The sequence below is a fragment of the Phyllobacterium lublinensis genome (genome assembly GCF_020164435.1).
Lineage (GTDB): Bacteria > Pseudomonadota > Alphaproteobacteria > Rhizobiales > Rhizobiaceae > Phyllobacterium > Phyllobacterium lublinensis.
In genome coordinates, this window is record NZ_JAIUDQ010000014.1 from 1 (window position 1) to 115343 (window position 115343).

108 protein-coding genes, 3 tRNA genes and 1 pseudogene (1 of these 112 running past the window's edge) are annotated in these 115343 nt (G+C 58.4%); 65 read left to right on the plus strand and 47 right to left on the minus strand.

What is annotated here, in order from left to right:
- The first annotated feature begins 437 nt into the window (after nt 1–437).
- The gene (locus tag K9U38_RS16335) at nt 438–2390 is read left to right on the plus strand and encodes a M23 family metallopeptidase (protein ID WP_224495417.1); all 1953 of its coding nucleotides are present in this window, start codon (nt 438–440) and stop codon (nt 2388–2390) included.
- 3 nt (nt 2391–2393) lie between these two features.
- On the opposite strand, the gene K9U38_RS16340 is transcribed toward K9U38_RS16335, so the two are convergent.
- The 7 genes from K9U38_RS16340 to K9U38_RS16370 form a co-directional block, all read right to left on the minus strand.
- Entirely contained in the window at nt 2394–3815 is a 1422-nt protein-coding gene (locus tag K9U38_RS16340; RefSeq protein WP_370631967.1) for a L,D-transpeptidase, read from the minus strand.
- Between the two features lie 176 nt (nt 3816–3991).
- Nucleotides 3992–6604 carry an ATP-dependent chaperone ClpB gene (clpB, locus tag K9U38_RS16345; protein ID WP_224495418.1) on the minus strand — a complete coding sequence of 871 codons (2613 nt, stop codon included), beginning with the start codon at nt 6602–6604 and terminating at the stop codon, nt 3992–3994.
- 814 nt (nt 6605–7418) lie between these two features.
- Nucleotides 7419–8198 (minus strand): DUF4167 domain-containing protein, encoded by a 780-nt coding sequence (locus K9U38_RS16350; RefSeq protein ID WP_224495419.1) that lies wholly within the window; start codon nt 8196–8198, stop codon nt 7419–7421.
- 285 nt (nt 8199–8483) lie between these two features.
- Entirely contained in the window at nt 8484–9365 is an 882-nt protein-coding gene (gene prmC, locus K9U38_RS16355) for a peptide chain release factor N(5)-glutamine methyltransferase (RefSeq protein WP_224495420.1), read from the minus strand.
- 5 nt (nt 9366–9370) lie between these two features.
- Complete coding sequence (prfA, locus tag K9U38_RS16360; RefSeq protein WP_224495536.1) at nt 9371–10450, minus strand: peptide chain release factor 1; 1080 nt, start codon at nt 10448–10450, stop codon at nt 9371–9373.
- 9 nt (nt 10451–10459) lie between these two features.
- Nucleotides 10460–12718, minus strand: coding sequence for a phosphoenolpyruvate--protein phosphotransferase (gene ptsP, locus K9U38_RS16365; protein WP_224495537.1), 2259 nt, complete (start codon nt 12716–12718; stop codon nt 10460–10462).
- A 125-nt stretch (nt 12719–12843) separates the two neighbouring features.
- Complete coding sequence (locus K9U38_RS16370) at nt 12844–14097, minus strand: aspartate kinase (protein WP_224495421.1); 1254 nt, start codon at nt 14095–14097, stop codon at nt 12844–12846.
- A gap of 193 nt (nt 14098–14290) precedes the next feature.
- On the opposite strand from K9U38_RS16370, the gene ubiG reads away from it, so the two are divergent.
- A complete protein-coding gene (ubiG, locus tag K9U38_RS16375) occupies nt 14291–15034 on the plus strand; it encodes a bifunctional 2-polyprenyl-6-hydroxyphenol methylase/3-demethylubiquinol 3-O-methyltransferase UbiG (RefSeq protein ID WP_224495422.1) in 744 nt (247 codons plus the stop codon).
- Here the strand turns inward: ubiG and K9U38_RS16380 are convergent.
- From K9U38_RS16380 to K9U38_RS16400, 5 genes are all read right to left on the minus strand, one after another.
- Entirely contained in the window at nt 15031–15927 is an 897-nt protein-coding gene (locus tag K9U38_RS16380; RefSeq protein ID WP_224495423.1) for a DMT family transporter, read from the minus strand. The genes ubiG and K9U38_RS16380 overlap by 4 nt on opposite strands.
- A gap of 50 nt (nt 15928–15977) precedes the next feature.
- On the minus strand, nt 15978–16391 hold the full coding sequence (locus K9U38_RS16385; RefSeq protein ID WP_224495424.1) for a DUF1178 family protein: 414 nt from the start codon (nt 16389–16391) through the stop codon (nt 15978–15980).
- Nucleotides 16388–17254 carry a carbon-nitrogen hydrolase family protein gene (locus K9U38_RS16390; protein ID WP_224495425.1) on the minus strand — a complete coding sequence of 289 codons (867 nt, stop codon included), beginning with the start codon at nt 17252–17254 and terminating at the stop codon, nt 16388–16390. Before K9U38_RS16390 ends, K9U38_RS16385 begins: the two co-directional genes overlap by 4 nt.
- Nucleotides 17255–17264: 10 nt before the next feature.
- A complete protein-coding gene (gene grxC / locus K9U38_RS16395; protein ID WP_224495426.1) occupies nt 17265–17534 on the minus strand; it encodes a glutaredoxin 3 in 270 nt (89 codons plus the stop codon).
- Between the two features lie 76 nt (nt 17535–17610).
- Nucleotides 17611–18357 (minus strand): ComF family protein, encoded by a 747-nt coding sequence (locus K9U38_RS16400; protein WP_224495427.1) that lies wholly within the window; start codon nt 18355–18357, stop codon nt 17611–17613.
- Between the two features lie 84 nt (nt 18358–18441).
- Between K9U38_RS16400 and K9U38_RS16405 the strand changes: the two genes are divergently transcribed.
- Nucleotides 18442–19332, plus strand: a complete 891-nt coding sequence (locus K9U38_RS16405; RefSeq protein WP_224495428.1) for a methyltransferase domain-containing protein — start codon at nt 18442–18444, stop codon at nt 19330–19332.
- 3 nt (nt 19333–19335) lie between these two features.
- Here the strand turns inward: K9U38_RS16405 and K9U38_RS16410 are convergent, their stop codons facing one another.
- From K9U38_RS16410 to K9U38_RS16430, 5 genes are all read right to left on the minus strand, one after another.
- Nucleotides 19336–19662 carry a hypothetical protein gene (locus tag K9U38_RS16410; protein ID WP_224495429.1) on the minus strand — a complete coding sequence of 109 codons (327 nt, stop codon included), beginning with the start codon at nt 19660–19662 and terminating at the stop codon, nt 19336–19338.
- A 155-nt stretch (nt 19663–19817) separates the two neighbouring features.
- Nucleotides 19818–20225, minus strand: coding sequence for a (deoxy)nucleoside triphosphate pyrophosphohydrolase (locus K9U38_RS16415; RefSeq protein WP_224495430.1), 408 nt, complete (start codon nt 20223–20225; stop codon nt 19818–19820).
- Nucleotides 20222–20974, minus strand: a complete 753-nt coding sequence (locus K9U38_RS16420; protein ID WP_224495431.1) for a GNAT family N-acetyltransferase — start codon at nt 20972–20974, stop codon at nt 20222–20224. The genes K9U38_RS16415 and K9U38_RS16420 overlap by 4 nt, the downstream gene beginning before the upstream one ends.
- Nucleotides 20975–20995: 21 nt before the next feature.
- Entirely contained in the window at nt 20996–22237 is a 1242-nt protein-coding gene (gene argJ / locus K9U38_RS16425; protein WP_224495432.1) for a bifunctional glutamate N-acetyltransferase/amino-acid acetyltransferase ArgJ, read from the minus strand.
- 82 nt (nt 22238–22319) lie between these two features.
- Nucleotides 22320–23237, minus strand: coding sequence for a peptidylprolyl isomerase (locus tag K9U38_RS16430; protein ID WP_370631968.1), 918 nt, complete (start codon nt 23235–23237; stop codon nt 22320–22322).
- A gap of 256 nt (nt 23238–23493) precedes the next feature.
- On the opposite strand from K9U38_RS16430, the gene secA reads away from it, so the two are divergent.
- The 5 genes from secA to K9U38_RS16455 all read left to right on the plus strand — a co-directional run bounded on the left by secA (nt 23494) and on the right by K9U38_RS16455 (nt 29608).
- Complete coding sequence (secA, locus tag K9U38_RS16435; RefSeq protein ID WP_224495433.1) at nt 23494–26220, plus strand: preprotein translocase subunit SecA; 2727 nt, start codon at nt 23494–23496, stop codon at nt 26218–26220.
- A gap of 206 nt (nt 26221–26426) precedes the next feature.
- Nucleotides 26427–27848 carry a lipopolysaccharide biosynthesis protein gene (locus K9U38_RS16440; RefSeq protein WP_224495434.1) on the plus strand — a complete coding sequence of 474 codons (1422 nt, stop codon included), beginning with the start codon at nt 26427–26429 and terminating at the stop codon, nt 27846–27848.
- On the plus strand, nt 27848–29134 hold the full coding sequence (gene bspF / locus K9U38_RS16445; RefSeq protein ID WP_224495435.1) for a type IV secretion system effector crotonyl transferase BspF: 1287 nt from the start codon (nt 27848–27850) through the stop codon (nt 29132–29134). The genes K9U38_RS16440 and bspF overlap by 1 nt, the downstream gene beginning before the upstream one ends.
- Nucleotides 29135–29258: 124 nt before the next feature.
- The gene (locus K9U38_RS16450; RefSeq protein WP_224495436.1) at nt 29259–29414 is read left to right on the plus strand and encodes a hypothetical protein; all 156 of its coding nucleotides are present in this window, start codon (nt 29259–29261) and stop codon (nt 29412–29414) included.
- 38 nt (nt 29415–29452) lie between these two features.
- On the plus strand, nt 29453–29608 hold the full coding sequence (locus K9U38_RS16455) for a hypothetical protein (RefSeq protein ID WP_224495437.1): 156 nt from the start codon (nt 29453–29455) through the stop codon (nt 29606–29608).
- An 82-nt stretch (nt 29609–29690) separates the two neighbouring features.
- Here the strand turns inward: K9U38_RS16455 and K9U38_RS16460 are convergent, their stop codons facing one another.
- Nucleotides 29691–31346 carry an arylsulfatase gene (locus K9U38_RS16460; RefSeq protein WP_224495438.1) on the minus strand — a complete coding sequence of 552 codons (1656 nt, stop codon included), beginning with the start codon at nt 31344–31346 and terminating at the stop codon, nt 29691–29693.
- A gap of 419 nt (nt 31347–31765) precedes the next feature.
- Here K9U38_RS16460 and K9U38_RS16465 point away from each other — a divergent pair, with 419 nt between their 5' ends.
- The 8 genes from K9U38_RS16465 (at nt 31766) to K9U38_RS16500 (ending at nt 41269) form a co-directional block, all read left to right on the plus strand.
- Nucleotides 31766–33415, plus strand: coding sequence for an arylsulfatase (locus K9U38_RS16465; RefSeq protein ID WP_224495439.1), 1650 nt, complete (start codon nt 31766–31768; stop codon nt 33413–33415).
- Between the two features lie 105 nt (nt 33416–33520).
- Entirely contained in the window at nt 33521–34495 is a 975-nt protein-coding gene (locus tag K9U38_RS16470) for an AAA family ATPase (RefSeq protein ID WP_224495440.1), read from the plus strand.
- Between the two features lie 23 nt (nt 34496–34518).
- A complete protein-coding gene (locus K9U38_RS16475; RefSeq protein ID WP_224495441.1) occupies nt 34519–35466 on the plus strand; it encodes a DUF58 domain-containing protein in 948 nt (315 codons plus the stop codon).
- Nucleotides 35466–35969 (plus strand): DUF4381 domain-containing protein, encoded by a 504-nt coding sequence (locus K9U38_RS16480; protein WP_224495442.1) that lies wholly within the window; start codon nt 35466–35468, stop codon nt 35967–35969. The genes K9U38_RS16475 and K9U38_RS16480 overlap by 1 nt, the downstream gene beginning before the upstream one ends.
- Nucleotides 35956–36969 carry a vWA domain-containing protein gene (locus K9U38_RS16485; RefSeq protein WP_224495443.1) on the plus strand — a complete coding sequence of 338 codons (1014 nt, stop codon included), beginning with the start codon at nt 35956–35958 and terminating at the stop codon, nt 36967–36969. The genes K9U38_RS16480 and K9U38_RS16485 overlap by 14 nt, the downstream gene beginning before the upstream one ends.
- On the plus strand, nt 36966–38528 hold the full coding sequence (locus tag K9U38_RS16490; protein WP_224495444.1) for a VWA domain-containing protein: 1563 nt from the start codon (nt 36966–36968) through the stop codon (nt 38526–38528). The genes K9U38_RS16485 and K9U38_RS16490 overlap by 4 nt, the downstream gene beginning before the upstream one ends.
- Nucleotides 38525–39841 (plus strand): BatD family protein, encoded by a 1317-nt coding sequence (locus K9U38_RS16495; protein ID WP_224495445.1) that lies wholly within the window; start codon nt 38525–38527, stop codon nt 39839–39841. Before K9U38_RS16490 ends, K9U38_RS16495 begins: the two co-directional genes overlap by 4 nt.
- 168 nt (nt 39842–40009) lie before the next feature.
- Nucleotides 40010–41269: a matrixin family metalloprotease gene (locus K9U38_RS16500; protein ID WP_224495446.1), complete on the plus strand. Its 1260-nt coding sequence runs from the start codon at nt 40010–40012 to the stop codon at nt 41267–41269.
- A gap of 85 nt (nt 41270–41354) precedes the next feature.
- Here K9U38_RS16500 and K9U38_RS16505 read toward each other — a convergent pair.
- Nucleotides 41355–41439 (minus strand) — tRNA-Leu (locus K9U38_RS16505).
- Between the two features lie 265 nt (nt 41440–41704).
- On the opposite strand from K9U38_RS16505, the gene K9U38_RS16510 reads away from it, so the two are divergent.
- A complete protein-coding gene (locus K9U38_RS16510) occupies nt 41705–42295 on the plus strand; it encodes a YqaA family protein (RefSeq protein WP_224495447.1) in 591 nt (196 codons plus the stop codon).
- Nucleotides 42296–42331: 36 nt separating this feature from the next.
- On the plus strand, nt 42332–42835 hold the full coding sequence (locus K9U38_RS16515; protein ID WP_224495448.1) for a disulfide bond formation protein B: 504 nt from the start codon (nt 42332–42334) through the stop codon (nt 42833–42835).
- A gap of 170 nt (nt 42836–43005) precedes the next feature.
- Here K9U38_RS16515 and K9U38_RS16520 read toward each other — a convergent pair whose 3' ends face one another.
- On the minus strand, nt 43006–43563 hold the full coding sequence (locus K9U38_RS16520; RefSeq protein WP_106711075.1) for an HNH endonuclease: 558 nt from the start codon (nt 43561–43563) through the stop codon (nt 43006–43008).
- 109 nt (nt 43564–43672) lie between these two features.
- On the minus strand, nt 43673–44317 hold the full coding sequence (locus tag K9U38_RS16525; protein WP_224495449.1) for a DNA-3-methyladenine glycosylase family protein: 645 nt from the start codon (nt 44315–44317) through the stop codon (nt 43673–43675).
- 84 nt (nt 44318–44401) lie between these two features.
- On the opposite strand from K9U38_RS16525, the gene gluQRS reads away from it, so the two are divergent.
- Together gluQRS and K9U38_RS16535 are read left to right on the plus strand one after the other, a co-directional pair.
- Nucleotides 44402–45265: a tRNA glutamyl-Q(34) synthetase GluQRS gene (gluQRS, locus tag K9U38_RS16530; protein WP_224495450.1), complete on the plus strand. Its 864-nt coding sequence runs from the start codon at nt 44402–44404 to the stop codon at nt 45263–45265.
- A 54-nt stretch (nt 45266–45319) separates the two neighbouring features.
- Nucleotides 45320–46204, plus strand: a complete 885-nt coding sequence (locus tag K9U38_RS16535; RefSeq protein ID WP_224495539.1) for a DMT family transporter — start codon at nt 45320–45322, stop codon at nt 46202–46204.
- Here K9U38_RS16535 and K9U38_RS16540 read toward each other — a convergent pair.
- Nucleotides 46171–47025, minus strand: coding sequence for a YihY/virulence factor BrkB family protein (locus K9U38_RS16540; protein WP_224495451.1), 855 nt, complete (start codon nt 47023–47025; stop codon nt 46171–46173). The genes K9U38_RS16535 and K9U38_RS16540 overlap by 34 nt on opposite strands.
- Before the next feature lie 95 nt (nt 47026–47120).
- Here K9U38_RS16540 and K9U38_RS16545 point away from each other — a divergent pair, with 95 nt between their 5' ends.
- From K9U38_RS16545 to K9U38_RS16595, 11 genes and pseudogenes are all read left to right on the plus strand, one after another.
- A complete protein-coding gene (locus K9U38_RS16545) occupies nt 47121–47954 on the plus strand; it encodes an SDR family oxidoreductase (RefSeq protein ID WP_224495452.1) in 834 nt (277 codons plus the stop codon).
- Nucleotides 47955–47998: 44 nt separating this feature from the next.
- Nucleotides 47999–48196 carry a twin transmembrane helix small protein gene (locus K9U38_RS16550; RefSeq protein ID WP_224495453.1) on the plus strand — a complete coding sequence of 66 codons (198 nt, stop codon included), beginning with the start codon at nt 47999–48001 and terminating at the stop codon, nt 48194–48196.
- Between the two features lies 1 nt (nt 48197).
- Entirely contained in the window at nt 48198–48779 is a 582-nt protein-coding gene (locus tag K9U38_RS16555; protein ID WP_224495454.1) for a cob(I)yrinic acid a,c-diamide adenosyltransferase, read from the plus strand.
- Nucleotides 48780–48885: 106 nt separating this feature from the next.
- Nucleotides 48886–49646: pseudogene (locus tag K9U38_RS16560) on the plus strand (rhomboid family intramembrane serine protease).
- Between the two features lie 191 nt (nt 49647–49837).
- Nucleotides 49838–50587: an electron transfer flavoprotein subunit beta/FixA family protein gene (locus tag K9U38_RS16565; RefSeq protein WP_224495455.1), complete on the plus strand. Its 750-nt coding sequence runs from the start codon at nt 49838–49840 to the stop codon at nt 50585–50587.
- A 22-nt stretch (nt 50588–50609) separates the two neighbouring features.
- On the plus strand, nt 50610–51539 hold the full coding sequence (locus tag K9U38_RS16570; RefSeq protein WP_224495456.1) for an electron transfer flavoprotein subunit alpha/FixB family protein: 930 nt from the start codon (nt 50610–50612) through the stop codon (nt 51537–51539).
- A gap of 102 nt (nt 51540–51641) precedes the next feature.
- A complete protein-coding gene (locus tag K9U38_RS16575) occupies nt 51642–52523 on the plus strand; it encodes a 3-hydroxybutyryl-CoA dehydrogenase (protein ID WP_224495457.1) in 882 nt (293 codons plus the stop codon).
- A 163-nt stretch (nt 52524–52686) separates the two neighbouring features.
- Nucleotides 52687–53718 carry a TerC family protein gene (locus K9U38_RS16580; protein ID WP_224495458.1) on the plus strand — a complete coding sequence of 344 codons (1032 nt, stop codon included), beginning with the start codon at nt 52687–52689 and terminating at the stop codon, nt 53716–53718.
- Between the two features lie 22 nt (nt 53719–53740).
- On the plus strand, nt 53741–54379 hold the full coding sequence (locus tag K9U38_RS16585; RefSeq protein WP_224495459.1) for an exopolysaccharide biosynthesis protein: 639 nt from the start codon (nt 53741–53743) through the stop codon (nt 54377–54379).
- A gap of 5 nt (nt 54380–54384) precedes the next feature.
- The gene (locus K9U38_RS16590; RefSeq protein WP_224495460.1) at nt 54385–54861 is read left to right on the plus strand and encodes a YaiI/YqxD family protein; all 477 of its coding nucleotides are present in this window, start codon (nt 54385–54387) and stop codon (nt 54859–54861) included.
- 185 nt (nt 54862–55046) lie between these two features.
- Nucleotides 55047–56981 (plus strand): DEAD/DEAH box helicase, encoded by a 1935-nt coding sequence (locus K9U38_RS16595; RefSeq protein WP_224495461.1) that lies wholly within the window; start codon nt 55047–55049, stop codon nt 56979–56981.
- 52 nt (nt 56982–57033) lie between these two features.
- Here K9U38_RS16595 and tlpA read toward each other — a convergent pair whose 3' ends face one another.
- The gene (tlpA, locus tag K9U38_RS16600) at nt 57034–57714 is read right to left on the minus strand and encodes a thiol:disulfide interchange protein TlpA (protein WP_224495462.1); all 681 of its coding nucleotides are present in this window, start codon (nt 57712–57714) and stop codon (nt 57034–57036) included.
- A 35-nt stretch (nt 57715–57749) separates the two neighbouring features.
- Between tlpA and argH the strand changes: the two genes are divergently transcribed.
- The 4 genes from argH to K9U38_RS16620 all read left to right on the plus strand — a co-directional run bounded on the left by argH (nt 57750) and on the right by K9U38_RS16620 (nt 63528).
- Nucleotides 57750–59150: an argininosuccinate lyase gene (gene argH / locus K9U38_RS16605; protein ID WP_224495463.1), complete on the plus strand. Its 1401-nt coding sequence runs from the start codon at nt 57750–57752 to the stop codon at nt 59148–59150.
- 126 nt (nt 59151–59276) lie between these two features.
- Nucleotides 59277–59462, plus strand: a complete 186-nt coding sequence (gene lptM / locus K9U38_RS16610) for an LPS translocon maturation chaperone LptM (protein ID WP_224495464.1) — start codon at nt 59277–59279, stop codon at nt 59460–59462.
- Nucleotides 59463–59473: 11 nt separating this feature from the next.
- The gene (gene lysA, locus K9U38_RS16615; protein WP_224495465.1) at nt 59474–60739 is read left to right on the plus strand and encodes a diaminopimelate decarboxylase; all 1266 of its coding nucleotides are present in this window, start codon (nt 59474–59476) and stop codon (nt 60737–60739) included.
- 215 nt (nt 60740–60954) lie between these two features.
- A complete protein-coding gene (locus K9U38_RS16620) occupies nt 60955–63528 on the plus strand; it encodes a TIGR02302 family protein (RefSeq protein WP_224495466.1) in 2574 nt (857 codons plus the stop codon).
- Between the two features lie 45 nt (nt 63529–63573).
- Here K9U38_RS16620 and hpt read toward each other — a convergent pair whose 3' ends face one another.
- Both hpt and K9U38_RS16630 read right to left on the minus strand, forming a co-directional pair.
- Nucleotides 63574–64110, minus strand: coding sequence for a hypoxanthine phosphoribosyltransferase (gene hpt, locus K9U38_RS16625; protein WP_224495467.1), 537 nt, complete (start codon nt 64108–64110; stop codon nt 63574–63576).
- Between the two features lie 94 nt (nt 64111–64204).
- Nucleotides 64205–64519 (minus strand): hypothetical protein, encoded by a 315-nt coding sequence (locus K9U38_RS16630; protein ID WP_224495468.1) that lies wholly within the window; start codon nt 64517–64519, stop codon nt 64205–64207.
- Between the two features lie 206 nt (nt 64520–64725).
- Between K9U38_RS16630 and ftsE the strand changes: the two genes are divergently transcribed.
- The 4 genes from ftsE to K9U38_RS16650 all read left to right on the plus strand — a co-directional run bounded on the left by ftsE (nt 64726) and on the right by K9U38_RS16650 (nt 68180).
- Nucleotides 64726–65349, plus strand: coding sequence for a cell division ATP-binding protein FtsE (gene ftsE, locus K9U38_RS16635; protein WP_370631974.1), 624 nt, complete (start codon nt 64726–64728; stop codon nt 65347–65349).
- Entirely contained in the window at nt 65342–66340 is a 999-nt protein-coding gene (locus tag K9U38_RS16640) for a cell division protein FtsX (protein ID WP_224495470.1), read from the plus strand. Before ftsE ends, K9U38_RS16640 begins: the two co-directional genes overlap by 8 nt.
- A 108-nt stretch (nt 66341–66448) precedes the next feature.
- A complete protein-coding gene (locus tag K9U38_RS16645) occupies nt 66449–67150 on the plus strand; it encodes a YdcF family protein (protein WP_224495471.1) in 702 nt (233 codons plus the stop codon).
- Nucleotides 67151–67394: 244 nt separating this feature from the next.
- A complete protein-coding gene (locus tag K9U38_RS16650) occupies nt 67395–68180 on the plus strand; it encodes a lysophospholipid acyltransferase family protein (protein WP_224495472.1) in 786 nt (261 codons plus the stop codon).
- A gap of 11 nt (nt 68181–68191) precedes the next feature.
- On the opposite strand, the gene K9U38_RS16655 is transcribed toward K9U38_RS16650, so the two are convergent.
- Nucleotides 68192–68722, minus strand: a complete 531-nt coding sequence (locus K9U38_RS16655; RefSeq protein WP_224495473.1) for a gamma-glutamylcyclotransferase — start codon at nt 68720–68722, stop codon at nt 68192–68194.
- A 65-nt stretch (nt 68723–68787) separates the two neighbouring features.
- Here K9U38_RS16655 and K9U38_RS16660 point away from each other — a divergent pair, with 65 nt between their 5' ends.
- Nucleotides 68788–69807, plus strand: a complete 1020-nt coding sequence (locus tag K9U38_RS16660; protein WP_224495474.1) for a DUF2125 domain-containing protein — start codon at nt 68788–68790, stop codon at nt 69805–69807.
- Nucleotides 69808–70107: 300 nt separating this feature from the next.
- Here K9U38_RS16660 and K9U38_RS16665 read toward each other — a convergent pair whose 3' ends face one another.
- A complete protein-coding gene (locus tag K9U38_RS16665) occupies nt 70108–71040 on the minus strand; it encodes a prephenate/arogenate dehydrogenase family protein (protein WP_224495475.1) in 933 nt (310 codons plus the stop codon).
- A 3-nt stretch (nt 71041–71043) separates the two neighbouring features.
- Nucleotides 71044–72150: a histidinol-phosphate transaminase gene (hisC, locus tag K9U38_RS16670; protein WP_224495476.1), complete on the minus strand. Its 1107-nt coding sequence runs from the start codon at nt 72148–72150 to the stop codon at nt 71044–71046.
- Nucleotides 72151–72479: 329 nt separating this feature from the next.
- Between hisC and metX the strand changes: the two genes are divergently transcribed.
- Both metX and metW read left to right on the plus strand, forming a co-directional pair.
- A complete protein-coding gene (metX, locus tag K9U38_RS16675; protein WP_224495477.1) occupies nt 72480–73667 on the plus strand; it encodes a homoserine O-acetyltransferase MetX in 1188 nt (395 codons plus the stop codon).
- Complete coding sequence (gene metW / locus K9U38_RS16680; protein WP_224495478.1) at nt 73664–74278, plus strand: methionine biosynthesis protein MetW; 615 nt, start codon at nt 73664–73666, stop codon at nt 74276–74278. Before metX ends, metW begins: the two co-directional genes overlap by 4 nt.
- Nucleotides 74279–74349: 71 nt before the next feature.
- On the opposite strand, the gene K9U38_RS16685 is transcribed toward metW, so the two are convergent.
- Nucleotides 74350–75090: a class I SAM-dependent methyltransferase gene (locus tag K9U38_RS16685; protein WP_224495540.1), complete on the minus strand. Its 741-nt coding sequence runs from the start codon at nt 75088–75090 to the stop codon at nt 74350–74352.
- Nucleotides 75091–75183: 93 nt separating this feature from the next.
- On the opposite strand from K9U38_RS16685, the gene gloB reads away from it, so the two are divergent.
- Together gloB and K9U38_RS16695 are read left to right on the plus strand one after the other, a co-directional pair.
- Nucleotides 75184–75969: a hydroxyacylglutathione hydrolase gene (gene gloB / locus K9U38_RS16690; protein WP_370631970.1), complete on the plus strand. Its 786-nt coding sequence runs from the start codon at nt 75184–75186 to the stop codon at nt 75967–75969.
- Complete coding sequence (locus tag K9U38_RS16695) at nt 75969–76403, plus strand: cupin domain-containing protein (protein WP_224495480.1); 435 nt, start codon at nt 75969–75971, stop codon at nt 76401–76403. Before gloB ends, K9U38_RS16695 begins: the two co-directional genes overlap by 1 nt.
- Here K9U38_RS16695 and yddG read toward each other — a convergent pair.
- Nucleotides 76400–77260 carry an aromatic amino acid exporter YddG gene (gene yddG / locus K9U38_RS16700; protein ID WP_224495481.1) on the minus strand — a complete coding sequence of 287 codons (861 nt, stop codon included), beginning with the start codon at nt 77258–77260 and terminating at the stop codon, nt 76400–76402. The two genes, K9U38_RS16695 and yddG, sit on opposite strands and share 4 nt — an antisense overlap.
- A gap of 38 nt (nt 77261–77298) precedes the next feature.
- Complete coding sequence (locus K9U38_RS16705) at nt 77299–78102, minus strand: DUF3108 domain-containing protein (RefSeq protein WP_224495482.1); 804 nt, start codon at nt 78100–78102, stop codon at nt 77299–77301.
- Between the two features lie 271 nt (nt 78103–78373).
- Between K9U38_RS16705 and rpmB the strand changes: the two genes are divergently transcribed.
- Both rpmB and K9U38_RS16715 read left to right on the plus strand, forming a co-directional pair.
- The gene (gene rpmB / locus K9U38_RS16710) at nt 78374–78673 is read left to right on the plus strand and encodes a 50S ribosomal protein L28 (RefSeq protein ID WP_099997886.1); all 300 of its coding nucleotides are present in this window, start codon (nt 78374–78376) and stop codon (nt 78671–78673) included.
- Nucleotides 78674–78768: 95 nt separating this feature from the next.
- Nucleotides 78769–79419, plus strand: a complete 651-nt coding sequence (locus K9U38_RS16715; RefSeq protein ID WP_224495483.1) for a VUT family protein — start codon at nt 78769–78771, stop codon at nt 79417–79419.
- Here K9U38_RS16715 and K9U38_RS16720 read toward each other — a convergent pair.
- The 4 genes from K9U38_RS16720 to K9U38_RS16735 all read right to left on the minus strand — a co-directional run bounded on the left by K9U38_RS16720 (nt 79392) and on the right by K9U38_RS16735 (nt 84034).
- Complete coding sequence (locus tag K9U38_RS16720; RefSeq protein ID WP_224495484.1) at nt 79392–80408, minus strand: esterase-like activity of phytase family protein; 1017 nt, start codon at nt 80406–80408, stop codon at nt 79392–79394. The genes K9U38_RS16715 and K9U38_RS16720 overlap by 28 nt on opposite strands.
- 1 nt (nt 80409) lies before the next feature.
- Nucleotides 80410–82299: a cobaltochelatase subunit CobT gene (gene cobT / locus K9U38_RS16725; protein WP_224495485.1), complete on the minus strand. Its 1890-nt coding sequence runs from the start codon at nt 82297–82299 to the stop codon at nt 80410–80412.
- 13 nt (nt 82300–82312) lie between these two features.
- Nucleotides 82313–83299: a cobaltochelatase subunit CobS gene (gene cobS, locus K9U38_RS16730; protein ID WP_224495486.1), complete on the minus strand. Its 987-nt coding sequence runs from the start codon at nt 83297–83299 to the stop codon at nt 82313–82315.
- An 87-nt stretch (nt 83300–83386) separates the two neighbouring features.
- Nucleotides 83387–84034: a J domain-containing protein gene (locus K9U38_RS16735; RefSeq protein WP_224495487.1), complete on the minus strand. Its 648-nt coding sequence runs from the start codon at nt 84032–84034 to the stop codon at nt 83387–83389.
- Nucleotides 84035–84167: 133 nt separating this feature from the next.
- On the opposite strand from K9U38_RS16735, the gene K9U38_RS16740 reads away from it, so the two are divergent.
- Complete coding sequence (locus tag K9U38_RS16740; RefSeq protein ID WP_224495488.1) at nt 84168–84470, plus strand: BolA family protein; 303 nt, start codon at nt 84168–84170, stop codon at nt 84468–84470.
- Nucleotides 84471–84483: 13 nt separating this feature from the next.
- Here K9U38_RS16740 and K9U38_RS16745 read toward each other — a convergent pair whose 3' ends face one another.
- Genes K9U38_RS16745 through K9U38_RS16755 form a run of 3 tightly spaced genes read right to left on the minus strand, consistent with a single transcriptional unit; the run spans nt 84484 to nt 87502 of the window.
- A complete protein-coding gene (locus K9U38_RS16745) occupies nt 84484–85773 on the minus strand; it encodes an HlyC/CorC family transporter (RefSeq protein WP_224495489.1) in 1290 nt (429 codons plus the stop codon).
- Entirely contained in the window at nt 85770–86903 is a 1134-nt protein-coding gene (gene aroB, locus K9U38_RS16750) for a 3-dehydroquinate synthase (protein WP_224495490.1), read from the minus strand. The genes K9U38_RS16745 and aroB overlap by 4 nt, the downstream gene beginning before the upstream one ends.
- Nucleotides 86900–87502: a shikimate kinase gene (locus tag K9U38_RS16755; RefSeq protein WP_224495541.1), complete on the minus strand. Its 603-nt coding sequence runs from the start codon at nt 87500–87502 to the stop codon at nt 86900–86902. Before K9U38_RS16755 ends, aroB begins: the two co-directional genes overlap by 4 nt.
- A gap of 121 nt (nt 87503–87623) precedes the next feature.
- Between K9U38_RS16755 and K9U38_RS16760 the strand changes: the two genes are divergently transcribed.
- The 5 genes from K9U38_RS16760 (at nt 87624) to K9U38_RS16780 (ending at nt 90697) form a co-directional block, all read left to right on the plus strand.
- Complete coding sequence (locus tag K9U38_RS16760; RefSeq protein WP_370631971.1) at nt 87624–87824, plus strand: histidine kinase; 201 nt, start codon at nt 87624–87626, stop codon at nt 87822–87824.
- A gap of 3 nt (nt 87825–87827) precedes the next feature.
- A complete protein-coding gene (xerD, locus tag K9U38_RS16765) occupies nt 87828–88754 on the plus strand; it encodes a site-specific tyrosine recombinase XerD (protein ID WP_224495491.1) in 927 nt (308 codons plus the stop codon).
- A gap of 47 nt (nt 88755–88801) precedes the next feature.
- Nucleotides 88802–89311, plus strand: a complete 510-nt coding sequence (locus tag K9U38_RS16770; protein ID WP_224495492.1) for a hypothetical protein — start codon at nt 88802–88804, stop codon at nt 89309–89311.
- A 137-nt stretch (nt 89312–89448) separates the two neighbouring features.
- Complete coding sequence (locus K9U38_RS16775) at nt 89449–90402, plus strand: acetyl-CoA carboxylase carboxyltransferase subunit alpha (RefSeq protein WP_224495493.1); 954 nt, start codon at nt 89449–89451, stop codon at nt 90400–90402.
- A gap of 218 nt (nt 90403–90620) precedes the next feature.
- Nucleotides 90621–90697: transfer RNA gene (locus K9U38_RS16780), tRNA-Arg, on the plus strand.
- 74 nt (nt 90698–90771) lie between these two features.
- Here K9U38_RS16780 and K9U38_RS16785 read toward each other — a convergent pair.
- The 3 genes from K9U38_RS16785 to K9U38_RS16795 form a co-directional block, all read right to left on the minus strand.
- A complete protein-coding gene (locus K9U38_RS16785) occupies nt 90772–92802 on the minus strand; it encodes a sensor histidine kinase (RefSeq protein WP_224495494.1) in 2031 nt (676 codons plus the stop codon).
- A 230-nt stretch (nt 92803–93032) separates the two neighbouring features.
- Nucleotides 93033–93341, minus strand: coding sequence for a hypothetical protein (locus K9U38_RS16790; protein ID WP_224495495.1), 309 nt, complete (start codon nt 93339–93341; stop codon nt 93033–93035).
- A gap of 67 nt (nt 93342–93408) precedes the next feature.
- Nucleotides 93409–93984 carry a TetR/AcrR family transcriptional regulator gene (locus K9U38_RS16795; protein WP_224495496.1) on the minus strand — a complete coding sequence of 192 codons (576 nt, stop codon included), beginning with the start codon at nt 93982–93984 and terminating at the stop codon, nt 93409–93411.
- 95 nt (nt 93985–94079) lie between these two features.
- On the opposite strand from K9U38_RS16795, the gene K9U38_RS16800 reads away from it, so the two are divergent.
- From K9U38_RS16800 to K9U38_RS16815, 4 genes are all read left to right on the plus strand, one after another.
- Nucleotides 94080–94988 (plus strand): SDR family oxidoreductase, encoded by a 909-nt coding sequence (locus K9U38_RS16800; protein ID WP_224495497.1) that lies wholly within the window; start codon nt 94080–94082, stop codon nt 94986–94988.
- 100 nt (nt 94989–95088) lie between these two features.
- Nucleotides 95089–95526, plus strand: coding sequence for a low affinity iron permease family protein (locus K9U38_RS16805; protein ID WP_224495498.1), 438 nt, complete (start codon nt 95089–95091; stop codon nt 95524–95526).
- 162 nt (nt 95527–95688) lie between these two features.
- The gene (locus K9U38_RS16810) at nt 95689–95838 is read left to right on the plus strand and encodes a DUF1127 domain-containing protein (RefSeq protein WP_099997839.1); all 150 of its coding nucleotides are present in this window, start codon (nt 95689–95691) and stop codon (nt 95836–95838) included.
- Between the two features lie 233 nt (nt 95839–96071).
- Nucleotides 96072–97619 carry a VOC family protein gene (locus K9U38_RS16815; RefSeq protein WP_224495499.1) on the plus strand — a complete coding sequence of 516 codons (1548 nt, stop codon included), beginning with the start codon at nt 96072–96074 and terminating at the stop codon, nt 97617–97619.
- A gap of 40 nt (nt 97620–97659) precedes the next feature.
- Here the strand turns inward: K9U38_RS16815 and K9U38_RS16820 are convergent, their stop codons facing one another.
- Nucleotides 97660–98613: a ring-cleaving dioxygenase gene (locus K9U38_RS16820; protein WP_224495500.1), complete on the minus strand. Its 954-nt coding sequence runs from the start codon at nt 98611–98613 to the stop codon at nt 97660–97662.
- A gap of 162 nt (nt 98614–98775) precedes the next feature.
- Here K9U38_RS16820 and K9U38_RS16825 point away from each other — a divergent pair, with 162 nt between their 5' ends.
- The 4 genes from K9U38_RS16825 to K9U38_RS16840 all read left to right on the plus strand — a co-directional run bounded on the left by K9U38_RS16825 (nt 98776) and on the right by K9U38_RS16840 (nt 102047).
- The gene (locus K9U38_RS16825; RefSeq protein WP_224495501.1) at nt 98776–99717 is read left to right on the plus strand and encodes a LysR family transcriptional regulator; all 942 of its coding nucleotides are present in this window, start codon (nt 98776–98778) and stop codon (nt 99715–99717) included.
- 136 nt (nt 99718–99853) lie between these two features.
- Nucleotides 99854–100198 carry an HU family DNA-binding protein gene (locus K9U38_RS16830; RefSeq protein ID WP_224495502.1) on the plus strand — a complete coding sequence of 115 codons (345 nt, stop codon included), beginning with the start codon at nt 99854–99856 and terminating at the stop codon, nt 100196–100198.
- 350 nt (nt 100199–100548) lie between these two features.
- Nucleotides 100549–101805: a L,D-transpeptidase family protein gene (locus tag K9U38_RS16835; RefSeq protein ID WP_224495503.1), complete on the plus strand. Its 1257-nt coding sequence runs from the start codon at nt 100549–100551 to the stop codon at nt 101803–101805.
- A 17-nt stretch (nt 101806–101822) separates the two neighbouring features.
- A complete protein-coding gene (locus K9U38_RS16840; RefSeq protein ID WP_224495504.1) occupies nt 101823–102047 on the plus strand; it encodes a sulfurtransferase TusA family protein in 225 nt (74 codons plus the stop codon).
- A 1-nt stretch (nt 102048) separates the two neighbouring features.
- Here the strand turns inward: K9U38_RS16840 and K9U38_RS16845 are convergent, their stop codons facing one another.
- Both K9U38_RS16845 and K9U38_RS16850 read right to left on the minus strand, forming a co-directional pair.
- Nucleotides 102049–103206, minus strand: coding sequence for a CobW family GTP-binding protein (locus K9U38_RS16845; RefSeq protein WP_224495505.1), 1158 nt, complete (start codon nt 103204–103206; stop codon nt 102049–102051).
- Complete coding sequence (locus K9U38_RS16850; protein ID WP_224495506.1) at nt 103206–104318, minus strand: D-alanyl-D-alanine carboxypeptidase family protein; 1113 nt, start codon at nt 104316–104318, stop codon at nt 103206–103208. The genes K9U38_RS16845 and K9U38_RS16850 overlap by 1 nt, the downstream gene beginning before the upstream one ends.
- 148 nt (nt 104319–104466) lie before the next feature.
- On the opposite strand from K9U38_RS16850, the gene K9U38_RS16855 reads away from it, so the two are divergent.
- Together K9U38_RS16855 and K9U38_RS16860 are read left to right on the plus strand one after the other, a co-directional pair.
- On the plus strand, nt 104467–105633 hold the full coding sequence (locus K9U38_RS16855; protein ID WP_224495507.1) for a M20 aminoacylase family protein: 1167 nt from the start codon (nt 104467–104469) through the stop codon (nt 105631–105633).
- A gap of 79 nt (nt 105634–105712) precedes the next feature.
- Nucleotides 105713–105789 (plus strand) — tRNA-Arg (locus tag K9U38_RS16860).
- 362 nt (nt 105790–106151) lie between these two features.
- Here the strand turns inward: K9U38_RS16860 and K9U38_RS16865 are convergent.
- Nucleotides 106152–107051, minus strand: coding sequence for a DMT family transporter (locus K9U38_RS16865; RefSeq protein WP_224495508.1), 900 nt, complete (start codon nt 107049–107051; stop codon nt 106152–106154).
- A 161-nt stretch (nt 107052–107212) separates the two neighbouring features.
- Here K9U38_RS16865 and K9U38_RS16870 point away from each other — a divergent pair, with 161 nt between their 5' ends.
- Nucleotides 107213–108100 carry a LysR family transcriptional regulator gene (locus K9U38_RS16870; protein ID WP_224495543.1) on the plus strand — a complete coding sequence of 296 codons (888 nt, stop codon included), beginning with the start codon at nt 107213–107215 and terminating at the stop codon, nt 108098–108100.
- Nucleotides 108101–108227: 127 nt separating this feature from the next.
- Here the strand turns inward: K9U38_RS16870 and eutB are convergent, their stop codons facing one another.
- The gene (eutB, locus tag K9U38_RS16875; RefSeq protein WP_370631975.1) at nt 108228–110516 is read right to left on the minus strand and encodes an ethanolamine ammonia-lyase subunit EutB; all 2289 of its coding nucleotides are present in this window, start codon (nt 110514–110516) and stop codon (nt 108228–108230) included.
- 143 nt (nt 110517–110659) lie between these two features.
- The gene (gene adhP / locus K9U38_RS16880) at nt 110660–111682 is read right to left on the minus strand and encodes an alcohol dehydrogenase AdhP (RefSeq protein WP_224495510.1); all 1023 of its coding nucleotides are present in this window, start codon (nt 111680–111682) and stop codon (nt 110660–110662) included.
- A gap of 601 nt (nt 111683–112283) precedes the next feature.
- Here adhP and K9U38_RS16885 point away from each other — a divergent pair.
- Both K9U38_RS16885 and K9U38_RS16890 read left to right on the plus strand, forming a co-directional pair.
- Nucleotides 112284–114533 (plus strand): DUF3141 domain-containing protein, encoded by a 2250-nt coding sequence (locus K9U38_RS16885; protein ID WP_224495511.1) that lies wholly within the window; start codon nt 112284–112286, stop codon nt 114531–114533.
- Nucleotides 114534–114592: 59 nt separating this feature from the next.
- Nucleotides 114593–115343: the 5' portion of a phosphate acetyltransferase gene (locus tag K9U38_RS16890; protein WP_255607330.1), read on the plus strand. 218 nt of this gene lie beyond the right edge of the window; 751 of the gene's 969 nt are visible here — the first part of the coding sequence; it begins with the start codon at nt 114593–114595; its stop codon lies off the right edge, out of view.

A 115343-nucleotide genomic window follows, 5' to 3' on the forward strand; every position in this document is an offset into this window, starting at 1 on the left:
AAGGGCGCATTCAGCAACCGCCAGCGGCGCCCCGCCCTCGTTATGTCGGTATATAGACCCCACCTAACAAACCTGTCAACAGCGTTTTTGAAGATATTATGAAAAATATGACAGGCTGCCGTTACGTGGCTTTCCAGCCGAAGGAAAAGGCGGCTCGATGCTTCCGGCCCGCATAGGAAATGTGATCGCGCCGGTCACAAACATGCCCTATTCCCGACATAGCGCTCGCTGCCATGCGACAGGATCGGTCCAGCTTTGGTATTACAGGCAGCCCGCCTATGCACACAGTTCTGGCACGCCGCGTTGACAGAGCGAAGCTGCAAGGGCAAAACTGCTGCCTCGTTGACTACATGCCAGAACAAGCTGGTCGGCAAGGGCGCCGAAACATCATTTAAAGTCTGCTTTCTATAACGGCGACAGGATCGACACTGAGCAGTATGAACGAGTACGAGGGGCACTCATCAATAGATCCGGGCAATGAGCCGCCGTTGATAACGGATGGCCGCCGCGGACCGCCCGACCGCCGTGAAATATCGGCGCGGTGGCTGACGGGTACGTTCCTCACCGGCATTACATCGAGCCTGCTCATGGGCGTGGCCCTGTTTGCCGCGCTCGACGGCCGCGAGCAATTGGCGACGCCTCCCGAATTGATGGTGCGCAACGCCATGCCGGCGGCGGCGAACAACAGCGACATTGCCAAGGGCGCACGCGTCGCCGCAACCACACCAATTCAAAAAAATCGCGACCGGCGCCGGCTCGACGTCTCCACCGTCTTCAAGGATGGCGAGCGTGACGTCATTCGCTCGATGCCCTTTGAATTTGTTCACATCGCTCTCGCCGATGTCCACAACACCAATCGGAGATACCCGTCCTTCAATCCCCTCGACGTCTTCGCGGAAGCCAATGAAGATACGGACCCTACCCCCAAGACCGGACTGATCTACGGCGCCAAGGTGGAAAGCGAAGTCAGCCTGCGTACCGGAGATTTTCCCCTCGCAACGGCACAATATGATCCATCGGACGATCTGAGCGTCGACGAGGTGGAAGAGGTTGTCCGCAATACCGGCTCCCTGTTGACTGACGGGGCGATCCAGGTCGCTTCCTTGCATTATGTCGATCCGGCGCGGTTCGGCACCGATGAGGATCCCTTCAATCTGCGCAACCCGCTGGCGGTCAAGATTATTCAGGAAAATGTCAGCGTCGCCCCGCGCCTGCCCGAGGATGCAGAGAGTGCCGGCTATTCGGAAGAACTCATTGCGTTCCGGAGCGACAAGAACATTCTGGCCGCCCTCAACGAGGCGGGGTATGAGACCGGCGACGCTACCGGCATGTCCGAGGCCATCGCCAAACTCCTGAATTCGCCCCGCCTCAAGGGTGGAAGCGTGCTGCGACTTGGTATTGAATCCCGGAACAATCTTGATCGCATCATGCGCGCCAGTGTCTATAACGGCAGCACCCATATATTGACCATCGCCCTGAATGACCGGGATCAATATGTCCCGGCCGACGAGCCCGAAATGACGCCGGGTCTGCAAGTCGCCTTTGACGACAATCCGCTGCCCGCACGCCGATCGGAAGATCTGCCGACCGTGTATGACGGCATCTACAGGGCCGGGCTTGCCTATGGCATGACCGACCCGATGATCAAGCAGCTCATCCGGATGCTGGCCTCCGACGTTGATTTTCAGTCCCAGCTCAGTTCAACCGACCAGCTTGAAGCGCTTTTCTCCCTGCCTGCTGATTCGGACAAGGCTGGCGACGAATCGGAGATCCTCTATGTCGCCGCGAATTTTGGCGGCGACCTCAAGAAGTTCTACCGGTTCCACGGTGCCGACGGCAACACCGACTATTACGACGAGAATGGCAAGAGCTCGAAGCAGTTCCTGCTGCGCAAGCCGGTACCCAATGGCGTATTCCGCTCACCCTTCGGCATGCGCCGTCATCCGATTCTGGGTTATTCCCGCATGCATACCGGCGTCGATTGGTCTGCACCGCGCGGCACGCCGATCGTCTCCGCAGGCAATGGCGTCGTTGAACGGGCCGGATGGACGAACGGCTATGGCAACCAGACCATCATCCGCCATTCCAACGGCTACGAAAGCAGCTATTCGCACCAGAACGCCATCGCGAGCGGGGTAACGCCGGGGGCGCGGGTCCGGCAGGGCCAGGTGATCGGCTATCTGGGTTCGACTGGCCTGTCGACCGGACCGCATCTGCACTACGAAGTCATCGTCAACGGCTCAAAGGTCGATCCCATGCGCATTCGCCTGCCAAGCGGCGGCGAGCTTGGCGGCGACGACCTTGTCGCATTCAAGCGCGAGCGCGAGCGTATTGACCAGCTCCTCAAGGACGACAACCAGAACGGCACCAAGGTCGCCGCGAGCGGCTGACCCTTATTCCTGAAACTCGACCGTCACACCCTTTTGCACGAGCTTCGACAATTCCGTTGCGTCCCAGTTGGTCAGGCGGACGCAACCATGGCTGTTGGTCTTGCCGATTTTTGATGGTTCGGGTGTCCCGTGGATACCGTAGGTAGGCTTTGACAGGGCGATCCAGACGGTGCCGACCGGTCCGTTCGGACCCGGCGGGATCGTCAGGACCGAATTGTTCTCACCCTGTTTGAAGTTGATTTTTGGATTGTAGGTATAGTTCGGATTGAGCGCGATGCGCTCGACCTGGACAGTACCGGACGGAGACGGCGTATCGGTCGAGCCGATGGTGGCCGGATAGGCGACGATCAGGCGGCCGTCGGCATTGTAGCCGCGCACCTGCTTGCGCCCCTTGTCCGCAATGATTCGCGTGACCGCACCTCCGGCGTTCTGCCCGGTACTGGCAACCTGTATTGCGACGCCTGGTGTGTTGAAGTCCACGCCCGGGTTGATTTCCTTCAGATAGTTTTCATCCATATGAAAGCGTTCAGCCAACATTTCCGTAACCGAAGTGAAGGCCATCCGCTCCAGTTGCGCCTTGTGACCGTAGTCTTCGGGGATCGACGCCACGAAGGGATAGGCGGCATCTTCGGATGTAATCGTGTAGGAAACAAAGGCGGGCCCGCCCGTCTGTTCCAGCGACGCGTTGATACCCGCTTCATTGAGTGGATCGAACTGTTGACCTGTCATTTCCTCGAAGGCAGCGACCGCCTTGTCGACATTGCCGCCCTTATGCCCATCGATGACGCCGGGCGACACGCCGATCCGGTCAAGCAGGACCTGGATTGCCGCTATCTTGGCTTTCGCACCCTGCCCTTTTGGCAATTCGACGGTCGGCGCCGGATTGGGGTGAACCGGGATCTGCTCCTGCTGCAGTCCGTCAGTCATGCCATCGCCAGGCATCCCCGGTTCGATGTAATTCGGATCGGATGGCATGAAATCCGGCTCGCCATTGGCCGGCGGCAGCGGCTGACGATCAACGCTTCCGTAATCACGTTCTGAAGGCAAGCCCGACTGCTGCTCATATGCACCGTTAGACGGTCCGTAGGGATCCTGCGGAATGGCGCCCGTATCATAGGGGTCCTGCGGAGCCTCCGGGAAATAGTCGTCGCCCTGGTTGGATTGATCGTAGCGCGGCTCTTCAACCGATACGATTCGGCCGCGGCGGTCGACGGTGATCTTGCGGCCATACTCGTCAAAATAGGAGCGGTATGCTTCACGGCGCGGACGGCGCTCGCTTGGTTCGAAGAGCTGGGCCACCTGGTAAGATGCCTGGTCGCTTGCGGCGGGAACGGCGATTTCGGCGGCCTGTGTGCCTGTTATGGCGACAGCGCTCGCGGAAGCGATCAGCAACATTCCAAACAATGAACAATGATAAGACATCATGCCTTCAGCTTCCGGTTTTCATCACTAACTCAGCATTATGCATAAATGACCCATTTTCCTGTCATTATGGTTAATGCCCTTACGCTTTTATCGTTGCATCTAGCGGATGAACGGGACGTGAAAATGGCCGCTCTGTGGCGGCCACTCTCTTTCTTTTTCAGCTTCGCGCAACCTGCTCAAGCGGCTTCACTGCTTTCCCTTTCGGGCGCGGACTTCACTGACTTGAAGTTCAGCCGGTCCGAGCCCGCCGTGATCTTCACGGTCGAGCCGTCCAGGATTTCGCCAAGCAGGATTTTCTCCGCCAGCGGATCCTGGACCTGCTTCTGGATGACACGCTTCAACGGCCGTGCGCCATAGGCAGGGTCATAGCCTTTCTCGGCCAGCCAGTTCGTCGCATCTTCGTCGATCTTGAGCACGATCTTGCGGTCGGTCAGCAGCGACTGCAGATGCTTCAGTTGGATCGCGACGATCTTGCCCATCTCCTTGCGCTGCAAGCGATGGAACAGGATGATCTCGTCCACACGGTTCAGGAATTCCGGCCGGAACGATGCCTTGACGACGTTCATCACTTCGTCCCGAACCGTCTCGACATCCTCGCCTTCGCTGAGACCGACAAGGTATTCGGCGCCAAGATTGGACGTCATGATGATCAGCGTATTGCGGAAGTCGACCGTGCGGCCCTGACCATCCGTCAACCGCCCATCATCGAGCACCTGCAGCAACACGTTGAAGACATCCGGATGGGCCTTCTCGATCTCATCGAATAGGACCACCTGATAGGGCCGACGTCGGACGGCCTCGGTCAACGCTCCACCTTCCTCGTAGCCGACATAGCCTGGAGGCGCACCGATCAGCCGGGCGACCGAGTGCTTCTCCATGTATTCGGACATGTCGAGGCGGACCATCGCCGTCTCGTCTGAGAACAGGAACGCAGCCAAAGCCTTTGTCAGCTCGGTCTTGCCGACGCCCGTGGGGCCAAGGAAGATGAATGAACCAATGGGCCTGTTCGGATCCTGCAGCCCGGCACGGGCGCGGCGCACTGCCTTGGAGACAGCCTGCACCGCCTCGCCCTGGCCGACGACGCGGTTGGCAAGCTCGTCTTCCATGCGCAGGAGCTTTTCACGCTCACCTTCCAGCATCCGGTCGACCGGAATACCGGTCCAGCGCGAAACGACGTGAGCGATATGATCCGGCGTGACCGTCTCTTCCACCATGGACGACGAACCGTCCTGCTGCTCGGCTTGCGCCAGCTCTTTCTCCAATTGCGGGATCGTCCCATAGGCGAGCTCGCCAGCCTTCTGGAATTCGCCGTTTCGCTGGGCCGCGGCAAGTGCGTTGCGCGCGTCATCGAGCTGGCCCTTCAGGTCGGCCGCATGGCCAAGCTTCTGCTTTTCGGACTGCCAGGTATTTGTCAGGGTCGTTGACTGCTCTTCGAGATCGACAAGCTCTTTTTCCAGCCGGTCGAGCCGGTCGCGGGAGGCATCGTCCTTCTCGACTTTCAGGGCTTCGCGTTCGATTTTCAGCTGCATGATGCGGCGGTCGATTTCGTCCAGCTCTTCCGGTTTGGAATCAACCTGCATGCGCAGGCGCGCAGCGCCTTCATCAACCAGATCGATCGCCTTGTCCGGCAGGAACCGGTCGGTGATGTAGCGATTCGACAAAGTGGCCGCGGCGACAAGCGCCGAATCGGAAATACGGACCTTGTGGTGCTGTTCGTATTTTTCCTTCAGGCCACGCAGGATCGAGATCGTGTCCTCGACTGTCGGTTCGTCCACGAAAACCGGCTGGAACCGACGCGCCAGCGCCGGGTCTTTTTCCACGTGCTTGCGATATTCATCCAGCGTGGTCGCGCCAACGCAGTGCAATTCGCCGCGAGCCAAGGCGGGTTTCAAGAGATTCGACGCATCCATCGCGCCTTCGCTCTTGCCGGCCCCGACCAGCGTATGCATCTCATCGATGAACAGGATGATGTCGCCATTTGCCGATGTGACTTCGGAAAGCACGCTCTTCAGCCGCTCCTCGAACTCACCGCGATATTTTGCGCCGGCAATCAGGGCGCCCATGTCGAGCGCCATCAATTGCTTGTCCTTCAGCGATTCAGGCACGTCGCCATTGACGATGCGCAAGGCGAGGCCCTCGGCGATCGCCGTCTTGCCAACGCCCGGCTCGCCGATAAGCACCGGATTGTTCTTGGTGCGCCGCGACAGAACCTGGATCGTGCGGCGAATCTCATCGTCACGGCCAATGACCGGGTCGAGCTTGCCTGCCCGCGCATCCGCGGTCAGGTCACGCGCGTACTTCTTCAGGGCGTCATAGGTATTCTCTGCCGAAGCAGAGTCGGCAGTGCGGCCCTTGCGGATGTCGTTGATGACGGCATTCAGGCCAGCAGGGGTAACCCCGGCCCGGCTAAGAATATCCGCCGTCTTTGCCGATTTTTCAATCGCAAGTGCCGTCAAGAGACGCTCGACCGTAACGAAGCTGTCGCCTGCCTTCTTGGCGACTTCCTCGGCAGTCGTAAAAACCTTCGCCAAGGGCTGCGCAAGGTAAAGCTGGCCATTGCCGCCGGTCACCTTCGGCAGAGCATTCAGTGCTGCCTGCAAACCGAGGCGCACTTCTTCAACATTACCGCCAGCTCGTTCGATCAGCGATGCGGCGAGCCCTTCCTCGTCATCGACCAACACTTTCAACAAATGCTCGGGAGCAAACTGCTGGTGGTTGGACGAGAGGGCAAAGGTCTGTGCTGATTGGATAAAGCCGCGGACGCGCTCGGTGTATTTTTCAATATTCATTCTCATGTCTCCTTTTCCCGTACGACCCTCAAGCGGCATCGTGCGGTGTGTTGGTGACGGGTCCCCTCAATGAGGCAAACCCATTCGCTCGCCTCCAAATATGGGAACATTCTCAATGGCGCGCAAGGTCGGGATTTGGGCTTTTGTTGTGCTCCCTTGGCGGAAGATCTTCACTATAACATACTGTATCGCACCACGCCCGCTTTCGCGCCTGGCCATTGAGTGGTTGGGAAGACGGGCGGTCGTCGAAGCGCGTCTTTTGGGTAGTGATGGTGCGATCCGAAGACCGCCCGTCCGGCGACTTTTGATCGCGTCCGTTCCGCTTGGGGGGCTTCGGCGGATCGCTTCCCCTTGCGGGAACCTCACTGCCTTCGCCCCTTAAAGTGCTCGTCCAGCACGCGCCGGTCGTAGTACCGGCAGGGGAACCCTTGGACGCAACTTCCCCGGACAGCGGGTGCGTCACCCGCCATCGGAGGCGCCGGTCCTTCTCCCACTTCGAACGGCTCCGGAAGCAGTTCCCACGGGAAGGACGGCAATGAGCATAAGCGAGGTTTCGGGGACGTGGATAAGTTTCAGGTGATTTTGTTGCAAAGGCGCCGTGCGGGATGACCAGCCGTTATCCTGACACCACCCTCTCCGTCATCCTCATGGTTAGCTTCATCATAGCGAGCCTGTCGAGCTAAGAACCACGCACAGCGCCCTTGTGAGCTAATTCATCATCAACGGCCGTTACCTCAGCGCGCGAGGGCCGGAATCATTGTGCCACCCGCAAGCTTCCCCGCGGGTGGCACAATATCATTCAGATCATGCCGTATCAGACGTCGGATTCGACCGCCGCGCGACGCTTCTTCACCTCGGCAACAATGCTTGCGGGCGAAAGATCGTTGGAAGCGTCAGGCGTGCTTGCTACTGCAGCGTTGTCTTCCGTTACACGTGGCTCGCGTGGACGGGCAGGACGACGGGTGCGCGGTGCGCGACGCGCCGGTTTTGCTTCGGCACCTTCCTCGGATCCTTCGGGCGCTGCTTCAACAGCTTGCACCGGCGGCTGAGGCTGGCGCTGGCTTACCGTATCGTCATCATAGGCGACCTCGGCAGGCGTACCCTCGATGATCGGCTGTGGGCCGCTACCATTGATGGCCTGGTGAACCACACGTTCCGGGCGGTCACGGCGCTCCTGACGGTCCGGGCGTTCCGAACGCTCTTGCCGCTCTTGCCGCTCTGGACGCTCCTGACGTTCCGGCTGCTCGTTGCCGTTGTTGCCCTCATCCTCGAAGCCGATATCGTCATCCTGGTCATCGCGATCATCGCGATCGTCGCGCTGAAACTGGACGGGCGCCTGCGCCTGTGCCGCAAGAATGATGCGATTGTAGTGTTCGGCGTGCTGGAGATAGTTTTCTGCCATCACCCGGTCGCCGCTGCTCTGTGCATCACGTGCAAGAGTGGTATATTTTTCGGCGATGTGCTGAGCATTTCCCCGGATTTTAACGTCGGGCCCGTTGCTCTCATAATTACGGGAAAGTGGGTTGGGACCTTTGCTGCGGTTATTGTTGTTACCGCGTCCGCGCATGCGCCTATTCTGCTGTACTGGCCTCATACTTATCTCTTTTCAGAAAATCAGGGGCGCTAATTTGCTCACCGTTTGAGTCAAAAAGCTTCGCTTCTCAATTGCCGACCTGAAGCGCGCCCCGCGCTTCAATCGCATCCAAAGTTCATAAAACTTTTGTGCTTCCGCAAAAACCGTTTCCCCAAAGCTATTTTCCGAGGGGATGAAACACCCGGAAATTTCCGTACCAATTTCTTGATAGGCAGAACCAGATTTGTTCGGTTTAGAGCGGTAAGGCGAAACTAGCCGTCTTCGCGGCAAATTCCAAGCCTTTTTTCAATCTTTTTGCACCGGCATGAACAAAAGTGCCCTTTCGTGACCGCCAATATCGTTCTGAACGCCGTGCAAAACAAAATTTTCCGCCGCGAAAATTGCCTCGATGTCTTCGCGTTGACCAAATCCGATCTCCACTGCGACCACGCCGCCGATTCGCAAATAGTCCCGGGCGTGCCCGGCGATGATTCGGTATGGTACCAGACCGTCCTGCCCCCCATCGAGCGCTCTGAACGGGTCATGCAGCACAACTTCGCGTTGCAAGCCGGCTATCTCGACCGACGGTATGTAAGGCGGATTGGAAACAATCAGATCATAGGCACCCGTTACGTCGGAAAACCAGTCCGACCGGAGGGCAGCGAACCGATCTGATACGGCATTTATGTGGGCATTGGCTCTCGCAGTAGCAAGGGCGTCGAGGGAAACATCGACGCCGACGGCCCGCAGCTCCCGTATCTGATCAAGCAAAGCCAGGGCAATGGCGCCCGTTCCTGTACCAAGATCGATAATGTCGGCAACCCCCTGTTCGGCGATGCGCTGGCGCAGGAACGGAAGTACCAGTTCGACAAGCGCCTCGGTGTCCGGACGTGGCTCGAGGGTTTCGGCGGACAGTGCGAGTTCGATGCCAAAGAACGCGCGCTTGCCGATGATCCGATGCACGGACTCCCCGTTCATTCGCCGAATAAGGATTTCTTCCAGCCGCACCACAACCGCTTGTTCGATGGGACGATCGGGATTGCGGATCGCCTCCAGGCGGTCACATCCGGTCACCCACTCAACCAGAAGGCGAGCATCTAGTTCGGCGGTTTCGATTTGGGCGGCCGTCAGTCGGGAACGCGCCTGCCTGTGCACGTCAGCAAGACGCAGGCTGTCGGCCGTCATCATGGCCGTCAGAACCCCTCATTCATCTGTGCAAGCTGCGCCGTCTGGAAGTCGGAGATCAGCGCGCCGATAAGCTCGTCCAGATCGCCCTCCATGATCCGGTCAAGTTTGTAGAGTGTCAGGTTGATGCGATGATCGGTCACGCGGCCCTGGGGAAAATTATACGTGCGGATTCGCTCGGAGCGATCCCCTGAGCCGACCTGGCTGCGCCTCGCCTCCGACCGCTCGCTGTCCGCCTTCTGCCGCTGCATGTCGAAAAGCCGCGAGCGCAGCACCTGCATGGCGCGTGCACGGTTCTGGTGCTGCGACTTCTCGGCCTGAACAACAACGATCCCGGAGGGAATATGTGTGATCCGGACGGCCGAGTCGGTCGTGTTGACGTGCTGGCCGCCGGAACCGGAAGCACGCATCGTGTCGATGCGGATATCCTCGGCGCGGATGTCGATGTCGATTTCCTCCGCTTCCGGAAGGACAGCCACCGTTGCAGCGGAGGTATGGATACGCCCGCTCGCCTCCGTATCGGGCACGCGCTGCACCCGGTGAACCCCCGATTCAAACTTCAGCTTGGCAAAGACGCCCTTGCCCGACACCATCGCGATCACTTCCTTGTAGCCGCCGGCTTCGCCATCGCTTGCAGAGATCAGCTCGACGCGCCAGCCATTGGATGCGGCGTAACGCTCATACATGCGGAACAGGTCGCCGCCGAACAATGCCGCCTCCGAACCACCGGTTCCGGCGCGGATTTCGAGAATGGCGTTGCGCTCGTCGGCCACATCCTTTGGCAGAAGCAGGACCTGGATATCCTTCTCGAGCTCGTCGATGCGGTCCCTGATCTGGGGCAATTCGGCCTCTGCCAGCTCGCGCATCTCCCTGTCGGTCGATGCGTCATCCAGCATGGATTTCAGGTCGTCCGCTTCGCTGTTGGCGCTCATGAGATCGCGGATCTTGGCGACGACAGGTTCGAGTTCGGAATATTCCGAAGCGAGTTTCACATAGGTGTCGGAATCGGGATTGCTCGCCATCTGCGTCTCCATCATGGAGAAACGCTTCAGCAGCTGATCCATACGATCCTGCGGAATTGTCATCAGTATTAGCCTCTAAACTGGGACGCCAGCTCGCTCTGCGAACTTGGTGAGTATCTGGCGCAACGAACCCGTTTCGCCGTGATTGTCGATCGCATCCTTCATCTGGGCGCTGAGCTCGCCAATGTCGAGCGTGCCAAGCATGGCCTTGACCGGCCCGATCGATGCTGCAGACATGGAAATGGATCGGAATCCGAGACCGAGCAGCGCCATGGCCGAAAGCGGCTTTCCTGCCATCTCCCCGCACAGCGTTACGTCGGTATTGTTCCGCTCACCCGCCTCGGCGATCTGGCGCAAAACCCGCAGGAACGGCACAGAGAGGTTGTCGAAGCGGTTCGTGATGATCGAATTGCCGCGGTCAACCGCCATGACGAACTGGAACAGGTCATTCGAGCCGACCGAGACGAAATCCACGACAGCCATCAACTCGTCTAGCTGCCAAAGCAATGACGGGACCTCGACCATGGCGCCAATCTTGACCCGGGTCGGCAGGTCATAGGCAAAGCGCGACAGGTGCTGGACCTCGCGGTTGATGAGGTCGCTCGCCTTGCGTACCTCCGCCACTTCCGTCACCATCGGCAGCATCAGCCGCAATTCGCGGCCACCCGCGGCCTTGAGCAGCGCCCGTACCTGAGTGCGCAGCAGTCCGGGCCGATCGAGTGTCAGGCGAAGCGCCCGCCATCCCATGGCCGGGTTTTCCTCATTCACATTACTGCGGAAATACGGAAGCACCTTGTCGCCACCAATATCGAGCGTGCGGAAGGTCACGGGGCGGTCGCCGGCGGCATCCAGCACCGAGCGATAGAGCCGCTCCTGCTGTTCGGCGCGGGGGAAGGTCGAAGCCACCATGAATTGCAGTTCGGTCCTGAACAGACCGATACCGGCGGCACCGGCCTCGGCGAGTTGTGGCAAGTCCACCAGCAGGCCCGCATTCATCAGCAGCGAAATGGCGATGCCATCCTTGCTCACCGACGGCTTGTCCCGCAACTCCCGGTAAAGGGCCTGCCGCTTGGCGCGGAACTTGACCTTTTCCGTATAGGCAGCCTCCACGTCCGATTGCGGACGCAGGTGGACACGGCCATCATCGCCATCGACGATCACCGCATCATTGTTTTCCGCCATGGACACGACGCCCTTGACCTGGCCGGCAACCGGAATGCCCATGGCACGGGCCACGATCACCACGTGACTGGTGGCTGCGCCATCCTCGAGCACCAGGCCACGCAGCCGTTCGCGCGGATAGTCGAGAAGTTCGGCAGCGCCCATGGAACGCGCTATGATGATCGCATCCTTGGCCAGGGAACCGGCCATCGTCTTGACATCACGGCCCATCAGCTGGCGGAGCAAGCGGTTTGCCAGATCGTCGAAATCGCTCAGGCGTTCCCGCATATAGGGATCGGTCAAGTGCATCATGCGGGCGCGGGTATCGCTTTGCACCTTCTCCACGGCTGCTTCGGCGGTCAAGCCATTGCGGATGGCCTCCTCGAGGCGACGTACCCAGCCGGTGTCATGCGCAAACATGCGGTAAGCCTCGAGCACCTCGCGGTGCTCGCCTTCGAACGCAACGTCACGACGCGACAGCATGTCGTCGATCGAAATGCGCAAGGAACCGAGTGAGCTTTCGAGTCGGTCTATTTCCGCGTTGATGTCCTCATTGAAGAGATTCGTGACGACGATGCGCGGCTCATGCAGCACGACGTGTCCAAGCCCGACGCCATCGTTGAAGGCATTGCCGCTGAAGCTCATCGGCTTGCCGAGGTCGAGCTCCACGCCCGGACGCGCCAGCCGTGGTATTTCGCCGGCCGCGACCATTTCGGCCAGGACCATCGCCGTGGTCTCAAGCGCTTCGACCTCGTCCTCGCGATAGACCCGCTTGGTCCGGTTCTGTACGACGAGAACGCCGAGTGTGCGTCCTGCCCGCAGGATCGGCACGCCGAGGAAGGAATTGTAAATCTCTTCACCGGTTTCCGGCAGATAGGCGAAGGCCGGATGGGTCTGGGCATCGGTAAGATTGAGTGGCCGCGCGCTGGCGGCAATCGTGCCGACGAGACCCTGGCCGAGACGCAGCTGGGCCAAATGGACGGCAGAGGGGTTCAGGCCTTCGGTGGCATAGAGTTCAAGAACGCTGTCGGAGCGCAGCACATAAAACGAGCACACTTCCGCAACCATGTTCTGCGCGATCTCGCGAACAATGCGGTCAAGCCTCTCCTGAGGCTCAAGAGCCTCCGCCATCAACTCGCGGAGACGCTTCAGCATGACACGGGGGCCGCTCATCTGCTCGCGCGTGGGCACTTGGAGCCTTTCTCCATAACAATGTTGGCAAGGCCGGAATGACCTCACCAAATCAGTCGATCCATCATGTCAGCCGGCGAACAGGCCGACAAACAGAATCTCGTTTGCTAATGCTTATCCAGACCGTAGACAGAATGCAAAGTGCGGACGGCAAGTTCCGCATAGGGACCATCAATCAGAATGGAAATCTTGATTTCCGAGGTCGTGATGGCACGAATATTGATGCCCTTGTCGGCAAGCGCACGGAAAGCCGTCGCTGCAACGCCCGCGTGGCTGCGCATGCCAATGCCGATGACGGAGACTTTGACCATGCCTGCCTCCGACTGGATGACGTCGAAACCGACATCTTCCTTGACCTTGTCGAGAACAACGAGCGCCTTGTCCAGGTCGCCCGAGGGCACCGTGAAGGTCATGTCGGTCTTCGAGCCATCCTCGGAGATGTTCTGGACGATCATGTCGACATTGATGTGCGCCTCGGCCAGCGGCCCGAAGATCCCTGCGGAAATGCCGGGGCGGTCCGCAACGCGCCGCAACGAAATCTGGGCTTCGTCCTTGGCATAGGCAATTCCGGTGACAACCTGCTGTTCCACGATCTCTTCCTCGTCGCAAATAAGTGTTCCGGGCGGATTGATCAGATCACCCATGCCCGGCGCATCGGGGTCTTCAAAGCTGGACCTGACAAATGTGCGCACTTTGTGCACCATGGCAAGCTCGACGGACCGTACTTGCAGCACTTTGGCGCCAAGCGAAGCCATTTCAAGCATTTCTTCAAACGAGATCCGTGACAGGCGCCGCGCCTTCGGTTCGACGCGCGGATCGGTCGTGTAAACGCCATCCACATCGGTGTAGATGTCGCAGCGATCCGCTTTCACCGCGGCCGCGATCGCAACCGCACTGGTGTCCGAACCGCCGCGACCGAGCGTGGAAATACGGTTGTCGGGGCCGATACCCTGGAATCCCGCAACGACGGCAACCTGGCCTTCCTGGAAACGCTCGACCAGGAAGGAACCATCAATGTCAAGAATCCGGGCCGCACCATGTGCATTATCCGTCTTGATCGGTATCTGCCAGCCCTGCCACGAGCGGGCATGAATGCCCATCGACTGCAAAGCAATTGCAAGCAACCCCGCCGTCACCTGCTCGCCAGAGGCGACGATGGCATCATATTCCCGTGCGTCATGCATTGGTGAGGTCTGGCGCGTCCAGGCAACGAGCTCATTGGTCTTGCCTGCCATTGCGGAAACGACGACCGCCACCTCATGACCTGCGTCGACTTCACGTTTCACATGCCGGGCCACATTACGGATGCGGTCGATATCGGCCACCGAAGTGCCACCGAATTTCATCACAATGCGCGCCATGGGAAAGTACCGTTCTGGAAAGGCCTGAAACTGAACCGGAAAAGGGCTGTTTTAAATGAAGCCACCCTTTGCCAAATGAATGCGGCCTCCCATAACGAAATTATGAGGTGACTGCAAGAACAGCAGACGATTTGCGCCTTGACATTTTTTGCCGGAAGGGGCCACTCGAAAGCGAGACAGTGAGGACATGGCCATGGCGACCGCAGAGCGTAGTACAATTGATGCCGCAGAAGTCGAGCGTTTTTCGCGCATGGCGGCCGAGTGGTGGAACCCGCTAGGCAAATTCCGCCCCCTGCACAAATTCAATCCCACGCGTCTTGCCTATATCAAGGAAAAGGTCTGCGCTCACTACGGCATCGATCCCAACAGCCCGGCCCCTTTTGCCGGGTTGCGCATCCTCGATATCGGTTGCGGCGGCGGCCTGCTCAGTGAACCCATGGCGCGCCTTGGTGCCAGTGTCGTCGGGGCCGATGCCGGTGAGACCAATATCGAGGTCGCAAAGATTCACGCCGCCCAGAGCGGCCTTTCCATTGATTACCGCGCCACGACTGCGGAAGCATTGGCGGAAGCCGGAGAAAAGTTCGATATCGTCCTCAACATGGAAGTCGTCGAGCACGTCGCCGACGTCGAGCTTTACATGTCGGCGTGTTCGCAGATGGTAAAGCCCGGCGGCATGACCTTTGTCGCCACCATAAACCGCACCTTGAAGGCGCTTGGCCTTGCCATCTTTGGCGCGGAATATGTGTTGCGCTGGCTGCCGCGCGGAACGCACCAGTATGACAAGCTGGTGCGCCCGGAGGAACTTGAGTCCGCACTGAACGGCGCCGGGCTCAATGTCGTGGAAAAAGTCGGCGTGACTTATAACCCCCTTGCCGACAGCTGGAACCGATCGCGCGATACCGACGTCAACTATATGGTGCTGGCGACAAGACCCTAGGCGGCCCTTGCCGTCATGCGCTGGGCCTTGGTGGTCATCAGGACACCGATTGTGATGATGATCGCGCCAGCCCATGTCGCCAGCTGGTAGATTTCACCGAGAAACAGTGTGCCGGCGAGCAAGGCAACAGCTGCACCGACATAGCCGATCTGGCTGAGGTAAACCGGTCCGCCAACGGCTTGAAGCCGGAAATACAGCGCAAACATGCAGGCTGACGCCAGAACCTGGAAAAGCACGAGCCATGGCACATCCCCGAGCGGCGCCACGGGGAATGTGCCGGTCATGAAGAAAATGACCGGAACCAGCAGCAAGGCTGTCACCAAGTGGCTGCCGGCAGCAAGCTCGGTGGGGTCGGCGCCGTCCGGCCAGTCGATGGTTCGATAGACGTTGCCCAAGGCAAGCAGTACGGGAATAAGCAGGCCGATGCCAACCCAGAGGGGATCGGCTGGCTTCCCGACTTGACCCCTTGTGAAGCCAACGACCGTTGCCCCGCCAAAGCCGACGAAAATGCCGAGCAGGCCGAGGAGATTTGGCCTGCGCATCTTGAACAGGATCGAAAGCAGCAGGGTAAACACCGGCGACAGCGTATACATGATCCCGGTATATCCGGAGCCAAGATGAGGGATTGCCGACAGCGTCAGCAGGTTTGGGATGGCGTAGGAGATCAATGCAGCAATAAGGTAATAGCGCAGCATATGCGCATCGAACCGCGGTCGCTTTCCCATCAGCAGAAAGGCTGCGAGGAGCACGGTACCAGCGCCAGTCGAGATGACGAATGCCCATAGGGACGGAGCTATCCCGGCCGCAAATGCCAGTTTACCGAATGGCAGCGTCAATCCGAGGAAGGTGCCCGTCAGGACAAGGAGCACCGCAGCTGAGTTCAGAAATGACATGGAGAATCATCCGCCAGTTCAGTTCAACTCAGCAGATTGGACCAGTAATATCAATTGTGGTCTTCGGGGAAGACCGGAAGCGGCATCACATCGACGCCGTCCTCCAGCAGGGACTTCACCTCATCGCCGGTGGCTTCGCCATAAATGCCGCGCTTCTCTACCTCACCGAAATGGATCTTTCGCGCCTCTTCGGCAAAGTCGTTGCCGACATAATCGGCGTTGTCGCGCACTTTCTGCGCCATTTCCCTCAGTTCGGTGACCATCTTGCTCATCGCGACAGCCATCTTCTCCTTCTGCCGCCCGGTCGTGACCGAAGGCACCATCAGGGCCTTCTCGATTTTGTGCGATCCGCAGGCCGGACAGGTGACAAGCTGCCTCTCGATTTGCTGGTCGAAGTCATCATTGCTTCGAAACCAGCCTTCAAAACCGTGGTCGTGGTCACAATGAAGCGAGAATCGGATCATGATGCGGCTTCAAGCCTTGTCCTCTCCCCGTCATTTTCCACGACCAGCCCGAATGGACGAGCGTTCTTGAGGTTTGGCACTTTGGCCCGGGCTGCAGCGCTCAAAGCGGGATCGACATCCGCGACAATGACCGCAGGCTCCGCATGGTCGGCCTCGGCCAATATCTCGCCCCACGGGGCGACAATCATCGAATGGCCATAGGTCTCGCGACCGTCCTCATGCAGGCCGCCCTGGGCGGCCGAGATCATGAATGCACCGTTTTCGATGGCGCGGGCGCGCTGGAGCACCTGCCAGTGAGCTTCACCGGTCTGGCGCGTGAAGGCCGCCGGCGCGGTGATGACCGTTGCGCCGGCAACGGCTTGCGCGCGGAACAACTGTGGAAAGCGGACATCGTAGCAAATGGCAAATCCGAGCCGTGCATATGGCAGGTCGATCACCACCGTATCGGCGCCTGGGGCGTAAACGGCGGATTCGCGCCAGCTTTCGCCATTGTCGAGATCGACATCGAACATGTGAATCTTGTCGTAGCGGGTCAGAACCGAACCATCGGGGCCAAACAGGAACGCGCGATTGGCGATCTTGCCATCATCGCGGGCGATGGCCGTCGAGCCGATATGCAGATGAATTCCGTGCTTTGCAGCCAGTTCGGAGGCCGTGCGCACGATAATATCATCGCTCTCGGCTTTCAGTACGTTTTGCAGCGATTTGCGGTCGCGTTGCAGCGCACCCGTCATTTCCGGTGTCTGGACGTATACGGCACCCTTGCCTGCCGCGTGGGCGACGTAGTCCGCAAGGTCGACAGCATTGCGCTGCGGGTCCACCCCTGAACGCATCTGGATCGCAGCTGCACGAAATGAACTCATGACATTATCCTCAAGCCAGTTCACCGGTCTTCAACAAAGTGTCGAGACGGCCCTGATTTTCCAGCGCGTAAAGATCGTCGCATCCCCCGACATGGGTACTTCCGATAAAGATCTGCGGAAATGTGGTCCGGCCATTGGCGCGCGCCAGCATCTCCTGGCGGGCCGACGGCTCCATCGACGCATTATATTCGACGAAGGCCACGCCCTTTTCAGACAAAAGCCCCTTGGCAGCCGTGCAATAGCCGCAACCATTACGCGTATAGATAGTGACATCGACCATTCGAATACTCCGGTTCGCCTCTATATAGTCATCAAAACTTCGGGCGAAAAGACCCGTTCTTTGCGCGCGAACCGCCTCATGCGGACAATTCTTGCCCCAGAACCCGGCCAAATGTGAGAACATCGACTTTCGATGCCCCGCCTCTCAGCAAGGCGCGTGATGCTGCCTTGACGGTCGCTCCGGTTGTGTAGACGTCGTCGATCAGCAGGACATTGCGCCCGCGCACCGTGATCTCCTGCGCCTCCGGAACCTTGAATGCACCGCGCACGTTCGCGGCCCGTTCCTTTGCGCCAAGACCAACCTGCTGCCGGGTTTGCCGGACGCGCACCAAAGCATCCGGGTCGAACGGCTTGCTGCTCAACCTCGCCAGGTGGCGGGCGAGTTCGGCCGATTGATTGAACCGGCGGAGCCAATATCGACGCGCATGGAGCGGCACCGGCACGATGACATCGCACTCACTCAAGAGTTCACTGCCGGCTCGCAGCATCCACCGCGCCATCCACGGCCCAAGGTCGGTCCGGTCATTGTACTTGAGACGATGGACCATATCGCGGATGACTCCCTCATGCATGGCGACGGAACGGGCGCGGTAGAACGGCGGTGGATCTGCGATGGCTTCCGCTGACAGGATCTCAGCGCCAAGGTCATGGCTGAAGGGAATGCCGAGCACCGGGCAATAGGGCCTTTCTATGAAACGCACCTTTTGCCAGCATGCGCCACACAGCGTTCCGGGCTCCGCGACATGCCTGTCGCAACCTGCACATACGGGTGGAAACAGCAGCCGGAACAGCTGGTCGGTAGCGGCGCGTGTTAAGAGACGCATAGTCGATCCAAGAGTTTTCATTGCAATTCGATCCAAGGCGACGCATCTACCGTGCAGACTATACAGAGATCAGAGAAATTCGGAATGGATCGGCACCAGGTCTTCGACCGCAATCTACTGCTGGCAAGACGCCTGCGGGCATTCAAGCAGCACGGCAATGCAGCCGATTTCCTGCTTGCCCGAGCCGCCGAGGATCTGGAAGAACGCCTGTCCGCGGTCGAGCGCACATTCGACATCGCCGTTGACCTTGCCAGCCATACGGGCCTTGCGGCGCAGGCGTTGCAGCGATCCGGAAAGGCGGGTTCAATTGTGCGCATCGAGCAGGCACAGCCGTTTCTGGATCGTGCGCTTCCCGCGATTGTCGCCGATGAAGAGGTCCTGCCGCTGAAAGCCGCGAGCGTCGACCTGATCGTGTCGTTGCTCTCCCTGCACATGACCAACGACACCCCGGGCACGCTGTTGCAAATTCGCAGGACACTGAAACCGGATGGTCTTTTCCTCGGCGCAATGGCCGGTGAGAACACGCTTGCCGAACTTCGCGAGTGTCTGCTCGTCGCGGAGAGCGAAGTCTTCGGCGGAGCTTCGCCGCGCGTCGCGCCCTTTGCCGACGTCCGTGATGCCGGCGGCCTGCTGCAGCGCGCCGGCTTTACCCTGCCCGTGACGGACATAGAAACCTATACGGTTCGCTATGATTCGGCCTTCGCCCTGATGCGTGACCTGCGCGCCATGGGCATGCAGAATGTGCTGATCGGGCGTTCGCGCCGCCCCATGACCCGGCATTTCTTCACGCGGGTTGCCGAAATCTACGCCGAACGCTTCAGCGATCCAGATGGCCGGATAAGAGCGACATTTTCATTCATCTGGATGTCCGGCTGGGCCGCGCACGAGTCACAGCAGAAGCCGTTGAAACCTGGCTCAGCCAAGGCCTCGCTGGCCGGCTTCCTGAAGGACGTGGAATCACTCCAGAAGAAATAGCCGTCAGCAGTCGCCGGTCTTTGTTCCATCGCTGTGAAGAATGCAGACAGCATTTGGCGCCCGCTGCAGCACGCTGCGGCGTTCCGTATAGATGGACGGCGCGGGATCGGCTTTGCGGATCGAGCCCGTTGCCATCTCGTCGAGGGAGCGTCCGGCCGAATAGTCGACCACGGCCTGTGTGCCGCGATCGGCAAGCGGCGCGATGATCAGTGCCAGCGCGATCGCGGCTGATCCAAACAGGAGCGTGATCCGCAAGAGGCCCATTCCTGCGCCCGCGAGAGTTCTCGACAGCGACAACCCATCGTCGCGATAATCATTGTTACGCCCCATGCCCCACCTGAAATACGTTTTCAGAATCGCATAAAAGTCGCTCAATCAGGTGAAGGAGTCATTAACAATTGGCAAAGAATGCAGTTTGCGGTTGAAACGCACGGCCCGATACGAAATTCGCGTCGTGATCTCCGCATCAGGCGCCGGGCGGGCAGCTAGAGGAGATCGATCAGGAAGGGTATGAGCGGAATGTCGGCCGGCGGCATGGGATAGTCGCGCATGTCCTTCGGCTTTACCCATTTCAGGGCCTGGCCCTCCATGGATCGTGGAATGCCTTCATATCGCCTGCAGATGAACAGCGGCATCAGGAGATGGAAGGTTTCGTAGGTATGGCTGGCGAATGTCAGAGGTGCGAGGCAGTCCGGCTTCACCGTGATTCCCAGCTCTTCGTGCAATTCACGGATGAGGCTTGCCTCGGGCGTTTCCCCCGGATCGACCTTGCCGCCCGGAAATTCCCATAGTCCGGCAAGCGACTTGCCCTCAGGGCGTTGAGTCAGCAGCACCCGACCATCGGCATCCACCAACGCACAGGCCGTGACCAGGAGGATAGAATGCGTGTTCATGTGTCAGGTGCCTGTCTGTAAGCGTAGCGATAGGCTTCCTTGAACCCCATCTGTTCATAGAGCGAGATGGCACCGCCATTGGCAAGTTCGACCTGCAGCCAGGCCTTCTTCGCACCATGTTGCAAGGCCCATTTCAACGCCGACTGGATGACGGTTCTTCCCAGCCCGCTTCGCCGCCGGTTTGCCGCGGTTCCGATGTTGAACAAGCCGGCAAGCGTGCCGTCATGCACGCAGATGGCGGTGGAAACCGGCACCGATCCATCTTCGATGACGAACAGGCCCTTGGACGGGCGGATCGCATTGATGACCTCGAACAGACCCGGTTTCAGCGCAGAATTCTCACCCTGGACCTTGAGCGCGGCATCGATGAAACGGCCGATATCCTTCAGCGGTATCTGGTCGAGCGCATTGGAGAGATCGACATGGGCGAGATCGGCAGTCATGACCATCGATTCATCGAAGCGCTTCCACCCCTGCTGCTCGAGATAGTCGTCGAGTGCTTTGGGCGCGAGCGGCGATTGCCGGAATATCGGGGGCCTGCCATAGGCGCGAAATCGCTGGGCGGCACGCTCCACCCGCTGTTCCATGTTATCGGTGTCGCCGGGGTCGAGCGGATTGACGGAGTTCAGTCGCTTCGAGGGATGACTGGCCGTCATGCGAATGGCCCAGCTCCCGTCATAATGCACAGACGAAGCAGGCCAGGCCCGGAATCCGACCGCCTCGATCTGCCTGATCTGCGCTAGCTGCATACGTGATCCTTCGAGAGCAGTTCAGCTGCGATAGTCGCCGTTGATTGCCACATATTCCTTGGTCAGGTCGCAGGTCCAAACGGTTGCCTTGCCTTTGCCGAGGCCAATATCCACACGAATCTCGATGTCATCATTCTTCATGTAGGCGGACGTCGCCTCTTCCGAATAGTCCGGATCGCGCTCGCCGTCGCGGGCAACGCGAATATCGCCAAACCAGATGGCGAGGCGATCCCGATCGGCCGGCTCACCAGCCTTGCCGACCGCCATGACCACACGGCCCCAATTGGCATCCTCACCAGCTGCGGCCGTCTTGACGAGCGGCGAATTGGCAATGGACAAGGCAATTCTCTTGGCCGACCGCGCGGACGCCGCGCCAGTTACCGTGATCTCCAGCATCTTGCGCGCGCCCTCGCCGTCGCGCACGACCTGCAGGGCAAGGCTCTTCAGCACACGATCAAGCGCCTTGCCGAAATCCCGCAACCGCCTGTCCTTGAATTCTGTCACGGGTTCGGCGCCGCGTTCCGCGGCCGACCCGGTCGCAAACAGCAGCAAGGTATCGGAAGTCGAAGTATCGCTGTCGACAGTGACGGAGTTGAAACTCTTGCCGACGGATTTGGACAGCAGCTGTTGCAGGACATCCGATTCGATCGGCGCGTCCGTCGCGACAAAGGAAAGCATGGTTGCCATGTCCGGCGCAATCATCCCGGCGCCCTTGGCGATGCCGTTGATCGTCACCGGGACGCCTCCAAGAAGTACGGTTTCTGTCGCGACCTTGGGAAATGTGTCGGTGGTCATGATGGCGCTGGCGGCCTCCTGCCAGCGCTCCGGAAGCGCCTCCCTGGTCATACCATCGAGGAGATGGCTGAACTTTCCGGCATCTAGCGGCTCACCGATGACGCCCGTCGAAGCAAGAAAGACCTCATCAGGCTTGCAACCGGCCGCCTTTGCCGCCGCGGCTGCTGTCATCCTGGTCGATTCCCGGCCCTTTTTGCCCGTAAAGGCATTGGCATTGCCGGAATTGACGACGACGGTACGCGCTTTGCCGCCTGTCAGGCTTTCGCGGCAGAAATCCACCGCAGCCGAGGGGCATTTGGACTTGGTGAAGACGCCGGCGACCGCTGCAGGCTTGTCAAAAACCATCATCAGCACGTCGGTCCGGCCCTTGTATTTGATACCGGCTTCGGCCGTTGCGATCCTTACCCCGCGAATTTCCGGCATCGCCGGATAGTGCTTCGGTGCCAGAGGGGAGACGGATGTCGACATCGGTAACCTCGAAAGAATGTGCTTCGCAACGGTGGGGCGTGAATATGGAAGAAAAGGCCCGGCAAGCCGGGCCTTCGCAGGATTACTGCTGCGCTTCGGTCGCGGCCTTGATCGCCTTTTCCGTTTCCGGATCGGCAAACTCGACCTTCAGATCACCGCGGTCCTTCTTGACCAGTTCGATGTAGCGCTCGCGAATCAGGATGGACTTTACCTGTTCCTTCACCTGGTCGAATGCCGGCGGCTGCTGCGCACGCTTGTCTTCGAGCTTGATGATGTGGAACCCGAACTGGGTCTGTACCGGCTCCTTGGTATATTTGCCGATCTCGAGAGCCGTGGCGGCCTTCTCGAATTCCGGTACCATCTGGCCAGGGCCGAAGTAGCCGAGGTCACCGCCCTGTGCGGCCGAACCGTCGGTTGACTTTTCCTTGGCGACGTCTTCGAAGGAAGCACCACCGTCGAGCTGCTTGATGATCGCTTCGGCCTCTTCCTTGGTCTTTACCAGGATATGACGTGCACGAACTTCATTCTGGGGCGGCATTGCCGCGATTTCCTTGTCGTAGCGGGCACGGATATCGGCGTCGGTGATCTTGTCCACGACCTGCTGCTTGAAATAGTCATTGTGCAGGGCGCGATCGCGCAGGAACTGCATGCGAGCCTTGAAGTCCGATGTCTGGTCCAGCTTCTCGGCTTCGGCCTTGGCTGCCAGCGACTTGATGTCGATGATTGCAGCCAAAGCGGCCAAACGCCGCTGGTCGTCGGGCAGACGTGCAAACTGCGGGTCGAGGTCTGCAGAAATCTGGTCGACTTCCTTGGCCGTAATCTTGGCGCCGTCGATCGTCACCAATACTTTGTCAGGATCCACCTTGGCAGCTGCAGGGGACGCCGGATCGGTCTTTGCGGCATCCGTTTTGCCGGCGTCCTGGGCCATTGCCACAGAGGAAATACCGGTAAAAAATACAGCAGCAGTCATAAATGAAAGGGTTTTACGCAATTGGTTCATGGGTCAATTTCTCCTTGGGAGACCGGTACGGGCTATGATTACGGCAGAATTTTGCCATGAAGGAGCAATCAACTGCTATGCGCTTCTACATTGACATCATTCGAGCCCCCTCTTATCTGTCCATCGGCTTTGCGTCCAGACAGATAAGCTTATAGATTTGGCTTGTGTCCGTACTGTATCAGGCATTTTCGATGCCTTGCGGCGGATGCCTCAAATGCCGGGCAATCCTGGCAAAACGAATTAGAGAGGACCAGGGATGGTCAGTTTCGGCGGCCTCGCCCGCAAGATTTTCGGCTCCTCCAATGAGCGCCGTGTCAAGAGCTTCAAGCCCCGCGTTGACGCGATCAATGCGCTTGAAGCAGAAATTTCATCGCTCACCGACGAGCAGCTGAAAGCGAAGACTGCCGAGTTTCGTGCACGTCTCGCCGAGGGAACGAAGCTTGACGACCTGCTCGTACCGGCGTTTGCCGTCGTGCGTGAAGCGGCCAAGCGGGTTCTCGGCATGCGTCCCTTCGATGTGCAGCTCATTGGCGGCATGGTCCTGCACAATGGCGGCATCTCGGAAATGCGCACCGGTGAAGGCAAGACGCTGGTTGCGACCTTGCCGGTCTATCTCAATGCCCTTGAAAGCAAAGGCGTCCATGTCGTCACTGTGAATGACTATCTGGCTACGCGCGATGCGCACTGGATGGGCCAGATCTACAACTTCCTCGGCCTGACCTACGGCATCATCGTCCATGGTCTTGATGACGAGGAGCGTGCCAAGGCCTACAACGCCGACATTACCTACGCGACCAATAACGAACTGGGCTTCGATTACCTGCGCGACAACATGAAGTATGAGCGCGCGCAGATGGTTCAGCGGCCGCATCACTATGCGATCGTCGACGAAGTCGATTCGATCCTTGTCGATGAAGCACGCACGCCGCTGATCATTTCCGGTCCGCTGGACGATCGTTCCGACTTCTACAATCTCATCGATACGTTCATCCTGCCGTTGACGCCGGAAGACTACGAAATCGATGAAAAGCAGAAGACTGCGATTTTCACCGAGGAAGGCACCGAAAAGCTCGAGAACCTGCTCAAGGCCGCCGGACATCTCAAGGGCGAAGGCCTCTACGACATCGAGAACGTTGCCGTCGTCCATCACGTCAACAATGCGCTGCGTGCCCACAGGCTTTTCCAGAAGGACAAGGACTACATTGTTCGCAACGATGAAATCGTCATCATCGACGAATTCACCGGCCGCATGATGCCGGGCCGCCGCTTCTCGGAGGGTCTGCACCAGGCTCTCGAGGCGAAGGAGCATGTGACGATCCAGCCGGAAAACCAGACGCTGGCTTCAATCACCTTCCAGAACTATTTCCGCATGTACAAGAAGCTCGCCGGCATGACCGGTACGGCCTCCACGGAAGCGGAAGAATTCGGCAACATCTATGGCCTCGAGGTTACGGAGATTCCGACCAACCTTCCCGTTCAGCGTCTGGACGAGGATGACGAGGTCTACCGGACGGCCGAGGAAAAGTACAAGGCCATCATTCGCGATATTCGCGAAGCCAGTGCCAAGGGTCAGCCCATCCTCGTCGGCACCACTTCTATCGAGAAGTCGGAACAATTGGCGGATCGCCTGCGCCAGGAAGGCTTCAAGGACTTCCAGGTCCTCAATGCGCGTTACCATGAACAGGAAGCCTATATCGTCGCGCAGGCGGGTGTCCCGGGTGCCATCACGATCGCGACGAATATGGCAGGCCGCGGTACCGACATCCAGCTCGGCGGCAACCTCGACATGCGCATCAAGCAAGAGCTTGACGACATGCCGGATGGTGCCGAGCGCAAGGCCAAGGAAGCAGCCATTCGCGAGGACATCGCCCGCCTGAAGGAAAAGGCGCTCGCTGCCGGCGGCCTCTACGTTCTTGCCACCGAACGGCATGAAAGCCGCCGCATCGACAACCAGCTGCGCGGCCGTTCCGGTCGTCAGGGCGATCCCGGCCGTTCGAAATTCTTCCTGTCGCTGCAGGACGACCTCATGCGCATCTTCGGGTCCGAGCGCATGGACGGAATGCTGCAGAAGCTTGGCCTCAAGGAGGACGAAGCCATCGTCCATCCCTGGATCAACAAGGCGCTTGAAAAGGCGCAGAAGAAGGTTGAAGCGCGCAACTTCGATATCCGCAAGAACCTGCTCAAATATGATGACGTGATGAACGATCAGCGCAAGGTGATCTTCGAGCAGCGCATCGAGCTGATGGACAGCAAGGATCTCAGCGAAACCACCAAGGAAATGCGCGAAGATGTGGTCGATGACATGATCTCGCGTCATACGCCGGAAGGCGCCTATGCCGAGCAGTGGAATATCAAGCAGCTCGACGAGGATGTGCGCAATATTCTCAATCTCGATCTGCCCGTGACCGAATGGGCGCTCGAGGATGGCATCACACCGGATGACATCCGGGAGCGCCTGACCGAAAACGTCGAGAAGGCGGCAGCCGACCGCGCGGAACGCTTCGGCCCCGAGATCATGGCCTATGTCGAGAAGTCTGTCATCCTCCAGACGCTCGACGCGCTTTGGCGCGAACACCTCGTCAACCTGGACCATTTGCGCTCCGTCGTCGGCTTCCGCGGCTATGCGCAACGCGATCCGCTGAACGAATACAAGACAGAAGGTTTCGAGCTCTTCCAGACCATGCTGGTCAACCTGCGCCAGAACGTGACGTCACAGTTGATGCGTGTCGAGATCGTCCGCGAGGCAGCAAGTGCTCCCGAGCCCGCCCTCCCTGTCATGGAAGGCCATCATATCGATGGCTTTACCGGAGAGGATGATTTCGGCGAAGGCAGCATGCTGGCCGTCCAGGAGGATCTGCGGGTGGTCGATCCTGCCGATCGCGATCCCAACAATCCGCAAACCTGGGGCAAGATTGGCCGCAACGAGGCCTGCCCTTGCGGCTCCGGCAAGAAATACAAGCATTGCCACGGCGCATTCGTCTGATTGTCCAAGGCCGCGTTCAGAACGCGGCCTTTTTCTTTGATCGCCCTTTCCCCGTCGCCTCTCCCCACTCGCAATTGGTGGGACGGCAGCCCTTCTGCCGGGTGAACATTCCCGGCAGAACGCTGGCATTGTCCGTTGACTTTTCGAACCGTTTCTAAAGGTTTACGGATTATAGGGTCGGGCATAGGAAACGAGTGGAGCTGCCCTTGGGAATTTCTGCGGCGAGAACTGCAGACCGGCTACTGCCGGAAAGACTGTCACAGCAGCTTCGTCCCTGGCTTCTTCGCCTGGATCAGGTGCTTGACGGGTCAACCGAACACGCCGTTGCACAGCGGGTCTCGCTGATCGCCTTCCTGGTGCGACTCGTCAGTGCCGCCATCGCTCTTGTCTCACAGGTAATCTTCGCACGCTGGATGGGCCAGTTCGAATACGGCATCTTCGTCCTGGTATGGGTAACGGTGGTGATCCTCGGCAATCTTTCATGCCTTGGCTTCCAGACCACGGTCATCCGGTTCGTGCCCGAATATCTCGAGCGCCAGCAACTCGATCATTTGCGCGGCATCCTGTTCACCAGCAAGGCATTCGCACTGAGCCTGACGACCTGCATCGCCGTGATCGGCGCGGCCGGGGTTTACTTGTTTCGGAACAGCATTGAATCCTACTACGTTGCCCCCTTCATCATCGGCTTCATCTGCCTGCCGATGATTGCGCTCGGTGATACGCTCGACGGCACGGCAAGGTCGAGGTCCTGGGCGCTTGTCGCCCTCACTCCCACCTATATCATCCGCCCGGTGCTGACCCTTGTGGTGATGAGCATCGCGCACGTCACGGGCTTTGCCCCGACGGCAGTGGTTGCCGTCGTATCGGCGATCATCGCGACGTATACGACGACGCTCCTGCAATTGTTGGTGGTGAACCACCGGTTCAAAGGCGTTGTGGCACCAGGAGCGAGGCAGATCCGCTTTGGCGAATGGTTCGCCGTATCACTGCCGATTTTCCTGGTCGAAGGCTTTTTCTTCCTGCTGACCAATGCCGACGTACTGATGGTTGGCCGCTATCTGGCACCTGAAAAGGTCGCGACCTATTTCGCAACTGTGAAACTGCTCGCTCTTGTGCATTTCGTCTATTTCTCCGTCAAGGCCGGCGCTGCCCAGCGTTATTCGGAACTCATGCATACCCATGACCACGACCAGTTGGCGCAGTTTGCCCGTGACACGGCACGTTGGACCTTTTGGCCGTCGCTGGCGATGGCGATCGTCCTGCTCCTGCTCGGCAAGCCGCTGCTTTACCTGTTCGGTGCCCAATTCACCGACGGCTATCCATTGCTGTTCGTGCTGGTGATCGGCGTCGTCGCCCGCGCTTCGGTCGGACCGGCCGAGAGCTTGCTCAATATGGCGGGCAAACAGAAAATCTGCGCCGCCGTTTACGCCGTCACACTGATTGTTAACATCTGCCTCAGCATTCTGCTGATCCCGGTCTATGGTCTCGCCGGTGCCGCATGCGCGACAGCCTTCTCCATGGTTTTTGAGGCGGTGACGCTGGCCTTGACCGTCTACAATCGCTTGAATATCAACATGTTCGTATTTGCCGGCAGGACGAGTGCAAGACCTGCCAAGGAAGAAATCTGATGGCAGCCATACCGCTCCTCGAAGAATTGGCCGGAGGACCCTCGGCACAAATCATCGCGCAGCTTTCGGGATTCGATGCGTCCCCCGATGCGGCCAAGCAGATCGAGGAAACACTGGGCAATCGCGGCGTTCCCCGCAAGCTGTCGGTCTATTCCGCCTCCGCTGGCTTCGAGCTTTTGCAGGAACTGGACTATCTCACCTATCGCACGGTCGAGCCCAACATCTTCTTCCACCCGCGCTTCCTGGCACCGGCCATGCCCCGTCTCGATGACAGGCAGGTCCGTTTCATGGTGATGCGCGATGAAAATGACGTAAAGAGCCGTCTGCGCTTTCTCATGCCCTATACCATCGAGCGGCCGGGCTTTACCGTATCTGCCTCGATCATCCGCTCCTGGGCGACACCGTTCGGGCCGCAGGGAACACCCCTCATCGACCGTGACGACCCGCTTGGGGTACTCAACGATCTCTTCGACATGCTGGCTCGCAAACATCTCAAGTTTCCGGAGATCCTGGTCTTGCCGGACATGCTGCTGAACCGTACGGCGGCACAGCTTATCCGAGCCGTCGCCATGGACCGCAACCTTCCGCTGACGACCGTCAACCAGGTCGAGCGGCCGTTCCTCGACAGCGACAAGGAAGGCGACGACTACTTGCGGGCCGCCATTGGTACCCGCCATGCCAAGGAATACCGCCGGCTATGGCGCCGCCTTTCCGACAAGGGCAAGCTGACCTACCGGGTGAGCCGTAGCGAAGACGACATCCGCGTCAAGCTCGAAGAGTTCCTCGCGCTCGAAGCGAGCGGCTGGAAAGGACAGCGAGGCTCCGCCATGGCGGTCGACCGTTTTCGGGCTGCCTTCGCCCGCGAGGCGGTCAACAACCTCGCCGCACGCGATCTGGCGCGCATCCATACGCTTGAACTTGACGGCAAGACCATTGCCGTCCTGGTCGTCTTCGTCGAAGCCGGAGAGGCATGGACCTGGAAGACCGCCTATGACGAGAGTCTCGCGGCCTATTCGCCGGGCGTTCTCCTGCTGATCGAAATGCTGAAGAATCATCTGGATGACCCCAACATCGACCGGACCGACTCCTGCGCCGTGCCCGACCATCCAGTCGCATCGCGTCTCTTCCAGGAACGTGAAGCAATCGGCACGCTGGTCATCGGACTGACGCCAACCGCCGATCGCGCGGTGCGGCAGGCCGCCTCACAGCTCCACCTCTACCGGCAAACCCAGAACTTCGCCCGCATCGTTCGCGAACGATTGAGGGACTTGACGCGGCGCAAGTAAACTTTTCGGGAACTTGTGCCCGGCCGGGCCGGACGTGGTAGGCTGTCTCGCAGGAAATCGACTTTCAACATCATTGATGCGGTTCCATCCGGATCCGGACATCCTTGCTGGAGGGTTGGACAAGATGCGTATTGCGCTGCTTGTGGCAACGGCATTGCTGATGTTGGCTGGCTGCGCTTCGTCGGGAAACGTCAGCCCGCTGGTATTCTGCGATGCTCCCGGCCAGTTCAAATCCGGCGTCACCACCCATTGCACACCAAGACTTGGCCACAAATACTGAAGTTCCCGCCGAAATTCCCGTTGGAAAGGGTTGAACACATGACACGTATTGCGATGCTTCTGGCAGCGGTCCTGGCATTCTTGCCCGGCTGCACATCCTCCGGCAATGTCAGCCCCCTGGTGTTCTGCGACCGGCCCAGCGATTACGGCGCCAAGGTCTTCACCAACTGCACGCACCGCGTGAACGAATATTGAGGTGCTGTCGGTCAAGGCGTCTTCTCCGGCCCGGATCACCGGTTGCCGGCAGGAGACGAAATGCTCCTGCCGGCATCATGGATTACTGAGGTCTCAGGGACTCCAGTTCATTCAGTCGTTTGAGCGCATCCTGCTGGCGCAGCAGGCCGTAGTTGATGCCGCTGGCATTCAGTGAACTGCCTTCCTGATACGGGAACTGGTTGAAGTCTGCGAAAAACTCCTTGATCTTCCCCTGAACAGGCACGATGAGCCACATGTTTCGCGCCAGGAATTCGATCGCCCCTCCGCCTTCCTCCATGCCCCGTTCATAGGGGTCCATGCGCAGGTTGGCGATCAGCGCCCAGCTCGGGACCTCTCGCGTCGCCGTTGCGATGTTGCCGTGGCTTGCGACGGCGAAGCTCAGCTTCCAGTCGTTCCAGCGTATGGCATTGAGGTTTCCGCCCTGGTCAAAATAGTACACCGAATCGCGAGGACCCGTTGGTACATCGCCCCTGAGGAAAGGCAGGAGATCATATCCGTCCAGGTGCACCTTGAAGTCCTTCGTGCCGGATTTGAATCCCGCTTTCATTTGCTCCTTGAGATCGGTTATACCTGCAGCACTGGCGAAGGTCGGCATCCAGTCCATCAGCGTCACGATGTCGTTGATCTCCGTTCCGGGTTTGACGACCCCGGGCCAGCGAACCATCATCGGAATGCGGAAGCCGCCTTCCCAGGTAGTGCCCTTTTCGCCATGGAACATTGTCTGGGCTCCATCCGGCCACAGGGCCAGTTCCGCACCATTGTCCGTCGTGTAGAGGACGATGGTATTATCGGCAATTCCAAGTGCATCAAGCTGCTCGAGGAGCTGTCCGACGTGGCCGTCATGTTCGGCCATGCCGTCGGCGTGGATGCCCTTGCCGGTTTTGCCCACCGAATCGGGTTTCAGGTGCGTGAACACATGCATGCGGGTTGCATTGAACCAGCAGAAGAACGGCTTTTCCGCCTTTGCCTGGCGATCGATGAAATTCTTGGCAGCTGCAAGGAACTCTTCATCGACCGTCTCCATGCGTTTGGTTGTGAGAGCCCCGGTGTCCTCTATCTTGCCGTCGGCCGTCGACTTGATCACGCCGCGCGGCCCGTATTGTCTCCGAAACGCGGGGTCCTTCGGGTAAAAATAGCCTTCTGGTTCTTCTTCGGCGTTGAGATGATACAAATTGCCGAAAAACTCATCGAAGCCGTGTTTGGTCGGCAGGTGCTGGTCCTGGTCGCCAAGGTGGTTCTTGCCGAATTGGCCCGTGGCATAGCCCTTCGTCTTCATGACATCGGCGATGGTCGGCATCCAGTCCTGGATTCCATGCGGATCTCCCGGCATGCCGATGGTCAAAAGCCCGGTGCGGAAGGGCTCCTGTCCCAGGATGAACGAGGCACGGCCCGCAGTGCAGCTCTGCTGGCCATATGAATCGGTAAAGATCGCGCCCTCTTTCGCGATCCGGTCGATATTGGGCGTACGATATCCCATCATTCCCATTGTATAGGCGCTGATCTGCGGAATACCGATATCGTCACCGAAAATGACCAGGATGTTTGGCGGTTTGCCCGCTCCGGACTGAGCTGACGGCTGCGTTTGCGCTCTGGCACGATCCGTAGTGGACGCGGTTGCCAGCGCAGCAAGCGCCAGAGAACTGCCGGCAAGTAATACACTACGGCGGTTCACGGACGTTTGCTCCATATCTGGCTTGGTTATTTCAGATTCTCTCATCGGATCGGCCTCCCAATATTGAAATATACTGAAGCCAAGCGCGCAAAGTCCGGCAGGGGAAGTTACGTTACAGTAACCCTGTAGGTAACACGCTTGCGTTCGTCAGATGATCTTCCAGCCTTTGGACGCCGAACCTGCGGTGTCCGGAGACCTGCGCGTGCCCGCCAAACATTTGCACTTTATCGTTACCGGCTTTGCCTCGAATCCAGACCCAATCGCACTTTCCGGCGTGCGACATCCAGCGGAACGCCCTGCAGCCACTGATTGTTACAGTTACGTACTAGCGTGTGTAATTTTTCAGTGAAAGCATTCAATGGCTTGAACCGTTCACCCGCTTCGCATCCTGGAACCACCCCGTGAAGAAACCCAATACGATTGCGCGGCGACTGATACCAGCCACACAATTCAGGAGGATTACGATGTCAGTTGCATGGAAAATTGACTTCGGCAGGCTCTGGCAAGCTTGTATTCCGAGCGCCGCGAAGACAAAGACTTCCCTGCTTGCCGGCGCTGCCGTCGCGACCAGCATTGCGTTCTCGCAGTGGGCGGGCGTTCAGCCGGCGATGGCGCAGGAAACTGCAAAACCCAACATTCTCGTCATCTTCGGGGACGATGTCGGCCAGAGCAATATCAGCGCCTACACGCATGGCCTCATGGGCTACAAGACGCCCAATATCGACCGCCTGGCCAAGGAAGGCATGATGTTCACGGATTATTACGCCGAGAACAGCTGCACCGCAGGTCGCTCGACATTCATCACGGGGCAGGTGTGCCTGCGGACGGGCCTGTGCAAGGTTGGCATTCCGGGCGCTACTGTCGGCCTGCAGGACCGCGACGTGACCATTGCCCAGGCGCTGAAGCCACTCGGCTACGCGACTGGCCAGTTCGGCAAGAACCATCTCGGCGACCGTGACGAATACCTGCCGACCAAGCATGGCTTCGACGAATTCTTCGGCAATCTTTACCATCTGAACGCCGAGGAAGAACCCGAACGACCCTACTACCCCAAGAATGACACCGAATTCGTGAAGTCCAACTCGCCGCGCGGCGTTCTGAAGGCGACTGCCGACGGCAAGATCGAAGACACTGGCCCGCTCAGCCGCAAGCGCATGGAAACCGTCGATGACGAGACGACAGCGGCTGCCATAGACTTCATGAAGCGGCAGCACGATGCGGGCAAGCCATTCTTCACCTGGATGAACACGACCCGCATGCACGCATTCACGCATGTGCGGGAGTCGATGCAGGGCCAGAGCGGCATGCCGGGCAACGAGTATGCCGACGGCATGGTCGAGCATGACGGCGACGTCGGCAAGCTGCTGAAGGCGATCGACGACATGGGCATCGCCAACGATACCCTGGTCGTCTACACGACCGACAACGGCCCCAACCAGTGGTCATGGCCTGACGCTGCTGCAACATCGTTCCGAAGCGAGAAAGACACGAACTGGGAAGGCGCGTTCCGCGTACCTGCCTTCGTGCGCTGGCCAGGAAAAGTCCAGCCAGGTTCGATATCCAACGACATGGTATCCGGGCTGGACTGGTTTCCGACACTGCTTGCGGCGGCCGGCGACACCGACGTCAAGGATCGCCTGCTCAAGGGCACCGAACTCGGTGGAAAGCAATCCAAGGTGCATCTGGACGGCTACAACCAGCTTCCCTACCTGACTGGGCAACAGCCGAAGTCGGCGCGGAGCGACTTCTACTACTTCAATGACGATGGCGAACTTGTCGCCTATCGTTACAACGACTGGAAGATCGTCTTCTGCGAACAGCGCGAGCCGGGCGGCTTTACCGTATGGTCCAACCCGTTTACCTGCCTGCGTGCACCGAAGGTGTTCAACCTGCGCATGGATCCCTATGAACGGGCCGACATCGTTTCCGACCAGTACTATGATTGGCTCGCCAAGAACGCCTATCTGATTCAGTACGGCGTCTACCGCGTGGCACCATTCCTGCAGACCTTCAAGGACTATCCGCCCAGCCAGCGGCCGGCAAGCTTCAGCGTCGACCAGATGGTGGCAGCTCTGATGGAGAGCCTCGAAAAATCACCGGCGGCGCCGAAGTAAGCGTCGTATGTGCGTCAAATCGGAAACCCGCCGACGCCAATGCCGGCGGGTTCGCCCGCCAGATGGCGGAGCCAGCCACTGTGAACAAAAATCCTTGAGGCGACCATGACTGCTCGCGACGATATACTCGACCTCGGCAAGCGCATCGGGCAATCGATTATCGGCCAGGATACGATGGTCGAGCGGTTGCTGCTTGGCCTCATTGCCAATGGCCATCTCCTTGTGGAGGGCTTGCCTGGCCTCGCCAAGACGCGGGCAATCAAGAGCCTGGCCAAGAACCTGGACGCCCAGCTGTCACGCGTGCAGTTCACACCCGACCTCCTGCCCGCCGATATCACCGGCTCCGAAATCTATTTCAGCGATGGCGGCAAGGGCGACTTCAAATTCCAGCAGGGACCGATCTTTGCCAATCTGATCCTCGCAGACGAAGTAAACCGCGCGCCGGCGAAAGTGCAGTCTGCCCTGCTTGAAGCAATGGAAGAGCGCCAGGTAACGGTTGGTGGCAAGAGCTATCCCCTGCCCGACCTATTCATGGTGATGGCGACACAAAATCCGATTGAGCAGGAGGGGACATACCCGCTTCCAGAAGCGCAGCTCGACCGGTTTCTGATGCATGTCGAGGTCGGCTATACCGATGAGCAGTCGGAAGCCGAGATCATGCGCCTTGTTCGCAGCGAGGAAAACGAGACGAAGGCAAAATCCGGCAAAACCCTCGAAAAGCTTGACCCCAAGGCGGTCTTCGATGCGCGCTCCGAGGTATCCGGCATTACCGTGTCGAAACCCGTCGAGGACTACATAGTGGCGCTTGTCTTCGCCACGCGCTATCCGGACAAACTCGATGCGGACCTCGCCAAATGGCTGCAGGTTGGCGTCAGTCCCCGTGGCGTCATCGGCCTCGACAAGGTTTCGCGTGCCTATGCCTGGCTCAAGGGCCGGGACTACGTTACGCCCGACGACGTAAAGGCGATCGTCCACGATGTGTTCAGGCACCGGCTGATCCTGTCCTACGAGGCCCATGCGGCCAATATCGGTCCCGACAAGGTCATCGACCGGATTGTCGAACGCGTGGCAGTGGCCTGAGTGCCATGGCGCAGGTGGGCTCCTTGCCGCAAGATTCAACCGGTGGCGTTTACGTCTCGGTCGAACAACTCGCAGCACTCGAATCGACCGCTCGCGACCTGGCATTCATCCAGAAGAACGCGGTGCAGCAGCCCCTGACCGGACGTCACAACTCGAAGATGCGGGGCCGTGGGCTTACCTTTGAGGAACTGCGCGAATATCTTCCAGGCGATGACATCCGTACCATAGACTGGCGCGTGACCGCCCGCACCAACAAGCCGTTCGTGCGCGTCTACAGCGAGGAAAAGGAGCGCCCGGCCCTCATTGTCGTCGACCAGCGCAGGAACATGTTCTTTGGCAGCCAGCGCGCCATGAAGTCCGTGACCGCAGCCGAGGCCGCCATATTGTGCGCCTGGCGTATACTCGGATCGGGCGACCGCGTCGGCGGGCTGGTTTTCAATGATCAGGACATGTCACAGCTGCGCCCGCATCGCAGCCGCGAATCGGTCATTGCGCTTGCGCATGACATCGCCACCATGAACCGCGCCCTGAATGCGCACATGCCCGGTGAGCGTGGCACCGGGCAGCTCGACGCGGTTCTGCGCACGGTCGCCAACATTGCCCATCACGACCATCTTGTTATCATCGTCAGCGATTTCGACGGACATACGGCCGAGACCCGCGACCTCATCTTGCGCTTGAGTGTTCGCAACGACGTGATCGCCATACTCGTCTATGACCCGTTCCTGCTCACATTGCCAACAAAGGGTGAAATGGTCGTCAGGGGTGGTTCAATGCAGGCAGAACTCGCATTCCAGCAGGAAGGGCCCCGCACGGCAATCGGCGATTTCGCGCGAAGCAGGGGACGGGAGCTGCTGGCCTGGCAGCAGGAACTCGGCTTGCCTATGCTGCCAGCCTCGGCGGCGCTCGAGACCGCGCCGCAATTGCGCCGGTTACTTGCGCAGGCGGCCTGGCAACAGCGGAGGCGATGATGCCCGACACTCCGCTCGACCCTGAAACCGAACTGGCTCTGAAGTCCCTTGCCGACATTGTTGCCCCCGAACCCGTGTCGCTGCTGCCGCAGACCTGGGGCTGGGTGCTGGTGGCAATCCTCCTGCTGGCATTGATCGTCGTGGCTTACTGGCATTGGCTGAGAAGGCGCCGCGCCAATCGCTACCGGCGCGAAGCACTGGAGTTGCTTGACCAGCTCGAAAGCGATGGTGATGAGGCGACGATTTCTGCCGAAGTGCCGAAAATCGTCAAACGCGTCGCGCTCGCCGCCTGGGATCGCAACGAAGTTGCATCGCGCAGCGGCTCTGAATGGGTCGCATTCCTGCAGAATTCATTGCCGGATCAAAGTCTCGGCGCCGAGCTCGCGCACGTGCTCGACGATCAGGAGTATCGTAGTGCCCTCCCGAACAATGCTTCGCCCAATACCGGACGGCTGATCGCCGCTGCGCGCCACTGGATCAAAACGCATCATGTACCAGCTTGATCTTCCGTGGATGCTCGCACTCTTGCCCCTGCCGGTCCTCGTCTGGTGGCTCATCCCACCCTATCGCTCGCAAACAGCATCGGTGCGCATCCCATTCTTCGAGGAAGTCACAAAGGCTGCCGGAGTATCTCCAACGACCGGCTCTTTGGTTACACGCAGAACATGGGCCGAACTGGCGGTCGGAACAATATGCTGGCTGTTGTTGCTTGTTGCGCTGGCACGTCCGCAATTTGTCGAACCGCCGATCGAGAAGATCGAACCGCAGCGCGACCTCATGCTGGCCATCGACCTCTCGCAATCGATGGAGACAAAGGACTTTCGCGACCCTGCCGGCGCAACGATCTCGCGTATCGATGCCGTGCGCCAGGTTGTCGGCGATTTCGTCAGCAAGCGGCCGGGCGATCGCATCGGCCTCATCGCCTTCGGTGACGCGCCTTACCCGCTCGTCCCCTTCACCATGGATCACCCGACAGTGCAGACCATGATAGCCGAAGCACTGCCCGGCATTGCGGGGCCGCGCACAGCGCTTGGCGACGCCATGGGGCTGGCAATCAAAATGTTCAAGGACACAACCGCTCCGGAAAAAGTGCTGATCGTCCTGACCGATGGCAATGATACGGCAAGCAAGATGCCACCAGCCAAGGCTGCAGACATCGCCCGCGATGCGAAGATCACGATCCATGCGATCGGCATTGGCAACCCGGACGCGACCGGAGAGGAAAAACTTGATGCCGCGTCGCTTGAAAAGATCGCAGCGACGACCGGCGGCCGATATTTTTTCGGCCAGGATCAGGTGGGGCTACAGGACATCTACGCGACTCTCGACCGCATCACGCCCGTCAACCAGAAAACACTGTCGTGGCGTCCGCGCATCGAATTGTTTCATTATCCTCTCGGTGCAGCATTATTGCTGGCGATTGCCTATCAGCTCATTGCGTTCATGTTGGCCAGGCTGCGAAACCGGAACCTTTCCACGACCGACACGGTGACTGACCCATGATCGCCGATTTCCACTTTCTGCGGCCTTGGTGGCTCCTCGCAATCCTCACGGCAATCGCCATTGCCTGGCTCGCCTCGCGCCAATCCGACATCCGACTGCGCTGGCGCGATATCATCGCTCCGCAACTGCTCGACCACCTCGTCTCCGACGACCCCTCCAGGGGGCGATTGCAACCCTACCACATCACCGCAATCCTTATCGCGTTGGGGGCATTTGCCATGGCCGGTCCAACGTGGGAGCGGGAACTGCCACCATTCGTGCAGGATGAAGCACCGCTGGTGATCGCAATCGACCTGTCGCAGACCATGGACGCAATCGACGTGACCCCATCGCGGCTCGAGCGGGCGAAGCTGAAAGTGCATGACGTCCTGGCAGCACGACCAGCGGCAAGGACCGCCATCATTGCCTATGCTGGCTCGTCGCATCTGGTTCTTCCGCTCACCGACGATGCGGGCCTCGTGCGTACCTATGTCGATTCGCTTGCAACTCGCATCATGCCGGTTCCCGGCAAGAACACGGCAGGTGCGCTGGCGGCGGCGGAGACAGTTCTTCAGAGCGCGCAGGCTCCCGGAACCATTCTTCTCATGACAGACGGCGTCGAAGCGGCATCGTTCGACCAGGTCGCAGGCTTCAGCGGCAACAATAATGTGGTACTCCTCGCGATCGGCACGGTGGAGGGCGGACCGGTCAAGACCGGCGACGGAGGCTTCGCGACTGATTCGGCCGGAAATCGTCTCTTCGCAAAGCTCGACGTCGACGGTCTGAAGCGGTTGCAAGGCAATGTCAGCGTTGCAACCTTTACTGACGATGGCAGCGACGTGCGCTGGATCGTCGAGCGGATCAGGACCCATTTCGCGCAGAAAGCTGCGGAAGCTGAAACGCGCTGGCGCGATTTCGGCTGGTGGCTGACCATTCCGATCGTGCTGCTTGCCGCCCTTTCATTCCGGCGCGGCTGGGTCGTGCGCTGGGCTGGCATGTTGCTCGCGTTGCATCTCATTGCCAGTCCCGATCCGTCGATGGCCGCCGATCTGAACTTCGCCAATATGTGGCTCACGCCGGACCAGCAAGGGCGGCTCGCCTATGAGCGCGACGATTATTCCGGGGCGGCCGGGGCGTTCAGGGACAATGAATGGCGCGGCGTCGCGCTCTACCGGGCCGGAAAGTTCAGCGAAGCAATCGACGCATTTGCAGCGCTCGATACGGCGGACGCCTGGTACAACCAGGGCAATGCCTTGCTCCATCTCAACCGGCTGGATCAGGCGGTTGCGGCCTACAAGCGCGCGCTCGAGCTGCGAAAGGACTGGCCGGAGGCCAAGGCCAATCTCGCCATCGCCGAAAGACTTGTTGTCCTGCAAAAGGAGGAGGAAGAGGAACAGCCGCAGGATCCCAATCTCAAGCCCGACGAGATACAGTTCGACGACAAGGGCAAGCAGGGCAAAAAGGGCAAGGTCGACATCTCCGAGCAGACGGCCGACACCTGGATGAAGAACATCGAGGTCAGCCCTGCCGATCTGCTCGCCCGCAAGTTCGCGATCGAAGCTCGAGGATCCGGGCAATGAAACGTTCCTGCTGGCTTGGTACATTTTTACTGCTGCTGGGATTGCCGGCTTACGCCGCAGATCCCTATGCGGAAACATCCGTTGCCACACAGGGCGAGATCGTGGTCGGCCAGCAAGTCATCGTGAATGTCGATGTCTACGTCCCGAACTTCTTCACCTCGCCGCCGCAATTCCCTTTGCTCGACATTCCGAACGCCATCGTGACGCTTCCTGACGAGCGCGCACAAAACCTCGTGAAATCCTTGAATGGCGAGGAATATTCCGGTATCCGCCGTACCTATCTTGTCATTCCGCAAATTGCAGGCACGTACACGCTGCCACAGGCGAACGTGCCGCTTGCCTATGCCGGCGTGCCCGGCCAGTCGACGCCGGCCAGCGTGAGCCTGCCGCCTGTCAGCTTTACCGTCGAAGGCCTGCCTCAGGAGGCGGAAAATTCGGCATTTTCGGCCACCGATTCCACATTGAGCCAGACGCTCGATGGCGATCCCGCCAATCTCAAGGTCGGCGATACGCTTGTGCGGACGGTGACGCTCTTTGCGACAGGGACGCGAGCCATGATGTTGCCGGAACTCGCGTTCGACGCCAGCGACGGCGTGAAACTCTATCGGCAGTCACCAGCCCTTGCCGATGACGTCGCCGGGCCAGGGCGCGAAACAGGCAGCCAGCGCCTGGAACGCGTGACATATGCGGTGGATCGCGAAGGAACATTCACCCTTCCTGCCCTGGCTGTCGACTGGTTCGATACTGCCAATCGGCAGACAAAGCGCGCCGAGTTGAAACCCATTGTCCTTACCGTCAGGAGCAAACCGGCAGCCGCGAATGTCATTCCGCCCGACGTTCCCGTGGCCAGCCATGAAACGCGCCACCCTTCCTTCCGCGCGGTCCTTGCCACCGGCCTTGGCCTTCTGGCTCTCCTGCTATTGATTTTGCTTATCCGTCGCTGGTGGCCGCACGTCAGGCAATGGGTTGATACCCGCAAGGCTGCCCGCGCCCAATCCGGGCATACGCGATATCGCGAACTCCTGGCAGCGCTGAATGCCGGTGACCGCGAGGCCGCCTATACCGCACTTGACCGTTGGACGCGCGCCATGGGCTTTCAGGGCATAGCGGATTGGGCCGATACCAGCGGCGACAGAACACTTCAGGATGCACTGGCTGCATTCGAAAGGGAACTTTTCGGAAAACCCCACCCGGCAACCCAAGGCAGTGCCCGCGTCCTTACCTCCGCCATTCTGGGTTGGCATACGAGATATCGCCAGCACAACAGATTGACCGCCAATCCGACGCCGGCCCTCCCTCCGCTCAATCCATGATCGACATGCGATCATCGCGCCCGATCAGGCACCGGGACACAGATTGCCACAACGAATTGTCGGCATTTGTCGCCGTCCGCATTCGTTGATTTTCATCACCCATTTAGGTCAATTGACAACTGCTGGTTGTAGCTGCCTCCTGCACAAGTAAAAGTGGGGAGAAGGCACATGAGTGATACGAACCTCGGACCGATGAAGGATGCGTACAATCGACTCTATTCATCTGGCAAAGTCTATTATGTGATCGAGAATGATCCCGCTTCGTCGAGTTTTAAGAAAACGACCGCGAGGGCCGAGATCCAAAACGCCTTCTTGTGCTGGCAAAGAGCATCAAGCTTCGTCTTCGAGGAGATACCCGAGGCGCAACGTTCGGCGACATATCCCAGTTTCTTTCCGCGGATCAATCTTCGTTTTGGTACGTGCACAAGCACTCTGCATAGCGCCGAAACAAGCTTCGACGGAAATCTCGAGGGGAACCCGCGCCTGATCGTGTTTAACAACAACACAACATGGGAGGCAATGCGCGAGAAGGAGTACTCCATCATTAGCGGGCTATTCGGTTTCCCACCAATAATGGCGGCGGCCACTGTCAATGATCTCTGGACCATGGCACTGCACGAGATCGGCCATGCTCTCGGACTTACACACAATGAAAGCAACCAATCGATCATGTACAAATGGGACATCTGGGATGATCCGACGGGTGTTGTGATGGTCGAAGGCGGCGTTCCGATGGTCGATGCCATCGCACTGGCAAAACTCTACAATATTCCAAGCGAGGCCGTGGTGGCGCTTCCACCCAATGCGGGAAATTACCTGATCGTTGGCGGCAAGTTTGTCATGTTTGAGTCGAAAGCCATGAACACGATGCCCTACACACAGCCTGAGACAGTCTGGGGAATTCAAAAAGGTCATCTCGTAAAGGCGGGCGAGGGATTCTGCATCAGCCCCACAGTAGGCGCAAATCATAAAGGCTATGGGATTCTATACTTCTACCTGCTGGAGAAAGACCAAGTCGAGCCGAAAGCGTTTGTCGCGACAGGGGGCTTCCAAATGGAAGCGGCGGACTCGTTTCAATGGCCCGCGCCTCGTTTCGACAGGTGCAGAGCCAGGATCGTGGCTGGTACCAAGGACAAATACAAATGGGGTGGCGATTGGGGCATTGCTAAAGGGGGAACAGATCAGGTGATCGCCCATTTCTACAGCCAGGCCTATCCGGTAGAAATGAATTATAGGGTTATGGCATTGACGCTTAAAAATGTGGGACCAGACGGTATCCTGGTCTCGGGCGGCATGCAGGATATACAGAATCAACCAAAAATTTGGGGAGTACATGGCAACGTGTTTTATCCCACGGAGATCGGTCGTGCCGACTTCCTGGATCGTGGTCCATCCTCCGTTTTGTCCCTGTTCACAAATCACCAATGATCCGAGCCGTTTCGGCGCACATCCGTTGTGAGAGCCGGGAGCGCAGTGGTTCAGCTTGCCTCGTGTGGGAATTTTTCATTTGGGATGGTGCCCCCTGCCGGAATCGAACCAGCACTCCTTTCGGAACCTGATTTTGAGTCAGGCGCGTCTACCAATTCCGCCAAGGGGGCCGCAAGAGCGTAAGGTCCGGGAAAAACCCGAGACCGTGCAAGCCAAATACATGCAGAGGCCGCCTTCGGTCAACACCCATCAATCGATTTCCTCACGATAACGCACTCGTGTGTTGTCGTGTGCGCACAACGTCAGTAGAGGCGCCATCCGGTGCCCAATGAAACTGCGGCCGCTTGCAAAATTTGAGCGAAACGATTCCATTTGGATGAAGTTTGCTCTAAGGAACACCGGCTTTCCCGAATAATCTCCCCAACAGGAACGTTCATGCTGCGCAGACTTTACGATTGGACGATGTCTCTTGCCGCGCGCAAATCGGCTGAAGTCTGGCTTGCCATTATCGCCTTCGTCGAAAGCTCCGTGTTTCTGGTGCCCGCCGATGTACTTTATGTGCCTATGGCGCTGGCACGCCCGGACCGCGCCTACCGCTATGCGCTCGTGGCAACGCTCGCATCCGTCCTCGGTGGCATCGCCGGCTGGCTCCTCGGCTATTACGCATACGAGACAATCGCCAAGCCTATCCTCGAAATATACGGCAAGCTCGACGCCTTCGAGCAGTTGCGCGGTTCGACCAGCGCCGATGCCATCCTGCTCCTGCTGGTCACGTCCGGACTTGCGCATCTTCCACCGATCAAGGTCGTCACCATTCTTTCCGGTGCTGCCGCGATCAATATCTGGCTGTTCATCGCCTCGGCGATCATTGCGCGCGGCGCCCGCTTCTTTTTCCTTGCCTGGCTGCTGCGCCGCTACGGCGAGCCCATTCGCCATTTCATAGAGAAGCGACTCGGCCTGATAGCGAGCGCGGCAGCGGCCGTCCTAATTTTGCTCTATGCCGTGTTCCATTATTTTCACCTGTGACCGAGAATTGCCAAGCCTGAGGATTTCAATCACACCATGACTTCGACCAGCAACTCCGCCCATTTCAAGACCGCCCTGTTTCTCCTGGCGGCGATGATCGTGACTGTCGGTTCAGCGCTTGGCTTCCAATATATCGGCGGCTACCTTCCCTGCAAATTGTGCCTGGAACAGCGCTATCCCTACTATGCCGGCATCCCGCTGATGGCTCTGGCTGCCGCTTCGGCTGGCCTGAAATGGCCCGCGGGCCTGACGCGGCTTTTGCTGGCCCTGGGTGGCGTGCTCATGCTCATCGGCCTCGGACTTGCAGTTTTCCACGCGGGCGTTGAGTGGAAGTTCTGGGCTGGCCCGACCGATTGCACCGCCGTCGCGATGTCGATCACCACCGATGCGGGAAGTCTTCTGAACGACCTCAATGCAATCCACCCGCCCGCATGCGATACCGCCGCCCTGCGCGTCCTTGGCCTTTCCTTCGCCGGCTGGAACGCCATCGCCAGCCTCGTTTTGATGGTCATTGCCTTTCGCGGCGCAGCGAAGGCTTAATCAGCACCACCACCTTACCTCCCCCTTGTGGGGAGGGGAAACTTTGATATCAACAATCGTAAGCAAGACCCTCCCTGCTGCTTTGCAGCCTCCCTCCCCATAAGGGGGAGGTAAGGAGCGTTGCCGCCTTCAAACACCAGATCGGATAGTCGCGAAGGATAGCAGAAGTCTCAGGGTTCCAGTTCGACATCCCAGTAGAGATAATCCATCCAGCTTTCATGCAGATGGTTCGGCGGGAAAAGCCGGCCGTTATTGTGCAGGTCGTGCACGGTCGGCTGATAGGGCCTCTGGCGCGGCCACATCTTGGCACGGTCAGGCATGAGGCCGCCCTTGCGCAGATTGCAGGGTGAGCACGCCGCTACCACATTTTCCCAGATCGTCTCACCGCCGGCGCAACGCGGAACGACATGATCGAAGGTAAGGTCCTCTTCGGAGCCGCAATACTGGCACTCGAAGCGGTCGCGCAGGAACACATTGAACCGTGTAAAGGCCGGGTTGCGCGAGGGTTTTATGTACGTCTTGAGCGATACTACGCTTGGCAGCCGCATGGCGAATGAGGGCGAGGAGACCTCGTGTTCATATTCTGCAACGATGTTCACACGGTCGAGAAAAACCGCCTTGATCGCGTCCTGCCAGGACCATAGCGACAAGGGATAATAGCTGAGCGGACGGTAGTCCGCGTTGAGCACCAGTGCCGGTAATCCGTCCGGCGAGACGGCTATTGTCAAGGAATCAACTCCCAATCCAACCATCAGGCCCCATTATTGTAAGCTGGACGTGACAGGAATGTGAAGCGAATTGCTGTCTTTGTTGAGGAAAAACCCCGTTATTTCAACTTCATGCGATCGGTGTGCCATCCCGGCCACGGGTTGCGGCGTAGTAAGCCCAGAAAAGCCGGGCCGCAACGCCGCGCCAGGGCGACCAGCGCTCGGCAAATTGCCGCAAAGCCTTTGAGTCGGGTCGCGCTGATTCGGCGAATGCATGGGCATAGGCGTGCTGCAATGCCACATCGCCCGACGGGAACACATCGGCATGGCCCGCAGAAAACAGGAGATAGACTTCCGCCGTCCACGGACCAATGCCCTTCACGCTTGTCATCGCGGCCATGGCCTCGTCTATCGGCTGGTGGCAAAGGCCATGCAAATCGAGTTCTCCTGCCATGATGGCCTCACTGATGCGGGCGAGCGTCGCCTGCTTGGCACGCGACAATCCGGCAAGGCGCCAGGCCTCTTCACCGGCGGCGCGATAGTTTTCCGGTGTCAGCGGATTAATGAGCGTCACCAGCCGGCCCCAGATGGATGCGGCACTCGCCTTGGAGACCTGCTGCGACACGATTACCGAGGCGAGACTTTCAAACCCCGGCTCGGAGCGCCGCAACGGCAGCGGTCCTGCGCGTTTGGCGATCACATCAAGCTCCGGATGAGCTTGCAGCAGGGCTTCGAGCCCCTCGGCAATATCGTCCAGCGTATCAATCTTGCGCATATGGTGTCGCCGTTCACTTTGCATCGTTTCACAAACACCGTATCAATTGCTTCAATACCCACGCAAGAACGCCAGCCCACTCTCATGACAGTTCCTGTCTTCCGTTTTGCCCCCAGTCCGAATGGCCGCCTGCATCTTGGCCATGCCTATTCGGCATTGCTCAATCAGAAGATGGCGCGCGCCATGGAAGGACGACTGCTGGTTCGGATGGAAGACATCGACCGCGAGCGTTGCACGCCGGCGCTGGAGCAAACAATGCTGGAGGACCTGGGCTGGATCGGCCTTCAATGGGAAAGCCCGGTCCGCCGCCAGTCGGAACACTTTGGTGTCTACAGTCAAGCCCTGGAAAAGCTGATCGGGCTGGATTTGGTCTATCCAGCTTTTCTCAGCCGGAAGGATATCCGGCGCGAAATCGAGAAGATCGCAGGAGAGACGGACAAATGGCCGCGCGATCCCGACGGCGCATTGCTCTATCCACCCTCCGACCGCCAGCTTTCACAACGCGAACGCGACAGGCGAATGAGTGAAGGCAAACCGTTTTCCTGGCGTCTGAACATGGAACGGGCCCTGCAAAGGATCGCGTTGCCGCTGAACTGGACCGAAACCGCACCTGAGACACACAACGTCGTCGCCCAGCCGCAGGATTGGGGCGACGTCATCGTCGCGCGCAAGGACATGCCGACGAGCTACCATCTGTCAGTCGTGATCGACGATGCCCTGCAGGGAATAACCCATGTTGTTCGTGGCAGGGATCTATATCACGCGACAAGTGTCCATCGCGTGCTGCAACACATCCTCGAGATCCCGCCGCCGGTCTATCTTCATCACACGCTCGTCCTCGATCACGACGGCCAAAAACTGTCGAAGAGCCGCAAGGACACATCGCTGCGGGACTTGCGCGAACAGGGTAGGACGCCGCGGGAGATAAGCGATCTGGTTGGATTGTGATTGCAGGAGCAAATGATATACACAACGTCACGCTTCCTTGACCCGGTCCCCATCATGCCCGTCCGTTATTTCCCCGCCCTGTTCGTCGTGCTGTGGGCCACCGGTTTCATCGGTGCCCGCTATGCCATGCCCTATATGGAGCCGTTCCTGTTCCTGACCGCGCGATTTCTGATCGCCGGGGCGATCCTTGGCATCTGGGTGGTTCTCGCCGGCAATCATTGGCCGAGCAAGCTTGGTGCAATGCACGCCATCATCGCCGGCTGCCTGATCCATGGCGTTTACCTCGGAGCGGTTTTCTGGGCTATCCACCAGGGCCTGCCGGCCGGCATGTCGGCGCTGGTCGTCGGGCTACAACCCCTGATCACCGCGCTGATTGCCGGAGTGGCACTTGGCGAGACGATCCAGCCACGCCATTGGGCCGGGCTCGCTGTGGGCTTTTGCGGCGTAGCCATGGTGCTCTGGCCCAAGCTGTCGATTTCCGCAGACGGCATCACCCCGGCGACAGTCTCCGCATCGATCCTGTCGGTGATCGCCATCAGCGCCGGCACGGTCTGGCAGAAGCGGTTTGTCGGCGCAATCGACCTGAAGGCAGGGACCACACTGCAATATCTCGGCGCTGCAATCCTTATGGGCATCTGCTCGCTGCTGCTGGAAACGCATGTCGTCATCTGGTCAGGGCCACTGCTGTTTGCCATGTTCTGGCTGGTGTTTGTCCTGTCGATCGGAGCGGTACTGCTGTTGATGATCCTCATCAACCAGGGCGCCGTGTCGAAAGTGGCATCGCTGTTCTATCTCGTCCCGGGCGTTACCGCGCTGATGGCCTATGCGCTCTTCGGCGAAACACTCACATTGTTTCAGCTGTGCGGCATGGTCGTCGCGACCTTCGGCGTGGCATTGTCGACGGGTCAGAGGCGTTCGGCCGCCTTGCCTTCGCGGTAGCGGATGATTGCCGCGTTGACCTCCGCCCCGATGATGAAGATCGCCGCAATCATATACAGAAAGACGATCGCGGCCATGATCGAAGCAAGGCCTGCATAGGTCGTCACATAGGAAGCGAAGGTCTCGAGATAGCTGGCGAAGATCGTCGCGCCGACCGTCCAGGCGATGAGCGTGATCAGGATGCCGGGCAGCGTGTCGATGAACCGCCTTTTCCCTGCAGGTAGCCACAAATGAACGACCAGGAGGCCGACAACGAGAACGGTCGTGGCAATGACGTAGCGCCAGAACACGATCGTTCCCGATACAAGTACAAGTTCCGGTACCCAACGCGTCGCGATGCGAAGAGCCAGCGGCGCAAGCACCAGCAGGAAACTGATTGCCATGATGCCGATCGTCGCCACCACGACGTAGCCGAGGCTCTGCAGCCTGCAGAAAATGATCGAGCGCGTATCTATGACACGGTACGCCCGGTTCAGCGCAACGCGCAGCGCCTCAATACCATTGGACGCGAAATAGGCGGCCGCAATCACACTGATGGTCAGGAGGCCGCCCCGCTGGACATTGAGAACATTGCGCACTTCCTGCGCAATGGGCGTTGCAATCACCGCCGGCCACGTATCGAAAATGATGTGAACAGCTGTATCGGTGAAGGCGCTGGCGCCGAGGAAGCTCGCTAGGGAAGTCGCAAAGATCAGGAATGGGAACAGCGCCAGGATACCGGAAAGTGCGACGTGGCTGGCAAGTGCCCAGCCGTCATCGGTCAGGAAATGCCCCAGCGCATCGACGACAATACGCCGGAGAAAACGATACAGTTTACCCATCAATGGTGATTTGCCCCCTTGATCGGTGAGATTGCAAGGCGTTGGCGAATATGTGAAGTCTTTTTTATTCGATCGACATGCAACGCCCGGAAAACATGGCCAGTTCCAGAACGATATTGATTACAGGATGTTCCAGCGGCATCGGCGCGCACTGCGCCCGCGCGCTCAAGAGCGATGGCTGGACCGTCTTTGCCACCGCAAGGCAAGCTTCGGATATCGCGGCTCTCAAGGCGGATGGCCTGTCCGCGCACTATCTCGACTATCGCGAGCCGGACTCGATTGCCGCCCTGGTCGAGGCGGTGCTTGCCGAAACCGGTGGTACGCTCGATGCCCTTTTCAACAACGGTGCCTATGCCCTGCCTGGCGCCGTGGAAGACCTGCCGCTCGCAGGTTTGCGTGAACAGTTCGATGCGAACTTCTTCGGTTGGCACGATCTGACCCGCAGGATCGTTCCCGTCATGCGCCGGCAGGCCCATGGACGGATTGTCCACTGTTCGTCCATTCTTGGCCTCGTGCCGATGAAATGGCGGGGCGCCTATGTCGCCTCCAAGTTCGCCGTGGAAGGGCTGATGCTGGTGCAGCGCATGGAACTCGAAGGGTCAAGCATTCATGTCTCGCTGATCGAACCCGGTCCGATCGCGTCACGTTTCACTTTCAACGCGCTCAAGCAGATCGAAAAACATATCGACGTCGAAAACTCCGTCCACCGGGACGCGTACCGCCGGCAGATAGCCCGCCTGGCAGGCGGCGGAAGCAAATCCAGGTTCAAGCTTGGCCCTGACGCGGTCTATGCCGTGCTCAGGGACGCGTTGGAAAACCCCCGTCCGCAACCGCATTATCTGGTGACACGCCCGGCAAAAATTACCGACTTCGCACGCAGATTTCTGTCCAGGCGTGCGCTATACCGCATGCTTGCGAGCCAATCATGATAAGATCAACCCGGAGGGACCGGCTGGTCTGAAAGGAAATACCCATGGATGTAATCTTCAAATTCCTGGCTGTCATCGCCATTGCTGCGGTGACCATCGTGTTGCTCATCGGCCTGCGCAACATGATGAAGGGCGGCGACGCAAACTTCTCCAACAAGATGATGCAGCTGCGTATCTTCCTGCAGCTGATCGCGATCATCCTCATCGTCGGCGCAATCTATTATCACCGTTCGGCAGGCTGACATGGTCAAGCTGAACAAGATCTACACCCGCACCGGCGATGACGGCACGACCGGCCTTGGCAGCGGAGAGCGGCGGCTCAAGCACGATCTGCGCGTGGAAGCCTACGGTACAGTGGATGAGGCAAATTCCTGCATCGGGCTGGCCCGCCTGCATACGGCAAAGGATTTTCCCGAGCTCGACACCATGCTCATGCGCATCCAGAACGATATGTTCGATCTCGGGGCCGACCTTTCGACCCCAGACACCGGCGAAACGCTTGCCTATGAGCCCCTGCGGATCATTGATACCCAGGTGCTGCGGGTGGAGGCCGATATCGACCGGTTGAATGCCGATCTTGCGCCCCTGCGCTCTTTCGTGCTGCCTGGCGGCTCTCCCGCATCCGCCGCGCTGCATCTTGCCCGCACCGTCGCGCGCCGCGCCGAACGCCATATGGTCGAGCTCGCCCAACGGCCAGGCGAGACGGTCACCCCTGCCGCCTTGAAATACATCAACCGTGTTTCGGATTTTCTCTTTGTCGCTGCCCGGGTGGTCAATGACAATGGCGCGAAGGACGTGTTATGGGTGCCGGGTCATAATCGCTGAAGCAGTTCCAGGAACGTGTGAAACGGTTTTCCGTACGGAATTGCGCCGATGCTATACTGGAGCTGCTCCAGTCGCAAATAATCACCGACACAGGGGGCCGGCGCCGATGTTCATTCCGTTGCATGACGCCAACAGCCTCAAACACATCAAGCTGCAATATGTGACGCTGGCGTTGATTGTGATCAACGTCATCGTCTTTCTGCTGATGAGCGTCTCGGGCGAATACGCAAAAGCAGCATCGATCGGGCTCGGCTACATTCCTGCCGTCATTCACGACCTGGTGGTTCTGCCGGCCAGCTACGATTTCGTCCCGCCCGATTTGACCTGCGTCACCTACGCTTTCCTGCATGCCGACATCTTCCATCTAGCCGGGAACATGCTGTTTCTCTGGGTATTCGGCGACAATGTCGAGGATGCACTGGGGCATATCAGGTTTCTTGTTTTCTATTTGGCCTGCGCCGCGGCCGGTGCGTTCCTGCACGGTGTCGTCTTTCCCGATTCGCAGATGCCCCTGATCGGTGCCTCCGGGGCGATCGCCGGCATTGTTTCCGCCTATCTTCTGCTGCATCCGCGCGTCAAGGTCTGGGTGCTTGCTTTCGGACGCATCCCCCTGCGTATACCGGCGCTTTATCCGCTGCTGCTGTGGGTGGCGTCGCAATTCGCCATGCTTGCATGGGGCGGTGACGAACACGTGTCATGGCCCGCCCATGTCGGCGGTATTATCGCGGCGCCGTGCTTATCGTCATTTTCAAGCGTCGGAACGTTCCGCTCTTCGATCGCGCCATCGTCTCGCCGCGCGCCGTAATTGTGGAGAAGGACCCCGGACCGGCGGCCCCGGAATCCGGGCCCGTCAAATGGGGGCGATAGGCTCCTGCCATTCAATCGGTTGAAGTGCCCGGAAGGCCCGACTCTCGCATTGACCTTTACGTCAGCCATAATTACGGTCCGCGCAACTTGGGAGCAAGTGTCGTTTTTTTCACCTCAATGTCGGCATCCGGCAAGCGGGTGCTATCATGAGGCAGTTAAATCTGCCTTTCGTTCATAGAGAGGGAGTCCCCATGAAAGTCCTCGTACCGGTAAAGCGGGTAGTCGATTACAACGTGAAGATCAGGGTCAAAGGCGACGGCTCGGGCGTTGAACTTGCCAACGTGAAGATGTCGATGAACCCGTTCGACGAAATCGCGGTCGAGGAAGCGCTCCGTCTGAAGGAAGCCGGCAAGGTCGAGGAAGTGGTTGTGGTATCGATCGGACCTGCACAGTCGCAGGAAACCATCCGCACCGCGCTGGCCATGGGCGCCGACCGCGGCATCCTCGTCAAGGTCGACGATATTGTCGAGCCGCTCGCCGTTGCCAAGATCCTGAAGGGTGTCGTCGACGCCGAACAGCCAAAGCTCGTCATCCTCGGCAAGCAGGCCATCGACGACGATGCCAACCAGACCGGCCAGATGCTCTCGGCCCTGCTCGGCTGGAGCCAGGGCACCTTCGCCTCCAAGGTGGAACTCGGCGAGGGCAGTGCCAAGGTCACCCGCGAGGTCGACGGCGGCCTGCAGACCATCGAGATCAAGCTGCCGGCGATTGTCACCACGGACCTGCGCCTGAACCAGCCGCGCTATGCCTCCCTGCCCAACATCATGAAGGCCAAGAAGAAGCCGCTGGATGAAAAATCCGCTGCCGATTACGGCGTCGACACCAAGCCGCGCCTCAAGGTTATCAAGACCGAGGAGCCGAGTGGCCGCAAGGCGGGCGTCAAGGTCAAGGATGTGGCGGAACTCGTAGCCAAGCTGAAGAACGAAGCCGGCGTTCTCTAAGGATCAAGGAAAGGAACATAACATGGCTATTCTTCTGTTTGCCGAACACGACAACGAGACCCTTTCCGACCAGACCGCCAAGGCGCTGACGGCAGCGCTTGCCATCGGCTCCGACGTGCATGTGCTCGTCGCAGGCAAGGGCGCCAAGGGCGTCGCCGATCAGGCCGCCAAGCTTGCCGGCGTCAAGAAGGTCCTCCTTGCCGACAGCCCGGATCTGGAAAACCGCCTTGCCGAGGCGAGTGCCGCGCTCATCGTTTCGCTCGCCGGTGGCTATGACACGATCATCGCCGCCGCCACCACCAACGGCAAGAACATCCTGCCTCGCGTTGCAGCGCTGCTCGATGTCATGCAGGTCTCGGACATCACCGAGGTGGTTGCGCCCGATACCTTCAAGCGGCCGATCTATGCCGGCAATGCCATCCAGACCGTCCAGGCGACCGACGCCAAGAAGGTCATCACCGTGCGCACCGCCACCTTTGCGGCCGCCGGCGAAGGCGGTTCGGCTTCGGTCGAGACTGTTGCAGCCGCCGCCAATCCCGGCCTGTCGACATTCATCGAGGCCAAGCTTTCCGGCGGAGACCGTCCGGAACTGACCTCGGCCCGCATCATCATCTCGGGCGGCCGGGCGCTCGGCTCGAACGAGAAGTTCAAGGAAGTCATCCTTCCGGTTGCCGACAAGCTCGGTGCTGCCGTCGGTGCCTCGCGCGCTGCCGTCGACGCCGGCTATGCCCCCAACGACTGGCAGGTCGGCCAGACCGGCAAGGTCGTCGCTCCCGATCTGTACATCGCCGTCGGCATTTCCGGCGCGATCCAGCATCTTGCCGGCATGAAGGATTCGAAGGTCATCGTTGCCATCAACAAGGACGAGGAGGCCCCGATCTTCCAGGTGGCCGACTACGGCCTCGTCGGCGATCTCTTCACCATCCTGCCAGAGCTTGAAAAGGCGCTCTGAATATAGTTCAAGACTTGAAATGAAATTATCTGGCCGGGGTAGACGAACGCTACCCCGGCCATTTAGTTTGTGTGATATACTCATAACAAGACGGATGGAAAAATGGTTGGCACGATCAAGACCGTAGGCATTGTTGGCGCGGGGCAGATGGGCTCGGGGATCGCTCACGTATGCGCTCTCGCCGGATACAATGTCTTGATGCATGACCAGTCCGCCGAACAGATCGAAAAGGGCATTGCCACCGTCAATGGCAACATGGCCCGCCAGGTTTCACACGGCAAGCTCGAGGACTCGGAACGCGCGAAGGCCATGGCGCATATTCGTCCGGCCCTCAGGATTGAGGACTTGGCCGGCGTCGACCTTGCGATCGAGGCCGCCACCGAAGACGAGGCGATCAAGCGCAAGATTTTCTCGCAGCTGTGCCCGAACCTCAATCCGGAAGCGATTCTCGCCACCAATACGTCGTCCATTTCGATTACGCGCCTTGCGGCAACGACGGATCGGCCGGAGCGTTTCATCGGGATTCATTTCATGAACCCTGTGCCTGTGATGAAGCTCGTGGAGCTCATTCGCGGCATCGCCACCGAGAATGTTACCTTCGAAACCGCGCGGGAATTTGTCTCCAGCCTCGACAAGACAATCACTGTCGCCGAAGATTTTCCGGCATTCATCGTCAACCGCATCCTTCTGCCCATGATCAATGAAGCGATCTATGTGCTCTATGAGGGTGTCGGTTCTGTCGAAGCGATCGACACGGCCATGAAGCTTGGCGCCAACCACCCGATGGGGCCGTTGCAGCTTGCAGATTTTATCGGTCTCGATACCTGCCTCTCGATCATGCAGGTCCTCTATGACGGCCTCGCCGATTCCAAGTACCGACCCTGCCCGCTTCTGGTCAAATATGTCGAAGCTGGCTGGCTTGGACGCAAGGCAGGGCGCGGATTCTATGATTATCGCGGCGAGCATCCTGTTCCGACCCGCTGACCGGCGGCTCGGATTTTTATTTCCAATCAAACCCTTGCATTGCTCTCTGCCTCTCCCCAACTGAGGCAGAATTGCAGCACCGGGCCCCTCTGGCGGGAGTTACCGGCTCTCTCGTGATGTCGGAGCTGTAATCTGGAACCGATGCCGGCGGATCTTTCTCAACATGGAGCTTCTATTTATTGACGCCATGGGCCAGCCCCTGTGGATGTGGCTTGGCTTTCTCACCCTTGTTCTCGTTCTTCTCGTGCTCGATCTGGGCATTCTCAACCGTAAAAATCATGACATAGGCATACGCCAGAGCCTTCTGCTCTCGGCGTTCTACATCAGCCTGGGCGTCGCCTTCGGCGGCTTCATCTGGTGGGAACTCGGCCAGGAGGCCGGGATGCAATACCTAACAGGGTTCGTTGTCGAAAAAAGTCTCGCGATGGACAATATTTTCGTCATAGCCATGATCTTCGGCTATTTCGCCATTCCCAAGGCATTCCAGCACCGCGTTCTTGTTTACGGCATTCTCGGCGTCGTCATTCTGCGGGGCATCATGATCGCGGCGGGTGCCGCTATCGTCGAAGAGTATGAATGGGTCCTCTATCTCTTTGCTGCTTTCCTCGTTTTCACCGGCATAAAAATGCTCATCGCCGGCGACGAGGAATATGACGTGTCTGCCAATCCTGTCTTCAAGTTCATGAGCAAGCGCTTCCGGGTCACGAAGGAACTCCACGGCGAGAAGTTCCTTGTCCGGCGCACCGATCCACTGACCATGAAACGTCAAACCTGGATTACGCCGCTGTTGCTTGCCCTCGTGATGGTGGAACTTGCCGATGTGATCTTCGCCGTGGATTCGATCCCTGCAATCTTTGCAATCACGACCGATCCCTATCTTGTCTTTACCTCCAACATCTTCGCCATCCTCGGTCTGCGCGCGCTTTATTTTGCACTCGCCAGCCTTATGCATCGCTTCGTCTACCTGAAATATGCCCTGTCGCTTGTTCTGGTGTTCATTGGCGGAAAGATTTTCGTTGCTGACGCTTTGGGACTGGCAAAGATACCTCCGGTGTGGTCACTGTCGATCACGCTTGGTATCCTGGCAGCGGGCATTTTCAGCTCGCTCTGGAAAACGCGGCGCGATCAGGCACATCCTGTACTGTTGATCGACGCTCAACCGGCCTCTGGCCACGAAACGACTGGAAAGGGATAGTTCCATCGACCGGGAGGACAAATTGAACGCTGATGGTACGCCGTCCGACTGGGATCCTTCCGGTTCCCCGGAGACGCGGAGACTGTCCAGCGTTCTTGTCCAGCTTGGTGAAACGTCTGCGGAGAGGGTATCGCTTGACGATATCCTCTCCGCCCTCTCCGAGCGTAGCTTCGGGGCATTGATGGTCCTCTTTGCTGCGCTCAATCTGGTGCCGCTCCTGCCGGGTACGTCGACCATCTTCGGTATACCGCTGGTGCTTGTATCCATCCAGATGATGATTGGCCGCGAGGAGCCATGGTTCCCGGCGTTCATGCGCCGTAAATCCATACCGGTGGAAAGCTACCGCACCTTCATCCGGAAATTCAGGCCACTCCTGATGCGGTTCGAGAAACTGGCACGACCGCGCTATTGGTTTGTCCCGCAAGTCCTCGTCGAGCGCGTTGTCAGCATCGTTGTGCTGCTGATGTCGCTGATTGTCATTCTGCCCATTCCCCTCATCAACCAGATGCCTGCACTCGCCATCGTCCTGATTGCCATCGGTCTTGGCGAGCGGGACGGCCTCTGGCTGGGCACCGGCCTTCTGGCGGCGGCCCTTGCTGCCGGCATCGCGATCGGACTTGGCGCATCGGTCGGTCTGGCCGCGCTCCACATTTTCGGTTGAGTGACATGACTGATCAGAAGAAAATCACGATCTATGTCGACGCCGACGCCTGCCCTGTGAAGGCGGAAATCTACCGCGTTGCCGAACGCTATGGCGTCAAGGTCTACGTTGTCTCCAATTCCTTCATGGCCATTCCCCGCGATCCGATGATCGAGCGTGTGATTGTCAGTGACGGTTTCGATGCGGCCGATGATTGGATTGCCGAGCGCGTCTCCCGCGGCGATGTTGTCGTCACGGCCGATATTCCGCTTGCGAGCCGCTGTGTCAAAGCCGGAGCCGACGCCATTTCGCCGACAGGGCGAGCCTTCACGGAAAGCTCGATCGGCAACACGCTTGCAACGCGCAACCTCATGGATGAACTGCGATCGGCCGGGCAGATTACCGGAGGTCCACGCCCCTTTTCTGCCCGGGACCGGTCGACCTTTCTTTCCGCGCTCGACCTGGCGATCGTGCGGCTAAAACGTGCAGGTTTTGCAACGTGAGGCAGTCCGATTGGACCATGCACAACGAATTTGCAAGGCTCCCCTGCACGGCCTTGACCCCGCTCGCCATTGACGAAACGCCCCATAACCTCTACGAGAGCGCAACAAAGCTATAGGCGTGCTGCCCGTGCTCATGGAAGCCGGGCCCCAAACACCAGCCCAAACCCGTACTTGAAAGTTCATTTATGACTATTTTCGATTCTATCGCTCCGGCGCTGTCCGGTGCATTGGCAGCCCGTGGGTATGAGACCTTGACGCCGGTGCAGACCGCCGTTCTGGCGCCCGAGGCGGAGAATGCAGACCTTCTGGTTTCGGCGCAGACCGGCTCCGGCAAGACAGTCGCATTCGGCATTGCCATTGCTCCGACATTGCTCGACGGTGAAGACCGCTTCACCTCCATCGGTGCACCTTACGCGCTGGTGATTGCTCCCACACGCGAGCTTGCACTGCAGGTGCGCCGCGAACTGGAATGGCTCTACGAGCAGACCGGTGCCCGCATCGCCTCCTGCGTTGGCGGCATGGACATGACCAAGGAGCGCCGTGCGCTCAGCCAGGGCGCGCATATCGTCGTCGGCACACCTGGCCGTTTGCGCGACCACATCACGCGCGGCTCGCTGGATATGAAGGAACTGCGCGCCGTCGTGCTCGATGAAGCCGATGAAATGCTCGATCTCGGTTTCCGCGAAGACCTGGAATTCATTCTCGGCGAAGCGCCAAAGGATCGCCGTACCCTGATGTTCTCGGCGACAGTGCCGAAACCCATCGCACAGCTCGCCAAGCAGTTCCAGAATGACGCGCTGCGCATTTCGGCGACGAACGACCGCGAACAGCACAGCGATATTGAATATCACATCATGCCGGTCGCTCCGCGCGAACGCGAGAACGCCATTATCAACGCGCTTCTCTACTACGACGCGCAGAATACCATTATCTTCGGCTCGACCCGCGAGGCGGTGAAGCATCTGACGAGCCGGCTCTCCAACCGGGGCTTCAATGTCGTATCGCTGTCGGGCGAACTGAGCCAGGCAGAGCGCACCAATGCGCTGCAGGCCATGCGTGACGGACGTGCCCGCGTCTGCGTTGCCACCGACGTTGCGGCCCGCGGCATCGACCTTCCCAACCTGGACCTCGTCATCCATGCCGACCTGCCCAACAATTCCGAGACGCTGCTGCATCGCAGCGGGCGTACGGGACGTGCCGGTCGCAAGGGCATCTGCGTCCTCATCGTGCCGCCATCACGGCGCCGCACGGCCGAGCGCCTGTTGCAGGGCGCCAAGTTGGCCACGACCATGGTGCCTCCGCCAGATGCCGCAGCCATCAACAAGCGCAACCATGATCGCATCCTCAACGATCCTTCGCTGACGGAAGCAATTGCCGAGGATGAAGCAACCCATGTCAGGGAGCTGCTGGCCCTCCATTCCCCGGAACAGGTTGCCGCCGCTTACCTGCGCCAGCAGATGGCAGCGCGTCCTGCTCCGGAAGAGCTGTCCTCGACGCCCTCCCACGTGCTCGAACCGATACGCGACTCCGGTCGCAAGGGCCGTTTCGAGGATCGTCCGGAACGCGGCGAACGAGCGCCACGCGGACGCAATGAAGATTTCGAGAGCGGCGCATGGTTCTCCGTGAGCGTCGGGCGCAAGCAGCGCGCCGAGCCGCGCTGGTTGCTGCCACTGATCTGCAAGGCCGGTGATCTCACCAAGACCGATGTCGGTTCGATCAAGATTCTCGAGACGGAAACCCGTTTTGAAATCACCGCCAGCAAGGCCGACGCGTTCCTGGCGAGGATCAAGCAGTTTGGCAGCGGCGAAAAGGGCGTGAACATCACCCGCAGCGAAGGCCCCGGCTTCTCATCGCCACGCCGCGAAGGCGGTGATTACAAGGCCAAGAAAAGCTTTGGCGAAAAACGCGACTGGGATTCCGCCAAGCCCCGCAGCCGCGATGACAAGCCGAAATCCGACTGGGCAGTCAAGCCGGCCAAGGCGAAGCCGGAAGGCTGGACCACAGAAAAGCCTGAAAAGCCGAAGAAAACACCAAAAGAACGCAAACCAGGTGAACTGCATGGCTTTGATAAATACAAAGCCAAGAAGGCACGGAAAGCCGCAGCGGGAGGAGCTGAGTAATTCAGCGCGTTCGCATGATCTGGAAAAGCCTCGTCCTGCGACGAGGCTTTTTTTATGGCTGGACCCTCGCGGCGTCTATGAGGCGGGCCGCATCCTCGCTGCTCCAGTCGGCGGGACCGTTCATCGCGGCGATCTGACAACCTTCCTTGTCGACAAGCACCGTCACCGGCAGGCCGAATGCGAGGTTCTTGCGCTTCAGGTCATTGAACACACCCATTGATGCGTCACGATAAAGTTCAAGCGATTTGACGCCAATCTCGTCGAGAAATGCCTTCGGCTTTGCATCGTCGCCCGTGTCGATGTTGATGGCCACGACCTTGAAGTCTTCGCCGCCCTTCTTCGTCTCCAACGCATCAAGCGCCGGCATTTCCTCGCGACATGGAACGCACCACGTTGCCCAGAGGTTGACGAGCACTGTCTTGCCCCTGAAGTCCTCAAGCCGGACCGGCTTGCCATCCGGTCCGTTAAAAGTCAGGGATGACATCGACTGTGGCGCGTCAGCGCCGCGCATGGCCGCGACGGCCCCCGTTGCTGCCGTATCGATGGCCTTGGCGCGGTCGGCCTTGAGCGCGCACTGGTCGGCCGGGTTTGTTCCCGCGACAATATTGCCAGAGGGCCGCTCCATCACGTATACCGCAATCGCACCGGCAACGATGCCCGCAAGACCTGCAAGGAGAACGATCGTCCTGCTTACGTTGCGTGGCGTTTTCTGCTTTTTGTTGCCGTCCGTCATATCTGCTCTCATCCTACGCACCCAAGGCGCTTTTCATGTCCGACAAGAAGAACAGCAATGAAATGTGGGGCGGCCGTTTTGCCTCCGGTCCCGCCGCGATCATGGAAGAAATCAATGCTTCCATCGGCTTTGACCAAAAACTTTACGCCCAGGACATTCAGGGTTCTCTTGCCCATGCTGCCATGCTTGCGAAAACGGGCATAATCGGGGCGGACGATCACGACAAGATCGCAAGTGGCCTGAACACGATATTGTCAGAAATCGAAAGCGGAAAGTTTACCTTCTCGCGCAAGCTTGAAGACATTCACATGAATGTCGAATCGCGACTGGCGGAATTGATCGGGCCTTCAGCCGGCCGCTTGCACACCGCCCGTTCACGCAACGACCAGGTTGCCGTGGATTTCCGTCTTTGGGTCAAGGCTGAATTCGAAAAGACGGCGATTGCGCTGAAGAGGCTTATCGAAGCCTTCCTGAAGCGCGCCGAAGAACATGCCGCAACACTGATGCCCGGTTTCACCCATCTCCAGACGGCGCAGCCGGTCACTTTCGGCCATCACTGCATGGCCTATGTGGAAATGTTCGGCCGCGATCTTTCCCGCGTCCGGGATGCTATCAGGCGAATGGATGAATCGCCGCTCGGCGCCGCAGCCCTTGCCGGAAGCGGTTTTCCCATCGACCGTCACATGACAGCCAAGGCGCTCGGCTTCCGGGAACCGACCCGCAATTCGCTCGACAGCGTCTCCGATCGCGACTTTGCGCTCGAATTCCTCTCGACGGCGGCCATCACCGCAACGCACCTGTCGCGGCTTGCCGAGGAAATCGTCATCTGGTCGACGCCGCAATTCGGCTTCGTGCGCCTGTCGGACTCCTTCTCCACCGGCTCTTCAATCATGCCGCAGAAAAAGAACCCCGATGCCGCAGAGCTCGTCCGTGCCAAGACCGGGCGCATCACCGGTTCTCTGGTCGGCCTCCTGACCGTGATGAAGGGACTGCCGCTCACCTATTCCAAGGACATGCAGGAAGACAAGGAAGCGGTCTTCGACGCGGCCGAAACACTCGAGCTTGCCGTTGCCGCCATGACCGGCATGGTTGGCGACATGACCATCAACACGGTGGCCATGAAAAAGGCGGCAGGCTCAGGCTATTCCACCGCGACCGATCTTGCCGACTGGCTCGTCCGTGAGCTTGGGCTGCCCTTCCGCGAAGCGCATCACGTGACCGGGCGAGCCGTTGCGCTCGCCGAACAGAACAGATGCGACCTCGGCAAGCTTTCGCTTGAGGACCTGCAGCAGATCCATCCCGGCATCACTGAAGCCGTTTTCGGCTATCTGACCGTCGATAAATCGGTTCGGAGCCGCAAATCCTATGGCGGTACCGCACCGGGCGAGGTTCGCCGGCAAATCCGGTTCTGGCAAAAGCGCATCGCCAGGCTTTAGTCCTCGCCTATCTCCCCCTAGGGGGAGATAATCGGCATGGCCGTCGAACCACATGACAACCCTTCCATAAAAACCCGTCATGCTCTAGACAAGGCAGAACCCATTCGGACGACAGGATCCAACTCGATGACAAGCCGTTCTTTTCTGACGACAATTCTCATGGCGGTTGCGATTGCTGGCGCTGTTTCCGCCTGCGGCCGGAAAGGCCCGCTTGAACCGCCTCCGGCCTCTGTGACGTCGATGCCTGGCGGACCGAATCAGGCAACCCCGCCGGCCGCGGACAGGCGCTTCATTCTCGACCCATTGATCTAGGCTGATTTTACGTGAACCATTTCGACTACAGGGACGGCGTCCTTCACGCCGAGGACGTCAGCATACCCGATATCGCCAAGGTGGTCGGAACGCCCTTCTATTGCTATTCGACGGCTACCATCGAGCGCCATTTCAAGGTCTTCTCGGCCGCATTCGCCGATATGGACACGCTGGTCTGCTATGCCCTCAAGGCCAATTCCAACCAGGCCGTGTTGAAAACATTGGCCCGCCTCGGTTCGGGCGCCGATGTCGTATCTGAGGGAGAACTGCGCCGGGCCCTCGCCGCAGGCATTCCCGCCAGCAAGATTGTATTCTCAGGCGTTGGCAAGAAGCCATCCGAGATGGACTTTGCGCTGGCTGCAGGCATTCACTGTTTCAACGTCGAATCCGAGCCGGAACTGGAACTTCTATCCGTCCGGGCCGTAGCGGCGGGCAAAACCGCACCGGTATCGCTGCGGATCAATCCCGATGTCGATGCAAAGACACACAAGAAAATCTCGACGGGCAAGTCCGAGAACAAATTCGGCATTCCACTGGCGAAGGCCAGCTCGGTCTATGCCCGCGCCGCCCGGCTTCCCGGCCTCAGGATCGTCGGTGTCGACATGCATATCGGCAGCCAGATCACCGATCTCGAGCCGTTTGACAATGCCTTCAGGCTGCTTGCTGAATTTGTCGCCCAACTCAAGGCCGATGGCCATGACATCAAGCATGTCGATCTTGGCGGCGGGCTCGGCATTCCCTACCATTTCGACAACAATCCGCCGCCACTGCCTGATGCCTACGCGCAGATCGTCGCCAGGCACATCAAACCGCTTGGCCTCAAGACCATCTTCGAGCCCGGCCGCCTTATCATCGGCAATGCCGGAATCCTCGTCACCGAGGTCATCTACCTCAAGGAAGGCGACGCCAGGAACTTCATCATCGTCGACGCGGCGATGAACGATCTCATCCGCCCGACGCTGTACGACGCCTTCCATACGATCCGCCCGGTCAAGGAGCCATCCCCCAGTCATCCGCGCATTCGCGGCGATGTGGTCGGCCCCGTCTGCGAAACCGGCGACTATCTCGGCCTTGACCGCGACCTGCCGCGGCCTGCTCCAGGCGATCTCATCGCCATTGGCACTGCAGGCGCCTATGGTGCCGTACAGGCGGGAACCTATAATACGCGCCTGCTGGTCCCCGAAGTGTTGGTAAACGGCGACCGGTTTCACGTCGTTCGGGCAAGGACGACCTATGACGAGCTGATCGGGCTCGATTCGATCCCTGACTGGCTCTAAAACTCAGGGAAGGCGGCCCATCCCGTCGCTTGGCTCCGCCCCTCCCCACAAGGGGGAGGGAAGCTGCGCAGCAGCAGGGAGGGGTTTTCTTCAAGTCTCACGTCACTTTACACAAACCAGTGATCGCATTTTTACCCCAAGGCCTCGCCTTTGCCACGATGAATGCTATTCTCCCATGAGACCAACACCGTCGATGTCGGCGAGATGGAGTGCGTATGACCAGTCAACACCCCGATCCACGGGACGCTGAAAGGGTCAGGTTCGATATTTTCAGGAGTATCGATCGCCTCCGTTTGTCTGCCTGGCTGACAATCGCGCTAGAACGCCTTTGGCCGCTGGTTTTGCCTCTGCTACTCGTGCTGGCGGCGTTTCTTTCATTGTCCTGGTTCGGCGCGTTCCGCATGATGCCGGACTGGCTTCGGCTTGCCGTGCTTGGATTGTTCGCGCTTTCGATTCCCGCCGGCCTTTATCTTCTGCTGAAATTCCGCCTTCCGACCCATGCCGAGATCAGCCAGCGGCTAGAAAACGTCAATACTCTTGACCATCAGCCAATCACCGTGCAGTCGGAAGACCTTGCAGCAAATACGGATGATCCGTTCGCTCGGGCCCTCTGGGACGAACATCGCAGGCGCATGGCCGAGCGAATCCGCGACCTGAAGAGCGGTCTGCCGCAGACTCGCGTTGCCGAACGCGACCCCTGGGCCTTGCGGGCACTGCTCGGCCTGCTGCTCTTCATTGCCTTTGCCTTTTCGGAAGGTCCGCTCGGAGGGCGTATCAGCGATGCGTTCCGCAGCCACGGGACATCCGACGCGATACCGCCGCGCATTGATGCCTGGGTAACGCCCCCGCGCTACACGGGACGCGCACCTGTCTTCCTGACCTCGGCAGCGAACACCGAGGAGCGACAATTCACGATTCCTCAGGACAGCACGCTTGTCATCCGCATCATAGGTGGAAGCGGCTCGGAAAAAGTCACCCAGACATTGGTTGGCGGTGACGCGGCGGAAATCCCGGCCAAGGATGAGGTCAACGGCGAGGACGCCGCCAGCATCAACACGAAGCCGCGAAATTTCGAAGTGCCGCTTGGCGCCGACAGCACGGTGACGCTCTCCGGATATGGCTCCCCGCTTTCGCAATGGAGCTTCGCGGTCATTCCTGACCAGCCGCCTTCGATCCGCTTTACCAAGGATCCCTCCAGCGCCGTCAACGGCACCATGGAGGTTTATTACGAGTTGAAGGATGACTACGGTGCTGCCGGAGCTCTTGCCAGCATCGAACCGGCCATACCGTCAGCCGACAAGGGCGCCAGGCCGCTCTATACAGCCCCGGATCTTCCCCTCGCCCTGCCGAGACGCGGCGATCAGCCCAAGGAAATGAAGACCACCAAGGATCTGACCGAACATCCTTGGGCTGGCTCGGAAATCCGCATGACGCTGGTCGCAACGGATGACGCCAAGCAGGAAGCACGAAGTGAAACCAAGACGCTGGTGATGCCCGAACGGCCGTTCGCCAACCCGCTGGCCCGCGCCGTCATCGAACAGCGGCGTATTCTGGCGCTCAATGGCAATGCCAAGCCGGATGTGCTGAACACGCTTGACGGCCTGACGATCTGGCCGGAGGAAACGATCAAGAACGCATCGCATTACCTTGCCTTGCGCAGCATCCGCTCGCGCCTCAATCTGGCCCGCAACGACGACCAGCTGCGCGACGTCGTATCCTACATGTGGCAGGTTGCTCGCGGGATCGAAGACGGTGCGTTGTCCGACGCAGAACGCCGGCTGCGTCAGGCGCAGGAAGCCCTCAAGCAGGCGCTTGAGCGCGGTGCCAGCCAGGAAGAAATCGAAAAACTCATGGCCGAGTTGCGCAAGGCGATGAACGAGTATTTGCGTGAGTTTGCCGAAAGGGCGCAGAAGAACCCGAATATGGCCCAGGCGCCGGATCCCAACGCGCAGGAGCTGCGCCAGGAGGACATTGACCGCATGCTCGACCAGATCGAGGATCTGGCCAAGCAGGGCGCGCGCGATCAGGCCCAGCAACTGCTGTCCGAACTCGAAAACATGATGAACAATCTTCAGATGGGCCAGCAGCAAGGACAGAACCAGCAAGGCCGCCAGATGCGGCAGCAAATGGACAAGCTGGGAGAACTGATGCGGCGCCAGCAGGACATGATGAACCAGACCCATCGGCTGGAACAGCAGCGCCAGAACGGCATGCAGCAGGATTACGGCCAGCAAGGTCAACAGGGTCAGCAGGGTCAGCAGGGGCAGCAAGGTCAACAGGGACAGATGTCCGAAGAGGATATCGCCAATGCGTTGCGCGGCCTGCAGGAAGGCCAGAACAAGCTTCAGTCAGACCTGGAGCAGATGATGAAGGACCTGAAAGGGCTTGGCATCAACCCCGGCAAGGATTTCGGTGAAGCCGGCAAGTCCATGGGCGAGGCTGGCAAATCGCTCGGTGAAGCCGATGGCGGTCAGGCTGTCGATCAGCAGAGCAACGCGCTTGATGCCCTGCGTCGTGGTGGACAGGACATGATGAAGCAGATGCAGCAGGCGATGGGCCAGGAAGGCCAGGCCGGGCGGCGCAACGGCCAGCAGAACAGCCGTCAGGACCCGCTTGGCCGACCGCAGCGAAGTGGTGAACAGGAGTTTTTCAGCAAGGACATGCTGCCCGGCGAGATTGATATCCAGCGGGCACGCCAGATCCTCGAGGAAATCCGGCGCCGTCTTGGAAATGCACTCAGCCCGCAGATGGAGAAAGACTATCTGGAACGGTTGCTGAAGTTTGATTGATAGCTTGGGCGCGCGTCGCGTTCACCCGGCCTCGGTCGAGGGCGCCTATTCCTTCACCACGCCGACATAGGGCAACTGCCGGAACGAGTGCCCGACATCCATGCCGTAGCCGACGACAAAATAATCCGGGCACTCAAAGCCCTTGAAATCCGCTTCTATGTCCGTCTTGCGCTTGACGCTCTTGTCGAGGAGAACCGCAATAGTAACGCTGCGGGCGCCACGCTGCAACATCAGTTCGCGGGTGAATTTCAGCGTCCTTCCCGATTCCAGGATATCGTCGATCAGGAGGACATCGCGGCCATGGACATCGCTGTCTATGTCACGCAGCAGACGCACTTCACCGCTCTCCGTCCCCTTGCCATAGCTTGAAACGGTGATGAACTCGACATCGGGCTCCGCTCCCGCGTCGTGCATGGCGCGGATGAGATCGGCAGCGAAAATGAAGGAGCCCTTCAGAATCGAGATCACGAGCAGATTCTCGAAATTGCGCGCGACTACCGCCTTGGCAAGTTCGAGGTTGCGATCGGCAATCGTCTGCGCGCTGAAGAGAACCTCGATATTTTTTCCGCCGACCTTGGGCATGCTGTCTTCCTGACTGAACGGTATGGATAGGCAAATCTGTTTGACGAGCCTGCCATAGCCCAATCTGCTTGGCAAAAGCAAAAGTTGGTCGGGATCAGCGCGAAAACAACACGTGACCGCCGCTGATCCAGAATGCCGATGCGGCTGCCATCGCGACCAGAAACCAGTATCCTGCACCGGGAAGCTTGCCTTGAGCTCGGCCCGGCTGCTGGAGGAATGCGATCCCTTCTTCCACCAACGAGTCCGCCGACAATCGAATTGGGCCGCGATCGGTCATCCCGCCCGCAACCGATTCTCCTGAAATCGTGACGGTTTCATAATAGACTTCCTCGGCAACGCCCCTTTTGAAGGTCGTCGCGCCAAGAAAATCCGCCTCGTTTTCGCCAATCACTGGCCTGAATTGCGTCATTGCATGGTTTTCCGGTCATCCCGCCATGTTGCAGTCATGTTCCTCCGAATCATGGAGCAAGGTTACTGCACAAAAATTAACGGTTCGGCGGACATCCAACCGTTATTGACGGTGGCCAAACCCGTCTGCGGTGAATAGAACACGCGTAGACAAAAATCTGGAAGTTACGCTTGATTCGTTTTGAGAATGTCGGTTTGCGCTATGGGATGGGCCCGGAGGTTCTGCGTGATGTCAGCCTCCACATTTCACCGCGATCATTCCAGTTCCTGACCGGCCCATCGGGCGCCGGCAAGACCTCCTTGCTGCGTCTGCTGTTCATGACGCTGAAGCCGACGCGTGGGCTGATTACCGTCTTCGGCAAGGACATTGCGACGATCTCGTCCAGGGAAATGCCACTGCTGCGCCGCCGTATCGGCGTCGTGTTCCAGGACTTCCGTCTGCTTGATCACATGACGACCTATCAGAATGTGGCGCTGCCGCTGCGCGTGCGCGGCAAGGAAGAGGCAACCTATCGCGCCGAGGTCGAGGAGCTCTTGCACTGGGTCGGGCTCGGCGAGCGCATGCATGTCCTGCCACCGGTCCTGTCCGGCGGGGAGAAGCAGCGCGCTGCCATCGCCCGCGCGCTGATCGATCAGCCGGAAATCCTTCTGGCGGACGAGCCGACCGGCAATGTCGATCCGCCGCTGGCAAGGCGTCTGTTGCGGCTTTTCGGCGAACTCAACCGCTCCGGAACGGCCGTGGTCATTGCAACGCACGACCTGACCCTCATGGATCAGATCAATGCGCGGCGCATGATCCTCGATCAGGGGAGGCTCGACATTTATGATTGATGCCGCCCGCCTCAGGGAACAGGCACTGGTCCTGCTCGGCAAGGCCACCGGGCTGGTGCGCCGCAATAGCGGCCAGGCGCCGATCGTTCCGGCGGGAAACGTCGTCGGTCATGCGCTCATGATCGTCATCGCCATCATGACATTTCTCGCCTGCCTTACCATCGGTGCAGTCAGCCTGGTCCAATCGACGGCTGCCACCTGGCAGAGCCAGATTTCGACCGAGGCAACCATCCAGATCAGGCCGGTCGAAGGCCAGGAGATGGAGGCATTGCTCAACCAGGCGAGTAGCATCGCGCAGGGCTTTTCCGGCGTCAAATCCACGCGGATCGTCGACCGCGAAGCCACGGCGCGGCTCCTCGAGCCATGGCTTGGCACCGGCCTCGACATTGATGAGCTGCCGGTCCCGCGGCTTGTGATCGTGACGCTGGATGAGGCCACGCCGCCGGACTTCGCCGCCATTCGCAGCGCCCTCGTCAAGGATGTGCCCGGCGCAAGCTTCGACGATCACCGCACCTGGGTCGACCGTCTGGTCTCGATGGCGCGATCGACCGTCCTTATCGGCATGGCCGTGCTCGGTCTCGTCATTGCCGCAACGGTCCTTACCGTGATCTTCGCCACGCGCGGCGCAATGGCTGGCAATGAGCACATCATTGAAGTGCTGCATTTCATCGGCGCCGAGCAGAAATTCGTCGCGCGTCAGTTCGAGAGGCATTTTTTCTGGACTGCGTTGAAGGGCGCGCTTTGCGGCGGTGCACTGGCGATGATCATATTCCTCGGTTTCGCCTGGTGGTCCTCGCGCAACCTCGCAACACCGGAGGCGGACCAGGCAACGGCGCTGTTCGGCAACTTTTCCATCGGATCCGGCGGCTATTCCGGCGTGGTCCTGATCATATTGGCGGTCAGTGTACTGACCATGATTACAACACGAATGACGGTCATAGCGCATCTCAGGCAGGTGGACGGGCGCGCGGGCGACAGTCACGAAAATTAAACTGGTCCTATCTATTTTGAATACATGGATTTTACCAAGCTCCGGCTGTTTGACCCCCTCAGGATCCACGAGCTACAAGCAAGGCGATTGCGACGCGGAATGAACGGGTTGAACGACAGCAACGGCAAGACAGGCACCGGTGGGCAAGGCCGGGCCGGACGGATGATGACGTTCATCCGCAAGCGGATCGTACTTCCCCTCTTCATTCTCAGTGTGATTTCGCTCGGTCTGTTTATCGGCGGCTTCATTGTTTTCAGTGACCACGTCAGTACCCTGCCGGTGCCGGACCTCACGGAACCAGCCGATGGCATCGTTGTCCTGACCGGCGGCTTCTCGCGCATTGAAGGGGCGCTTGAACTCCTCAAGAACAAGCGCGGCGAGCGGCTGTTCATCAGCGGGGTTCATTCCTCCACCAACCGCAGTGAATTGCAGCGCGTCACCGGCGGCGACGCCACGCTGTTCGAATGCTGTGTCGACATCGACCGGTCAGCGCTGGATACGATCGGCAATGCGGCCGAGAGCGTCAAATGGGCCAATGCGAACCAGTACAAGCGGGTTATCGTCGTCACCAACAATTACCATATCCCGAGGACGATGTTCGAACTCCAGCGCGCCTCGCGCGACATCGAGTTTATTCCCTACCCCATCACCAACACCAATCTTCGCGATGGCAACTGGATCACCCGTGGCCTGGTGGTGCGGGTCCTTCTCGTTGAATATGTCAAATATGTCGGTGCCATCATCCGGTGCCAGTTGCCAGCCCGCCTGTCGGAGGTCACCACCTCGCTGCTGCATGGGATCAAGGGCTAGGTCCAATCGACATTCAGGTTTCGGGCGTGGCGCGCGCGAATTTTGTGCCTGAACAGGAGAAGGGGCTCGGTGGAGTTGACCCTCCACGAGGGCTTTCGACGCATCCAGGGGCAAAATCCGCGCGCGCCACGCTCCAAACCCTGAATGTCGATTGGACCTAGGCGATGCTCTTAATCTGGTTCACGCCACGTCCCATTTAGTATAACCAAGGCCGCAAGCCATTCGAAGTCATTCCGGGACCCTCATGACGATCATCCGATCACTTGCTTTCAATACGGCATTCTACCTCAACCTGATCATCCAGATGATCATCTTCACGCCCTATTATTTCCTGAGCCCGCGCAAGCAGGCGTGGAGCGTCCCGAAGAACTGGGCCAAATCCAATCTCTGGTTGCAGAAGGTGATCGCCGGCACCGACCATCACATAGACGGTCTCGAGAATATTCCGGAAGGGCCCTATATCTGCGCGGCCAAGCACCAGTCGTTCTGGGATACCTATGCGTTTCTTCCCCACATCGCCGACCCCGTCTACATTCTCAAGCGCGAACTGACCTGGATCCCGCTGTTCGGCTGGTACATCCAGAAAATGAAAATGGTGCCGATCGATCGCGGCAAACGGTCTGCCGCCATGAAGACCGCCGTGAACGGTGCACGGCAGGCTGTCGCCGGGAACAGGCAATTGATGATCTATCCCGAAGGCACCCGCACCGCACCAGGTGCGCCGCCCCATTACAAATATGGAGTCGCCCATATCTACGGGGAACTCGGCATCCCCGTGGTTCCCATCGCGCATAATGCGGGGCTCTACTGGCCGCGGCGCAAGTTCATGCGCTATCCGGGAACGATCCGCTGTCGCATCCTGCCGCCGATCCAGCCGGGCCTGGACAATGATACATTCCTGAAGGAACTCGAAAGAGTGACCGAGGCCGCCTGCGACGAACTTCTGATTGAAGCGGCAAAATCGGACAATCCACCACCCATGCCACCAACGGCCGTCAACCGGCTGCGCGAGCTCGGAGTCAACGTTTAGAAAAACCCCCGCTAACCCTGAGCGCCCCCATCAACCGCTGCAACCACCGCTTCCATCCAATGGTCGCGGATGTTCATCTTGCGCATGTGTTCGAGCGTATTGTGGACGTAGTCTTCATTGCGGCCGGACTGGCCGACGGAGCCGCGGACGGCGGCGGCCGCGTCATGGACAGACAGCACGCCGGCATATTGGACATGGTTGCGGTCGACGATATAGGTCAATGCCTCGACCTTGCGACCATCCTCCAGCCGAATGCCGAGCCGCCGCTCCAGATATACATTCGTAACCAGTTCCCTTTCACGCAGATAGGCAATCACCTCGTCCTCAAGATCGCCGGGCACGCGAAATGCCATGCCAAGGCACGACCCTCCCCGGTCGAGCCCGAGGACCAGGCCGGGCTGTTCAGGCGTTCCGCGGTGCACATAGGAGCGCACGCAGAGTGCCCGCCGATAGCCGTGCAGGCGGGCGTGCAGGGTCTCCACATGCGCAAAGCCCGGCTTCCACATCAAAGAACCATAGCCAAAGACCCAAAAATCGCCCATATCCATCCTGATAGCTTTGCTGCACCACGAAGCGTCTTCCCCTGATCGATAGCGAGAGCCGGACCATGCCGTCAAGCACCACCGAGAGCAGCAAAAAGCGCGGACGACTCCTGAAATATCTTGTCGGGGGCGTTGTACTGCTCGGCGCGGTCTACACCACCGGCTGGTATTATCTGGCCAATGAACTCCAGGGCCGCGTGACGACCAATATCGAAGCCTTCAAGGCAAGGGGCATCGATGCCACCTGCGAGAACGTCCGTGCCAGCGGCTTTCCGTTGCGGGTAGGCGTCGACTGCAGCCGGGTTGGCTGGGCCGATCCTGCAAAAAACCTGTCCGTTACGGCGGGCACTTTCCGTTCGGCGGCGCAGATCTATAATCCCATGCAGATCGTCAGCAGCATCGCGGGCCCGGCCGCGATCGATGTGCCCGGTCTGATGCCTCTCGACGCAAAGTGGGAGAAACTTACCTCCAGCATCCAGTTGGACAAGCCGCTGCCAAGGCAAATATCGGTGCAAGGCAGCAACATCATCGTCAACCAGCGTGGCACGGCTGCCGATGCCGCACCCCTTGCATCCGTAAAGGACGGCGAACTGCACTTCAGCACAAGCGAACCGCAGATGGATGTCGCCCTTGCGTTCAACCAGCTCAAGATCGCTGACAACCTCATCGACAACCGGTCGCTACCTGAACTGACCGGCGCGGCGGATGTCCAGCTTGCCAATGGCTTTGCACTGCTTGGTAAGCCGGAACGGGACCTGACGGTCCTGCGCGGCCAATCCGGAACCTTGCGCAAGGTGGATCTTGCATTTGCCGATGGCAGCGGCATCGCCGTTTCAGGCCCATTCGCCATTGCCGATGATGGCCGCATCAGCGGCGACTTCACCGTGACGATGCGCAATCCGGAAGGCGTTGCACAGGCGCTTCAGGGCATCTTTCCGGAGGCCGGCAACACGATCTCTTCGGTACTTCAGGCAATGGCCTTTGTGCCAAGGGACGAAACCGGTGCGCCGACGCTGCCGATCACTGTAAAGAAGGGCAAAATGTCGGTGGGCTTTATCAGCCTGGGACGCTTGCCCTCCCTGTAAGCTTGCACCGAGCCATTGACGGGGTGCCGGTAAAGTCGCTGTGCGTGGTTCGACAAGCTCACCATGAGGGGATTTGTGAGGCTGCACAATAACAACCAACCCCGCAGACTTTAGCGCGTTGCGATCAATCCACCTCCCTCATGGTGAGCTCGTCGAACCACGCATCACGGCATTGCCCGCAAGTCCTCATTGTCGCTAAGCCGCGGCAAATATCGATGAATTCAGCATCCAGATATTGCACATCTGAACGCCCTTCAGGACTATGAAGCTACACTGTTTCCAGAAACACCAGCCTGAAAATCACGTTGGACTTTGACTGGCCTTCTGACGACCGAAATCCGGCGCATCGACTTCCTGGCCGGCATCGATGATGCCGCGACGGACCGCGCGTGTTCGCGTGAACAGATCGAACAGCGCATCGCCGTCGCCCCATCGAACCGAACGCTGCAGGGACGCGAGGTCTTCCGAAAAGCGCGCCAGCATTTCAAGAATGGCTTCCTTGTTGTGCAGACAGACGTCCCGCCACATGGTGGGGTCGGAAGCGGCCAGTCGGGTGAAGTCGCGGAAGCCCGACGCCGAGTATTTGATCACTTCGGAATTGGTCACTTCCTCAAGATCACTGGCCGTGCCAACGATGTTATAGGCAATAAGATGCGGCAGGTGCGAGACAATGGCGAGCACGCGGTCGTGATGGACCGGATCCATCGTGTCGAGCCGCGAACCGCATGCCTGCCAGAACTTCGTCAGCCGGTCCACTGCTGCAGGGTCGGTACCTTCAAGCGGCGTCAGAATGCACCAGCGATTGGCGAACAGATCCGCAAAACCGGCATCCGGGCCGGAATATTCGGTACCGGCCAACGGGTGGCCCGGGATGAAATGGACATTGGCGGGAAGTTCGGGCTGCATCTGCGCGATGACCGAACCCTTGGTCGAGCCCACATCGGTCACTATGGCGCCGGGTTTCAACGAGCCGGCAATCTGCCGGGCAACGGCGCCTGACGAACCCACGGGCACCGAGACGATGACGAGATCGGCGCCCTTTACTGCCTCGGCGCTGTCGAGTGAGTAGCTGTCGCCGAGCCCAAGTTCTTTCGCGCGCGCCAGCGTGGTCTCGCTGCGGGTGGAAATGACGATCTGACCGGCGAGGCCCTCGCGCTTGATGACGCGGGCAAGCGACGAGCCGATAAGGCCGATGCCGATCAGGGCGATTTTATCAAAATGAACGTTGGACATAGTTTATTTCATGAATTCGGAGAGTGCAGCGACTACGCCGCGATTGGCTTCTTCGGATCCGATGGTAAGGCGCAACGCGTTGGGAAATCCGTATCCCGCAACGCGGCGCAAAATATACCCTCTGCTCGTGAGATACATGTCTGCCTTTTCAGCCGACTTCGCACTATCGTCCGGAAAGTGGATAAGCAGGAAGTTGCCGACCGACGGTGTCACGCGCAGGCCAAGGGCGGTAATCTCTTCAGTCAACCACGGCAACCATTTCTCATTGAACGCGATTGCCTGGTCGACATGCGCCCGGTCGCGGATCGCAGCGGCACCGGCAGCGATTGCCGCGGAATTCATATTGAACGGTCCACGAATGCGGTTGACGGCATCGATGACATGATGAGGCGCGAACATCCAGCCGATACGGAGTGCCGCAAGCCCGTGAATCTTGGAAAAGGTCCGGGTCATGACGACATTCTCAAAGGATGACACGAGTTCGACACCGGCTTCGTAGTCGTTGCGGCGCACATATTCCGCATAGGCGGCATCGAGCACCAGCAACACGTTCTTCGGCAGTCCGGCATGCAGGCGGCGAACTTCCTCGAAGGGAAGATAGGTACCCGTTGGATTGTTCGGATTGGCAAGGAAAACGATCTTCGTGCGCGGCGTCACCGCGCTCAAGATGGAATCGACCTCGGCGCGATGGTTCTTCTCATCGGCGACGACCGGCGTTGCACCCGCAGCCATGATGTAGATCTTGTACACCATGAAGCCATGTTCCGTGTAGATCGCCTCATCGCCGGGCGACAGATAGGTCTGGCAGAGCAGACCAAGCAATTCATCGGAGCCATTGCCGCAGAGGATATTGCCCGCATTCAGTCCGTGCACGTCGGCGATGGCCTTCTTCAAGGCAGTCGCCTGACCATCCGGATATATTTCCAGCTTCAGCGCGGCCTCGCGATAAGCTTCTACAGCGTGCTTGCTGGCGCCGAGCGGCGTTTCGTTGGACGACAGCTTATGGACCTTCGCGACACCCGGAGCATGTTCCTTGCCGGGAACATAGGCTGCTATGTCGAGTATGCCGGCTTTGGGTGTTGGTCGCGTGTCTTTAACTGTCGTGGTCATGATTGATCCGTGGCATCGTTCGATCGATGGTCAGATGCTGGCAAACAAGCCAAAAGGTTTTCACCCCCCGCTGTCCTGCCGGACATCTGCCCCACAAGGGGAGATCAGCTTGTATGAGCGTTTCCGCCAATTTTCAACGTTGTAAATTGACTAAACCGTTGGTGTCGGTCGATCTCCCCCTTATTGGGGCGGGGTCCGGCAGGACGGAGCGCGTGAGAAAAGCATATGATTTTCTTTTCCGCGAACCGTAAAACCTTTGAAATGCAAAGAAACCATTGACTTTGCCATGGCTGCAACCATACCTAGCCCGCACTCTAGATTGCATAGCCATGACCAAAGCCAGCCAATCAACGCCACAAATCGATCAGAAGAGCCAGGAAGCGACAAATCCCCACAGCCCTGTGGTGGATTTTGGTGCCGACAGGCCGCTGCATCTCGATAGCGGTGTTTCCCTGTCTCCATTTCGCATTGCCTATCAGTCCTATGGCGAGCTCAACGCCGACAAATCCAATGCAATCCTCATCTGCCATGCGCTGACCGGCGACCAGCATGTCGCGAATGTGCATCCGGTGACCGGCAAGTCCGGGTGGTGGGAAACACTCGTAGGCCCCGGCAAGCCGATCGATACGGACCGGTATTTCGTCCTCTGCTCCAACGTGCTTGGCGGCTGCCTCGGCTCGACCGGGCCGGCCTCGATCAATCCCGAGACCGGCATGGCCTATGCACTTGACCTGCCCGTCATCACCATTGCCGACATGGTGCGAGCCCAGGCTATGCTTGTCGACCATTTCGGCATCGAACAGCTATTCGCAGTCATAGGCGGCTCCATGGGCGGCATGCAGGTGCTGGAATGGGCGTCGAGCCATTCGGACAAGGTCTTTGCGGCTGTTGCCATCGCCACCGGGGCGCGCCACTCCTCACAGAATATTGCTTTCCACGAAGTGGGCCGCCAAGCAGTCATGGCTGACCCGGAGTGGAAGGAAGGCCGCTACCTTGAGGCTGGCACCGTGCCGCGAAAGGGGCTGTCCGTCGCGCGCATGGCCGCGCATATCACCTATCTGTCCGAGACCGCGTTGCACCGCAAGTTCGGCCGCAATCTGCAGGACCGGCAGAATGTGACCTTCGGGTTTGACGCGGATTTCCAGATCGAAAGCTACTTGCGTTACCAGGGCATGAGCTTCGTCGAGCGCTTCGATCCCAACTCCTATCTCTACATGACCCGTGCCATGGATTATTTCGATCTGGCGGCCGAGCACGAAGGCAGGCTTGCCGATGCGTTCGCCGGATCCAAGACCCGCTTCTGCATCGTGTCCTTCACCAGCGACTGGCTCTTCCCTACCAGCGAAAGCCGCACTGTTGCCCATGCGCTCAATGCGGCAGGCGCTTCGGTCTCGTTCGTCGAGATCGAATCCGATCGTGGCCATGATGCGTTCTTGCTCGACGAACCGGAAATGTTCTCGGCCATCAACGGCTTCATCCGTTCGGCGGCGCGTGCCAGGGGCCTGCTGCCCACATGAGCGTCAACACCCATCCCCGCGTCGACTTCGATGTCATAGCCTCGCTGGTGAGACCCGGCTCGAAGGTTCTCGACGTCGGTTGTGGTGATGGCGAACTCCTCGAACTGCTGCAGACCACCAAGGGTATCGATGGTCGTGGCGTCGAGCTTTCGCAAAAGGGTGTAAACGAATCGGTTGCGCGCGGTCTTTCGGTCATTCAGGGCGATGCCGACAGCGATCTCAAATATTACCCCGATGGCGGTTTTGATTACGTCATCCTGTCACAAACCCTGCAAGCCACCCGCAATCCGAAGAACGTCCTGACGGAGCTGCTGCGCATCGGCGAGAAGGCAATCGTCTCGTTTCCCAATTTCGGACACTGGCGTGTCCGCGCGTCGCTCGCCATCAATGGCCGCATGCCCGTGACCAAGGACTTGCCCTACAGCTGGTACGACACACCGAACATCCATTTCTGCACCATCAGCGACTTTGTCGACATGACGAAAGAAGTCGGTGCCCACGTCGAATCGGCCGTCGCACTCAACGCGCTTGGGGCGCGGCTCGGCTTCAACATGCCGTGGGGATTCTGGAACCTGTTCGGTCAACAGGCCGTATTCCTGCTCAAGCGTTAATTCGGGAATCCTGACTCAGAATCTGCAGATTCGGGGCAAAAATATCAACCAAAGATGGAAATTGTGCTGTGCTAACGCGAGCTCGCGCTTGCTGTTCCCTGCGGCGAGAGCACCGGTACGAACACCCGCCGCGACGAGCGCTTGGCCACCGGCAGACCCTGGTAGATCCGTTTCTGCGCCTCAACGATCAGCACACCGGAGAACATCGGCCAGAAGCGGCGGCCCATACGCTCGAACAGACCCGAGGGCCGCATCATCCAGCGTCGCGATGACGGCGGGAAGAACAGCGCCTCGCCCCAGGGGCCTGGGGTGAAGTTGGCTTCCCGCAGCAGCCTGGTCAGCTGACCACGGCTATAGGGCCGGCCGCTGCCAAATGGCGTGTGTTCGAAGCGCGCCCAAAGTCCGCGCCGGTTGGGCACGACGATGACCAGACGGCCATTCGGCGCCAGTACCCGCCACATTTCCTTCAGCGTTTCGCGCGGATCTTCAGCATGCTCCAATGCATGAACCATCAAGACGCGGTCCACCGCCGAATCTGGCAAGGGCAAATCTTCTTCGAAAATCAATGCTGTAGCTGATGGCTCTGCTGGCGGCCAGCTGACAGCTCCCTGTCCGGCGGGCATGAATGCAAAGGTGCGTTCCGTATCGCCGCGAAACCGGTCGAGATAGGGAACGGCGTAGCCGAGCCCGACCAGACGCTCGCCCGGCAGCTTCGGCCAGATTGGTGCCAGTGCCATGGTAATCGAGCGCTCGGTCAGGTGCCCAAGTGTTGAAGCGTAGAAAGTACGAAGATCGATGATGTCGAGATGCATGGCCGCAACGTAACATGACAAGCAGGAACATCAAGAAATGGCTGATACCGGGTTGCACCTGCCACCGGTCGGACTATCCTGACACACGCAAGCATGAAGAGAATGACCATGTCCAATCTGCAAATTGAACAGTTCACCGCCCGTACCGACAATTTCGGCGTACTGATCCACGATCCCGAGGCCAATCTGACTGCGTCCATCGATGCACCGGAAGAACAGCCGATTCTTGCCGCACTCAAACGGCGCGGCTGGAACCTGACGCATGTCTTCACGACCCATCACCACGGCGATCATGTCGAGGCGAATCTCGCGCTGAAGAAGCGTTTCGGCGTGCACATCACCGGTCCCCGGGACGAACAATCGCAGATACCGGGGATCGACCACCCGGTCAGCCACGGGGACCGGTTTCAATTCGGCAATTTCAGCGTCGAGGTCATTTCAACGCCCGGCCATACGGCGGGTGAAATCTCGTACCATATCCCGGCTGCCAAAGTCGCCTTTACCGGCGACACCCTGTTTTCCCTCGGATGCGGCCGTCTTTTCGAGGGCACGCCGGTGACGATGTTCCGATCCCTGCAGCGGCTCGTCGCCTTGCCGGGGGACACTGAAATTTACTGCGGCCACGAATACAGCGAGAGCAATGCCCGCTTTGCCCTGACCATCGATCCGGAAAATTCGGCGCTCAAGGAACGAGCACGCGAAATCTCGGCGCTCCGGGAGGCAGGGCTGCCGACCCTGCCGACAACCCTCCTTCGCGAAATGGCCACGAATCCGTTCCTGCGCTGGCACGATCCTTCCATCCGCAGGAACCTGAACATGGAGAACGCCAGCGACGAGGCCGTGTTCGCAGAGATCCGGAAACGCAAGGATAATTTCTGATGACGCTGACAGCACATGAGATCCGCCAGCACCTTGGGCTGGAGCCACATCCCGAAGGGGGTTCTTACGTTCAGACGTTCCGCGATAACCAAAGCGAATGGCCTGAAGGCGGTCGCGGTCATTCGACAGCCATCTATTTCCTGCTCGAAAGAGGTGAAGTCTCGGCCTGGCATCGCGTCAAGGATGCGGCCGAGGTCTGGCACTGGTACGGCGGCGCGCCGCTGCGTCTGATTATTGCTCCCGAAGGGTTGCCGCGCGAGACGCATCAGCTCGGTCTCGACCTGGCAGCGGGAGAGCGTCCGCAAGCTATTGTGCCAGCCGGGCAGTGGCAAACGGCTACAACGCTCGGCGACTGGACGCTGGTGGGTTGTACCGTCGCACCCGGCTTCGACTTCGCCCAGTTCGAACTGGCCGAGCCGGGGTGGGAACCTTAACGCTGCTTCAGCAGCATCTCCTTGGCCGCGAGAGCTGCTCCGAGCGTAATAAGCAGGCAGGCAAGCATGATGCGTGCCGTTGGTTCGGTAACGCCTGCGATGACCAGGACCAGCGTCGACAACAGCGGCGCAGCGTAGCTCGATGCACCGAGAACCTGTATGTTCCCGTGCTTGACCCCGTAATCCCAGACATAGAACGCAGCGCCAACCGGAAAGAGCCCGAGGCCCAGCACTGCGAGCCACTGGATGATGCCTTCTGGCCAGATCGTCTGTTCCAGCAACATATGCGAAATCAGCGAAAGAATTGAAGTAGCGGCACAAAAGCCGGTCACCGCATCTGTCGGCACGCTGGCAAACCGCCGGGACAGGAGCGAATAGGCCGCCCAGGTTATGGCGCACAGACCAGCCATCGCATAGCCGAAACTGTACTGCGCATCGAAGCCGACGCCGCCGCCCTTGGTGATAATCAGCACCGTTCCCGAAAGACCAAGCAACGTCCCCACAATATGAAACCAGCGAAGGCGCTCACCGGGCATCAATGTTGACCCAACGACAATGAACAGTGGCCACAGATAGGCTATCAGGCTTGCATCAACCGCCGGTGCGTTACGCAAAGCCGTGAAATAGAGAAAATGGTAGCCAAACAGCCCCACAACACCGAGCAACCAGACCTTTGCCGGCTGGCGCAGATGCCGCGCCGCACCCGGTCGCCACAACCAGGATACAAACCCGAGGCTCGCACCAATCGCAAAGGTCATGGCCGTCAGCTGAAATGGAGGAACCTTCCCTGAAACATCGGTAAACAGGGCGAGCATCGCCCACATGATGATCGCAAGAAATCCGACAAATGTTGCCACCCCACTGCCCCCAATGCGAAAGCAGCCGCCCCAGCCGCCTATTGTACTTTTTCGAAACGGGTCGCGTGCACCGTCACCGTACCGATCTGTGTGCCGACCTTCGCCAGTACGGGCGAATAGATAGCGGAGTCGCCAAGCGATGCAAAGGTGAGACTGATATTGCTGGAGTTTTTCAGATACTCGATGGCTTTTCGTCCCGACTGATATCCCGCGATCGGCACAAACTTTGCGGAACAGGTGATCGCGTTACCCCTGAAGCCCTTGGTTACGAACGGCTCTGTCTTGCCGGCAGGTGACAGTTTCAGATCGACTCGGGTCTGGCCGTCATAAAGATGCAGCGTCTGGGTGCAGACCTGGCTGGGGCTGTCCGCCGATACCATCACGCCGGAAATTGGATCGGCGACTGACTGAAGATCGGCGGCCGAAAGTTCAACCCAGTTCTTTTTCTTCCTGATGGGAGGAACATTGATCGTATTGGTGACATTGCCGTTGGCAAACGAGATGGACGTGCTCTTGTCGCGATTGCCATGCCTGTATTTGACGACATAGGAATTGGGTACCGGACCGTTCTTCGCAAACTGACCGCTGACATCAAGCTTACCATCGGTGTCGTCGAACAGGCTGGCCAATCCGGAGCTCGCAAGGGTCCCGGTTACCTGGTAGGTGCCATCGGTCACTTTCGTTGAAAAACTGGCCTTGGCGATAGACAGGCCATATAGCGAGATTCGATAGTCAGTCCGATAGGATTGCGCCGCCGCGGCAGGCAAAGCGGCCGTCAGCAGGGATATTGCCAAGGACATTGCCACAAATGTTTGACCGCCAAGGCGTCGGCTAGTCTTCATTTTTATCATTCCAGTCCATTGCGGTCCCTGCTATCAATTTTCGACGGCACAAAGCAGGCAAAGTTGTGACTAACATAGGAAGGCTGGCGCGATTACGCAAAAGCCATGCCAAACTTCGCAGATGCACACTTGACGCGCGCAGCTCATATCACTATAGAAACGCGACTTCCCAATAGGCCGCCTGTCCGATAAGCGCGCCGCTGCACGGCGACGTGCGATGGTAACAAGAAACATTCGGGCTATAGGTAATGAAATTTGAAGGTGAGACCCAATGTCCCGCACATGTGAATTGACCGCTAAATCGGTACAGTACGGTAACAATGTGAGCCACGCGAACAACAGAACGCGCCGCCGCTTTTTGCCGAACCTCTGCCACGTAACGCTGATCTCCGAAGCTCTCGGTCAGAGCTTCCGTCTGCGCGTTTCGGCTCATGCCCTGCGCAGTGTCGAGCATCGCGGTGGTCTGGATGCGTTCCTGGTGAAGGCTGACGAGAAGGAGCTGTCCCAGCGCGCTCGTCTTCTCAAGCGCCAGATTGCCAAGAAGTTGCTCGAAGCACCGGTTGCTGCGTAAGCAGCATACGTCTATCTGTGATCAATGGGGCCAGCTTCTGCTGGCCTTGTTTTTGATTCAAGCCGGTTGCTGGTTCCATTACCCAGGATAAAAAAATGTCGCTCAGAAGCGCCTACTCTCCGTCCGACTATATTCTGCCTGTCCTCGCCATGTGCGGGGTTGTTGCTGCATCCAATATCCTGGTCCAGTATCCTTTCGACCATTTCGGATTGGGCGAGATACTCACATACGGCGCATTCACCTACCCGATCGCTTTTCTGGTCAATGATCTTGCCAACCGCACCTATGGCCCGGCGTTTGCCCGCAAGGTCGTCTATGTCGGGTTTACGATCGCCGTGATCCTGTCAATCTGGCTCGCAACGCCGCGCATTGCCATTGCATCGGGCACAGCCTTTCTGACCGCACAGCTTCTCGACATAACGGTATTCAACAAGCTGCGACAACTAACATGGTGGAAAGCGCCATTTGCCTCCGCAATTTTCGGTTCGCTTCTTGATACGTTGCTGTTCTTCTCTATCGCCTTTGCCGCCCAATTCGCGTGGATCGACGCCCTTACTGGCCAGGCCGACTCATCACTTTCCATGCTCGTACCGTTCTTCGGCAACGAAATCCCCTTATGGGTTTCGCTTGGCTTCGGCGATCTGATGGTCAAGATGGTCATGGCGGTCGTGATGCTTGTGCCCTACGGCGCGATCCTCGCCGTTTTTGCTCCAGCCATCTATTCGGCCAACCGGAACTCGAGATAGAGATTTCTCTGGACGATCGAATGATTGTCGTCCGATACCATTGAGACGCGAGTGCTTCCGTCGTCAGCCTGCCAGACGTCCAGCCCTTCCATATTGTCGATCTGATCGCGCATATCTGCGTCAAGGATGATCGGACCATCAACGGTTGCACCGGGCTTGATGGCTTGAGCCTCAATGCGTCGAATGCGCAAGGTCACGCCGCTGGCGATGCTGAATTTGCGCTCCAGCAGCAGGAGATCCCCGTAGGGAAGAAAATCACCGTCGCTGATATCGAAGTCGTCGCGGCGTTTAACGTAGAAAATGCCTTTCCGGGGCCCCTCAAGCACCGCCGCGAATGCATCCCCCACCTCGTTGATACTTTTCTCAGTGACCGCTACGCGCGCCCCCTGCAACGGGCCGGACGCTGGAGCATAGGCAATTGTTTCAATGCCGCGATTGTTGCGCAGTTCATTCCGAGGGAACGGCAAAGGCAGATAATTTGGCTTTGACGCAAACCCGTCGAGGTCCAGCGCGAATTCGGCAATGCGATGGACGCGTTCAAACGACATGGTCACGGTCTGGCCCGATATGCTCATGCCCTCCGCATCGGAGTTCCATTTGCCCTCCACCGGCATCCCCTCTTCGCTCTGTATTGGCGCAATCCTGAAATTACTGATCGAAGCTGGCCTGCCCCCCGCATCGCGTTGCATTTGGCCCGCATACCAGAAACCCGTATCGGTGACGCCGACAAAAGCTTGTCCTTGATCCAGATAATGAAACGCGGAAAGACCGCCGAATTCGCGATCGGTGGATGTCATTTCAAGACCGCCAACAAACTCCAGCGCGCCGAAGCGCGTTTGCGATGACCCGATGCGGAAGCTCGATATCATCCGCGAGGTAATGGTTATAGCAGAAACGCCCCCCTCTTCGGCAAAGGCAGGTGCAACGAGGAGACAGGGAAAGGTCAGGAATGGCAGAGCGCGCCGAAGGAGCAGCGCGATCCAACCCATGCTATCGCATCCGCGCAGTTTTGGCGGGAGAGCTGCGCTCCTGCTCTTCGAAGAGCGAGGCGAGCTGCTCGGTCATCGCACCTGCAAGCTCCTCGGCATCGACGATGGTAACAGCCCGCCGGTAATAGCGAGTCACGTCATGGCCGATTCCGATAGCGATGAGCTCGACCGGCGAGCGGGTTTCGATCTCTTCGATCACTGCGCGCAGATGTCTTTCGAGGTAATTGCCCGGATTGACCGACAGGGTTGAGTCGTCGACGGGCGCGCCATCGGATATCATCATCAGGATTCGACGCTGCTCGGGTCGGCCGAGCAGGCGCTGATGCGCCCAGATCAGGGCCTCGCCGTCGATATTCTCCTTGAGGAGGCCTTCGCGCATCATCAGGCCGAGATTGCGCCGCGAACGGCGCCACGGAGCGTCAGCGCGCTTGTAGACGATATGGCGCAGGTCGTTCAGGCGACCCGGATTGGCCGGCTTTCCGCGCTCCAGCCACGCTTCGCGCGCTTGACCGCCTTTCCACGCCTTCGTCGTGAAGCCCAGAATTTCAACTTTCACGCCGCAGCGTTCGAGCGTCCGGGCCAGAATGTCGGCGCAGGTGGCGGCAACGGTAATGGGACGCCCGCGCATCGAACCGGAATTATCGATGAGGAGCGTCACCACCGTATCGCGGAAATCCGTATCGCGTTCCTGCTTGTAGGAAAGCGGCTGCGTTGGGTCGATAACGATACGCACGAGCCGCGCGGAATCGAGGTAGCCCTCCTCCAGATCGAAATCCCAGGAGCGGTTCTGCTGCGCCATCAGCCGGCGCTGCAGCCTGTTCGCCAGGCGGCCGACCACACCGGAAAGATTTGCAAGCTGCTTGTCGAGGAAGGCGCGCAAACGTTCGAGCTCGGCTTCGTCGCAAAGCTCCTCCGCGTCGGTCGTTTCATCGAACTCCTGCGTGAAGACCTTGTATCCGCTCTCGCTGCCAAGATTGGAAAAAGGCGGATTGGGGCGGCGTGCCTCGCCCGGGATTTCGGCATCGGCGTCCGAATCATCGTCCATATCATCAGATGATGCGTCGGTAGCTTCCGTTTCACCGGCCTCGCTTTCATCACTTGATGCGTCGGATTCGTCGCTCTCCGACGAATCACTGCCCTGGTCTTCCTCCGAGCCGCCTTCATTGTTTTCTTCGGGTTCCGGCGCGTCCTCGTTATCCTGGCTGTCGTCCTGTTCGCTCTCCTGGGAGAGCTCTTCGGCCATCTCCATCGAGGCCAGCATTTCGCGCACAACGCGGGCGAACGCGTTCTGATCATTGATTTTGGCAGCGAGGTGGTCGAGATCGGCCGCCGCCTTTTCCTCGATCCAGTCGCGCCAGAGATCGACCACATTGCCAGCGGATTCCGGGGCCTTGCGCCCCGTCAACTTTTCGCGAACCAATAGTGCCACCGCCTCTTCCAGCGGGGCTTCGGCCTTGTCGGTGATTGCCGGAAAATTCGCGCGTGCATATTTGTCTGCCAGCATCGACGTCAAATTCTGCGCCACACCATCCATACGCAGCGCGCCTATGGCTTCCACGCGCGCCTGCTCGACAGCGTCGAATATCGCCCGTGCCTGCTTGCCGTCCGGTGCAAGAGTGGCGTGGATGCGGTCATTGTGACAGGCTTTGCGCAGCGCCATTGAATCGCCAAGGCCGCGGGTAATCGCGATATCGCTGGCGGATGGACGCTTGGGCAAATCGGGGAGACGGGCGCGATGACCAGTCAACGCCGGCTTGTCATTGCCAAAGCCGACTTCCATCTCATGGTCGCCAGCGATCGCACGCATACACGCCGTGACGGCGCGCTTGAAGGGCTCGGAATCAACCGGGCCTTTCGGGTTTGCACGTGAATTGTCTCCCGGACCTGCCATTTTTGGATGATGCTCAGCTTATGACGACATTGGCCGTTGATTCTGGCAGTTCCTTGCCAAATGCACGCTGGTAGAACTCCGCAACGATCGGTCGCTCCAGCTCATCGCATTTGTTCAGGAAGGTCAGGCGGAATGCAAAACCGACATCCTTGAAGATATCAGCATTTTCGGCCCAGGTGATAACGGTACGCGGGCTCATGACCGTCGACAGATCGCCATTGATGAATGCAGAACGGGTCATGTCGGCAACGCGGACCATCTTGGAGACGATCTCCTTGCCTTCCTTGTTCTGGTAGTGCTTGGCTTTCGCAGCAACGATGGCTGCCTCATTGTCATGCGGCAGATAATTGAGCGTCGTCACGATGGACCAACGGTCCATCTGCGCCTGATTGATCTGCTGCGTGCCGTGATAAAGCCCGGTCGTATCGCCGAGACCAACCGTGTTGGCTGTTGCGAACAGGCGGAATGCAGGATGTGGACGAATGACACGGCTCTGGTCGAGAAGTGTCAACCGGCCAGATGATTCGAGCACGCGCTGGATGACGAACATCACGTCCGGGCGGCCGGCGTCGTACTCGTCGAACACCAATGCGACATTGTGCTGGTAAGCCCATGGCAGAATGCCATCACGGAATTCCGTGATCTGCATGCCTTCCTTGACGACGATGGCATCCTTGCCGACGAGATCGATACGGCTGACATGGCTGTCCAGATTGACGCGCACGCATGGCCAGTTGAGGCGGGCCGCAACCTGTTCGATATGGGTTGATTTGCCTGTGCCGTGATAACCGGACACCATGACGCGGCGGTTGTAGGCAAAGCCGGCAAGAATGGCGAGTGTCGTCTGCTTGTCGAACAGGTAGTCGTTGTCGATTTCCGGAACGTAAGCATCACCTGCCTTGTAGGCAGGTACCATCATATCGGATTCAAATCCAAAGAGCTTTGCGACAGAAACCGTTGTATCGGGCAAATTCGCAATCTCGCGATCAACCTTATTCATCATGCCTCCAGCGCGACTGCACGCGCAGACGCATAAAGATAGTCACAGTCTTGAAACCCGATGGGTCCCGAACTCGGCTCAAAGTGGTTAGCAGAAACCTGCCTGTTTGAGCAATTGATAGGCCTGGATAACGTCACGGAAACGATCCTCGGAAGCCCGGTCACCGCCGTTTGCATCGGGATGGTGGCGCTTCACCAGCTCTTTATAGCGTGACTTGATATCTTCGCCACTGGCTTTTGCACCAAGTCCAAGCGTATCCAGCGCTTTCGCTTCCAAAGGCTTCGGTTTGCGAACATGCACCCTTGCCTCGTTGAACACGCTGTTGGGATCGCGAAATCTGTTTTGATAGGCCGCACGACCAGAGCGCAACTTCGAGAAATCGGGAGACGTCTTGGCTCCGCCGGCCGCGGCGGCCTGCGCGCTCGCACCCGCGCCGCTTCCTGGCAGACCGGCAATGGTCCAGGTCGGGCGGTCCCCTGTGAGCGCCTCCTTCTGATAGCGCGCCACTTCGGCGTCAGACAGGCCCGAGAAATAATTGTAGCCCTTGTTGTATTCACGCACATGGTCGATGCAGAAGTGGAAAAACTCGCCTTCCTTCATGCGGCCCACGGGCGCGCGGTGCGGGCCAGGCTTGTCACAGCCGTCCCATTGGCACACTGGAGTACGCGATTTCTCCTCTTCGGCCTTTTTTGGCCGGATGCGGATACTGTCAAAATATTTCGAGTTTGAGGTCATCGAGTCAAATTATCTTAGCTTAGCTTGAATTGACATTTACCCATGGATCGACCTAACGCCTGCAATGGCGGTAAATTTGTGATCATGTACGGATTTGCCAAGTGAAACTACCATATGGGCTCAGGAGAACGAAATGTCCACTCAGTCAGCGATCGAAAACAAACTGACGCAGGCTTTTCATCCGGTTTCTTTGGCAGTCATCAATGAAAGCCACCTCCACGCTGGTCACCATCATTCAGACGGTGGACATCATGGCACATTTGATGGGTCAGGCGAAACGCATTTTCGCGTGCGTATTGTCGCGGAAGCTTTTGCCGGCATGTCGCGTGTCGCCCGGCATCGCGCCATCAACGAAGTCCTGGAGGAAGAATTGAAGGGAACCGTTCACGCCCTGGCGCTGGAACCGGCTGCTCCCGGCGAGGCAACTCGGGGCTAGGCTACAGACACAATCAGGCCGGCCTTGCCTTGTCGTCATCCTCAAGGGGGCGGATTCGAAGGCGCGTGATGCGGTTCTTCTCACGCCTTAGGATCGTGAAGCGCTTGCCGTGAAAGGTGAAGGCCTGCTTCTCTTTCGGGATGCTTTGCGTTTCGTGGATGACCAGGCCGGCAATTGTCGTTGCTTCGGCGTCTGGCAGATGCCAGTCAAGGGCACGATTGAGGTCCCTTATCGGCACCGATCCATCGACCAGGACCGAGCCATCCGGCTGCGGGCGACAGCCCTGAACATCGATATCGTGCTCATCGGCGATCTCACCGACGATCTCTTCCAAAATGTCTTCCAGCGTGATCAGACCTTGCACATCACCATATTCGTCGACGACGATTGCAATATGCGCCTTGCGCCGCAGGAACGCATTCAGCTGGTCCTGAAGCGTTGTGGTATCCGGCACAAACCAAGGCTTGGTTGCCACCTTCATGATGTTGATCTTGGATATGTCCCGATCTGCATCGCGTATTGCCCGGACCAGATCCTTTGCGTGAACCACGCCAACAATATTATCGTTTGCGCCTCGCCATACCGGGATGCGGGTGTGATGGCTGGCCAATATTTCGCTGATGACAGTTTCAATAGGGTCATCTGCATTGACAGAATCCATGTCGGTCCGATGGATCATGACATCGTAGACCTCGAGCTCGCGCAGATCGAGCAGACCCCCGATCTGATCCCGGTCTCGCTTGATGACGGACCCCTCCTTGTGAAGAAGATCAACGGCTCCGCGCAACTCTTCCTGGGCCGACAACATCGATGCTCCGGCAGCCAGGTTGATGCCAAATATTCCCAGTATCTTTCGCACAATCCAGTTAACCAGATCGGACAGGCTTCCGAACATGAAAACGGCAATCTGCGCAAACCTGACAAGAGCGAGGGCATTGCGATCAGGACTGGAAATGGCCCACGATTTGGGCAGCACTTCTGCAAAAATGACGAGCAGCACCGTCATGATAGCCGTCGCGTAAGCAACACCTGCCTGACCGAAGAGCGCAAGCAGCATGCTCGTTGTCAATGAAGATGCCAGAATGTTGATAAGATTGTTGCCTATCAACATGACGCTGATGAGTCGGTCACGCTTTTCGATGAGGGTTTCCACCACAGCTGCGCGGGCGTCACCGCGTTTGGACAGGCGATGCATCCGGGCACGGGATACGGCGGTCAATGCAGTTTCGGACCCCGAAAAAAGCGCAGACATCAGGATCAGAACGAATATGATTCCGCAAAAGATCCAGATTTCAGCGCTCATTGTCGATGTTTCTCCTGCAGGAAGCTCAGTACTGCGGATGGCGGCACGTCCTTGGCGATGAAGGATTGGCCAATACCGCGTGTCAGGATAAAGGTCAGCGCTCCGCGCGCGACCTTCTTGTCCTGTGCAATATAATCCATGAGGGTGGAGGCTGGTGGCAAATCGCCCGGAATATCCGCGATGGAAACAGGAAGCCCAACGTTGCGCAGATGGGCTTCAACGCGCTTTGCATCGTCCGGGCTGGCCAGATTCATCTGTGCGGAAAACTGGTGTGCCAGGACCATGCCAATGGCAACACCCTCGCCATGGACAAGCCGTGCAGAATCGTAATTGGTGGCGGTCTCCAGGGCATGGCCAAACGTATGGCCGAGATTGAGGAGCGCGCGATCTCCCGTCTCACGTTCATCTCTGGCAACGACGTCCGCCTTGGCCTGGCACGATATCGCGATAGCTTCGGTGCGCTCGGGACCGCCATTGAAGATGCCCTGCCAGTTCTTCTCCAGCCAGGAGAAGAAATCGGGCCGGTCAATCAGACCGTACTTTGCGACCTCAGCATAGCCGGCTCGAAATTCGCGCCGCGAAAGCGTGTCCAGTACCTGCGTATCGGCAAGAACCAGCTGCGGTTGATAGAACACGCCGACAAGATTCTTGCCGTGCGATGTATTTATTCCCGTCTTGCCGCCAACAGATGAATCGACCTGCGCCAGCAACGATGTCGGCATCTGGATGAAACCCATGCCACGGCGCGCTATGCCCGCAGCAAAGCCAGCGAGATCTCCGATGACCCCGCCACCCAATGCGACGACGACGTCGCCACGCTCGAGACGGGCCGCCAGAATCGCATTGGTGACTGTTTCCAGGGTCGCGAACCCCTTGGACCTTTCGCCAGGCGGCACAATGATTGGCGTGGCGTCGATTCCGGCATCGCGCAGGCTTTCATTGAGCCGGTCGAGATGCAAGCGAGCGACCGTCTCGTCTGTGACGATTGCGACCCGGACGGACTTGCCGCGGCTGGCAATCTCGCGCCCGGCGCTGTCAATCAAACCTGCTCCAATTAGGATATCGTAGGAACGGTCTCCTAGTCTGACGGGAACGGTCGTTATCCCGTTCGAGATCGCTGTTTCCCTCATGAACCGGTTTCCTCATTGGTCATGGTAATTCCACCCAGGTGATGTGCAATCGCCTGCATTGCTTCAATGGCAATGACTTCTTTCTTCTCTTCGCGGGAATTGATCGTTAGATCGGCAAGTGCATAGACTGGATAGCGCTCCGTCATCAGCCGCTCCATTACCCCCCGGGGATTATCGTTCTTCAGAAGGGGCCGGTTCTGCTTTCGCACGACGCGTCCCATCAGAACATCGAGCTCTGCTTTCAGCCAAAGTGAGACACCTTCCGAAGAAATCGTCCGGCGGGTCTGGTCGTTCATGTACGCGCCGCCACCGGTCGCCAGCACGATGGGCCCGTCTTCCAGCATCCGTGCAATGACACGACGCTCGAGATCACGAAACTCGGCTTCGCCATAGGCTTCAAAAAGTTCCGGAATTGTCATTGTCGAGACCTTTTCGATCTCGTGATCCGCATCGAAGAAGGGCAATTCGACCAGTGTGGCCAGCTTTTTGCCGACCGTGGACTTGCCCGCACCCATCAGTCCAACGAGCACGATAGACTTATGTCCAAGGCGCTCACGAATGGACCTTGCCATGTCTGGTAGCTGGGATGACCCAGGAATGTCTTCAGCAGTGTTCATAATTGCGTTTCGACAGGAAAACCGTGCAGTCGTCAAGCAAACTATAGCTTTAGACGGTCTCGTGCCAGTTTCATCAAATCATAAGGGTTTTGGTTGCAGGATTATGGAACCACTAGAAGCCGACAAAGACGATTCAAACGAAATGCCGACGCTTACGCGATTGATCTTCATTCTCGCAGTCCTCGCAGGGCTTGTATACGCCGGCATGATTGCTCTGGTGACATTCGTGCATCCCACGCAGACGGAAATGACCATTCGTATACCCGCAGAGAAACTTAACCCCAAGCCCGGAACACCGAACTGAACGATGCGAACCGCAGCAGCAATTGAAACGTTTCTCGAAATGATGAGCGCCGAGCGCGGCGCAGCGCATAATACGCTGGAATCCTATCGTCGTGATCTTGAAGATGCCGCTGCCTTCAGCGCCGCAGCGGGGCTGCAGCTAACGATTGCCGAACCGGCAACGATCCGCGCCTATCTGGATGACATCGCCGGACGCGGTTTTGCGGCAACGTCGCAAGCACGGCGCCTGTCGGCATTGCGTCAGTTCTTTCGTTTTCTCTATACGGAGAATATCCGCGCGGACGATCCAACCAGTACACTCGACACGCCAAGGAAAGACCGTTCGCTGCCAAAGATCCTGAGCGAGGCGAACGTGGAAAAGCTGCTCGCCCGTACCGAGATTGAGGCTGGCGATCCGAAAGCGACCACAATGGCCCATTTCAACGCCGTGCGGCTGCATGCACTTCTTGAAATCCTATATGCCACCGGCTTGCGTGTCTCGGAACTCGTCAGCCTCCCTGTAACAGTTGCACGGTCAGACAGCCGGTTCCTGATGGTTCGCGGCAAAGGCTCCAAAGACCGCATGGTTCCGCTCTCAGGAAAAGCCCGCGAGGCGATGGCAAAGTATCTTGGTATCCGTGACGCCCTGCCACAGCTCATGGAAAGCCCCTGGCTGTTTCCCGCCATATCCGAAAGCGGATTTCTGGCACGGCAAGTGTTTGCCCGGGAGCTGAAGGGGATTGCCGCACGGGCCGGACTCAGGACGACGACAATTTCGCCTCATGTGCTGCGCCACGCCTTCGCCAGCCATCTGTTGCAGAACGGCGCCGACCTGCGCGCCGTACAACAACTGCTCGGGCACTCCGACATCTCGACGACCCAGATATACACTCATGTGATGGAGGAACGCCTGCATCGGCTTGTCACGGAGCATCATCCTCTGGCAGACTAGGCTCTCCTATTCACCAATGGTGCAAACCTTTGACTGGTGGAACGTCCATGTGGCAGCTGTTGAGAAAAATGTTTGCCGGACCTGAACCGCCGCCCGTCGAGCCTGACGGCGAGGCAATCCACTTCGACAGTGATGGTTTCACACGCTCCAGTCATCTGATACGGACGATGGGCTGGCGTCAAAGCTGGCACTGGGACGAAATCACCGCATTCGGGTTTACCTATTCGCCAGCCATGTTCCCGGATCCATGGTTCGGCGATTACATGGAGAGCCAATGGTTTCTGACGGTGAATGGAGAGACCGGACCGGAGAATATCTATTTTGACGTCGAGTGGTTGGACATCAATTTTCTGCCGCCTGATCTGATCCAGCATATGCCAGGGCTGGACGTCGCAGAACTACAGCGAGGACTTGCCGCTGCCGCGGTCGGATTTCATAACTATGAGGGTGCGGGCCGTTGGATTGGCTGGCAGCGTGCCAAGCCACGAAGGCGAACTAGAACAACAAAGGTCGCCAAGCGCCCGAAGGCCGCCAGACGAGAGAGCACTGCCAAGTAGCACCATACCTTTGCCGGAATTCCACCTATAACTGTCGTCGCCAAACACCATCCAAAGCTTGCTTCCTTGACATGCGCGCCGGCAACAGCCAGTTAGACCATGAAAAATCCACCGTTTTGCAGGCAGACACGTCGCCCATGTACAACTACCTTGATTTTGAAAAGCCAGTTGCCGACCTTGATGGCAAGATCCTCGAGCTGAAGAAACTCGCGGAAGAGGGCGACGCTCTCGATACCAATGACGAGATCGTCCGACTGGAGAAGCGGTCTGCCGAAGCATTGCGTGACCTTTATCGCAAGCTCACTCCCTGGCAGAAGGCCCAGATAGCCCGCCATCCGGATCGCCCGCATTGCGTGGATTATATCTCCAAGCTCTTCACGGATTTCACTCCGCTTGCCGGTGATCGCAACTATGCCGACGACGATGCAGTCCAGGCGGGCCTTGCCCGGTTCAACGGCCAGGCCGTTGCCGTTATCGGACAGGAGAAGGGCAGCGACACGAAAACACGTCTCAAGCACAATTTCGGCATGGCCATGCCCGAAGGGTACCGCAAGGCCGTGCGCATCATGGAGCTCGCCGACCGCTTCAAACTTCCGGTTCTGACGCTTGTTGATACGGCTGGTGCATTTCCGGGGATCGCAGCCGAGGAACGTGGCCAGGCCGAAGCCATTGCCCGCTCGACGGCCGCGTGCCTCAACCTGAAGGTTCCTGTCGTCTCGGTCATCATCGGCGAAGGCGGGTCCGGCGGGGCCATAGCCATTGCCACGGCCAATCGCGTCTACATGCTCGAGCACTCGATCTATTCAGTCATCTCTCCCGAAGGTGCTGCCTCCATTCTCTGGCATGATTCAACCCGCGCCAAGGATGCGGCGACATCGATGCGCATCACAGCGCAGGATCTTTACGAATTGAAGATCATCGATGGCATCATCCCCGAGCCCGTGGGCGGCGCGCATCGTGGCAAGGACGCTGCGATCGAAGCGACAGGCAACATCATCAATGTCGCGCTCAAATCCATGGGCAACATGGATGGCGACACCTTGCGGCAGGACCGGCGCGAGAAATATCTCGCGATAGGACGCAATCTGTAGCATTGGATACAGTACGGCCCGGCTCAGTCCGGGCCGTACCATTTGAAAGGCCATATCTCCGGCTCGGGATGTCGAATGCCATCCGCTAAGCCGCCGAATAATTTGCTGAACAGTGAACCCGAAGAAAATAGTTGCGGTTTTTTTGCCCAAGCAGCTTGCAATTCAGTTCCCAACCCATTACGAACCGCGCTGCGCCAAACAACGCGCAACCGTGGCACGCGCCCGTAGCTCAGCTGGATAGAGCACCAGACTACGAATCTGGGGGTCAGAGGTTCGAATCCTTTCGGGCGCGCCATTCACACTGCAAGCCTTCCGCAAATGTGGACAACGTTGAAGCGCCGACGCACCTTGTGCGCGCGGCGTCAGCCGTCATTGCGCAGCGTTCGTCGCAACAGGCAAAGTGCAGATGAAGGTCGCCCCAACCGGTTCATTGTTCTGCGCCCATAGCCGCCCGCCATGGGATTCGATGATCGAGCGGCAGATGGCGAGCCCCATGCCCATCCCATGCTCTTTCGTCGTAAAGAACGGTTCGAATATTCGGTCCGGAAACTCAACGCCACGGCCGCGATCGCTAATTTCGGTCTGGACCTGATCGCCCACGCGAAAAACGCGTACTCTCAATACGCCGTCGTGACCTGTCACCGAATCCATAGCCTCCATTCCATTACGGATGAGATTGACAAGAACCTGCTGGATTTGGACCCGGTCGACTGAAACGGCAGGCAGGTTGCTTTCCACATTGATATCGATTCGGATCCGCCGTCGTGCCGCCTCGTCCGCCAGAAGGTTGTGGGCCTCCGCTATGGCACTGGACAGGACGATGCTGTTCCTCTGCTCGACGGATTGCCGGAATAAAGCGCGGATGCGGCTGACGACATCCGCGGCTGAATTGGCATCCCGGACGATGCGCTCCGTCGTCATCTTTGCGCGCCCGACATTGACGGGGTCCGCTGACAGCCAGCGATAGCATGCGCTTGAATTGGCCACGATCGCCGCCAGCGGCTGATTCACCTCATGTGCGATGGACGCGGAAAGCTCGGCAAGGCTGGCTGCCTGGCTGGCACGCGCAAGACTCTCGTGCGCGAGCCTCAGCTTTTCCTGGGACCGCACCTCGTCATCAATATCCACGCAGATGATGTTCCACTGTACGATCGTGCCTTGGGCATTGCGCATGGGCTCAGCGCGGCTCGACATCCAGCGGTAATCCCCGTTGGCGCTACGCAGGCGATATCGCATCGCAAAGCTTTCGCCGGTCGCAAGACAGCCACGTAGCGCCGCGCCAAAGCCTGCAGCGTCGTCAGGATGAATGGTCTGCAAGACGGCCTCCAGCCGTCCCATACCCGGTCGTTCCGTATCCGCTACGTCCAGGCCAAGGAAATCGACCATGCGCTTGTTGAAGAAAGTGGGCACGCCCTCGGGCGTAAGCCTCCAGACGTGGCTGGGAACCATATTCACCAACTGCGAGAGTTCCAGTTCCCGGTCGCGCAGTGCCTCCACGCTTTGCCGCAGCGTAAGGACCGCAAGCTGGTGTTGCCGGGAAATGGCGGCCACAATGAGCGCCGAAAATGCCGAGATAACCAGAAAAAGCTGCAGCATGACCTGCTGTTGCCTCTGCGATTCGGGATCGCCGACAAACTGGCTGTCACCGGACATAGTAAGTGCCATCGCTATCAGAGCGAGGAGTGTCAAGGCGACCGCGGCGCCTTTGAACTCGAAGCGCACCGCGACCCAAAGAAGCGGCGGCATGATAATGTAGGGGGAGGAGAGATAACCGCCCAACGCAAGCGCCGCGACTCCCAGAAAGATCAACCCCAGGACGCTGGCTTCAAACCACTGCGGCGCAAAGAGGGGGGCTCTGCTGCGGATCACAACGAGTGCCAGCGGCGCCACGAGCAGGATTCCGGTAGCGTCGCCAATCCAGAATAGCGGCCATACCGCTGCGAAGGTTTGTGATTTTACGCCAAACCACGCAAGCGTCGCGCTTCCCACAGTCGCACTCACGAGGGGCGCAACGCCGGCGCCCAACACCACGAATGCGAGAACCTCCTGCAACGTTTCCAGCCGCACGGCGCGTCCACACGCACGTCTAACCAGCATGGCGCCGACAATTGCGCAAAGGGCGTTGCCGACATAGATCAGAAATCCGGCAACCGGTGGACTATGGAACCACACATACTGGGCGAACATCTCGGCCATGCAGCCGACCAGTATCCACCATGGCCAACTGTAAGGAGAGGTGAGAATGAGCGTTGCCATGAAGACGCCGCCGGGCGGCCAGATCGAAACAGTGATTCCGGGAACGATCGCAAGCGCCTGAGCGAACCCGCAACCCAGGACATAGGCCATAAAGAAAAGAGCCATGTGCAGGTATCGGGGACGGGACGACCAGATGGACAACATCCGCTGCTCCAACAGAACAAGAAAAGCCTTGAGCCGTCAGTGTATCGTATAGGAATCGTTGTTGGTATCGGAGCTGGCGAACTTAATTGCGCGCTCAAATCTCGTCACCGCACCGCCGCAAACGTCCGTGCCGAATCCTGAACAATTACAGGCGCGGCGAAAGAAGAGACACCGGCTGCAGGAGATCTTGCACTTCCCCGTCGCTACCCCGGCGAAGCTGCCAGACCGCATCACCTGGACCGTTCGAATCCCAATGGGCGTTCCGTACCGGTTACTTTATAGAGGCCGTTCCCTTCCTGATCACTGCTTATCTGGACTCGAAGGGATTTTCCGTCGTCAATACTGTCAATCACGTCATCAATCGCCATTTTTACGGCTCGAAGCGTCTTCTTGACGTTGCGCCGAAAGTCAGCCTGGTTCCTGTCGCGTGCGTAGAGATCGATGATGACGTGCTGGTCCGCCACGCCAATATCACGGATAAGTATGACCGTTTCCAATGACGTGTCGTTTGCGAAAGCCGCCCAGGGATTGTTTTCCATCGCTGTTCCTCCTACCGGAAAGCTACTCCGCGAAAAGAGCCGCTGCAACTGGTGCCGTGCCGCCTTTTCAGTCAGATTTGGGACCGGACTTACCGATGGCGGCAACGAATCGATTGAGGTCTTCCTCGACGAAACATTCCACCTTGCCCTTTGGATCGAAACTCCACCACAGAAGCGAGCCCTGCCATTGCGACGCCATGAGCAAACCGATGCCCGTTGGCACCGACGCACTCGCAAAACAAGCCTCAAGTACGGCGCACAATTTGTCTTTCCAGAGCAAGCCGCGCGCCCGAAGTGTGGGGTCCCTTAGGTCTTCCCGCAGAACCAGTAAGCCGTCCGCATAGGATTCGATGCCGCCATAATCGCGCGAAAGCGCCACAAGCAGTTCGATCGCGCCTTCGACGGATTTGGGAATGGTGTTTGCGAGTTGCGCTGTCTTGGCGTCCAACCGGTCCCAAGCATAGAGCAGGGTGCTCTGCTTTAATCTGGTCTTGCTCTCGAAGCGCTGCACCAGTGTAGCGGGGGAGAGGCCACAGGCCTTGGCTAGCAGCGCAAAGGTAAGGGCTTCCGGACCATGCTCGTGGATCAGTTGGTTTGCAATGTTGAGGACATGTTGGTCAGACAGCGTCTTGGGCCGGGTCATCTTGACATCCATTTATAACCGAACGATTATTTATATATCACCGCATCACTGATGTCAGTCTGTTTAAGGCAAGATTCCAGTTTTGGAGGCTCCCCATGACGCTACAAGGAAAAGTTGCTTTGGTCGCCGGTGGAACGCGAGGCGCTGGTCGTGGCATTGCCGTTGAACTTGGCGCCGCTGGAGCGACGGTCTATGTGACCGGACGCACGACGCGCAGGCATCAATCCGAATATGCGCGCCCTGAAACCATAGAAGAAACTGCAGAACTGGTCACGGCATCGGGCGGCAAGGGTATCGCCATGCAGGTTGACCATCTTGTTGCCGAGGATGTCAGGGAATTGGTTGAGCATATCCGTCGGGATCAAGGGCGTCTGGATATCCTTGTCAATGATATTTGGGGTGGTGAGAAGCTCTTCGAATGGAACAAACCCGTCTGGGAGCACAATCTGGAGAATGGCTTACGTATGTTGAGCCTTGGCATCAACACCCATTTGATCACGGCGCACCATGCACTCCCGTTGCTGATCGAGTCCCCGGGTGGCCTCCATGTCGAAGTTACCGATGGCACTGCCGCGTACAATGACGATCACTACCGCCTCTCCCCCTTCTATGATCTCGTAAAGGTGGCGGCGACGCGCATGGCCTGGGCCCATGCCAAAGACCTTGCACCCTATGGCGCGACCTCGATTTCGCTTACACCCGGATGGCTACGCTCGGAAATGATGCTGGAAGCTTTCGGCGTGACGGAGGAGAATTGGCATGATGCAACGAAACGTATCCCGCATTTCGTGATCTCCGAGACCCCACGTTTCATCGGACGCGCCGTCGTCGCATTGGCATCTGATCCCGATCGCTCGCGATGGAACGGCCAATCGATTTCCAGCGGTGGACTGGCCCAGATCTACGGCTTCACTGATCTGGATGGCTCCCGTCCCGATGCCTGGCGCTACGTGCCAGAAGTACAGGACGCTGGGAAACCAGCCGACGCCACCGGCTATCGATAGGCGAAACAGCCAATGCCTTGACTGCTTATGGAACTATTCGATCCATCGCACTGTTATCGATAGCCAGCGTTCAACGCCGGTACACGATCGGAGCCAGATGATGTTCGGTAAATTGTTCACACGCATCGCCAATACGGTCGCGCTGGCTGCCGGCAAACCCCTTACCTTCGTTCTGTGCTGTTTGGTTGTAGTTGTATGGGGCATCAGTGGACCAATCTTCGGCTTCTCCGATACCTGGCAGCTCATCATCAACACCGGTACAACCATCGTCACCTTTCTGATGGTGTTCCTGATACAGAACACGCAGAATCGTGACGGGGTTGCGATACAGGCCAAACTCGATGAATTGATCCGTGTTACCGAAGCCAAGAATGCGTTCATCGGGATCGAACACCTCACCGAGGAAGAAGTCGAAAAATTCCGCACCCAATGTGAGGCCGCCGCCAAGAAAGCCGACAAGGAACTGGCCGAACGAGCCGCAGAAAAGGCGCAGCGGCGCGCTCCTTCCAGAGCATCGCGGCAAAAAGCCCGGGCTTAATTATGGCTTAAGTTAGAAAGCCCGGATTTCGCCCGATTGACCTCTCATGTCGTTGCAATGCAGCTATGCAAAAGTGTCACTGCAAGTTTCGCAAGCCGTTCACTATATCCAGCTCACCGATCGAAAAAGATCCAACAAACAAGAAGTTACAAGGTGAGTGAAATGAACTTGATCCGCTCTTACAATAACTGGCGCCGCTACCGTGACACCGTCACGGAATTGAGCCGCCTGTCTGCTCGTGAACTGAACGACCTCGGCATCTCGCGCGGCGATATCTCCTTCGTTGCCAAGAAAGCAGCTTCGGCTCAGTAATACGAATAAAGTTTCCGTCCGGGGCACTCCTCCTCCCAAGCCGCGGGCGTTTAAAGACTGGCACTCCTCCTCCCAGCCAGTCTTTACAAATAGCACCCACCGCACCTCCTCCCGCGGTGGGTGTTGTTTTTTGTGCGTGATATTCTTGCTCGCTCCTTGGGCTCTCTTTGGCAGACCGTTGCGCCCTGGCGCCTTTCACCATAACAGTCGAGCATCGGCACTGGAGGATATCTATGACGAACGGCATCCATCATATCACCCTGATCACGCGTAAGGTGCAGGCCAACGTCGACTTTTATGTCGGCTTTCTTGGCATGCGCCTCATCAAGCGAACTGGTGGCTATGAGGACGCAACGCAGTTGCACCTTCTCTACGGCGATGCAACGGGTACGCCAGGGTCGCTGATCACCTTCTTGGTATGGGAGGATGGGTCTCCAGGTCGCGTAGGCTACGGGCAGCCGAGCGAGATATCGCTGGCCGTTGCCCCGGAAAGTATCGGCTTCTGGTTGACGCGCGCCCTGCAATACAACATTTCCGCCTCGGGACCATCTCAGGAATTTGGCGAGCCCGTGCTACGCCTCTTCGACCCTGATGGTGTCATCGTGAAGCTAGTAGGTTCTGAACGCGTAACGGCCGAAGCGCTCTGGACTGCCGAAGGTATCCCAGAATCCGATGCGATAAGACGCATCCGTGGCGCAACCATACTGACTGAAAAGCCCCTCGAAACCCAGGCTTTCCTCCAGGATCATTTTTCGTATACCCCAGGCGATACGACCGAGACAATTACAAGGATGTTTTCGGCATCAGGCGACTGTATCGACGTCCGTGATGCAACGGGCTTTTGGAGTTCGGCTCCCGGCACGGGTACGGTCGACCATATTGCCTTCCGAACCCCTGGCCTCCCCGACCTAAGTGCAACCTACGACCGCTTGATTACGCATGGCATGGACGCAACCGCTGTGCACGACCGCAAATATTTCCATTCGATCTATGTCCGGGAGCCGGGCGGCACTCTAATCGAAATGGCTACCGATGGTCCAGGCATGCTAGTTGACGAGACACCGGGTACACTGGGCACGACGTTGTTCATCCCACCGCACTTTGCCGCGGAAGCGGAAAATCTGAAAGTCATGCTGCCGCAATTCGGTCTGCCGAAAGCAGAGCGTTTCATCTACCGCGAGCTTCCTTTCGTTCATCGTGTCTACACCCCCGAAAATCCAGATGGTCAAACCTTGGTATTGCTACACGGTACCGAGGGAAATGAGGCCAGCCTCATGCCCCTCGCCGCAAAGGCAGCGCCCAATGCGACGTTGATGGGACTACGCGGTCGCAGCAATGAGGAAGGATCCTCGCGCTGGTTCCGGCGTTTTGGCCCACTGAGCTTCGACCAGAAGGATATTCGAGGCGAGGCTGAAGCGCTGGCTGGACTCATCGAAGGTGCGATTGAAAACTATGGCCTCGATCTGAGGAAAACTACCTTCCTCGGCTACTCCAATGGTGCGAACCTGCTTGCAGCCATGATGCAGCTGCATCCGGGTCTTGTCCGCAATGCGATTTTGTTGCGCGCAACAAAGGTTCTCGAGGAGGCACCCGAAACGGACCTCTCCGGCACGAAAATTCTTGCAGTTAAGGGTGACCACGACCTGTTCGGTGCGCACTCCCCAGCCCTTCAGGAAGAATTGCGCCTCGCGGGTGCTGAACTCACTGTCGTCAGCGTAGTCGCCGGCCATGAAACCGGAGATCATGACATCGACGCCATCCGGGAATGGCTTCATCCGTAAAAATCAGGCCGGAATTGTTCCGGCCTGATTCACTCGGCGACTACACCAACGGCTTGAGCCCCGCCTCTATCGAGGCCCGCTTGGGTTCGAGGAACGGCGGCAACGACAAACCCTCGCCCAGCGTTTCCAGCGGCTCATCAACTGTAAAACCCGGACCATCGGTGGCAATTTCGAACAGAATACCGTTTGGCTCGCGGAAATAAAGCGAGCGGAAGTAATAGCGTTCCACTTCGCCGCTCGATGGCATCCGGAAGCCTTTCAAACGTTCAGTCCATTCATGCAGTTGCTGAACATCCGGTGCGCGAAACGCCACGTGATGGACTGCACCTGCACCCTGTCTGGCGACGGGCAGGTCGGGCTGAACCGCAACGTGCAGTTCCGCGGCTGGGCCGCCATCGCCCATGGCGAAAACATGCACATGACCAATGCCGTCGGGCGATGGATAGGTGTTGACCTGACGCATGTTCATCACATGCAGGAGGATGGCCTCGGTATTGGTAATGTCAGGCACGCTCATCGTGATCGGCCCAAGACCCCGAATCTGATGTTCGGCAGGCACCGGGCTTTTGTCCCACGGATGGGAAGGCCCTGCCCCGCCATCATTGATGAGACGAAAGCGTTGCCCTTCGCCGTCCTCAAAATCAAGTGACTCGTATCCGCCGACGTCCATTACCTCGCCGGACTTGACGCCAAGCTCGCCAAAGCGCGCCTTCCACCAATCCAAGCTGGCCTTGCTGCCGACACGCAGTCCGGTTCGCGAGACACTATGGGTACCGCGCCGTTCCGGACCAACGGGCCAATCAAAAAATGTCAGATCGGTGCCCGGCGTTGCTTTGCCATCGGCATAGAACAGGTGGTAGGCACTCGTATCATCCTGGTTGACGGTTTTCTTGACAAGTCGCAATCCCAACGTCTGAGTGTAGAAACGCAAATTTTCCGGCGCATTGGCCGTGATGGCAGTCAGGTGGTGAATGCCAGTCAATTGTAAGGTCATTGAAGCCTCCTTGTTTATCGCGGCACATTCGCCGTTGGGCTCAATATCGATTCTGTGGCGCGGCCAATAAAGAGTGTTTAACTGAAACTCATGTTCGTTCAGAACGAACGAAGTGTTACCCCAGGCCTTCCATCCCGCCTTGATGTTCACTAGAGTAAAACCATGAAATGGCGATTTGACGATCTTCTCACGTTTATCGATGTGATGGAAACCCACAGCATCACGGCTACGGCGGCCCGCTTGAATCTGTCGAAATCCGTAGTGAGCAAACGGATAACGGATCTGGAAGGAGCGCTTGGCATAGAATTATTTCAACGGTCACCGCGAAAATTGCTTGCCACCGAGAACGCCCTCGACTTTGTGGAACGCGTCAGACCACTTGTTCGCGAGATGTTGGAGGTCGCCGATACGGTTGGGCAGCGCAACCGGGCCATTCGAGGCAGCTTGCGCATAGCCGCTCCCATGACATTTGGAACACTCTATCTGGGCCGGATGATTGCCGACTTCGCCCGGCAGTATCCTGACCTTGAGGTGGCCGTCGAATTTGAGGACCGCATGGTCGACCTGGTGCGCGGCGGGTACGATGTCGGTATTCGCATCGGTATCCTCAAGGATTCAAGTTTGATTGCGCGGAAACTCTGCACGGACGCTCGCGTCATTTGCTGCAGTCCAGATTTTGCCTCCGCCAACGGCCTGCCGGGGACCGTGGAGGAGTTGAGTTCCTTTGCCTGCATAGACTATTCAAACGTCAACACCAGTCAGTTATGGCAGTTTGAGAACCCGGCTTCGCCATCAGAGCCCATTTCGGTCGCGATGCATGGGCGTATCGTTGCCAACAATGGCGAGGCAATGCGAGACATGGCAATTGCGGGATTGGGGCTGGTGCTGCTTCCGATGTTTATTGCGGCCGACGCATTGCGCGCAGGCACCCTCGTTCCAGTGCTTCCCGACGCCAAGCCCCTGCCCTACAGGATTTACGCGGTCTACCCGCCGACGCGGCACGTTTCGGCGAAAGTGCGTGCCTTTGTGGACCATCTCACACGCCACATCGGCGACCCGCCAATCTGGCAGTTACCGGATACGCTTCGCCTCAAAAGCGTTTGATTGCCATTCATGCTCGGCCGAATCACCATCCTGCGTTTCCCTGCCACACCCGAAGATATTGCCCTCTTTCATAGCCGGTTTCGCAAAAAACCCTGTAAACACTGGGTATAAACCAGCATTTTGGCCGCCAACCCTGATGACAGCGCGGGAATCGCATGCCATACAGACGCCTCCGATCAACGAAAATACTGAGGAAACCGCCAACATGAATACGTCCGATCTTATCGAGAAGCTCGTTGCTGATCAGGGTCTTACAAAAGTTCAGTCAAAGGCGATTGTTGACAGCGTTCTTAAAGGTATCACCGATTCCGTCGTAGCTGGCGATGAAGTATCGCTGCCAGGTTTCGGCAAGTTCAAGGTCCAGTCGCGCGCCGCTCGCGAAGGCCGTAACCCTGCAACCGGAGCAACGATCAAAATCGCAGCTTCGAAGAAGGTTGCCTTCCAGCCTGCGAAGGCACTGAAGGACGCTCTGAACGGTTGATCTCCGTTCTTTGTCCAATTCAAAAAGGCGGTGCAGTGCGCCGCCTTTTTAATTGGGTCACAACACATGCCGGCAGCCGGATCTTAGTTCGCGCAAGTGGCAACGTTTCCCGATGGAGAACGGCCCGCGCCACAGCGGCGAATACAGCTCATGTATTCCTTTCGCAAACCACAAGGCTTTGCCATAAATCCGCCGTCTCTTCGTTGCAGGAGACTAATGTGCAATTGAGCAATTTGCGCATGTGGGGTAAGGGTTTATCAACTATAACGGATGCATTTATGATCTAGCGGGTACCAAATCCGCGCGATTTGGATCTTGGCGAATGAGACTGGCAAACCGGTAGTAGCTGCATGAAAATACCAACACACATTCTTGCACCGTTGATGCTCACCCTGTTTCTGGCAGGATGCCAGGGCTCGTCGATTGATGACCTTTCCCCGAACGGGGCCTCGACCCAGCTGCCGGAGAAGCTCGTCAGGAGCATGAAGTCCAAGGGCATCAGCACCACTTCGCCAGTCATGTTCCGTATTTTCAAGGAAGAGAACGTCCTAGAAGTATGGAAGCGCAAGGACAATGGCCGCTACGACATGGTCACCAGCTACCAGATTTGCAAATGGTCGGGCAAGCTGGGGCCCAAGTACATTGAGGGTGACCGCCAGGCCCCTGAGGGCTTTTACGCGGTACGCCCCGCACAGATGAATCCCAAGTCGAGCTACTATCTGTCGTTCAATACCGGTTTCCCCAATGGCCTCGATCGTGCACTTGGCCGCACGGGGGCAAACCTGATGGTACACGGTGCATGCTCGTCTTCCGGCTGCTATTCAATGACCGATGCACAGGTGGCGCAAATCTACGCCTTTGCGCGCGACGCCTTCAAGGGCGGCCAGGAATCCATTCAGCTTGAGGCTTTCCCCTTCCGCATGACGGCTGCCAACATGGCACGCTACCGCGACGATCCCAATTACGCCTTCTGGAAGAACCTCAAGGAAGGCTATGATCATTTCGAGATCACCAAGGTGCCTCCCAAAGTCGATGTGTGCGAGAAGAAATATGTCTTCAACCATACCTCCGATCCCAATGCGCCGATTGCCGCAACGAGCGCCTGCCCACCGGCCAATCAGCCTGAGTCGCTGAAGATGGCCTACCAATCCTATCAGTCCAGCTACGAAACGGCATTTTCGTCGATGGTCGGCAAGGGCAGGATCCAGCCGCCGAGCCGCTCAATCCAGGGCATTGCCGAAGCCAAAATCATTGCGGACTGGAGCGCACGCAGAGCTCGCGGTGAACGCGTCACGCAGGAGCCACCCTCCATGTCGCCGCAGGACAAGGATGCGGCGTCAAAGCCCCAGGTCATGGTTCGACTTGCATCGGCGGTTGCCGCAGACAAGGCGAGAGAGGAACGCGAAGCCTCCAAGCGGACGCGCATGAGCAGAGCGGCGTCCGTACCGATGACAACCAACCCCGCGACACAGGTTCCGGCCGCTTCAGCTGCCGCTCAGCCAACCGCAGCGGCGCCTCAGACCACCGCTGCTCTGACACCGGTCGCTCCTGCAGCCGCACAGCCGGCGCCAGCGAAAAAGGCCTGGTGGAAGATAATCGGCAATTGACAGGCGACGGGGCGATCATGGCCGACGAGGTGTACGACCTTCGCGGGTTGAATTGTCCATTGCCGGTTCTCAAGACGCGCAAAAAATTGCAGGCCGTGGCCGCAGGGAGCCGCATATGGGTCGAAACAAGCGATCCACTCGCCGTAATCGACATGCCAAACTTCTGCCTGACCGACGGACACCGGCTGATTGAAACAATCAGCATCGCCGGCGGCCACCGCTTTCACATCGAGCGCGGGTGAATCAACCCAGTTTCACCCCAGAGATCGCCAATGGATTTTCGACGAGCGCCATACGATCCGGCGTGTCGATTTGCGGCTGACCCAGGAAAGCATCGAAAAGCCGCTGGACGTAACTTTCTGGCAAGTCCTTCACGATCATGACCAGGCGCGTTTCGCGAACGCCCTCCGGCCAACGGGCAAGCCGTGTCGGTGGATGGAATATCTGCTGGACGCCATGGATGACCAACGGGCGTTCGGGATCGTCCGACAGCAGGACCACGCCTTTGACGCGCAACAATTTCTCGCCATGTGCCGAGCGTAGCAGATCGATGAACATGTCGAATGTGGAGAACGGTATGGGCAAAGGGTGTTTCAGTGAGAACGAACGTATGGACGTATCGTGCCGGTTGACGTCGTGGTGGTGGTGATCATGATCGTGGTGGCCGTGATCGTGATCATGGTCATGATGCCCCTCCAGCACACTCCGTTCTCCTTCGCGGTCGCGATAGGCTTCCGCATTCAGCCACCGCTGCACGTCGGTTGTTTTTGTCTGCGGATTATAAACGCCGCATTCGAACAGGGCAGCATAACCAGTGCGCGGATCGCTTACATCGATGAGGTCGGCACCGGGATTGAGTGCTGCAAGACGGGCCTTGAGTGACTGAATATTAGTCGCTGCATCGGCAAGGTCCGTCTTGGTAATGACGATTCGATCAGCGACAGCGGCCTGTTTCACCGCCTCTTCATGGGCGTCCAGCGTGGCCATGCCGTTGATGGCGTCAACGGTTGTGATCACACCATCAACCCGAAATGCCTGTAGCAACACTGGATGGCCCATAACCGCATGGAGGACCGGCGCGGGATCAGCGAGTCCGGTCGTCTCTATGATCACGCGTTTGAGTCGCGGTATTTTGCCTGTCTGCAACCGATCGATCAAATCGGCCAGCGTATCGACCAGTTCGCCACGAACAGTACAGCAGAGACAGCCGTCGGCAAGCTCGATGATGCCCTCGCTGGCCTTCTCAACGAGCAGATGATCAATACCGACATCACCGAACTCGTTGATGATGACAGCCGTGTCGGCGAGCGCGGGATCTTTCAACAGGCGATTGAGCAGCGTCGTCTTTCCCGAACCGAGGAAACCCGTAAGGACAGAAACGGGAATGGGATCACCGACCATCAGTTCACAGCCTTCAAGGCATTGCTGGCGTCGGTCAGGGATGCACGATCAGGCCGAGGCTTCGGAACAGGAATGCGGCTCATTTCGATGCCGACCGAATTCAGCTTGGCGGGCAGCAGCGCAATATCTTCGGCCTTGGGCGGATGGTTCATGCGCGTCAGATAGGCCGAGCCCTGGACAAGGTGTCCCTCGGCATCTTTTCCATCCCAGTTATCGGATCCAGCCGCCTGTTTCGAACAGACCTCGGAGCGCATGTTAACCGCCACGTCGCGAGACGCGGGGCCGTACGGCTCAAGCGCATCGAGCGTTTGGCCTGTGCCTTTCTGCTCGAATGCTTTCCCCAGGAGATCCGCTGCTTTTGTCACGCGCGAATTGATGGTCCGCTCACCGAGTACCACGGCGATGACCGTGCGACCGTTGCGAGTTGCAGAACCGATGAGATTATAACCCGAGGGACAGACGAACCCAGTCTTCATCCCGTCGGCTCCCTGGAACCTTCCGATGAGAGCATTGTAGTTGGTTTGCGATTTTTTGGTACCGTAGTTGATGGCCTCAATATCGAAGTAGCTTGCATATTGCGGAAACTCGCGCCGCAGGTGCAACGTCAGCACTGCGAGGTCCCGGGCCGTCGTATAATGATCATCGGCATGAAGCCCGTTGGGGTTGACGAAATGAGTACCTGTCATCCCGATCCGGCGCGCTTCCGCATTCATCAATCCGGCAAACTTGTCCTCGGAACCGCCAAGGGTCTCGCCAATGGCCATCGCAACGTCATTTGCCGAGCGCACCAGCATGATCTTGAGCGCATTATCGAGAGTAAGCTCTGACCCGGCCTTGTAGCCAGACCTGCTCGGCGGTTCTTTGACCGAGTTTGCCGTCATTGTGATTGGCGTGTCGAGCGTGACCTGTCCCGATTGGATCATCCGGAAAGCGACGTATGTCGTCATCAGTTTGGTCAGCGATGCCGGATACCAACGCTGGAATGCGTCCTGTTGCGATACGATTTCGCCGGTACCTGCGTCGACCGTGATGTTCGCGCCGGCGAGCGCCGATGTACCCGCGATCGCCGATACGACGCAACTCGAAAGGAAGAGTGCTAGAGTTTTCTGCATTCCTGAAATCTGACCTGTTTGCAAAAAGGCATTAAGCCGCGCTTCACGCCGGGCGGCAATGGCCTTATCTATCTTATGTGGCAGTCAAAAGGCAAAACTCCTTTATTCTGTTCACTGAAATGTCAGAGTTGAATTGGAGTCGTTCTGAATGCCCTTGCTCAATCGCGCCGTCGAAATGCAGGTCGAGGTTTCCCAATGGCGGCGTCATCTGCATGCGAATCCCGAGCTGATGTTCGATGTTCACGAGACGGCGCGGTTCGTCACTGACAAACTGCAGCAGTTTGGTTGCGACGTCGTGGAGACGGGTATCGGCCGTACAGGGGTCGTCGGCATCATACGAGGACGCCGGGGCGAAGGCCCGACGATCGGCCTGCGCTCTGATATGGATGCGCTGCCACTGACGGAGATCACGGGCCAGCCCTGGGCATCGCAAACCGCAGGCAAAATGCATGCTTGCGGTCATGACGGGCACACCGCAATGCTTCTCGGTGCGGCACAATACCTGGCAGAGACGCGAAATTTCATGGGCTCCATAGCCGTCATCTTTCAGCCTGCAGAAGAAGGTGGCGGGGGCGGCCGCGAAATGGTCAAGGACGGCATGATGGAGCGGTTTTCCATCTCCGAAGTCTATGGCATGCACAATGTCCCAGGCCTCCCTATCGGCGAATTCGCCATCCGAAAGGGCCCGATCATGGCGGCAACCGATGAATTCACGATTACAGTCAAGGGTCGTGGCGGCCACGCGGCACAGCCGCACCGTACCATCGATCCCGTCGTCGTCGGCGCACAATTGATCAATGCCCTGCAAACCATTGTCTCGCGCGGTACTGATCCATTGGACTCCGTCGTCCTGTCTGTAACCCAGTTTCACGCGGGTGATGCCCACAACATCATTCCCCAGAGCGCGGAACTGGCGGGGACAGTGCGCACGCTACGTCCTGAGATGCGGGATTTTGCAGAAAGACGGCTGACGGAAGTATGCGAGGGACTTGCAGGTGCGCTGGGCGCCAGCGCGAGCGTGCATTACGCGCGAAATTATCCGGTTACGTTCAATCACGATCGCGAAACCGAATTTGCCGCGCAGACAGCCCGCAGCGTCGCCGGTGAGGGTGCGATCAACACGGATGTAGCTCCAATGATGGCCGGCGAGGATTTTTCCTACATGCTCGAAGCTCGGCCCGGCGCGTTCATCTTTATCGGTAATGGCAACAGTGCATCGCTGCACAACCCTGCCTATGACTTCAATGACGACGCGATCGCCTATGGCATCAGTTATTGGGTTCAACTCGCCGAGACCGCCCTGCGACCGCGATGATGATTATGATGACAATCTCGGATTCGCATGCATCTTCTGACTTGGCGTGCGCATAGAAAACCAGTATGTCAAAACCCATGGTCCCGTAGCTCAGTAGGATAGAGCGACAGATTCCTAATCTGTAGGCCACTGGTTCGAATCCAGTCGGGATCACCAACATTTTCAATAGCTAACGAGTGCCTTTCTTCAATCAACATGTCGCATCATGTTGCACCTGCCTACCATTGATTTCCAACGATTTTCTTTGAGGCACGGCGAATCCATGCGACATGGATGCAACATGCATTGACGTAATAAGCCAAGCTCTTCATGCGAAGCGCAGATGGAAAATACGTTACGGTAAATATCGGCGTGTATTTGCAGTACAGACGGGCCGCGTTGGGGCCGATGACCGACTGTCCGCTGTTAGGACACACAACACGAGAAGCGGACATCAGAGTTCGTGCCGCCAAGCTCTGGAATTGGCCCAAAGCGGACTTCTTCCAATTCTATATGGTAAAAGCCGAGTGCCGTATCGCTCAAGCCCCTGAGGTCATCCATACGCCAATCAACGTCACCGCCAGCCCAGCAAACATCGCGACCGTCAGAGGCTCTGAAAACAGCATCCATGCCCAAAGCATCGTTACGGGCGGGCTGAGGTAGATCGCTGCGCCCACCTTGGCAACCGGGAACAGCCGCAGACTGGTATAGTAGACAGCGTAGGCCAGGAACGTCGCGATCAGGACCAACCAGATCATCCCGACCGCGAAATTGCGGGTCATTGGTGGAGCAAGGCTGCCCTGCGTCAACGCGCACAGACCGAACAGAACCGCACCCGTCAGTGTATGGATGCAAAGACTTTGATGTACAGGCATAAGCTGCGTCTTGCGTTTCCGGTGCAAGACTGAAGCGACAGCGAATATCAGCATCGAACCCACCGTCAATCCGTATGCCCAGACCGGAGCCGTACCGAAACTGAGGCTATCGAAGGACACGATCAAAACACCGGTGACGGCAATCATAGTGCCCAGCCACTGCCGTGCGGTCAGCCGCTCACCGAGGACGGGTTGTGAAAGGGCGACGATCGCCAGCGGAAGAAGGTCGGCGATGAGCGCGACCAACCCCGTGGGCACTTTTTGCTGGATAGCAAGCGCGAAGCCTCCCAGATACAGGAACACGGCCATGATGCCGAACACGGCCTGATCTCTGAGCGCACGCATGGATATTTTTGGCCCGATCGCTAACGCGAAGGGCAAAAGAATCAATCCTGAAAGCAATGTCCGCCAGAAGAGCAGAAGCATAACGCTTGCCTCCTGGTTGGCATAGCGGATGCCGACGAATCCTGAACTCCATCCGATGATGAGGAGAGTGGCGAGTAAAGGCCACAGCAGAGGGTGGTGGCGGCTTGCGATGGTGGAAGTAAGAGAGGCATCGGTCATTGAGGGCTCTGTCACGAGGAAATGCGATCTACACATAGGCGGATCGCACCATGGAAGCACATGACAAATTTTAATGACTGCATGACATTATACAAACAAGTGTCATGGCAGGTGCAGTTCGTGATAGGTTTCTCGCCGCAGAGAAGGAAATGACCATGGCCATGAATGACCTGAACAGTCGCCGCCTCGAGATCGACGCTTTGAAAGCGCTTTCCGCAATCCGCCAACATGGCGGCATTACCAGAGCAGCGGGCGCTCTGGGGCTCTCACAGTCCGCCGTCAGCCATAAGATCAAGAGACTGGAAGTCGGCCTTGACTGCGAGCTGCTCGGACGAAAATCCGGCGGACCAATGTTCACGGCTGCGGGTGAAGACTTGTTGCACTACGCTGGACGCATTCTCGCGCTGCACGACGAGGCGCTGCTGAGTCTTTCCAAGTCACCACTCTCTGGAAGACTTGCACTCGGGCTCACCGAAGACACTGCATGCACCGATCTCGCTCGGATCTTGGGTCGCTTTAGGAGGCTTCATCCGAACGTCACGGTTCGAACAAAGGTGCGCATGAGCTTGGTCCTGCGGGCCATGCTGGAGCGCGGCGAACTTGATGCTGCAATCGTTCAGCTCTTCAGCCACGACGTACGGTCGAATGACGTGGTCCTATACAGGGAAAACCTTCACTGGGTGAAGCATCCTGAACTGATGATCCGACAGGAGGGCCCGGTCCCGTTCTTGTCGTTCGATGACGAATGTTTCTATCGACAATGGGCGCTCGACATCGGCCAGGACGATGCAGTTTTCGAAACCGTTTTTGAGTGTTCGAGCGCCGCTGGGATTGTGTCCGCGGTCAATGCGGCAATGGGTGTAGCGTTGCTGAGTGACCGCCATATCCGAGGTGATATGCATATAATAACCGACCGTCTGCCTCGGCCTCCATCCTTGGCCTATGTCGTCAGACGTGCGCGCAAGTCGAGAAATACGGCTCTCGACAGCTTGGTTCGAGAAATCGAGAGGGACATCGGTCGACATGGCGGATTGGTCCTCGCTGGCTGATAATGACTGTGTCCGCTAATGGCGCGATCACGAAGGCTGCGAGGGACTATCTGGCGCTCCTAAGATCGAATGGCTTTCATTAGTTCTAGCTCGATCCGATGACCGCGCATCGAAATCGTTGCGATTACTAATTCCCAAACCGCCGGCTGCCGTTCGCGTTCTTTCCGACGACTTCGCGGATAATCGTCAGGGTTTCCCTGGCCGCATCTTTTGGCGGCAAAGCCGTATCAGCGACGTTGCTCACAAGCTTCGTAATGTCATGATCTATGTTTTTCTCGGACCAGCGCTTGCCGCTGGCAACGGTTATGTAAACCGAATAAGCGTGGTGCATAGTTCCAGGTCGCTCACCTATGATGTGGAGAATTCCTCTCAAGGTATTGGGGTCTGCATTTTCGAAGAGCAGCTCGCCGATCCGGTATCCCGCCCGCACCCGTCCGCCGGTAACAAGAATGTTCGTGTCGCTCATCGGAATGTCGGCGTCGGCAAGCAGTCTGCGCATTTCCGCCAAATAGGGTGCGAGATGTCCATCGTCCATAACGGCCTTGGCATTCAGGCCATCGGAAATGACTATTTGGCCCTTCGGTAAGTTCTCCCCCCAGGACTCCCTCAACCTTTGAATTTCAATGATCCCTTCCGGGCTCAGCATTTCACCCGACGTCGGATGGGCGATATAGTCGTCGCGGTCCCTGGACAGGCTACGAACCGGTATGACATTGGGTACGGCGGCGATGAAGTCGGATGTCAGCTCGGCCCAAAGAGACTTTTTGGCATCGTCGTAGAGCCCCTTGACCTTGACCGCGAGGTCGGGATTGAGGTCCCAGATATTTTCACCGTGCCCGGTCGCCAGATCGACGCCCCTGCCCTCCACCTCACTCATCTTTACCCGGCCCTCCGCATACACGGCGTCCTTGGGTCGTTTGTCACCTTTGGCGAGCCGATACTGGTAGTAAACCCAGAGAGGATCCCCGTAGTTCACCGTGTATTTGTCATTCTCATCGACGATTCCGATGCGTTTGTAGAATTGCCACATCGCATCATCGACCTTGAAGCCGAATTTGTCCCTTAACCGAACGTGATCTTGGAAAGACGTCGTCAGATAGCTCAGCATCGGATCATTCTTCGTAGGCAGTGCTATCAGATAGACTGGGTTGGCGGGCATGATCTGGTCCTGGCACCAATCCAAATCGTCCAGGCTGACCGTCATGTGCAGCGTCGTGCAAATATCAAGGCCAATGGTCAGCCCATGTAATTTACCCATGGCGATATCCTCGAGACAGCACCTTACCAGTTGTTCTCGACTCTTGAAGACCTCGGGCCCGATGAAGCCGGCCACATCGTTGACGTGAAGCCACGCTCCTCTCGGCTGCACCTTAGCGAGCTCCAGCCCCACCGCTCGGCTAAATCCATACTTTCGCGATTCAAGCACCATCATGTCGACGCCATTCGCCACGCCGTTCGTGAATTCCGAACCCTGGCCGGTTTCGAAGTAGAGGCCATATCTTTGGCCCTTTTTCGCGCTCGCATATTTCAAGATCTTGTCGTTGGTGATGTCGAAGATTTTATTGCAAGCATCCGTCCCCGCAAGACTCTGGAACATCGTCGCAACGGTTCCCGGGTAACCTTCATTCACCTCCGCCTGAACATCGATGTGCGCAAGCACGCACCAGGGAATAACGTCGCCCAGCTTGAACGTATCGACGACATCTTTCAGCGCCCGCTCGACCTCGACGACGCTCGCGACCGTGCTGTCCACCGGATTGGTACCTATGACGATGTCACCCGTTGCGTAGGAGAAGGCATCAAATACCTGCCAGATGACGTCATCGGGATGATCCGTGGGAGAATTGGGCTGGATGCGAGCCCCCATATATCCCTTTGATCCGATCCTCGTGCCTGGCAGTACATTGAAGATTTTCTGACCCAGGGTAATGAGTTCCTCATTGCTCATCAGTTTTGGCACGCAGCCGATTGTATCGCTGGTCAGCCCGTTCATGACGCCCTTGATGTCGTCCTCCGACCGCGACAAGAGAAATTCCTTCAGCTGGCCCATGGTCCAGTCCTTGACCCTCGCATACTGGACCTGGTCGGTGGTCTGCCAGATCAGCCGCTGCAGATCGTCCTCGAAGAGCGGGTGCTGGTAGAGATCCGCGATTTTCGTGTTTGCTAACAGGGCGCGGGCGTGTTTCCGCGTCGTCTCGTCGGGGGCGGCTGCGCCTATGGCCCGATCACCCTCCTTGAAGTCGTTGGCGGCGCCAATCACCTGCTGGTAGATGCCCTGATCAAAGCCCCCTTTCACCCTGGCTATATAGGCGAAGACATCCTCGCCTGGCGCGACCTCCGCAATCGCGATGTCTTCCCGATTGGCAGCCCTTGCGGCACCGGCATAGCTCGCAAGGGCGGTCGCGGCCCCCACCATGACGAGCAGCTCTCTTCTGGAAAGCCCTTCATGTCCCTGCGGCAAGCCCTTTTGCATGGCGATCTCCCCGTTGTCGAAGACCTATGTTGCGATCAGGCCAGCCGCCCCCGTGCCGGTCTGTTTCAGGATAGGCTACGTCGCGATCAGATTGTCATCACGACCCGGCCGTCGATTTTGTTGTGCCGCATCCGGTCGAATATGCTGTTGATATCGTCAAGACGCTCTGTCGAGTAGTGAACCTTCACCTTTCCATCGCCGGCGAACTGGAGGCATTCGGCGAGGTCCAAGCGGGTGCCGACGATCGACCCCCTGATGGTCTTGCGGGTGAGGACCGTGTCAAAGATGTCGAGTTCGAACGAGCCTGGTGGCAATCCAACTAGAGACATCGTGCCGCGTTTGGCGAGCATACCGAGGCCCTGCCGGAAAGCAACCGGCGAGACCGCCGTTACGAGCACCCCCTGAACTCCGCCGCAAAGCTTGCGGACCTCCGCCACCGGGTCAGTCGTCTTGGCATTGATAACAGCGTTTGCGCCCATGTTTCGGGCGAGTTCCAGTTTCTCGTCGGCTATGTCGACTGCGATGACGTCGAGGCCCATTGCCTTCGCATATTGTACCGCGACATGTCCGAGCCCTCCGATGCCGGAAATCACGACCGTATCGCCGGGCTTCGTGTCGGTCTCCTTCAACCCCTTATACACTGTGACGCCGGCGCACAGGATCGGAGCGGCGGCTTCAAAGCCAAGGCCGGCCGGTAGATGCCCGACATAGTCGGGATCCGCAATCACATATTCCGCGAAACCGCCATTGACAGAATAGCCGGTGTTCTGCTGGAGATCGCACAGAGTTTCCCAGCCGGCGAGACAGTGCCGACAATGTCCGCAGGCCGTGTGGAGCCATGGCACGCCGACACGGTCGCCCTCCTTGACCGCCGTGACGCCGGCGCCGACCGCGACGACCGACCCAACGCCCTCATGCCCCGGAATGAAGGGGGGACTGGGCTTCACCGGCCAATCGCCATCGGCCGCATGCAAGTCGGTGTGGCAGACGCCACAGGCTTCAATCTTCACGAGGATCTGGCCCTGACCGACCTCGGGGATCGGCACCTCCTCGATGGACAGCGGTTTCTTGAACTCTCGCACGACGGCGGCTTTCATCGTCTTCGACATTGAGCCCTCCTTTAACTGATGCGGGCGGAACGTTACCGGTCCGCTCGTTTATCCAATCTCACGGCACGGTCTTGAACGGCGGAGGCAAAGCTGCGGCGTGGGCCCGCAGGTATGTTTTTCAGATGGACCTCGATAAGGCGACCACACTCCTTGAGGTCACGAATGACTGGGATTTTGAGCCGGCACATTGGTTGCATTTCCGGCAACCATTCACTTCCGAAATGGATTGTGCTCCTCGCACGATGTTGCGTCAATTGGGGACCGCTTCTAGTCAGCCAGGCGAACTTATAAAGTCCTTCATCGGCAGTGTGGATTCGGACTTCACCAGCGGATATCGTCTGACTTGATTGGGTGAGTTTTGCAGCTACGCAAGGCTCTGGGCCCGATGCGCAATGCCTGCAACATACATTGGGCAACATCACCATATTCTTACTGAAAATAACGTTCTTGCTGCAACTCGCGCAGCTATGCTGCATATGCTAATATCTTATTGTGGTTGGCCATCGAGCCTCGCAGAGGGATTTTATCCCCCCGCACCGGTACCTTTTTTATTGTTCGCCTACGCCTTTTATCTTTCTCCCGATAAATTAGGAGAGCTGGCATGCAATATACTTCATACGTTCCGACAACTGATTTCGTCGCTCAATTCGGTCCAACCGGTCTCGCTTTCGATTACGCGTTGGATGCCTTTCAGCGCCGCGTACTGTTTTGGGACGTAATGCGTAAGCGAGGCAACCAGTACAGGACCCATGCCGAAGCCACTGCTCCACATGTGTTGAGCTTCACGCCGGAGGTCTTGCTCGATGGCCGCGAGCTTGACAAACCGGTCAACTACGCACTGGCTCGGATCATCCCGCCCAAGGGGATTGAGGTCGATGATTTGCGCCGGCCATTCGTAGTCGTAGACCCGAGAGCTGGACACGGGCCGGGTATCGGTGGGTTCAAGGCGGATAGTGAAATCGGCGTCGCTCTGCGAGCCGGGCACCCATGCTACTTCATAGGGTTTCTGCCCCAACCGGTCCCGGGACAGACGATTGAAGACATTGTGCGGGCAGAAGCGATCTTTCTGGAAAAGGTCATCTCGCTTCATCCCCAGGCGGACGCCAAGCCCTGCGTGATCGGAAACTGCCAAGCCGGCTGGGCGGTCATGATGCTGGCGGCCATGCGTCCCGAACTTTTCGGCTCGCTCATCATTGCGGGCGCGCCACTTTCATACTGGGCGGGCGAACGCGGGAAATACCCGATGCGTTACACCGGCGGATTGTTGGGCGGGAGTTGGCTCACAGCGCTTACAAGCGACCTCGGGCATGGAAAGTTCGACGGCGCCTGGCTGGTGCAGAATTTCGAGAACCAGAACCCGGCAAACACGCTCTGGACGAAGCAATATAATCTATACTCGAAGATCGATACTGAGGCGACGCGCTACCTTGGTTTCGAGGAATGGTGGGGTGGTCACGTCAGCCTCAATGCGGCAGAAATCCAGTTCATCGTTGACGAACTCTTCATCGGCAACAATCTTGCCTCCGGGCACATCAACACTTCGACGGGAGAGGCGATCGACCTTCGTAACATCCGTGCGCCGATTGTTGTCTTCTGTTCCAAGGGAGACAACATCACGCCACCCGCACAGGCGCTCGGATGGATTCTAGACCTTTATGACGACGTGAACGAGATCCGCTCGCATGGGCAGACGATTGTCTACACCGTGCACGAGACAATCGGTCATCTCGGAATCTTCGTGTCGGCAAGTGTCGCCCGCAAGGAGCATGGCGAATTCTCCAGCAACATCGATCTGATCGACGCACTGCCGCCGGGACTCTACGAAGCGACTTTTGAAGCAAAGACCGCTGAGACCGTTGGCGGAGACCTGGTCGAGGGTGACTGGATCATGCGATGCGAGGCAAGAATGCTCGACGACATCAGGGCGCTTGGTTGCAATGATCCCGAAGATGATCGCCGCTTCGCGACCGTGGCAAAGGTCTCTGATATCAATCTGTCACTCTACAAGACGTTCCTTCAGCCATTCATCCGTACAATGGTGCCCGAATCTGCGGCCGAGCAATTGCGCGCGATCCACCCGCTCAGGTTGCAGTATGAGCTGTTCTCCGACTTCAATCCGTGGATGGCACCCATAGCTGACCTTGCTGCCAAAGCAGCGGACGAGCGCCGTCCAGTCTCGGCGGACAATCCCTTCCTGGCCCTGGAGCAGGCGTTTTCGCGCCAAATTGTTGCAGGACTGGACGCATGGCGTGAGGGAGTGGAGGCACTGAGTGAAGCAACCTTTGTTTCCGTCTATGGCTCCCCTCTCCTGCAGGCGGCTGTCGGCATCGATCCGTCGGACACAGGGCCGCAGCGGCGTGCAAGCAAGACCGGGCCGCACGCACAAGCCTTGAAGGCAAGGATCGTGGAACTCAAGGCGCAGACAGGCAACGGCGGCTTGCGCGAGGCCATGGCGCGTAGCTTGCTTTATGTCGCCATCGCGAGCGGCGCAGCCGACGAACGTGGGTTTGCTGCAATCCGACGCATGCGGCGTTCCGAAAACGGAATGCCGGCAATGACATTGGCAGAATTCAAGGCGTTGATCCGCGACCAGTTCCTCATGCTGATGATCGATGAAGAGGCTGCCGTCAATGCGATTCCAGGGCTCCTGCCAGCCGAGGATGAGGTTAGACGCGACGCCTTAGCCTCCCTTCGGGAGGTCTTGAACGCACGAGGCGCACTTTCCGGCGCAGCCGAGCTACGCTGGCAGCGGATTGTTGGACTCTTCGGCCTTGGCGAAGAGCCGGTGCCGGAGCCTGTATCGCCGTCGGCGAAGTCCTTGCTGGTGAAGGTTGTCCGCCAAGCAAGCTAGCGACAGCGACATGAAAGCCAAGGGCTCAGGTCTGCCCTTAAAAAATGGAGCATGTAGAGATGCCGGATCTGGAGCATATTGGGGAAGAATCTGAGCTTCACCAGAAGTACGAACGATTAATCGCCAAGGCCAAGCTGACGCCGGTGATGAGGACTGTTGTTGCCCACCCTTGCGACGAGACATCGTTGCGCGGGGCAGTCGAGGCGGCGGAAGTAGGGCTGATGCGACCGATCCTGGTCGGGCCGGCAGCAAAGATACATGCCGTCGCGAAACTACACGACATCGATGTCTCGCCGTTCGAACTGATCGACACGCCTCACAGCGACGCGGCCGCGGCAAAAGCGGTAGAGATTATCCGCGAAGGCGGCGCCGAGTTGCTTATGAAGGGAAGCCTGCATACGGATGAGCTCATGCGCGCCGTGACCTCTTCCGCCACGGGCCTGAGGACGGCGCGCCGGATAAGCCATGTCTTCGTGATGGATGTCCCGCACCATGCGGAAACGCTCTTTATCACGGACGCCGCTATCAACATTGCGCCCGATCTCGATGTCAAGCGCGATATCATTCAGAACGCCATCGATCTTTTCACGCAGATCGGTCTTGGGACGCCACGCGTTGCGATCCTTTCGGCCGTCGAGACCGTCACATCGAAGATCCCCTCGACGATCGAGGCGGCCGCCCTTTGCAAGATGGCCGAGCGTGGACAGATAACAGGCGGTATCCTCGACGGACCGCTTGCCTTCGACAATGCGATCGATCCGGAAGCAGCGCGAATAAAGGGGATTCAGTCGCCGGTCGCGGGCCAGGCTC

Bases quoted from the DNA above. Each gene is read 5' to 3' on its own strand.
- K9U38_RS16735 (WP_224495487.1), bottom strand. From the start codon at position 84,034: ATGACCTCAAACTCGAAATATTTTGACAGTATCCGCATCCGGCCAAAA.
- tlpA (WP_224495462.1), bottom strand. From the start codon at position 57,714: ATGACGGACGGCAACAAAAAGCAGAAAACGCCACGCAACGTAAGCAGG.
- K9U38_RS16805 (WP_224495498.1), top strand. From the start codon at position 95,089: ATGTTCGGTAAATTGTTCACACGCATCGCCAATACGGTCGCGCTGGCT.
- K9U38_RS16760 (WP_370631971.1), top strand. From the start codon at position 87,624: ATGGAACCACTAGAAGCCGACAAAGACGATTCAAACGAAATGCCGACG.
- K9U38_RS16785 (WP_224495494.1), bottom strand. From the start codon at position 92,802: ATGTTGTCCATCTGGTCGTCCCGTCCCCGATACCTGCACATGGCTCTT.
- K9U38_RS16420 (WP_224495431.1), bottom strand. From the start codon at position 20,974: ATGCAGCTAGCGCAGATCAGGCAGATCGAGGCGGTCGGATTCCGGGCC.
- K9U38_RS16380 (WP_224495423.1), bottom strand. From the start codon at position 15,927: ATGTCATTTCTGAACTCAGCTGCGGTGCTCCTTGTCCTGACGGGCACC.
- bspF (WP_224495435.1), top strand. From the start codon at position 27,848: ATGGCAGCCATACCGCTCCTCGAAGAATTGGCCGGAGGACCCTCGGCA.
- K9U38_RS16850 (WP_224495506.1), bottom strand. From the start codon at position 104,318: ATGCAGAAAACTCTAGCACTCTTCCTTTCGAGTTGCGTCGTATCGGCG.
- K9U38_RS16480 (WP_224495442.1), top strand. From the start codon at position 35,466: ATGCCCGACACTCCGCTCGACCCTGAAACCGAACTGGCTCTGAAGTCC.
- K9U38_RS16370 (WP_224495421.1), bottom strand. From the start codon at position 14,097: ATGGCGCGCATTGTGATGAAATTCGGTGGCACTTCGGTGGCCGATATC.
- K9U38_RS16580 (WP_224495458.1), top strand. From the start codon at position 52,687: ATGGAGCTTCTATTTATTGACGCCATGGGCCAGCCCCTGTGGATGTGG.
- K9U38_RS16790 (WP_224495495.1), bottom strand. From the start codon at position 93,341: ATGGAAAACAATCCCTGGGCGGCTTTCGCAAACGACACGTCATTGGAA.
- K9U38_RS16870 (WP_224495543.1), top strand. From the start codon at position 107,213: ATGAATGACCTGAACAGTCGCCGCCTCGAGATCGACGCTTTGAAAGCG.
- grxC (WP_224495426.1), bottom strand. From the start codon at position 17,534: ATGGTCGATGTCACTATCTATACGCGTAATGGTTGCGGCTATTGCACG.
- K9U38_RS16385 (WP_224495424.1), bottom strand. From the start codon at position 16,391: ATGATCCGATTCTCGCTTCATTGTGACCACGACCACGGTTTTGAAGGC.
- ftsE (WP_370631974.1), top strand. From the start codon at position 64,726: ATGGGCCCGGAGGTTCTGCGTGATGTCAGCCTCCACATTTCACCGCGA.
- K9U38_RS16705 (WP_224495482.1), bottom strand. From the start codon at position 78,102: ATGAAGACTAGCCGACGCCTTGGCGGTCAAACATTTGTGGCAATGTCC.
- K9U38_RS16555 (WP_224495454.1), top strand. From the start codon at position 48,198: ATGGTCAAGCTGAACAAGATCTACACCCGCACCGGCGATGACGGCACG.
- K9U38_RS16740 (WP_224495488.1), top strand. From the start codon at position 84,168: ATGTCCACTCAGTCAGCGATCGAAAACAAACTGACGCAGGCTTTTCAT.
- K9U38_RS16465 (WP_224495439.1), top strand. From the start codon at position 31,766: ATGTCAGTTGCATGGAAAATTGACTTCGGCAGGCTCTGGCAAGCTTGT.
- K9U38_RS16830 (WP_224495502.1), top strand. From the start codon at position 99,854: ATGACAGCGCGGGAATCGCATGCCATACAGACGCCTCCGATCAACGAA.
- K9U38_RS16495 (WP_224495445.1), top strand. From the start codon at position 38,525: ATGAAACGTTCCTGCTGGCTTGGTACATTTTTACTGCTGCTGGGATTG.
- K9U38_RS16430 (WP_370631968.1), bottom strand. From the start codon at position 23,237: ATGAACCAATTGCGTAAAACCCTTTCATTTATGACTGCTGCTGTATTT.
- gloB (WP_370631970.1), top strand. From the start codon at position 75,184: ATGAAGAGAATGACCATGTCCAATCTGCAAATTGAACAGTTCACCGCC.
- K9U38_RS16350 (WP_224495419.1), bottom strand. From the start codon at position 8,198: ATGAGGCCAGTACAGCAGAATAGGCGCATGCGCGGACGCGGTAACAAC.
- cobS (WP_224495486.1), bottom strand. From the start codon at position 83,299: ATGAATAAGGTTGATCGCGAGATTGCGAATTTGCCCGATACAACGGTT.
- K9U38_RS16340 (WP_370631967.1), bottom strand. From the start codon at position 3,815: ATGATGTCTTATCATTGTTCATTGTTTGGAATGTTGCTGATCGCTTCC.
- K9U38_RS16535 (WP_224495539.1), top strand. From the start codon at position 45,320: ATGCCCGTCCGTTATTTCCCCGCCCTGTTCGTCGTGCTGTGGGCCACC.
- K9U38_RS16800 (WP_224495497.1), top strand. From the start codon at position 94,080: ATGACGCTACAAGGAAAAGTTGCTTTGGTCGCCGGTGGAACGCGAGGC.
- K9U38_RS16525 (WP_224495449.1), bottom strand. From the start codon at position 44,317: ATGCGCAAGATTGATACGCTGGACGATATTGCCGAGGGGCTCGAAGCC.
- K9U38_RS16540 (WP_224495451.1), bottom strand. From the start codon at position 47,025: ATGGGTAAACTGTATCGTTTTCTCCGGCGTATTGTCGTCGATGCGCTG.
- rpmB (WP_099997886.1), top strand. From the start codon at position 78,374: ATGTCCCGCACATGTGAATTGACCGCTAAATCGGTACAGTACGGTAAC.
- K9U38_RS16485 (WP_224495443.1), top strand. From the start codon at position 35,956: ATGTACCAGCTTGATCTTCCGTGGATGCTCGCACTCTTGCCCCTGCCG.
- K9U38_RS16820 (WP_224495500.1), bottom strand. From the start codon at position 98,613: ATGACCTTACAATTGACTGGCATTCACCACCTGACTGCCATCACGGCC.
- K9U38_RS16515 (WP_224495448.1), top strand. From the start codon at position 42,332: ATGACTTCGACCAGCAACTCCGCCCATTTCAAGACCGCCCTGTTTCTC.
- hisC (WP_224495476.1), bottom strand. From the start codon at position 72,150: ATGACCACGACAGTTAAAGACACGCGACCAACACCCAAAGCCGGCATA.
- gluQRS (WP_224495450.1), top strand. From the start codon at position 44,402: ATGACAGTTCCTGTCTTCCGTTTTGCCCCCAGTCCGAATGGCCGCCTG.
- K9U38_RS16650 (WP_224495472.1), top strand. From the start codon at position 67,395: ATGACGATCATCCGATCACTTGCTTTCAATACGGCATTCTACCTCAAC.
- K9U38_RS16815 (WP_224495499.1), top strand. From the start codon at position 96,072: ATGACGAACGGCATCCATCATATCACCCTGATCACGCGTAAGGTGCAG.
- K9U38_RS16415 (WP_224495430.1), bottom strand. From the start codon at position 20,225: ATGAACACGCATTCTATCCTCCTGGTCACGGCCTGTGCGTTGGTGGAT.
- K9U38_RS16565 (WP_224495455.1), top strand. From the start codon at position 49,838: ATGAAAGTCCTCGTACCGGTAAAGCGGGTAGTCGATTACAACGTGAAG.
- K9U38_RS16840 (WP_224495504.1), top strand. From the start codon at position 101,823: ATGGCCGACGAGGTGTACGACCTTCGCGGGTTGAATTGTCCATTGCCG.
- K9U38_RS16545 (WP_224495452.1), top strand. From the start codon at position 47,121: ATGGCCAGTTCCAGAACGATATTGATTACAGGATGTTCCAGCGGCATC.
- K9U38_RS16575 (WP_224495457.1), top strand. From the start codon at position 51,642: ATGGTTGGCACGATCAAGACCGTAGGCATTGTTGGCGCGGGGCAGATG.
- argJ (WP_224495432.1), bottom strand. From the start codon at position 22,237: ATGTCGACATCCGTCTCCCCTCTGGCACCGAAGCACTATCCGGCGATG.
- metX (WP_224495477.1), top strand. From the start codon at position 72,480: ATGACCAAAGCCAGCCAATCAACGCCACAAATCGATCAGAAGAGCCAG.
- K9U38_RS16490 (WP_224495444.1), top strand. From the start codon at position 36,966: ATGATCGCCGATTTCCACTTTCTGCGGCCTTGGTGGCTCCTCGCAATC.
- K9U38_RS16460 (WP_224495438.1), bottom strand. From the start codon at position 31,346: ATGAGAGAATCTGAAATAACCAAGCCAGATATGGAGCAAACGTCCGTG.
- K9U38_RS16400 (WP_224495427.1), bottom strand. From the start codon at position 18,357: ATGCGTCTCTTAACACGCGCCGCTACCGACCAGCTGTTCCGGCTGCTG.
- K9U38_RS16455 (WP_224495437.1), top strand. From the start codon at position 29,453: ATGACACGTATTGCGATGCTTCTGGCAGCGGTCCTGGCATTCTTGCCC.
- secA (WP_224495433.1), top strand. From the start codon at position 23,494: ATGGTCAGTTTCGGCGGCCTCGCCCGCAAGATTTTCGGCTCCTCCAAT.
- K9U38_RS16390 (WP_224495425.1), bottom strand. From the start codon at position 17,254: ATGAGTTCATTTCGTGCAGCTGCGATCCAGATGCGTTCAGGGGTGGAC.
- K9U38_RS16500 (WP_224495446.1), top strand. From the start codon at position 40,010: ATGAGTGATACGAACCTCGGACCGATGAAGGATGCGTACAATCGACTC.
- xerD (WP_224495491.1), top strand. From the start codon at position 87,828: ATGCGAACCGCAGCAGCAATTGAAACGTTTCTCGAAATGATGAGCGCC.
- K9U38_RS16770 (WP_224495492.1), top strand. From the start codon at position 88,802: ATGTGGCAGCTGTTGAGAAAAATGTTTGCCGGACCTGAACCGCCGCCC.
- K9U38_RS16745 (WP_224495489.1), bottom strand. From the start codon at position 85,773: ATGAGCGCTGAAATCTGGATCTTTTGCGGAATCATATTCGTTCTGATC.
- ubiG (WP_224495422.1), top strand. From the start codon at position 14,291: ATGGCGACCGCAGAGCGTAGTACAATTGATGCCGCAGAAGTCGAGCGT.
- adhP (WP_224495510.1), bottom strand. From the start codon at position 111,682: ATGTCGAAGACGATGAAAGCCGCCGTCGTGCGAGAGTTCAAGAAACCG.
- K9U38_RS16410 (WP_224495429.1), bottom strand. From the start codon at position 19,662: ATGGGGCGTAACAATGATTATCGCGACGATGGGTTGTCGCTGTCGAGA.
- K9U38_RS16885 (WP_224495511.1), top strand. From the start codon at position 112,284: ATGCAATATACTTCATACGTTCCGACAACTGATTTCGTCGCTCAATTC.
- K9U38_RS16855 (WP_224495507.1), top strand. From the start codon at position 104,467: ATGCCCTTGCTCAATCGCGCCGTCGAAATGCAGGTCGAGGTTTCCCAA.
- prmC (WP_224495420.1), bottom strand. From the start codon at position 9,365: ATGATGACGGCCGACAGCCTGCGTCTTGCTGACGTGCACAGGCAGGCG.
- K9U38_RS16795 (WP_224495496.1), bottom strand. From the start codon at position 93,984: ATGACCCGGCCCAAGACGCTGTCTGACCAACATGTCCTCAACATTGCA.
- K9U38_RS16660 (WP_224495474.1), top strand. From the start codon at position 68,788: ATGCCGTCAAGCACCACCGAGAGCAGCAAAAAGCGCGGACGACTCCTG.
- K9U38_RS16825 (WP_224495501.1), top strand. From the start codon at position 98,776: ATGAAATGGCGATTTGACGATCTTCTCACGTTTATCGATGTGATGGAA.
- K9U38_RS16570 (WP_224495456.1), top strand. From the start codon at position 50,610: ATGGCTATTCTTCTGTTTGCCGAACACGACAACGAGACCCTTTCCGAC.
- aroB (WP_224495490.1), bottom strand. From the start codon at position 86,903: ATGAGGGAAACAGCGATCTCGAACGGGATAACGACCGTTCCCGTCAGA.
- K9U38_RS16510 (WP_224495447.1), top strand. From the start codon at position 41,705: ATGCTGCGCAGACTTTACGATTGGACGATGTCTCTTGCCGCGCGCAAA.
- cobT (WP_224495485.1), bottom strand. From the start codon at position 82,299: ATGGCAGGTCCGGGAGACAATTCACGTGCAAACCCGAAAGGCCCGGTT.
- eutB (WP_370631975.1), bottom strand. From the start codon at position 110,516: ATGGTGGGGGCCGCGACCGCCCTTGCGAGCTATGCCGGTGCCGCAAGG.
- K9U38_RS16550 (WP_224495453.1), top strand. From the start codon at position 47,999: ATGGATGTAATCTTCAAATTCCTGGCTGTCATCGCCATTGCTGCGGTG.
- K9U38_RS16655 (WP_224495473.1), bottom strand. From the start codon at position 68,722: ATGGGCGATTTTTGGGTCTTTGGCTATGGTTCTTTGATGTGGAAGCCG.
- K9U38_RS16685 (WP_224495540.1), bottom strand. From the start codon at position 75,090: ATGCATCTCGACATCATCGATCTTCGTACTTTCTACGCTTCAACACTT.
- K9U38_RS16640 (WP_224495470.1), top strand. From the start codon at position 65,342: ATGATTGATGCCGCCCGCCTCAGGGAACAGGCACTGGTCCTGCTCGGC.
- K9U38_RS16720 (WP_224495484.1), bottom strand. From the start codon at position 80,408: ATGGGTTGGATCGCGCTGCTCCTTCGGCGCGCTCTGCCATTCCTGACC.
- K9U38_RS16405 (WP_224495428.1), top strand. From the start codon at position 18,442: ATGGATCGGCACCAGGTCTTCGACCGCAATCTACTGCTGGCAAGACGC.
- lptM (WP_224495464.1), top strand. From the start codon at position 59,277: ATGACAAGCCGTTCTTTTCTGACGACAATTCTCATGGCGGTTGCGATT.
- metW (WP_224495478.1), top strand. From the start codon at position 73,664: ATGAGCGTCAACACCCATCCCCGCGTCGACTTCGATGTCATAGCCTCG.
- argH (WP_224495463.1), top strand. From the start codon at position 57,750: ATGTCCGACAAGAAGAACAGCAATGAAATGTGGGGCGGCCGTTTTGCC.
- K9U38_RS16695 (WP_224495480.1), top strand. From the start codon at position 75,969: ATGACGCTGACAGCACATGAGATCCGCCAGCACCTTGGGCTGGAGCCA.
- K9U38_RS16865 (WP_224495508.1), bottom strand. From the start codon at position 107,051: ATGACCGATGCCTCTCTTACTTCCACCATCGCAAGCCGCCACCACCCT.
- K9U38_RS16470 (WP_224495440.1), top strand. From the start codon at position 33,521: ATGACTGCTCGCGACGATATACTCGACCTCGGCAAGCGCATCGGGCAA.
- K9U38_RS16845 (WP_224495505.1), bottom strand. From the start codon at position 103,206: ATGGTCGGTGATCCCATTCCCGTTTCTGTCCTTACGGGTTTCCTCGGT.
- K9U38_RS16450 (WP_224495436.1), top strand. From the start codon at position 29,259: ATGCGTATTGCGCTGCTTGTGGCAACGGCATTGCTGATGTTGGCTGGC.
- K9U38_RS16590 (WP_224495460.1), top strand. From the start codon at position 54,385: ATGACTGATCAGAAGAAAATCACGATCTATGTCGACGCCGACGCCTGC.
- clpB (WP_224495418.1), bottom strand. From the start codon at position 6,604: ATGAATATTGAAAAATACACCGAGCGCGTCCGCGGCTTTATCCAATCA.
- K9U38_RS16835 (WP_224495503.1), top strand. From the start codon at position 100,549: ATGAAAATACCAACACACATTCTTGCACCGTTGATGCTCACCCTGTTT.
- K9U38_RS16775 (WP_224495493.1), top strand. From the start codon at position 89,449: ATGTACAACTACCTTGATTTTGAAAAGCCAGTTGCCGACCTTGATGGC.
- K9U38_RS16665 (WP_224495475.1), bottom strand. From the start codon at position 71,040: ATGTCCAACGTTCATTTTGATAAAATCGCCCTGATCGGCATCGGCCTT.
- K9U38_RS16335 (WP_224495417.1), top strand. From the start codon at position 438: ATGAACGAGTACGAGGGGCACTCATCAATAGATCCGGGCAATGAGCCG.
- K9U38_RS16630 (WP_224495468.1), bottom strand. From the start codon at position 64,519: ATGACGCAATTCAGGCCAGTGATTGGCGAAAACGAGGCGGATTTTCTT.
- K9U38_RS16810 (WP_099997839.1), top strand. From the start codon at position 95,689: ATGAACTTGATCCGCTCTTACAATAACTGGCGCCGCTACCGTGACACC.
- K9U38_RS16620 (WP_224495466.1), top strand. From the start codon at position 60,955: ATGACCAGTCAACACCCCGATCCACGGGACGCTGAAAGGGTCAGGTTC.
- hpt (WP_224495467.1), bottom strand. From the start codon at position 64,110: ATGCCCAAGGTCGGCGGAAAAAATATCGAGGTTCTCTTCAGCGCGCAG.
- ptsP (WP_224495537.1), bottom strand. From the start codon at position 12,718: ATGAGCGGCCCCCGTGTCATGCTGAAGCGTCTCCGCGAGTTGATGGCG.
- K9U38_RS16715 (WP_224495483.1), top strand. From the start codon at position 78,769: ATGTCGCTCAGAAGCGCCTACTCTCCGTCCGACTATATTCTGCCTGTC.
- K9U38_RS16595 (WP_224495461.1), top strand. From the start codon at position 55,047: ATGACTATTTTCGATTCTATCGCTCCGGCGCTGTCCGGTGCATTGGCA.